Origin of the sequence: Litorimonas sp. WD9-15, assembly GCF_050271975.1 — a bacterium.
Lineage (GTDB): Bacteria > Pseudomonadota > Alphaproteobacteria > Caulobacterales > Maricaulaceae > Litorimonas.
This window is the reverse complement of record NZ_CP189850.1, coordinates 1,601,748-1,714,694: the sequence shown is the minus strand read 5'-3', so window position 1 is coordinate 1,714,694 and position 112,947 is coordinate 1,601,748. Positions and strand designations below refer to the sequence as shown.

Below are 112,947 nucleotides of genomic sequence, written 5' to 3'. Positions count from 1 at the left end.
CCCAGCAACGAACGCAAAGCCGCCCTGCTCTCTCCGCAGTCATCGTCCATGATAAGTTTATTATTTAATTATTGGGAGGCTCTCATGGCATTGCGTCATATTCTTATCACAACCACGACCATTATCGCAGGACAGAGTGTATATTCTGGCCCTGCCTTTGCCGAGACATCGCCACCAGACCTAAGGCTTTCACAGACTGAGGACTTGCGCGAAATGCGGATCAATGAGGCAGAGGCCGGAACGCTTATGTTCCACACGGATATACCCGGCCAATATATCGAAGCTCCCAGAGTTGCGACAGATGTGGCGATGAATATTGCGGGCCCCGTCATTCGGACGACACTCTCGCAGACTTTTGAGAATAAGACGGATCAATGGGTCGAAGGGGTTTACGTCTTCCCCCTGCCCGAAAATGCCGCGGTTGACCGCCTGCGCATAGTGATTGGGGGGCGGATGATTGAAGGGCAAATTAAAGAGAAACGCCAAGCCAAACAAATCTATGAGCAAGCTAAATCTGAAGGCAAGAAAGCCAGCCTTGTCGAGCAACAGCGTCCAAACATTTTCACCGCCTCCGTGGCCAATATCGGCCCACATGAAACCGTCGCCATTCAGATTGAATATCAGGATAAAGCCGTGATCAAAGACGGGGTCTTTAAAACGCGTTTTCCGATGGTTGTTGCTCCGCGTTTTTCGCCGCCTGCCGAGGTCGTGCAGGTCGCAACGACCGAAGGGGTGCAAAATCTCGTCCTCGATCCTGTGCTTGATCGCAAAGCGATTACCCCGCCCCTCATAGATCCAAAGCTCGAGCCTGTTTCATATATACGGGTTCCAGTCAGCCTGAATATCAATCTGGATGCCGGTTTTGACATCGCCGAAGTGACGAGTCCCTATCATAATATTTCCGCAAATCTCCTCGACAATGATAGTGCCAATATTACACTCGCCGAGGGCGACGTACCGGCCAATCGGGACTTCCTATTGGAATGGCGTGCAAAGGAAACACAGGCGCCTTACAGCGCGGTCTTCAAAGAAACGGTTGGCGAAAATACATATCTCCTCTCCATGCTGACACCACCCAAAGCGGATGCGGCGGATATCCCCACACAAGCGCGCGAGAGTATTTTTGTGATTGATACGTCCGGCTCTATGGGCGGTCAGTCCATTGCGCAGGCCCGCGAGTCACTTCTTCTCGCGCTCGACCAATTGCAGCCTGAAGATACGTTCAACATCATTCGTTTCTCCTCCGATCATTCAAAATTTAAGTTCAAGGCCGTTCCCGCCAACCCTGAGAATATCGCCAAGGCGCGCCGCTGGGTCAGAAATTTGCGGGCGAAGGGCGGCACGCAAATGTCACCCGCGCTAAACGCCGCCCTCAAAGTAACCGCCGAGGATGAGACGCGACTGCGTCAAGTCATTTTCATCACGGATGGCGCGATTGGGAACGAGCAACAACTCTTCGCCCAAATTCAGGATGATCTCGGGGACAGCCGCCTGTTCCCCGTAGGAATTGGGTCCGCCCCGAATAGTTATTTCATGTCCCGCGCGGCAAAATTCGGGCGGGGTTCATTCGTACAGATTGGTAATATTTCAGAAGTGACGGACCGGATGGGAACGCTCTTCAAAGCCATAGACAGCCCGGTACTAACAGATTTGAAAAGCTCTATTTCTGGTGCATCCTTCCCCGCACGCTTACCAGATGTTTATCAGGGCGATCCCGTCATCAGTATCGCCAAGATGAAGACAAGGGATTTGCCCGCCTCATTTTCGATATCCGGCAATCTCGCCGGTTCAACATGGCACGAGACGAAAACACTCTCCGAAACTGAGGCCGCGAAAGGCCTCTCGGTGCTCTGGGCACGGGCAAAAATTGCGGATCTGGAAGAAAGCCGCTTTGACCGCTCCAGTGCCGCAAATATAGATGACCAAATTTTACGCACCGCCCTCGACCATCATATCGTTAGCCGACTCACCTCTCTTGTCGCCGTAGACATCACTCCATCGCGACCCATGGGTGATGATCTTAAGACAAGGTCAGTCCCGACAATGCTACCAGAAGGGTGGAAATTTGGTGAGCTTGCCACGAAAAGAAAAACTAACGTCACGCATAAACCCTCGCCTTCAGTTCCGAATACGGGTTCTGGATCACAACAAAGCCTCGCCCTTCCCAATACGGCGAGCCCGCATGAAGTTTTAGGCCTTATTGGGAGTTTAATGCTGCTGCTGGGTCTTTTCTCCGCAAAATTGACACGGCGTGAAACGGGATGATGAGGCCGATGAGATATCTCACACGGTTCCTCTTTCTGCTGGGTGGTTTATGCTTGTTAAAGGCGAGTTACATACCCGCCAAAAAGGGTGTTGGAGATATATTGATCGAACGCGCTTGGCGCCTGTCGCAAGCAAGTGGAAAGCCCGTCCATCCATGGCCATGGATGGACACGGTGCCGTTGGCGAGACTTTCCGTGCCAAAGCTTGGTGACAGTGAAATCATCCTCAATTCAAGCTCCGGACAAGCGTTAGCCTTCGCACCGGGTCATCTTCCGCAAACGGCAAAACCGGGGCAGTCAGGACTATCCGTTATAGCGGCTCACAAAAATACGCATTTTGACTTTCTGGAACATGTGGAAATAGGCGACATTATTGAAGTTGAAAATCTAAATGGCGACGTTACCCGATATAAAACGACAAGCCTTGATATTATTGACAAAAATGACTTTGAAGTCGACTTGAACACTCACGAGAACCAAGCAAAAATTGCGCTCGTGACCTGCTATCCGTTTTCGAGATACAGCTATGGCGGCCCACTGCGTTATATCGTTCACGGTGAAGCGATACCTGAAAGCAGTCTTCCCCAGACGGGGAAATAGCTTGAAAACAAAAGAAAAAGTGGCGGAGACGAAGGGATTCGAACCCTCGATGGGCTTATGACCCATACTCCCTTAGCAGGGGAGCGCCTTCGACCACTCGGCCACGTCTCCGTCGGCGCGTCTAGCGATGTGTACCCCTCCCCGCAAGTGATTTTGTCGCTTTTTTCACACGAAGAGGCGGGCTGCGGGCTTGTCCCCGCTCTTTGTGTGTCTTAGCCCATTCTGATGACAGATCCGGTGCAAAATCCCCCTACGCAGTTCAATTATCGCCCTGATATTGATGGCCTTCGGGCGATTGCGGTTTTGGCAGTTATGGCCTTCCATTTAGGTTTTGCACCCTTGGAAGGCGGCTTTCTCGGCGTCGATATTTTCTTCGTGATTTCGGGCTACCTCATCACGTCCATTATTGCCCCGAAAATGATGAAGGGTACATTTTCGTTTAAGACATTCTATCTGCGCCGTATCCGGCGGCTGATCCCACCCGCGCTCGTGACGATCGCTGTCACATTTATGGCAGCCGCGTTCATTCTGGACCCCTCCGACATGGTTGCCATGGCGAAATCCGCAATTGCCGCGACCTTCTCCGTTTCCAACATCTTGTTCTTCACTGAAACCGGATATTGGGATGCGCGGTCAGAGTTAAAGCCTCTTCTCCACACGTGGTCTCTTGGTGTTGAGGAGCAGTTCTACCTCTTTTGGCCGCTGCTTGTTTTGGCGCTTTGGAAACTGATGCCACGCCGCAATCTGGGATGGGCTTTTGCCGTTGTCACATTAATTGGCGTGTTTGTCAGTGAATGGATGTTGCGCGCCAACCCGTCTGCCGCATTCTATCTCCTGCCCGCACGTGTTTTCGAATTTGCGATTGGGGCCTGTTTTGCCCTTATCGGCACGTCAGTCTTTTGGAAGAAGATCAGCACAAAAACCATAAGATCAATTTTGGGCTGGGCGAGTTTGATTGTCCTCTTAGCGACAATCTGGTTTTATAAAGGCTATACACCTTTCCCCGGTCTCAACGGATTACTGCCCTGTTTGGCGACGGCAGGTCTATTGCTATCAGGTGCAGGAAAATCAGCTCTACCAGGACTCAACTTTCTATTGTCCAACCGTCTGGCGGTCTGGACGGGCCGCCTGTCCTATTCGCTCTATCTCGTTCATTGGCCTGTCGTTTCACTGATGCGCTATGAGGTCGGACTTGAGCTGGGCAAGCGGCACCAACTCTTCGCGGCAGCTCTCATATTTGTTCTAACGCTCATGCTTTATTACGGCGTCGAACGTCGGGTCTCCGCCAGAACGGGTCAGGCATCGAACCAGACAGGGTCTCAAAAAACGCCAAAATATGGACGGTTCGCCATTGGTACGGGAATTTCAGCTGTCGCGCTTTCCGCCGTCTTTGCCCATGCCGCCCTGAATTCAGGATGGACATGGCGTGTGCACGACCTGTCTTTTACGCCGGAACAAGTGCGGCAAGAAAAGGCACGGCGGTTTTCAACTTTCGTCAATACGTGTACGACATTCAACTTTCCGGATGGTCCGAATTGCCGGCGTGACGCGAAGATAAATGTACTCGTCATCGGAAACTCTCACGAACCGGACGGATTCAATTTCTTCGAAGCCGGATATGGTCGTGACCCCGATCTCCAGTTTATTCGGTTCGAACAGACCAATCGTTGTAAAATCGGGAAAGAAAAGGGGCGCATTATTGCACAAGGCACGCGAAAGCTCTGTCAGGAGCGCGTGGATAAATTAGCCGACCAGGCGATCGTGAATCAAATTCAGGTGATCGTCTATTCCGCAAACCGTCCTTTTGAGGCGAATAAATATTTTACTCTGGCCCTTCTGAACCAAATGAAAAAGCTGAATCCGGACCTCAAACTGATTTCCATGGGTGGTTATATTAACAATCAAACACCCTGTTTCCGTATTATAAACGAGACAGGCAATACGGCCAGCTGTATGACATCAGAGACAATATCCTACACGCCATTGGATGATAAAGACGGCACACTGTTCCAAGCTTTTATGGACAGCACGGATTACTATTTGGACAAGGGCGACCTTCTCTGCGGTGAAGACATACCGGCAAGTTGTGAGAGCCAAGCGTCCAATCGCAAGCCCTACACTTATGACGAACATCACCTCTCATTGGAGTTTGCACAATATGCCGGGCGTAAATTCGCAGACGAAAACCCCAATCTATTGCGGGAATTGGCAGGCCTTTCACCCAGATAAACGGGGTTAACCTCCAATTAACCATAAATTTCCGCGCAGTGCCCCGAACCGCAACAGGCCGCAGATCGGGGCGCAACATCTGCATGACCTAAAAAAGGATCGGCGTTTACCGTATATTTTCTTCGACCCTGTATCAGACTTAGAAAAAACAGGTGAGTGGAATGCCAATACAAAAGAAAACGAGCGTCAAAGCGTTCGACACTAGCGCTGTGCCAATGTCGCAAACGTCTCCGCTTGCTCTGCGCAAGGAAGATGAAAAACGGGGTCAACCGACCGATCGGCTTGATGCCTTTGCCCGCAAAGTCAGACCGTCCGAAGGCAAGGCCCCAAAGATCGACCGTCGCCGTAAACGCCTGACAACGGCGGATGTATCTGTCCCGCGTGATCAAACCAATATGAATGCTGTGAGGTTTGGCCTGCGCGGTCTTGATGTTCTCATGGTCTGCGCCGTCATCGCGGTTGGTATTTGGAATGGCTATGTCGGGACAAATGATCGGGGGATTGCTGCCCCGGTCGCAGCTTCTATCCTCGGCTCCGTTATTTTCATCTCGGCTCTGTTTATCTCCAATGCCTACCGTTTCAACGCGGCGCAGCGCTGGTCATCTCATATGCGCAATGTCGGCTTGGCCAGTTTCGCGGCACTCGGCGTTTGGTTGACCATCGCCTTGATTGTACGTCCCGAAACATTTTTGCCTGACGCCCTCGCAAAAGCGGGATTGGGTGCGATTGCGCTCATTCTCGTCCTCCATTCTGCTTATCACGCGCAAATGCGGCGTCTGCATAATAAAGGTGCCCTCGCCCCGACGATTGTCATGTTGGGCGCAACGGAAAGCGCACGTCGGATAATTGAAGAAAATGCGAAGACGAAAGAACTCAACATCCTCGCAATTTTCGATGATCGCCTCGCGCGGACGCCGCATAATATTTACGGTGTTCCGGTTATCGGAAAAGTCGATGACCTCCTCGGGTGGGATGCCCTGCCCTATGTGAACCGGATTGTTGTCACATTGCCGTCTATTGCGAATGAGCGACGTCAGGCCTTTATGGACCGTGTGCGCCTGCTGCCCAATCGCATCGCTTTCGTCGTCGACGAGTTTGAGACGCTGAACCACGTAAAGCAACGCGTCTCAGAGATTGCCGAAGTCTCCATGCGGGATGTGACCGGCAATCCGAAATCCGGGCGCCACACGGCGATTAAACGTCTGACCGACATCGTCATCAGTTCCATCGCGCTCGTGCTCGGTGCGCCTGTTCTCTTGGGCATAGCGGCGCTTATCCGCCTCGATAGCAAAGGCCCGGTTCTGTTCAAACAACAGCGTCACGGCTTTAACAATCGGGTCTTCGATATCTATAAATTCCGCTCCATGCGCAATGAGGATGCCGATCCGAATGCCGCCCAGCAGACAGTTGTTGGAGATGCCCGTGTGACGAAGATTGGTCGCTTTATCCGCAAGACCTCTATTGATGAGCTGCCGCAGCTTCTCAACGTTCTGAAAGGCGAAATGTCACTCGTCGGCCCGCGCCCGCATGCAACAGGTATGCGCACGGAAGGTAAAGACAGTATCGACCTCGTCGCGGAATATGCCCATCGTCACAAAGTCAAACCCGGTATGACGGGCTGGGCGCAGATCAATGGCTCTCGCGGCCCGTTGCGTAACGGGAATGATATTGCGGAACGCGTGCGCCTCGATGTGGAATATATCGAACGCTCGAATTTCCTCTTCGACCTTTATATTATGCTCAAAACCCTGCCGGTCCTGCTCGGCGATAGTACCAATACGCGGTAATGCAACGCACACACCGTCATATGTGGGAGGCTTGAGCCATGATGGGTCGCTCTATGCTCGCCTATCTGCCGGTCAATCTGGCGAATGTTCTGACGTCGTTCGGGACAATCATCATATTGACGCGCCTGCTCGCGCCCGAAGAATTCGGGATCTACGCGATTGCCATGATCACGATGCAATTCGTGCATATGGGCCTATTCACATGGATGGAAGCGGCGATGGCGCGGTTTCAGGCCCGGGCGGAGCGCGAAGATAATGTCGCCTCTCACCTCACCACACTCTACCGTTTAGCGGCCGGAACCGGTTTGATTGGCCTTACCTTGATTATGGGGCTGCTCTGGATATTACCTCTGCCCGACCGTCTCAGCTTTGTTCTGATTTTTGCGCTCGGCTCTACCTGCCTCCAAGTTCTGTTTAATCTCGGCATGGAAGCACATCGTGCCGCGCACCGGATTAAACGCTATTCACTGACCTATTCAACGCAGACACTTGTCAGTTTTACACTGGGTATTCTGTTTATTCTGTTCTCGCCCTTGCGGGAGGCCAGCCCTTTTGTCGGTATCATCATCGGGCTTCTGATTGTCGGTGGGCTGGACCTTTTATTCATGCGGCGTCGCATGAAGGGCGGGACTTATGATAATGCAAAGACGAAGACTTATCTCGCTTACGGCATGCCCCTCTGTATCGGGTTGCTGCTCTCCTATGCGCTTAATTCCGCAGATGTCTATCTCATCGCGGCCCTCATGGGCGAGGCCTCTGCGGGGGAGTATAATGCCGGCTATAACCTCTCCAACCGCAGTCTCGAGATCCTCTTTGTTTGGGTTTCCATGGCGGTCACACCCGTCGCCGTCACGGCGATGGAACAGGAAGGCACGGACCGCAGTCGCGACATCCTAAAAAATTATGGCGCGACCCTTATGTGGATCGCCTTTCCAGCCGCCACGGGGATCGCCCTCGTCTCGCAGGATGCAGGATTTATCCTCGGCGAAGGTGTGCGCGAAGGCGCTGTCACGGTTATGCCGTGGATTGCTTTTGCCGGGCTGATTAACGGGGTGATGACCTACTATGTCCACCGCGCCTTCATGCTGTCCGGGCAGACGCAGAAATATGTCTGGGCGCTGGTGCTACCCGTGATCTTGAATATCGGACTAAACCTCGTACTCATTCCCAAATTTGGGTTAATGGGCGCTGTTTGGGCGACCATCCTGTGTTACGGCATCGCATTAATTATCGCGACAGTCTTAGCACGTCAGGATTATCCTCTACCCTTACCCATGCGAGCCGCGGTAGAACTAGCCCTGTGTTGTGGTCTGATGAGCGGAGCTGTTCTCCTGCTTCCGCTCAAAGGGTTAGAGCCAGGGGTCATAACCTTGTTGATAAAAGCCAGTGTGGGCGCTGTCGTTTACCTTGCCGCTTGCTGGGTCCTGAATGCCGCGGAGTGTCGGCAGGTCGTACATCTATTACGCCGTAGATTTGATCGCTCGAGCTTGGTGGAGGTTGCGGAATGACCGGTCAAACCTTTGAAAGCGCAATATGGAGAAAATCCAGCCCCCGCCTCTCCGTGCTCATCCCGTTCTTCCGCGATGATGCGTCTGATTTGATTTCAGAGCTGGAGCATCAGCTCGATCAGGACTCTGTCGAAATTCTCATCCATGATGACGGGACGCGGGACCAGCCCCTCACAGCAAAAATTGAAAGCCTTATCGCAAAGAGCCCCCTCGCCATCCGGCTTTTCAGTGCGACCGAGAACCAAGGACGGTCCGCTGCCCGAAATGCCTTACAACTGGCCGCCCGCAGCGATTGGGTACTCTTTCTGGACGCGGATATGCGACCTGCACAGACCGACTTTCTGCGCAACTATCTGGATCTCATCTCGCAAGGACAGGCCGATATCATCTTTGGTGGCTTCCATGTTGAAGCGCAAAAAGCCGATAAGGACCGGGATCTCCACCGCGCCCTCTCGGATGTTTCGGACTGTTTGAGTTTAGCAGAAAGACAAGCAGCAGGTGCACAATTTGTGGCCTCCTCCAATCTCTGCGTCTCGAAACAAGTTTTAGAAACGGAGCCCTTTGATGACGGCTTTTCCGGTTGGGGATGGGAAGACAGTGAATGGGCCGCACGCGTGTCGAAACGGTTCACGCTCATCCATATAGACAATCCGGCCATCCATCTGGGACTTGAAACAACGGAGACATTGCTGCGCCGTTTTGCGACATCCGGTCAGAATTATAAGCGATTTGTGACCCTCCATCCGGACCTTGCGCCGCAATTGGCGCTCTACCGGATATCGTCCAAACTTGGTCGTGTGCCGGGACAAAAACTGATGCGCCCCGCTCTCAAAGCGTTGGTCAAAGCTGCCGCGATTCCGATGAAAATCCGCCTCAATGCGCTGAAACTCTGGCGGGCCTCTCACTATGCAGAGGCCCTGCGATGAACACGCTCTCCGATACATTTCTACACAGAGTCCGACGGCAACTGTCACATTTCCAACAGCGGTCCATTCTTCCTGTGCCTACAGAAGGCCCGATTGTCAGCTTTAGCTTTGATGACTGCCCCTGTTCCGCGATTGATACGGCTCTGCCTATGCTTGAGGCGGAGGACTGGAAAGCCACTATCTATGTCGCAGTGGGGCTCTGCGACACGGTCAATCATCTCGGTCCGCATATTAGCCGGGATGACATCGTCGATCTGCATAAACGTGGCCATGAAATCGGCGATCACACCTATTCGCATATCAACGCAAAAGGTCTGGACGCAACCAAATATATGGCTGATGTTGAACGCAATCAGCGAGCCTTAAAAGACCTAGGCCTGCCGCCCAGTGAAAACTTTGCCTTCCCCTTTGGCGATGTCACAAATGTCATAAAAAAAGAATTGCGGCATAAGTTTTCAACTTTGCGAGGTGTGCTTCCGCCTCAAAATTCAAGGATGGATGCCAATTTTCTACCTGCCATACCGATCTATTCCGGACAGACAGAAGATACCGCGCTACGCGAAATTGCGAACCTGCAGCAATCACAAATCTGGTTGAACCTTTTCACACATGACGTTCGCGAAAACCCCAGTCCGTTCGGATGTAAAATAGACACGTTTCAAGACATCGTCGCCGCCGTCAAACAATCCGGCGCGCGTGTCATGACGGTGAGAGACGCGTATCGCACAGTAAAATCGGAGGGCTCAGTCACGTGACCCTATCCAACACAACTCTATCTATTGTTATTCCGACCTATAAACGCCCCGACGCCCTGCGCCGCGCCATCGCCAGTGTCAGAGACGAACGGGTCGACGGCTTAGATATCGAAATCGTCATTGCGGATAATGACCCGGCAGGTAGTGCGAAGGAGACAGCGGCGGAACTGACAGACACTTACGAGGTCCCCGTCATCTATACACACGTCCCCGAACCCGGTGTTTCAAATGCCCGTAATGGTGCACTCGAAATCGCGACAGGGCGCTATATCCTGTTCCTTGATGACGATATGGAAGCGCTCGCCCCATGGGCGCAGTCAATGATTGATGCGGCCAACCGTTTTGATGCGGCCCTCGTCTTTGGTCCCGTAAAAGCCGTCATGCCAGAGGCGGGAAATCCCGTTTATGAATATATGCAACCGCTATTCAGCCGCAAATTCTCTCAGGAAGATGGATTAATTGACCGCGGGATCGGGTCAGGCAATTGCCTAATTGACCGGGAAAACCTCACTCTGCCTTGTCCGCCATTCAATCCCGAACTGAACAAGACAGGCGGAGAGGACGATCATCTATTCCGACAATTGGAACATCAGGGCGTGCGCATCGCGTGGACAAATGCGGCCAAGACCTATGAGCACGTTCCGGCCCATCGCGCCAATCTCAGCTATGTCTGGCGGCGGAATTTTGCATTTGGTCAAGCCCCGACGCAGGAATCTGCTGATTTAGGCTGGCGCGGGATACCGGGCATCCTGAAATGGATGTTTGTTGGTCTTGCGCAAATCGTCATTTACGGCACGCTTCTGGCTTTATCTAAGCTGCGCAGAAAACCGGACGCCGTCCGCTATTGGGGACGTCTGGCCCAAGCGTTCGGCAAGGTCATCTGGACGGAGCGCGTCTCACCCAAATTCTACGGGATTTAAACGGGCAGCTTTTGATAATCTGTCCGGCGCGTCAGGAAATACGGTACGCGCACGCGATCCCGCCAGAACGGTTTTTCAAACGCAAAGAGTTTGGCCGAGGTCGCAACGAACATCACCCAAGAAAGATCATTTTGCTGAAGGATTGTCGATTCCGACATGGAGAAGGCAAAAAACATGACGGTCGAAAGAATGACCCAATAGGTTTCCGTCCCACCCTTACGCAAGCGATCAATCGCAAGAATGATTGTAAATATAAATAAGAGTGCAAAAGCTCCAACGCCCACGACTCCGGTAGACAGCCACGTCTCAATCCATCCGTTATGTGCGGAGGGTACGCCCCATTCGAGGCCTAATCGAACATAGTAAGACGAGCCCAGCGGATCGAGCCAGTAGACTCCATACCCATAACCCAGCAAAGGTTTTTGTTCAATCGAGGCGATCAACCCACCCCAAATATCCGTTCGCCCTGTCAAGGTCGGCTCTTTTCCAATCAGGCCTAATGTGAATTCGGGCGCAATGACCAACATGCTCACAATCCCACCAATCACGACCAAGATTGCTAGAATGAGGGGAAAACGTAGAAATGTGTAGCGACGATAAACGCGCAGCGCGATAAACCCGCCAATTCCAATTAGCGCGACCAGCAGAGAGGTTTTCGACGTCGACATAATGACGAGCAGAAAACACATGGCAGCCCCCGTCAGCCAGAGCGCCGCCCTGTCCGGACGCATCGCAAAGGCACAGAGCATGACAATGACGCCCTTGGCCATGACCCCGCCCATATAATTTTTCTCAATCCATGCCCCACGCCACGCACCGTGGTGAATTTCCTGCATGATCCCATATTCGGGCAGTACCAGCGCAATCAGGATAGAGACAATCGCCATGGCCCAGAAACACGCGGCCAGACGCTGCACGAGGCCGCTCCAATCATATCGCGCAGCGAGGACCAATCCAAAGAGCGTCGTGATAAGAAGCGCAATAGACCGCCGCATGGAGACCGCCGGATTGATTGACCAAAAGTAACTGAGACAGCAAATTACGATACAAATCAGTAGAAGCGGATTAAATGCGGCAAGTCGAATGAGTTGCGGCAAGCACCGTAAGGCCAGACCCAAGACCAAGACGTAGATTGGATACCAAATTGCGCGGGCCAGCGGGCTCTCATATTCAGGATTATTAAAATCCGTCAAAAACAGGGCCACCAGTGCCGTCGAAAACATGAAGATCATCACAAAGAAGATGACATTTTCCAAGCCGCGCAAAGCCCCGAACAGCGCGTAATTACGCTGTCGCAGGGCGGCATGGGAATAGATGGGCGCGGCGGGCATTATCCGTGTCTATTGCGGGGGCGGTGGGACCGGACGACCAGATTCATCGACATATCCGGTGGCGGTTTCAAATGCCCCCGCCTGTGCCTGTCCTGTCGCGTAGGGGTTATGACTAAGGTCAAGCGCGGCACTGCCTTGGAAATCCGTGGGTTGCGGGTCCGCATAGCCTGGCTCGAACGGGGCTCTCTGTGGACGCCCATATTGGTCATAGCCCGCTGTGGGCGCATAAGCGTCTGCCTGCGGAGCGGCGTAAGATTGCGCCCCGTAAGCATAATACTGCCCCTGTTGTGGAGTCATACCCTGATCATATCCGGACGGCGCGTAGCCGGCCTCTGCATAAGCGGTCGCAGCAGGCATTTCATAAGGATTGGGAGATAATGGTTGGCCGGGATCATAGGGTGAGACAGGCTCCGGTATTGGATCATAGGCAGGTGTTTCGACAGGTGAAATATCCGCGACATTTTCCCGGACATCGGGACTGCGCACCTGTTGCGGCGTGCTGTAAAGACGTGGATCAAGGAAGACTCGGATCATCGCGATGAAGAACAGAACCAAACCCCAGGCAAAGGACGCAATGGCGAAAACCAGCAATTGCATATTGCGACCCTTATTCGGATACTTGGCGTAGGAAATGACTTTGACATTCTCCGCATCAACCGCAGATTGCTCCGCATCGACCAGAGCTTCCTGCTCTTTTGCATTATAGGAATTTAGGCGCGTGTTCAGCGTTTCCCGCTCGCGCAGAAGATTTTGATATTCAGGATTGAGAGATGTCAAACGACGAATTTTAGCGTCCGCTGAATTTAACTGACGCTGGAGCGTAAACTCCCGCTCCCGTAGGCTATCTGCTGTTGAGGCCAGAGTATTGCGACGCTCGGTCAGTTCCTGATGGGTCGGGTTGGGTCCGACGCGGCGTCCGCCACTGGCTTTGCCATTATACGTGCTTTGCAAGGCCCGTAGTTCATTCAACTCCGTCTGCTTTTGCCGGACGGGATCAGATGTCGGCAAATATTTTGCGAGCAATTGGCCCAGCTCCAACTCGGCCTGCGCCACACGTTGGGCCGCACGATCATCCCTGTATAAATCAATTGTTTCGGGGGTCTGACGCAGTTGGTCTTCCACTCTTGCGAGCGCCGCTTCGGTTTCGGCGATTGAAGCGCGTGTACCGTTAAGTGAAGCTTTCAAGTCTTCGGTGCGTTCGCGCAGACCGTCCTGCTCTGACGTGAAATCCGAAATATCATTTCTCTTTAAGAAACGTGCGATTGCCCGCTCATTGGAAGATAGTTGATCTTCAGTCGCCTGACGACGCTCAGAAATAACCTCATCCGACCCTTCAACGAAAACCTGACGGCGGAAGGACATGTAAGCATCGATAAAGGCATTAGTTGTCTCAACCGCGACATCAGGATTTTCATGTTCAAATGACACATCAATGATTGAGGATTTCGCGCGTGGCATGACGAGATAGGCATTCCCCACTTCATTGCGCAATTCCATCCAAGCAATTTTGCGCTCTGTTTCGTTCGGTGCACCTGTCACTTTATTATAGGCATCGGGGGCCAGCCGCGCGGCCGTCATTTCACCAATAACCTGATCTATGATTTCGCCGTTCTTCATAATGGCAGCCTCGGTCAGGGTGATCGTATCAATTGTCTGACTCAGCCCCGTATTCTGTCCGGACTGACCGACGGGATTATAGGCGTAATCATCACTGAATTGGACGAGGATGCGTCCGTCGCCGGAATAGCTGCGTTTGAAATCCAGCGAGTAGTACCACGCGCCTAACGCGCCCAGTACGAAGAGCGGGATGACCCACCACATCTGTTTGAAAAAGGATTTGAACATTTCGCCGAGACGGATGTTCGGCATGCCATTGGCGTAGTCCCCAACGGTGAGATCCCCCATTCGAGGTTCCAGCGGGCGCAGCTGCTCCTGCGCGCTAACGGGCTCGAACCCCTTACGATTTTTCCGACCCCATTTGGCCATGCGCGAATCCTTCCGTGAATCACTCGCGTTAACCATGTCCTCCTAAATTTTAAGAATTCCTTATCCATTCTTCTTAACTATTGGAAAAAACGGAATTACCGCACAAAAGGCCATTGAAAATGAGAAAAACACGCAAGATCGCAGGTTTTGCCGCCTCGACAGCGGCCCTCTCGCTCCTCGTCGGCTTGTCATTTGGTGCAAGTGATTCGGCTTTTGCGCAGTCGCGATATGGTCAAACGCAGCAGGTTCACCCGCGATATGCGCCAAATCCGCATGCGCAACCGAAAAAATATAAGAATTTGGCGCACCGGATGCGCGGGCAGAAACACATTTCCTACCAAACACCGCCGCCCCCCGGCATGTTCCAGCAATGGGTGGAATGGGAGTCGGAATATACGCTTGTTCCCGGGGATCAGCTCGACATCGTCGTCAGTTCCGCGCCGGAACTCTCCCGCACGCTGACCGTCGGACCGGATGGCCGTATCGTTATGCCGATGGCCAAGCCGATTATGGTCGCAGGTCGAACTTTTGGATTTGTGCAGCAGGCCCTTATGGCGGAACTTGGCAAACAATTGCGAGACCCCACATTGGCGGTAACGCCACGCGCCTATGCGCCGGAACAGATTTATGTCGGCGGGCAGGTCGGACAACCCGGAACTTATACGATCCCCAGCCGCATCGGTGCGCTGGAAGGCATTCTTATGGCCGGCGGATTACGTCCGACGGCGCGGTCGCGTCAAATCGCGGTTCTACGTCGTGCGCCCAATGGCGGCATGATGATGCGGACCGTCGATATTCGCGGCGGATTGAACAATATCCGCGAATATAACGACAATCTACAACTGCGTCGCGGCGATATCATCTATGTGCCGCAAAACACATTGGGTGAAATCGGGACCTTCATGGACGGCTTCCGCCGTGCCCTGCCCGTGGACTTCAACCTGTCCTATCAATTTGGCGCAAATGGTGGCGGGACGACGGTCGTTTCGCCGTAAGCTGATATAAATTGACTTAAGGTATATAAAACAGCACCTGAATGTCATGATCTGGCAGGACCTATACCGCGAATTTATTACGCTTTTCGTGGTCATCGATCCTATCGGAACGATTCCGGTTTATCTTTATGCCGCCAAAGGCGTTAAGCCCGAATTGCGGGTCAAATTTGCGCTGCGCGCCGTTCTTATCGCAGCCTGTGTCCTGCTCGCATTCCTTGTCATCGGCCAAATTATCTTGGAGACATTGGGGCTACGCCTCGGGTCATTCCAAGTCGCAGGCGGAATTGTTCTGTTTCTCTTCGCTCTCGACATGATTTTCGGCCAATCAAAGCCTGCGACGGAGATAGAGATGGCTGAACGGGATGACCTGTCAGGCGCTGTTTTCCCGCTGGCCATGCCGTCCATCGCATCGCCCGGTGCCATTTTGGCCGTCGTCATCCTGACGGATAATCATCGCACGTCAGTTTCGGAACAGACCGTTACAGCTCTTATCCTCGTCAGCATACTTGCGCTGACATTTTTACTCTTACTGCTCGCGACCCGCATCCAAAAAGTCATTGGCGATACGGGGGCCAGTGTCATCAGTCGTATTATGGGCCTGGTCCTCGCGACTGTCGCCATTGATGCAATCATCAATGGTTTAATCAGTCTGGACTTGGTCGCCTTATTCGCGAATTAAGCTGCGATAAGCTCGCGATTTTCGCTCAACCATCCGCGTGCGGCGCGTTGGGCCATTGTCAGGTCTGTTGCGCTCATCTCGTATTTCAGCTCTTCGCGATACGCTTTGGCCGGAATGCTGCCCATCATGGCGGCAAGACTGAACCATTTATGCGCCTCAATGAAATCTGGACCGCGATCCTCGACATCTGTTGAATAAATCAAACCGAGGCGGAACATATCCTCTGCACCGGCGATTTCTGTAGCTGCAGCTTCCGCTTCGCGAACTTCTAAATTTGTAAAGGCCATGGCCTTCTCCTCCCATTTTTAGTCACCAATCCTTCCGGGCCTATCCCGGGGCGCCTGGTTTGAACGGGTGGGCCCGTCTCTCTTTGGCGTGATTGAAGATTGGACAGGGCAAGATAAATATAAGGTTAAACGAAAACATGGTTAAACTTGCTTTACGCAAGTTAAAAACGGTCAATACTCATTACTTTTCAAGATAAACTTAGATATTATTTTATTAAAATACAGATACTTCAAGTCTAGCGAAATTAAGAAAGCCCCGATTCATATGGAAGTAACATATCGGGGCCCGAAATTATTTTTCAAAAAAATTCGCGAAATCAGTCATAAAACTTGACCAGCTCCTCCATATCCGCACGATCCGCATAGAGATTATTGACGTTGGCCTCGGGGTCACCATAACCCATTGCCATCCCGACCATGACTTCCTGCTCCTCCGGAATGTCGAGATATTTGTGACACACAGACGTCCAATTGCGCCACCAGCCCTGCGGGGCGGTGTGCAGCCCCGCCTCGCGGGCGAGGAGCATCAGCGACTGAATGTAAATCCCGATATCCATGTGCTGCGGCGCCCCAAGGCGTTTATCGCCCGTGACGATGATCCCGACGGGGGCTTCGAAGAACTTCGCATTCTGCGCGAACCAGACGAGACGCCCCATCTTATTCTCGCGCGGAATGCCGAGCAGCGCGTACATATCTTCACCCAGTTTATAGCGCCAAGACCGCATGGGCTCCCAAAGCGGTTGGGGATAGGCGGGGTGTGTCGGTTCTTCGGTCTTGCCCGCCAGCGTGATCTCGACGGCGTCTTTTTTGAAATTGGTCAGCACATCGCCCGTCATCACGTGGACATTCCAAGGCTGCAAATTGCCGCCGGACGGGCTGCGTTGGGCTTTGGTCAAGATGTCTTTCAACAGGTCCCCTGCCACCGGTTTGTCCACGAACTGCCGAACGGTGATCCGCGTTTTTAACGCGTCCGAGACAGTTTCCGATTTTGATGTATTCAAGCCCATGTCGCGTTTCCCAGATCTCTATAAAATTCCATTAGACCCTATCGAGCATATCTGAACGGTCAGGACTAGGTACAGGGTTGAGCGATACGTGGGCGAATATGAATAGCGGCCGGCGCTATTCCGCCTCGCCAAATGTCGCGACGACGATATCCTGAAAATCGATCCCATCACTGCCACGCCAATATCCGGGATGAATATCAATCTGCGTCGCACCGAGATCTTCCAGATGCGCGCGCAGCCAATCCAGATCATGCGCCACGGCCATTTCGGGCTCAGATGGGTCCTCGACCCAATCACCGTCACCCGCGTGTTGGAAAGAATAGGTCGACCCCTCTCCCACACCATCCCGACCAAACACGGTGAAATAGGCCCGCCCGCCCGAGCGTGTCACACGCGCGGTCTCGGCCAGATATTGCGCAACCGCCTTCTTCCGCATGTGGGTATAGACCGAGGTTGAGACGGAGATATCGAAGAGGTCATCCGCGAAGGGAAAGTCAAAGTCTTCGGCGCGGGCTTTTCCTCTCGGATTATAAAAACTGTTCCAAACGTCAGCATGGTGGAAATCATACCGCCCCGGCAGATCGCGAAACCGCTTTTTCGACCAAGAAATCCCGTAAGGCACGATATCAAACCCGTCATAGGACACATCTGACCCAAAGGCCCTTTGCAGCGCCAGCGCGTTCCGCGCAATCGCGCAGCCAATATCCAGCACGCGGTCGCCTTCGCGCAGGCCCGCATGGTCCTGCATCAGCTTTACCGTCAGATCGCCAACCTCGTTAAAACTCTTATGCCCCGCAAAATTGATCGCCTCGGGTGGCCCGTCATCCCCGTCCAGAAACGGCGTGAGCTTGACAACCAAGTCAATGACATCCGCTGCCAACGTATATTTCAAGCGGCGTCTGGTGGCGGAGGAGAACATTTAATGCGGCGGAAAAACGCGGGTGAAGACGAATTTCAAAATGAAGAATTCGATCAATGCCATGACTGCCGCGATTACGAAGGATAGAACAAGGTTAAAGCCCACACCCATATTCATCGCAACCAGCACAATGAAAAACAATGCCAGTGGCGACCCATAAACAATGTAGAGCCGGAGTTGGCGATTCATTTGAAAGGCCCAATTTGTCTTGTAGAATCTAATTCTATTACCTCTGCCACTCTCAATCTTCCATCAAAAGTCTATTTCGAAAATTTGAGTCTTTTTCCATATAATCCAACAATCTCATCATCTCACGCCTCAAATCTTCTCGAAACTTCTTGAGCGATATCTCATCTCTATCGAATGATGCTGTGCGAGGTCCGTTTTGATAGCGAGTAATAGAAATGCCCAAATCCACAGCTGAGTTTTGCAAAGCTAGATCGTCTTTTAGCGCAGCCGTAAAAAGGATTTTGTGATGACGTAAAAGATCGACGGCTGAATTAGTGGCGTTCGTGTAGGGAACCTTCCACATCAATGGACCTTCAGGCACCATTTCCATATGTTGCTGTCTTAGCGTGATATAGGCCTCACGCCCTTCTTTAGTCGTTCGCATTTCTTTTCGAGCTTTTTCTAGCGCCTCCTTGTAAGCCTCATTATTTTCTTCATAATTCCGCATATTCTCGTACATCTGCACGGGGAAAAGGTATGAATTCCCGCAAATATAGTCATTTGATAGGACGAAAGGGATTTTATTTTTAAATGCGGGCTCAAGAGAGTCCACTGTATAATCGCAAACGAGTTCCATTCGCTCAACGTTGACACGCTGACCTTCGTTTTCATCATAAAAGTTATAGTTTCTAGGGTCTATTCCACAAAAATTGCCTGCCAGTTCCGGTGTAGAGATAGCCACCCGGGTTGTCTCGCCAATGTATTTTTTCAAATATTCGAGACTCAATTCAGTTGAATGACGATGACCCCCAAGCATCCAGCCGACAACAATTTTATCTTGGTCTAATTTGCCTCTGACAACATCAATTACATCAAACGTAAATTGAAAATAGTCCCGCCCGTGCGCAGCGTTTTCTGCGGAAACCTGATTTACGTCAGTAAGTTTACCTTCAAATATCACATCTGAGAATGCAATATCTAACTGGGTCAGTTGCTTTGAAACCCTGCAGGCTTCCGCCATTTGCGGCGTGAGAAGCGCAAATGAGACAGCACCGAGTGCAGTAAGGACGAATTTCATGACTTATGAATAGCAGAATAAAATGAAAAAGTTAATCCGAAACCCAATGTAGCTCTAAAGCCCCAGTTTCTTCCGTAGAATTTCATTCACGGCCTGCGGGTTCGCTTTGCCTTGCGAGGCCTTCATCACTTGCCCCACGAAGAAGCCGAGAAGTTTCGGATTCTCTTTGGCTTTCTCGGCTTGGGCCGCATTATCCGCGATAGCCTTGTCCACCATGGCTTCAATCGCGCCCATATCCGTGACTTGTTTCAGGCCGTCCCGTTCGATGATTCCATCTGCCGTGCCCTCGCCTGCGAACATTTTCTCGAACACGCCTTTGGCGATTTTACCGGAGATCGTGTCGTCCAGAATGCGGTCGATCAGGCCACCCAGCGCATCCGCAGAGACAGGGCTGTCCTCCAACTCCACGCCCGCTTTATTCAGAGCGCCGAAGAGTTCAACCATTGTCCAGTTGGACGCGATTTTTGGGTCACGACCTTTGGCAACGGTCTCGTAGAAATCGGCCTTCACCTTATCCGACGTCAAGATCCGCGCATCATATTCCGGCAGACCGTAATCCGCCATGAAGCGAGCCTTACGGACATCCGGCATTTCGGGGAGTTCGGATTTGATGCGGTCAACGAAAGACTGCTCCAACTTGATCGGTAACAGGTCAGGGTCGGGGAAATAGCGGTAATCATGCGCGTCTTCTTTAGAGCGCATGGTCCGCGTTTCACCTTTGACCGAGTCAAACAAACGCGTTTCCTGATCGATTTCACCGCCGGCTTCCAGAATGTCAATATGACGGCGGGCTTCATAATTGATGGCCTGACGGATGAAGCGCATGGAGTTGACGTTCTTGATCTCGCACCGCGTGCCGAGCTCACCACCCGGACGGCGCACCGACACATTCACATCAGCGCGAAGATTGCCCTTCTCCATATCACCGTCACACGTGCCGAGCGCGCGGACAATCCCGCGAAGCTTCTCGACATAGGCGGACGCCTCTTCGGGGGATCGCATATCCGGCTTGGACACGATTTCCATCAACGCCACGCCGCAGCGGTTGAGGTCGACATAAGTCTCATCCGGCGAGAGATCATGGACGGATTTGCCCGCATCCTGTTCCAGATGTAGCCGTTCAATCCCGACATTGACGGGCTCACCGACATTGCCATCCGCGTCGATGGGCAGGATTTCAATCTCGCCTTCACCGACAACGGGGAATTCAAATTGCGAAATCTGATAACCCTGCGGCAGATCAACATAAAAATAATTCTTACGGTCAAAGCGGGAGAACAGGTTAATCTTGGCATTGAGGCCAAAACCCGTTTTCACAGCCTGCTCAATGCAGAACTCATTCACGACAGGGAGCATACCCGGCATACCCGCATCGACGAGGCTGACCTGCGTATTTGGCGCAGACCCATAATCCGTCGCCGAGCCGGAGAAGAGCTTGGACTCACTCGCAACCTGCGCATGGACCTCAAGACCAATGATGATCTCCCAATCACCCGTATCCGTAGTGATCCAATCTTTTTTATCCGCAATGCGGGGGGCTATGAACATTCTTTTACTCCTTCACCTAAGCCGATGAGACATGACCGTCTCATACAGCTCTGGAAACAAATCTTCGTCAGGCAAAGGCCAGACGGGAGATTTGTTTATATCAATCCAGAACGGGTTGAATTTCTCCACCAGTTCCAGTTTCCAATCTCGGTCCCAGGCCTTCATCCGCTTTTCGCGTAATAAAGCCTCTTCTCGCGTTTCAAATTCCTCGAACCAGACGAGAGACTTGAGTTTATATTTCTTCGAGAAGCCTTCAAAAACTTCAGCGATATGTTGCTCCATCCGTTGACCGAGGTCATCCGTGGAACCGATATAAAGCGTCCCGTTGCGTTTATTTGTGACGATATAGACATAGAAAACCTTGTCGAACATCACATCTTCCTGCTCTGGACCCCAGCTTTCGCTGGGGTTTACCGGAAATAAATAGACACTCCGTCCACCCCAGCGGAAGCTGGGGTCCAGAGCGTCAATCTCCTATGTTTCTATTTCCACCACGCCTCAGGTTTCGCCGTGAACCCGGCCGCATCTTCCAGTGCACTCGCCGCTTTAAACACGGTTGCCTCATCCATCGCGCGTCCGATAATCTGCAAACCCAGCGGCAATCCGCTCTTATCCAATCCCGCAGGGACCGAAATCCCCGGCAGTCCGGCCAAGTTCGTCGTCACCGTGAAAATATCGTTCAGATACATTTGCACCGGATCGTCCAGTTTCCGCCCAACTGCGAAAGCGGCACTCGGCGCGGTTGGCGTTAGGATCGCGTCGCAGGTCTCCCAAGCATTTTCAAAATCGTGAACAATCCGTGTGCGGACTTTTTGCGCACGAAGGTAATAGGCGTCGTAATAGCCAGCGGAGAGGACGTAGGTCCCGATCATGATCCGGCGGCGGACTTCGTCTCCGAAGCCTTCCGTCCGCGTGCGCTCATATGTGTCGGCGAGGTCTTTTCCGTCCACGCGAAGGCCGTAACGCATACCGTCATAGCGCGCGAGATTCGACGAGGCTTCCGCCGGCGCGACAACGTAATAGGCGGGTAGAGCGTATTTTGTGTGTGGCAAGCTGATCGGGACGATTTCCGCACCTGCCGCTTTCATCCATTCAATGCCTTGGTCCCAAAGCGCTTGTATGTCAGCGGGCATACCGTCAATCTGATACTCCTTCGGGATGCCGATGCGCAGACCTTTCACGGACTGCCCACACGCTCCGACCCAGTCAGGGACATCCGCATTGATCGAGGTCGAATCTTTCGGATCATAGCCAGCCATGCTCTCCAACAAGATCGCGCTGTCTTTGACCGTCTTGGCGATCGGTCCGGCCTGATCCAGCGAACTCGCGAACGCGACCGTGCCCCAGCGGGAGCAGCGGCCATAGGTCGGCTTAATCCCGACTGTGCCCGTTAGTGACGCGGGCTGACGGATGGACCCGCCCGTATCGGTCGCCGTTGCACCGAGGCAGAGATCCGCGGCGACAGCAGAAGCCGACCCACCAGAGGAGCCCCCCGGCACGAGGTCCACATCATTCCGCCAGGGGTTGATGACAGGGCCAAAGGCGGAGGTCTCATTCGAACTCCCCATCGCAAACTCATCGAGGTTCAGCTTGCCGAGCATCACCATGCCATCGGCCTTCATATTCGCCGTGACAGTGGATTCATAAGTCGGGGTAAAATCGCCGAGGATTTTTGACCCGGCCGTCGTCTTCACACCTTCGGTACAGAACAAATCTTTGATCGCGAGCGGCGCCCCCTCCAGCTTTCCAACAGTACCGGACGCCCGACGCGCGTCAGACGCTTTCGCCCCTTCTATCGCCTGCTCAAATGTCGTCGTGATAAAGGCATTCAAATCCGCGCCGTCCATACAGGCGTCGATATGGGCTTTGGTCAGTTCCTCGGAAGAGAAATCGCCCTTGGCCATCCCGTCCAACGCACCGGACAATGTCATTTTTGTTAGGTCAGACATGCTCTACTCCACCGACCGTGGCACGACGAAAAAGCCGTCATCGGCCTTTGGCGCGTTCTTCAGAATTTCGTCACGTTTGCCGCCATCCGTGACTTTATCCGTCCGCATAGGTGCGGCCATATCGACGGCGGACGTCATGGGCTCTACGCCCTCAACATCCACTTCGCCGAGTTGTTCGATCCACGCCAGAATGCCGTTCAGGTCTTCGGCAATCGGGGCCAAGCGATCCTCTTCAACATGGAGGCGTGACAGCCTCGCGATTTTCTTGACGTCCTCTGCGGAAACGCCGTTTTGGGGTTGAGCCATGACTCTGGTCCTTCAATCTTATTGCGCGCGGTTAGCAGGGGCAAAACGCGCTCGCAAGCGATTGTGAACCTGCTATCACTTGTATCGCAGTCATGCCCACTCTAGGGCGCGGGTCTATGACCATAAATCTGCCTCATTCAGCGCCAAGTTTCGGCAACCCCCTCTCCCGGGCTTTTGGACGCCTTATGCTTCGTACCGTCGGGATGAAAGTCGGCGGGACTATACCTGATGTCCCGAAAGCCATCTTGCTCGGCGTGCCGCATACGTCGAACTGGGATCTCATCCTCGCCATGGGAATGAAATACGCACTGGGTTTGGATTATAAGTGGATGATGAAATCCGAGGCGTTTTTCTTTCCCTTTGGCGGCATGTTCAAGGCCATGGGCGGCATTCCCGTGGACCGCAAAGCCGCCAAGGATGTCGTCGGGCAGATGGGCGATTGGTTCGACGCGAACGAGAAAGCGTGGATTGGTATCACCCCCGAGGGCACACGGTCCAAGGTGGGCGTCTATAAAAAAGGATATTTGCGCATTGCCTATGCGACGGGTGTGCCTGTCTTTGTCGTCGGCGTTGATAGTGTCACCAAAACGCTGGTTTTCGACCGTTTCATGGACCTGACCGGAGATATTGACGTCGATAATGACCAAATTCGCAATTTCGTACGTAACCATTATACGGGTCTAAAACCTGATAAGAGTTAGCGGCGGGATGTCCCCGCGCGAGGGGGACTGTTGAAATACGAGAATGAGTTTGTCGGTCCGAATATTCCCCGCATGGGCAATGCCCTGACGCGGTGGATCGGTGATATCATCATCAAATCCATCGGTTGGAAATTGGAAGGCCGCCTTGCGGATGAGAAACAGATCGTCCTGATCGGCGGGCCGCATACATCGAATTGGGATCTCATCCTCGCAATGGGCACCGCGCTCTCTGTGGGCTTGAAATTTTCGTGGATGATGAAGAAGGAAGCCTTTTTCTGGCCGCTCGGCCCCCTTTGGAAAGCCCTTGGCGGTATTCCGATTGACCGCAAAGCGCAGCTGGACGTGGTGGGTCAGATGAAGGGTTATCTCGCGCAGAATGAGAAAGTCTGGATCGGCATTACACCTGATGGGACCCGCGCCAAGGTTGACCGCTACAAGACCGGCTACCTGCGTATCGCGAGCGGAACAAACACGCCGCTCTTCATTGTCGGCATTGATGCAAAGCGGAAAACGGTCGTGCTGGACGGGTTATATGACCTGACCGGAGACATTGAAGCGGATAATGCCGCAATCAAGACCTATATCGAGACGAAATATAACGGGATTAATCCTGAAAAAACTTAGAAAGCCATTTCTAAACATCCTTGTCATAGACTTATGCACGGACGCCTCTTTTCACGCGTCGAAAAATCAGTATGACGCGCTTATTATGAAATATGACAACCCACATATGTCGCCGCACAGCCCCCGCATGGGCAATGCGTTCACGCGTGGGTTTGGCTCTTTCATGCTGAAACTGACGGGGTGGAAATTGAAGGGCCGCATGCCCGATGTCGATAAATTCGTCATTATCGGCGTGCCGCATACCTCCAACTGGGACGCGATTTCCGCCTCCCTCGCCATGCTCGCCAGCGGGTTCAAATATACATTCCTGATCAAGAAAGAGTGGTTCTTCTGGCCGATGGGGCCCCTCTTCCGCGCGCTGGGCGGGTACCCTGTGGACCGGGGTAAGGGCGGGAAAGCCGTCGTCGAACAACTCACCAAATACATCGAGGAAAGCGACCGCGTCTGTATCGGTTTCCCACCCGAAGGCACACGCTCTCTCGTCCGTAAATATAAGACGGGCTTCCTGCGCGTCGCTTATGCCGCCGATGTGCCAGTCTTCATCTGCGCTTTTGATGGCCCCAATAAACATGTTGTGCTGGATCGGTTGTTTCCGCTGACAGGTGATATTGATGTCGATGCACGCGCGATAAAGGACTATGTGGATGCAAATTGGACGGGGGTTCATCCGGAGCGTCAGAAGGCGGTCACGGGTTAAGGCATTCTCCCATATCATCCCGCACGAAGGCAAAGCCGTAGATGCGGGACCTATCGCAACTTGATTGAGCTAGCGTCCTGTAAACGTCAGGTTCCGCATCAGCGCCTTTCAGGCTTGTGCGGGATGACATCTGTGCTTTCATGCGCCTATAGCTAATCCGTGAACACCCCGACCCACACCCTTCTCGCCCTAGCCGCGCTCTCAAAACGCGGAGATCGCAAGCGCAATCTTGCCGTCCTCATCGGGTCTCTCATTCCTGATGCTGCTCTTTTCCTCTGGGCGCCGTACCAGTATCTCGTCAACGATGTGTCCGGCACAGAAATGTGGGAAACGCTTTATTTCGGCCCCACGATGCAGAACCTCATCGCGTGGTTTAATTCCATCCCGATTTATGCGCTGCTCGCCATTATCGGCTTTGCAGCACGCGAAAAAACATGGGGCAAGCTCTTGCTCTTCTTCGCCCTTGCCGCGCTCATCCATATGGCGACCGACCTGCCCGTTCATGCGGAAGATGCTTACCGCCATTTCTGGCCATTGACGGATTGGCGGTTCTATAGCCCGCTCTCCTATTGGGATGCGGACCATCATTCGCGTTGGGTCAGTCTGTTCGAAATTGCTTTGGCGTTTGGATGTATCGTCCTGTTATGGCGACGCTTTCCGAAGCTATGGGTTAAAATCACGCTCAGCCTCACCTCGTTTTTCTACATCGCACTCCTAGCGGCTTTCGTTATTTTCCGTTAGGGGCGAGCTATGCCGATCCAAACCCTAGATGATTTTGCCGCGACGACCGGTCCCCTGCTCGGCCTCGACCCGGGGACTAAGACGCTGGGCCTTGCGATTTCAGACCGAACACGCCTCATCGCGACGCCGCTGAAAACTATCCGCCGAACGAAGTTCACACCGGATGCAGCGGAGCTACTCGACATTTATGCCAAGAACGAAGCTGTGGGCCTCGTCATCGGCCTGCCCATGAATATGAACGGCACGGCTGGACCGCGCGTGCAATCGGTCAAGGATTTCGCGAGTAACCTGCTCAAAATCCGCGACTTGCCCATTCTGTTTTGGGACGAACGCCTTTCTACTATGGCCGTGACACGCGGCATGATCGAAGCCGATATGAGCCGCAAGAAACGCGCGGAAAATGTCGACAAACTTGCCGCCGGATATATTTTACAAGGCGTCTTGGACCGCCTCAGAAACTAAGGACTCACTATGCGTAAACTTACCGCCCTCCTCGCCGCAGCCCTGTCCTGCTACGCCCTGCCCGCCGCCGCTTGGGGTCCGAACGGTCACCGGGTCACGGGCAAACTCGCACAGGATTATCTGACGCCCGAGACGCAGGCCGACATCTCCGCCTTGCTGGGCGTGGAGTCGCTAGCGGAAGGTTCAACATGGCCGGATTTCATGCGCTCGAACCCGAGCGAATTTTGGCGGCGCACCGCTTCGCCTTGGCATTATGTGACCGTTCCGTCCGGACAGACCTATGCCCAGGCCGGCGCACCGGAAGAAGGTGATGCCCTCACCGCGCTGCGCTATTTCACGCGGCAGCTGAAAGACGAGTCCGTGCCCACGGCCCAACGCCAACTGGCCCTGCGATTTATCGTTCACATCATCGCCGATCTGCACCAACCGCTCCATGTGGGCCGCGGCGATGATCGGGGCGGCAATCAGTTTGATATCCGGTTCAAGGATGAAATGACAAATCTCCACCGGCTGTGGGATGAAGACCTGATTGAGGATGAGAGACTGTCCTACACGGAAAAATCCCGCTGGCTGGCGCGCAAAATCACGCCGGAGATGCGAGTCCAATGGACAACAACAGATCCGCAAGTCTGGATCGCGGAAAGCATTACCCTTCGCGACCAACTCTATTCGGAACTCGGTCCCCGCCGGCGCGACGTCCTACCGAATTTGAGCTTTAATTACGTCTACACCCACCGCGCGAATGTGGACCGACGGTTACAGCAAAGTGGTGTGAGGATTGCGGCCTATTTGAACGAGGTGTTTGGCGAGTAGAGTCTAAAAGCCCATATTTGTCCAAACCGCATTTACAGGAAACTTAATCCCCGCCTTCGGGGTTATAAGTCTCTCTTAAATTACAAACCAATGTCACCCCGCACCAGCCTAAAGGGCGCAGATGCGGGGCCTAACGATTACAGGGCCTTAGGTTAGGTTTGCAGACGATAGGTCCCGCATCTCCACTGCGTTGCGAGCGGGATGACATTGAGTTTGTAGCGCTAAGTAATGGTGGCCAATCCGCATTTATAAAGAGAATGATCCTCACTTATCGAACCCGGGCTATATTCAAGATGTTCTTTCGGACACGGGACAGGTAGGACGTCACCTTCTGGTTCGGAAGACGGTGGGGCTGAGCGCTTTGAGGTGACATTCAAAGAGGGGCCGGGCCTATCACTGTTCGAGAGCCGACCGGCAGGTCGGGCTGGATATTTCGTATTTACAACACGATCTGTTCAGTCAGGCACTGACTCCGGGGGCGTAATACGGGCCGTCGTGATATAAACCACCGCCGCGTGGCTGATGCCTTTGCGAAACAAACTTATATTTTCGGTACTCCGGTAAGGGTATCGGCCACGCGGGCTGTCCCGCTAAGTATCTGAGTGCCCCGCCGACCCCAAGATGGGCGGTCGCAACAATTCCCTGCCCGCTAATATTTCGACCGCTTTCCATTCGGGCGTCGGGCATCTTCCAATATCCGACGCTTAATCTGGGCCAAAGTTCCGCCAATACTCTTCTTACGGAAGACGACTGGATGGACTGCGGCGAGTTCGTAGCGATAGGCGTCCTCATGCTTCGTCAGCAACTCCTTATGCAGGGACCGGATCATCAGGATATGCCCGCCCCGCACGAGGACAAAATAGAAGGCAAAGAAGCCGACAATCGTAGCATTATGGTCACGAAACCGTTGGGCTTCGGAAATTGTAGAAAATACAAATAACAACACGAGCAAAATCAGCATTGCGGGCAGCACTATCCTCAACCCCCAATGGCGCAGGGAAAGGTGGTTCGCGATGAGGGTTTCAGGTGTCATCTTCTCCCGAATACGCTCATCACGACAAAAAGTGTATGGGGCAAATTGGCCAATCCCGGCTTGCCCCGATTTACGAAATCGTTAGGACGGGGTCATGTTATCACTATTTGAAATCGCCGCCTCGCTGCTCGTCCTCTCCGCTATCCTGTCCTGGATCAACCGCGCCTACCTGAAATTACCGCACACAATTGGCCTGCTCGTGATGGCGCTGTTCGCGAGTTTCATCCTCATGGCGCTGGAAATCTTCGTGCCGAGCGTCGGCCTGACCGATACGATACAGGCCGGGTTGGGGCAGATTGATTTTAACGAGACCCTGATGAAGGGCATGCTGGGCTTCCTGCTCTTTGCGGGGGCATTGCATGTTGACCTCGGCAAATTGCGCGATGCGAAATGGGCGATTGGATCCATGGCGACATTCGGCGTTGTGCTGTCGACTTTTATTGTCGGCACAGGATTCTGGGGCCTCGCGCAGCTGCTGAATATCGATATTCCGTTTATCTGGGCGCTCGTCTTCGGCTCGCTGATTTCGCCGACAGACCCGGTGGCCGTGTTGTCCATTCTGAAAACGGTGAAAATGCCGAAATCACTGGAGACAAAAATTGCGGGCGAGAGCCTGTTCAATGACGGCGTCGGCGTTGTCGTCTTCACCCTTATCCTCGCCATTGCTGTCGGCAGCGACAGTTCTCAAGCGATGATGGAACAGTTTAAACTCGCAGGCCCCATCATGGCCGCGACGGGCGGCGGCGCGATTGGCGTATTGGATGTTATCGAACTCTTCGTTGTCGACGCGATTGGCGGCGCTATCCTTGGCGGATTGGCGGGTTGGATTACTGTCAAAGCAATGAAACGGATCGATGAACACGCGATTGAAATCCTGATCTCCCTCGCGCTTGTGGCGGGCACTTATGCGCTCGCTCAACGGATCGAGATACTCGGTCATCATCTCTCCGGCCCGATCGCCGTTGTCATTGCGGGTCTGATGATCGGCAATAAGGGCGCAACGGACGCGATGAGCGATCACACGCGGCAATATCTCTTCGGCTTTTGGGAGATGATTGACGAAATCCTAAACTCGGTGCTGTTCCTCCTCATCGGTCTGGAGATTCTCGTGTTGGGCCTCGTGCCGGAATATGCGCTGATTGGTGCGATTGCGATTCCGCTGGTGCTGTTGGCGCGTCTTTGCGCGGTTTTCGTGCCGATGAAAGTGATCGGGACGTTCAAAAATTTCACCAAAGGCGCTGTGCCCGTGCTGACATGGGGCGGCGTGCGGGGCGGGATTTCCGTCGCGCTGGCGCTGTCCCTGCCGGATAATGAATACAAACCGCTTATCCTGACGGCGACCTACGGCGTCGTCGTCTTCTCCATTATTGTGCAGGGCATGACGGTGAAAAAGCTGGTCGAGAAAGTCGTCGATCCGGACTTGATGTAGGCTGTTGACGGTTTCTCATTCGAGGTTATAGAGTAACGCGATGACGCGACACCCGCTCATAAAGACCGCCTGGGTCCTTTTTGCCGCCTTGTTCCTGACGGTCCAAGGTCTGTCGCAAGCCCATGCCATCACAAATGGTGGCGTGGATCATAGCCATGACGGTGTCGCCTGTGATGTGGCACTTGTCGCAGCGGAACAGGCTGTTATCACACCACCCGCCGATAACCCGCCAATGGTCATTCTGCCAAGCCGGGAAATAGGCTTTATCGCGCCAACCTCTGTTGAGTATTGCCAGTTTGAGGGCCGCGCGCCCCCGCCCCGAGGGCCGCCTCTCCAGTTCTGAATTCCGATATCCACCGCAGGTCTTTCGCCTGACGGCTCTCCATACCTTTCAGAACATAAGAGTTTCCCATGTCACGTTTGACTACAGGCCTGCTGGCCAGCGCATTCCTCATTCCCTCATTTGCCGTCGCCCAAGACGTTACAGATGAGGACATTATCATCGTCACGGCCTCCCCGTTAGAGCGCTCAATTGACGAAGCCATTACTGGCCAATCGATCCTCTCGGGAGACGATCTCCAAGACCGTCTCGCCGGTACAATCGGCGAAACGCTCAAGTTGGAGCCCGGCGTTTCCTCGACCAGTTTCGGCGCAGGGGCCTCCCGCCCGATCATTCGGGGGCAAGGCGGTGACCGGGTTCGGGTCCTAACAAATGGCGTGGGCTCTATCGACGCCTCCTCCGCCTCCCCCGATCATGCCGTCGCCGTTGAACCCGCACAGGCCGAGCGGATCGAAGTCGTGCGCGGCGCGGCCCTGCTGCGTTACGGCAGTTCCGGCTCCGGCGGGATCGTGAATGTCATTGACGGCCGCATTCCACGCGACGTGCCGGACGGGCAGACTGATGTTTCCGTTCGCATTGGCGCGGCCACGGTTGATGAGAGCGCAGAAGGCGCCTTCTCTATTGATCAACGCGCCGGAAATCTCGTCTTCCATCTCGATGGGACATTCCGTGAAGCCCAAGATTACCGCATTCCCGTTGAAGGCGAGAGCCGCGCCCAACTCGCCGAGGAAGGCGAAGAAGCCCCAGACGATTTCAACGAAGGCCGCCGCCTCGACAATAGCTTTGTCGACTCGCGCAGCCTGACGGGCGGCGTCTCCTATATTGGCGAGCGCGGCTTTATTGGTGTCGCGGTCAGCGACTTTAACACGACCTACGGCATTCCCGGTGGCCACGGCCATGAGGAAGAAGAAGGCGAAGAGCATGATGAGGAAGAGCACGAAGAAGGTGAGGAGGAAGAAGAAGAAGAAGCCGTCTTCATCGAACTCGACCAAACCCGTGTCGATCTCAATGCGGGATTGGACTTTGACGGCCCGATTGAACGCGTTCAGGTTTTCGCCGGCTATGCCGACTATAAGCACACCGAATTTGAAGGCCCCGGCGAAGTCGGGACCGTCTTCACAAATGAAGGCTTTGAAATTCGCGCAGAAGCCATTCAGGCCGAACGCGGCAATTGGAAAGCCGCTTACGGCGTCCAATATCGCGAAAGGGATTTCGCCGCAATCGGTGAAGAAGCCTTCGTCCCGCCCAGCATGACCGAACAGTTGGGCGTCTATACGTTCCATGAAGTTGAAGTCGGAGCAGGCCATATTGAAGGAGCACTTCGCTATGAGAGCACCAATCAGGAAGACGTCACGGGCGGACAGGATCGAAGCTTTGATCTGTTCAGCGTCAGTGGCGGCGGGGATGTCCACCTCTCGGATGCCGTGCGTATCGGCGGGACAGTCTTCCGCACGGAACGCGCGCCGACAACGGAAGAGCTCTTCTCCAACGGCCCCCACCTCGCGACAAATCAGTTCGAGCTGGGCGACCCGACACTCGGCAAAGAAGTCGCGACCGGTATTGAGGCCGCTATTCGTCACCGCGAAGATGGTCACAGTGCGACGCTGAACCTGTTCTACACGAGCTATGACGATTACATATTTGAAGCTCAAACAGACGGCGAAGAAGACGGGTTACCGATCTTCCAATTCACGGCTGAGGATACGGAGTTTTACGGTTTCGAAGCTGTCGGTCAGACTGAGCTAACAACCGTTGGCAAATTTGATCTTTCGGCAGATGCCCTCGTCGAATATGTGCGGGCCAAAACGGATTCCGGCAACCTGCCGCGCATTCCGCCACTCTCCGTCCTGTCAGGTATTGAAGCGGAGTCAGATCGCGTGAAACTTCGCGCGGAATGGGAATATGTGGCGGAAGCCAATGACCTCGCGGCGTTTGAGCTGCCAACGGATGACTATAACCTCGTCAATGCGTTTGTGACGTGGAAGGCTCCGATGGATGCCGAAAATGTGGCGCTACGGTTCTCGGTTCTGAACATCTTTGACGCGGAAGCCCGTCAACATACGAGCTTCCTGAAAGACCTCGTCCCGCAACCGGGCCGGAATTTCCGGTTCTCAATTACAGCGAAATTGTAAGCGCAAACCACTAAACACTTTCATCCTCCGGCTTGACCGGGGGATGACATCTCTACCAGATTGGCGGTCTAATCCACCTTCGAAATATTGAGCGTATTGGTCGTCCCCGGACGGCCAAAGGGGACACCGGCAGATATCATAACCGTATCGCCAGACTCCAGCCCAAGCTTCTCTTTCGCGAGACCAGACACACGTCCCATCATATCGTCAAAATCGGCCGGATCTTCTGTCACAACCGGCAGCACACCCCAGCTGAGCGCGAGGCGCGAGGCCGTCCGCATATTCGGGGTCAAGCCAACAATGCGGCAGGGCGGACGTTCACGACTAATCCGCTGCACCGTAGAGCCAGTCAACGTGTAACCCAGCACAGCTTTCGCGTTCAGCTTCGTCGCAATGCCCTGTACAGCGCCGGAAATCGCATCCTCTGCCGTCGCATCATAGGGCAATTGAACGGATTGGAAATATTCCCAGAAAATCGGGTCCTTCTCCGCCGCGCTGATAATCCGGTCCATGATCGCAACCGCCGTCGCAGGATGCCGACCAACGGCGGTTTCAGCTGAGAGCATCACGGCATCCGCGCCCTGATAAATTGCCGTTGCGACATCTGACGCTTCGGCACGTGTTGGGGTCGGTGCATCAATCATGGATTCCAGCATATGCGTCGCGACAATCACAGGCTTACCGAGTGCGCGGCATTTGCGGATAATCTTACGCTGCACGACCGGCACTTCTTCGAGCGGAAGTTCCACGCCCAAATCGCCCCGCGCCACCATGGCTGCGTCGGCGGAAATCAGGATTGAGTCGAGATCTTCCACAGCAGACGGCTTTTCGATTTTGACGATAATGCCGGCCTTGTCCCCGATAATTTCCCGGGCTTCGCGCACATCTTCAGATGTCTGCACAAAGGAAAGCGCAATGTAATCCACGTCCTGCGTCAGGGCGAAAGCCATATCCACGCGGTCTTTATCCGTCATGGCCGACATGGGCAGGACCGCATTGATAACATTAATGCCCTTACGTTCAGACAGTTGCCCCGGTACATCGACACGCGCCTTAGCGGTTTTCCCGTCATTGGACAGCACCGTGACTTGCAGCTTCCCATCATCGAATTTCAGAATGGTGCCCTCGACCATCGCGTTCATGAGCTCCGGATGCGGCATAACGACGAGACCATCTTTTCCGTTCTCGCGGCCCTCACGAATTTCAATTGTCTGGCCATAGCGCAGCTCAATCGACCCGTCTTCAAATGTACCGCAACGCAGTTTGGGGCCCTGCATATCCGCAACAATGCAAATCGGATTTCCCGTCTCCGCCTGAATCGCGCGAATGGCTTTCACCGACGCCGCATGATCTTCGTGAGAGCCGTGAGAGAAATTCAACCGGAACGCATCGACCCCGACATCATGCAGCAGTCGCATGGTATCCGGCGCGCGGGAGGCCGGACCGAGTGTGGCGAGAATTTTGGCAAAGCGATTACGCATATCAAACCTTTACGGGGTCGAGATAGAATGACAGCGTCGGCATAATTCATCGCGATAAAATTAACAGGGCTAATTGACAGGCTTGGCCCTAAATCGCGGCAATATTTATGTAAAGTTTGAGGCTAACAGCGACTTTCGGGCAATTTAATCGTCTGGCCAATCTGAATGCCGTAATCCGCACCGATTGTGTTCATGCCGCGTATGACGTCGACGCCGACACAGTTTTTGCGGGACAGACCGTAAATCGTATCGCCTTGCTGGACGGTGTAATCCTGCCCCGCAGAGGGAAGAATACGGATTTCAGGCGCGAGGTCCGGCGTCGCGATAGCCGCGTCCGCTCGCACAAGGTTCTGAGAATAATCATAATTCACTGCTTGCGGTCCGAGAGTCTCAGCTGATTGGGCGGATTGGATCGTAACGGTGATTGGTTGATCCAGTGTCGCCATATATCCGGGCGTTCCCGTGATGACTCCATCCGCATATTCAGCCCCCGTTGGAGAAGGCTGCATGATAACATCAACCGTCTGAATAGATTCAGTTTGAGGGGCTGGAACCGTTTGGGTTTCATACACGACCTGCGTTGGCGCAGGTGCCGTGTAATGCGCCGTCTGGGCCACTTGCGTCTGACCCTGCGTGTTATAGCGCGAGGAATATTCGTAATTCGGGTTTTCCTGAGTCGTCAGACAACCTGTCAGGATAATGGCGGCGGAAACGAGTAAAGCTGGGGTGCGCATAACGGACCTTTTTATATCAATGAGTTCAGAGATTGAGAGATTATGGCTAATTTTCCGTAAAGAATTCTGTGAACCGCGCCATAACTCGCTGAATCTTCCATCTTGAAAATTGACCTGAAAAACAGCACACCCTGTCAAAATTAAACGTCCGCTTTGGAGCCACCTACAAATGAACCTCAAGACCCGCCCCGTTGAATATAAAGACGGTAAAACGACCTGTATTGGATATCTGGCTTGGGATGAGAGCCGGGCTGATCCCCTGCCCTGCGTTCTTGTGAACCACGCTTGGGGCGGTCTCGATGGATTTGCGCAGGATCAAGCCGTTCGTATGGCGGCCCTCGGCTATGTCGGCTTTGCACTGGATAATTACGGTGACGGCGCGCTGCCCGAAACGATGGATGAAAAAGCGGCGATGATGACACCGCTGAAGGAAGACCGCAAAGCCCTGCTCAAACGCCTCACCGCAGGATACAAAGCCGCCGCAGCCTTGGACGAAGTTGACGAAACGCATATGGCCGCGATGGGCTTTTGCTTTGGCGGACTCTGCACATTGGATATGGCACGGGCGGGTCTCCACCTACACGCGGCGATTTCCTTTCACGGCCTCCTCGACGCGCCGGAAGGTCTGCCTAAAAAGAAATGCAAGGCGAGTGTCCTCGTCGCACATGGCTGGGACGACCCTATGGCGGACCCCGATATGGTCAAAGCCTTTGGCAATGAGATGGCGGAGCGGAAATGCGACTGGCAACTTCACGCTTATGGCAATGTCGTCCACGGATTTATGAACCCCGAAGCCGATAACAAAAAAATGGGAATCGTTTATAACGAACTCGCCGCGCAACGGGCGACAAATGCATCACTTGACCTTTTGGCCGAAAAATTCTCCATGCACGGGATTGATCAAGCCTAGTGAACATTATTCGAGATACGGACGGGCTCAAAGCCTATTGCGACGCCGCGCGCGAACATGACTTTGTCTGTATCGACACGGAGTTCATGCGCGAGACGACGTTTTTCTCCATCCTCTGCCTCGTGCAGGTCGCGACGGTGGAGGAAGAGGCGATCATTGATCCGCTGGCCGAGGGCATCGACCTGACTCCGTTAAAAGAGCTGCTGATGGATGCTAGCATTACGAAAGTCATGCACGCGGCGCGTCAGGATATGGAAATTTTCTACAAGATCTGTGACGCTGTCCCCGGCCCAATTTTCGACACACAGATTGCAGGTATGGCCATCGGTCTTGGCGATAGTGCGGGTTACGGCGCACTTGTCAAAGCGCGCCTCGGGATCAATCTCGACAAGGGCGCGCGCTTCACCGATTGGTCGCGTCGGCCCTTATCAGAAAAGCAACTGACCTACGCCCTCGCCGATGTGACGCATTTGCGCGATCTCTATCCCGCCGTGCTGGAAGAGCTGGAGGAAAAGGGTCGTCTGAAATGGGTCATGGAGGAAATGGCCCAGCATTCGGACGAGTCGCTCTACACGTTTGAGCCGGAAGACGCCTATCAGCGTCTGAAAATCCGGGGCACGAAGAAACATTATCTCGCCGCGCTGAAAGCCGCCGCCGCTTGGCGGGAACGTCAGGCGATCAAAAAAGATGTCCCGCGTCGTCGCGTGTTGAAAGACGACGCCATGTATGACCTCGCGCAGCAACGCCCGCGCACGATTGAAGCGCTGGCCAAACTCCGTGGCATTCCGCGTGGGTTCGAGAAATCCTCCTCCGCGCAAAGCCTAGTCGACAGTATCGGTGCCGCGATAGACAATGCCGATGATTACGCGCCGCCCGCGCCGAAAGTCCGGCACATGCCGCCCTCGCTCGGCCCGCGTATTGAGATGTTGAAGACATTGCTACGGCTGCGCACTGAGGTCGAAGGCATTGCGACGCGGCTTGTCGCGAATGCGAAAGATATCGAACAGCTTGCCGCTTTCGGGGACGCCGCGGAAATCGTTGCGTTGAAAGGCTGGCGACGTGAGATTTTCGGGCAGGATGCGGTGGATATGCTGCGCGGGAAAATCGCGCTGAGGCTGGAGGGCGAACATGTCGTCGCCGAACGCCTCGATTAATCTGGACCTGCCCGAGCGGCGGAGTTTCGATTACGCGCCTCCCGCAACGCCTCTGGACATTTTACACAAAGATGACGACCTGCTCATCGTCAATAAACCCTCGGGCTTGCTCTCAGTCCCCGGTCGGGATTTCCCGGATTGCCTAGAGGCGCGTCTACGCGCGGAATATCCGGAAACCCTGCTCGTCCATCGACTCGATATGGCGACATCGGGCGTGATGGTCTTCGCGCGGAACAAGCCTGCGCAACGTCATCTCGGCCTGCAATTTGAACGCCGTCACACGACCAAATCCTACATCGCGCGCGTCGCGGGAGAGGTGACAGGCGAAAGCGGGCGCATCACCCTACCCCTCATCGCAGATTGGCCGAACCGCCCCCGTCAGATGGTGAGTTTCGAGCACGGCAAACCGAGCGTCACGGATTGGGAGGTACTGACGCGGGAAGACGATGCCACACGCCTTGCGCTTCACCCGATTACTGGCCGCTCTCATCAGTTACGCGTCCATTGCTGGGCGATGGGTCATCCGATTTTGGGAGATCGCATTTATGCTATGGGTGAGGTGTTTGAGGCCGCGTCGAGATTACAGCTTCATGCCCACACATTAGGCCTTCGTCACCCCACGGGTGGCGAACGAATCTCTTTTACGGCAAACTGTCCGTTCTAAAGATAGCTCTTCGTCTGGCTCTCATCCAAACCCTCCAGGAAGCCCTTCGCCTGTTTCAGCAACTCTTCACGGGTCTCACTGTCCATCTTATCCAGATTGCGATAGACCATATTCATGCGAGGGTTGCCGCGTAGCGTGTCTTCATTCCGCGCCATGAAATCCCAGTAGAGTGAATTAAACGGGCAGGCATCCTCGCCGATACGCGCCTTTACCTTATATCGGCAATCCTTGCAGTAATCGCTCATGCGGTTGATGTAACTCCCGGAGGACGCATAGGGCTTCGACCCCATCATGCCACCATCACCGAACTGGCTCATGCCCAGCGTATTCGGCAACTCCACCCATTCAAACGCGTCGAGATAGACCGAGAGATACCACTCATGCACGGCATGCGGGTCCGCGCCGATCAGTAGCGCGAAATTCCCGGTAATCATCAGGCGCTGAATATGATGCGCGTAAGCGTGTTCCAGCGTTTGGCCAATCGCGTTGGACAGACAGTTCATCTCCGTCTCGCCCGTCCAATAGAAGTCCGGCAAGGCACGTTTGGCGTTGAGATGGTTCATCTCAATATAGTCCGGCATCTCCAGCCAATAGAGCCCGCGCACGAATTCGCGCCAGCCGATAATCTGGCGAATATAGCCTTCCACCGCATTGATTGGCGCGTCGCCCGCGAGATAACGTGTCTCAACAGCACGGCAGATTTCCATCGGCCCGAGCAGACCCGTATTGAGATAGGGCGAGAGGAGCGAGTGAAACAGAAACGCTTCACCGCCGACCATTGCGTCCTGATAATCGCCAAAATCGACCAATGCCTTCTCAAGGAAATAGTCCAGCGCCTCCAGCGCGCCGTCCCGCGTCACCGCCCAAAAAAATCCGTCTGCCGAGCCGAGCCGCGTATCAAATTCGGACTTCACCATTACGATGACATCCTGCGTAATCGCGTCGGGTTGGAACCTTAATTCACCGGGGAAATCCATGTCGCCCTTGGGCGGCTTGCGGTTCTGCTTATCGTAATTCCACTCGCCGCCTTCAGGTTTGTCCCCGTCCATGAGGAGGCCCGTCTTGCGGCGCATGTCGCGATACCAATATTCCATCCGCGTCTGTTTGCGGCCCGCCGCCCATTCCGCGAATTCTTCCTTGGTCGCGATGAAACGGTCATCCTGTGTGATAGACACGGGAATGCCGAGATCGTCTTCCCAGCCCTTCACATATTCCAGCACGCGGTAGACGGAAGGTTCGCAAACGCGAATTTGGTTGATGTCATGGCGGTCAAGCGCGCGTTTGACCTCGGAGGTGAACTCGCCCGTATTGTCGTCGTCCGTCAGTTCGACATAATCCACAGTCCAACCCACCTCCCGCAATTCCTTAGCGAAGTGACGCATGGCGGAGAAAAGGAAGATGAGCTTTGTCCGGTGATGGGGAACATGGGTCGCTTCATGCGCGACCTCCATCATCAGGACGACGCAGTCCTCGGGCTCTGACGCGGCGAGGCTGGAAAGGTTTTGCGAGAGTTGATCAGCAAAGATGGGGATGAGCGTTTTTGACATGTGGTTAATACGGGTGGGGCGTGGAGAAGGTCTAAATTTAAATAAGCCGTCACACCGTCACGGCCCGCAGGGACGTCCGGTGCCCATGCCGAGATTTTTGCGTAACGCTCGAATTTTGATGACGATGCCATCATCACGGCATGGGCACCCGACGACTGCGCCGCGACGGTGTGACATAACTTATAAACCCCGCTTCCCCTCGAGGGGAAGGAATTACAAACGCTTTCTCCCCTCACCCGTAACCACTGCATGGCCCACAAGAAACTCAACCTCCCCACCAAAATGTGCCCCTTCTGCGAGCGACCTTTTGCGTGGCGGAAGAAATGGGAGCGGGATTGGGACAATGTTATTTATTGCAGCAAACGCTGCCAGCGCGAGAGCAAGGCGAAATCATGAAGTTTGAAAGTTTTGGACAGAACTTACGCGTCGCCATCGTCGGCGCATCCGGCGGAATTGGCGCGGCGATGGTGAACGAACTTGTGAACAGTCCACAGGTCGTAAGAATCCACGCGCTTTCGCGATCAGGCCGCAGCCACCCGTCGCCCAAAGTCGCGAACCTGACATTCGACTTCACGGATGAGGACAGCCTCATCGCGGCGGCTCAAGCCTTGGAAGAAGTCAAACCGCTCGACATGGTTATCGTCGCCACGGGTCTTTTGCAGGGCGAAGGGATCTCTCCTGAGAAGAACCTCCGCTCTCTCTCTTTTGACGGCTTCGCCAAGAGTTTCGAAATCAACACAATTGGGCCCGCTATGACGGCGAAATATCTCGTGCCCCTCCTCCGCCGCGATGCGAAGGCCGTCTTCGCCGCGCTCTCCGCACGCGTGGGCAGTGTGACGGATAATCGTCTTGGCGGCTGGTATGCGTATCGATCATCGAAAGCCGCGCTGAACATGGTTTTGCGAACGTTGGCTATTGAGACAAACCGTCGTTTTTCTGACCAACTGATTATCGGGTTACATCCCGGCACAGTCGACACGGACTTGTCCAAACCCTTTCAGGGCAATGTGCCGGAAGGCAAACTCTTCACCCCTGAATTTTCAGCGGAGAAATTGCTGTCTGTAATCGATGGCGTGGGGCCAAAAGACAGCGGCAATCTATTCGACTGGGCCGGCAAGCAAATCGTCTTCTGATCGCTGTTTCAGATATTTCGAGACATAGGATTTGGTCAAATCCGCCTTTGTCGATCCGGCGGCAATATCCAAATCGTGAACAAGTGCCCGCAGAGCATCTACGGAGCGTTCCGTATTTTTAAGAATAAAGACGACGACATCCGCCCCGACGCTACGACCGGCCTGTGCGAACAATTCGCGTAAAATCGGCTCCAGCGTCGCTTCATCATGTTCCGATAAGGTAATGGTCGGCGTCGCATTCAAACGGGACCGCAAATCCGGCAGACTGACGGCCCAGTCCATCGGCGAAAGATGGCTGGCTAGCACCAATCCCGCGCTCTCCCCTGACAATGCGCGATTAAAGGCATCAAACAAAGACGTCTCGTCGATCCAATGCGCATCATCCAAAAATTCGCCGTGATATTTCGCACGCCAGGCTTCACCCAAATGCGTTTTGCCGGAACCGCTGGGCCCAAGGAGAAGCAGAACCGGACTGCTCCACCGCTCCCGCGCGCGCAACATATTCACCGCCGCGACATTGCCCGGTGAGACGTGAAAATTATTGAAGCTGGGCTGCGCCACAGGGCGCAAATTAAGCGGAATTTGCGTCATCGCATTAGGACCGTTTGAAAACGAGCCCAAGCTGCGGATCGCGTTGAACTGTAACGCCTTTGAACCGAAGTTCATTCGCAAGACGATCAAGATCGCCGCCATAGGAAATCGTCATTAATGCGCCATCGCTGGACAGGGCATCCAAGCGTGCGCCGCTAATCTGTGCGGATGTATTGATGGCTTCCTGTAGGGCGAGCCAACTGGCGTGGTTGTTGTAGAGGACGGACACGGTCGTCGTGACCATTTCATCGGCGACGATGGCAGACGCCTGTTTCCAATCCGCTTCCAAACGTTCAACCAAACGGTCAGCAAAGCCAGTCGGATCACTCGGATTGGAGATATAGTAAGTCTGACGGTCACCCGTATCCGTCGCCACATCTAAAACTGTGCCGGTGGGCTCAACGATCAGGACCTGCGTTAGACCGTATTTCGCGGCCAAGCCCGCCAGTTCCGTATCAGACGTCCCGACAAAGCTGTCTTCCGCATTGGCAGCACGGAGCGGAGTTAAGGCGTGGGAAAGACGCGGATCGGCAAAAGCATTCTGTAGAGTCGAAGCGCCGGAAGAGCCGCGCAAACCGCCATCCTTCACGACGACCAAACGCTCCCGCGCCTGCGAACTGACGAGGGTCAGATTATTCTCGCGCAGAAATTGCTGCACCTGTGACGGGTTAAAGGCGACGGCGATTTCGCCGAGATAGCGATTGGCCGAGCGTTTCTCCTTGCCCGGTTCCAAGGCCCGAATCATTCGCGCGACGAGTTCTGGGGTGAGTTCCGGCAGCGGATTGCTCTGGCGCTCGCTTTCCAGTGTTAGGCGGTCAAAGAGTTGCTCCGCCGCGACCAACTGTCCATCGCGCATGGCGATGGTCTGGGCCTCAATGGCGGTGCGCGCCGTGGCATCGACTTGAACACCTGCAACGGTGAACGGGTCAGCGGCCAAAGCTGTGGCTGAGGAAAGCGCCATTGCGGCGAAAACTATGCTCAAAAAACGTTTCATAGCGGAGTCGATAGCGCAGACCTTGTAAAACGCCAATAGCTCTTCACCAGATATGATGTCTTCTCACACCTTTCTCACAGCGCCATCTTGCGCCAATGCGGACAAAATGGTCCAAGCGCGACACTTACAACCAAAATCCTGCACAGGACTGTTCACATGTCGGACGAAAAAGGCCTTTCTTACGAAGACGCGGGCGTCTCTATTGACGCTGGCGATGCACTCGTGGACCGCATTAAGCCGATGGTAAAGTCCACGCGGCGGTCCGGCGCGGACGGTACGATTGGCGGATTTGGCGGCGCATTTGATTTGAAGGCGGCGGGGTTCAGCGACCCGATTCTGATTTCCGGTACAGATGGTGTCGGGACGAAGTTGCGCATTGCGATTGATACGGGACGTCTGACGACAGTCGGGATCGACCTCGTCGCGATGTGCGCGAATGATGTACTGGCCAATGGCGCGGAACCGCTCTTCTTTCTCGATTACTATGCCACCGGAAAATTGACGCCGAATAACGCAGCGGATGTAGTTTCCGGCATTGCGGAGGGGTGTCGTCAGGCGGGCTGCGCACTGGTCGGCGGCGAAACGGCGGAAATGCCGGGCATGTATGAAGGCGATGATTTTGACCTCGCCGGTTTTGTCGTAGGTGCCGTTGAACGCGACGGGATGCTGCCGCGTCATGACCAAATGGATGGGGGCGATATGTTGATCGGCTTGGAAAGCTCCGGCCCGCATTCCAATGGTTATTCCCTCATCCGCAAAATCGTCGAGCGCTCCGGTCTGTCCTGGGATGATAAAGCGCCCTTTGCGGACCAACCGCTGGCCGAAGCGCTGCTGACCCCTACAAAACTATACATCAAACCCTTGCTTCCCCTCATCCGCGACAATCTGCTCTCAGGTCTCGCGCATATTACGGGCGGTGGATTGACCGATAACACGCCGCGCATGCTGCCGGACGGGTTGGAACCCGAATTCGACTTTAACGCATGGAACCGTCCCGCTGTGTTCAAATGGCTACAAGAAACGGGCGGCGTCGCGGAAGACGAAATGCGGAGGGCATTTAACTGCGGTATCGGCATGGTTCTCTGCGTGCGCCCCGAGAACATGCCCGAAGTCCTGACGCGACTGGAGGCTGCCGGCGAACCCGCTCACGTCATAGGACAGCTCAAACGTGTCCCGACCTGTGCTTAAAAAACGGGTTGCTATCCTGATTTCAGGGCGGGGCTCGAACATGTTGGCCTTGATTGAGGCGGCAAAAGCCCCGAATTATCCGGCGGAGATTCAGTTGGTGATTTCCAATCGGCCAAAGGCCGGCGGATTGAAGCTGGCGAAAGATCATGGCGTCAAGGCCCTCTCTATCGACCATAACGCGTTCGCCACCCGGGCCGCTTTCGAGGTAGAACTTGACAGAACTCTACAAGAAAACGAGATCGAATTCATTGTCTGCGCAGGTTTTATGCGCGTGCTGGGTGCCGCGTTTGTTTGCAAATGGACGGGACGATTGATCAATATCCACCCGTCCCTCCTGCCGAAATATAAAGGCCTGAACACGCATCAACGCGCGCTCGACGCTGGGGATACACATCATGGCTGCACCGTGCATTGGGTCAGTGAAGGTGTCGATGAAGGCGATATTATTGCCCAAAGTGACCTAATTATTAAGTCAAATGAAACGCCTGATGATTTATCCAAACGCGTCCAACAGTTGGAACATAGCCTCTATCCAAGAGCGCTGCGTCAAGCCTTAGGTTTTGATTAACCCTGTTGCGATGTTAGCCCCGCGTTAACCCCATCTCGAAAGCTCTTCCTCACTTCCACTCTGTAAAACCCAGTCAATGGGGCGGATTGAATCCGCTCTGTGTGGGAACAAACTGGAATTTGGGATTATGTTAAACACGATAAGACGAATATCGCTTTCAAAGCGTTATCGCGACGACGAAAAGGGCAATGTGTCCTTGATGTTCGCCGTCAGCGCAGTTGCGGTTATCGGTTGCATGGGTGCGGCAATGGATTTCTCGACGCTCAGCAACGCCAAACACCAAAGTCAATCCATTGCGGATCAACTGGCGCTCGCAGCCGCAATCTACGTCAAAGATAATGATACGCCGCCAACGGATAAAAATGAGGGCTACACGCAAGGAGATCATACAGCGGCAGACCTAGGCTTTGCGTATAAAGGTTGGGTCGAGGGCGGTGCTTCCAATGTGAATGTCAACGTCAATTATGATGACAGGGTCAAAGAAGCGACTGTCACAGTGACGGGGAAAACAGTCCCGACTTTCATGCAGGTCTTGGGTAAACATGATATGTCGTTTAAGGCGACATCGACAGTGTCTTATCTTCAGGTCGACGAGATGCAGCCAGCTTCCGTTGTAATGGTGTTGGACAATTCAGGATCGATGCGATGGGATAGTCGAAAACTTCTGGCAGGAAATGTGCGCGTACCCAATCCAACTGCGAGAATTGACCAGCTCAAAACATCAGTCACAAAATTTCGCACAGATTTGAAAGCGCGTATTGGAGACCAGAAAAAAAATGATGGTCACCGTGTTCTGCGTACGGGTATTCTGCCATATAATTCCGAAATTATTGCGAGAGATAATGATAAAGACCGCAGAATGGCTTGGGGTTTTGGTGGTGTCAGTAATTCTTTCATAAATGAAATGTCCGCAGAGGGCGGAACCAACTCAAACCCTCCTATGAAGGAAGCTACAGTCTGGTTGGAGGGCGAAGACGCAAAACACCGCAAGGAAGCGGATGATCACGATGAGGCCTATCGCGAGCCTATTAAATTCGTCGTTTTTATGACAGATGGACAAAATTCTACGGGCGATTACGATTTTATTGCGGACAACTCCACAGGTATTTATTGGAAATTGGTTGATGGAGAGTGGGTCGGTACACGAAATTGGTGGGCTGTCTATTACGGATATGATGAGGGCTATTTAAAACTCGCTTCTGATCGTCAAACTCTTGAATCTTGCAATGAAATGAAGACCAAGGATGTAAAAATTTTCACAGTTGGATTTGGCCTCGAAGTTGGAAAATACTACGACCCGGAATTTCCGAACGATCCTGCAGAAGTAACGCAAGCTACGCGATCGTCAGCTCTAAGCCTTCTTTCACAATGTGCATCCAAGCCTGAAAACGTCATTATCGTGGGTGAAGGTGACTCACTCCAAGGCGCATTTGACCAAATTCAGAATGCGGTTGTTAAAGAACTCATCCGAATCAAATCTTAGGCACAGTCCTATTTTCAAACAAAGAAAAAGGCCGGGTCTCGCGACCCGGCCTTTTTTGATTCCTAAATCAGCTGAAAAACTAACCAACAATTTCATCGTCTGTGAAGAAGAATTTGATTTCTTCTGCGGCTGTTTCAGGTGCGTCGGACCCGTGAACCGTATTGGCGTCAATAGACTCAGCGAACTCAGCGCGGATTGTTCCCGCATCAGCATCCGCCGGGTTTGTAGCACCCATCACGTCGCGGTAAGCTTTGATGGCGTTTTCGCCTTCGAGGACCTGCACGACAACCGGACCGGACATCATGAATTCGACGAGGTCGTTATAGAAGGGACGCTCTTTATGCACGGCGTAGAAACCGCCCGCTTGCTCTTTTGAAAGACGCAGACGCTTTTGCGCGATGATGCGCAGGCCCGCCTCCTCGATCTTGGCGTTGACCTTGCCCGTGATATTACGCTTCGTCGCGTCAGGCTTGATGATGGAGAATGTACGTTGAACAGCCATGTTGAGGCTCCTTTAATGGGGATAATCAATTTGCCGCGCCCTTAATGCGGGCTTGCATCGGTGTAAAGGCGCGATAGGAGTGCGGGCGTGTTACACATCAATGATTTGACATATCGCATTGAAGGCCGCCCGCTTTTCACACAGGCCACGCTCGCCATTTATGAAGGCTCGAAAGTGGGCCTCGTCGGGCGAAACGGGACGGGGAAATCGACGCTCTTCCGCCTCATCAAAGAAGAGATCAGCCCGGATGACGGTGAGATTAACCTGCGCAAGAATATGAAGCTCGGTGTGGTTGACCAAGAAGTGCCCAGCGGCCCGCAGAGCCTCATCACGACGGTCCTGGACGCGGATAAAGAACGCAAATCCCTCCTCGCGGAGGCCGACACTGCAACCGACCCGATGCGCATTGCCGCCATCCACACCCGCCTCGCCGATATTGAAGCCTATTCCGCCGAAGCCCGGGGGGCGTCCATCCTGTCCGGCTTGGGATTTACGGCAGAAGATCAACTTAAACCCTGCGCCGATTTTTCCGGGGGCTGGCGGATGCGGGTGGCGTTGGCAGCTATGCTCTTTGCGCAACCGGACCTCCTCCTCCTCGATGAGCCGACAAACTATCTGGATGTGGAAGGTGCCGTTTGGCTGGAATCACATATCCGCAAATATCCGGGCACGGCCTTTATCATCTCGCATGACCGCGATTTCCTGAATACGGCCGTCACCCATATCGCGCATTTGCGCGGCGGGAAGCTGTTCAGCTATAATGGAAATTACGATAATTTCGAACGACAGCTCGCGGAACGGAATCGTCTTGATATGGCGCTGATGGCGAAACAGGAAGATGAGCGCCGCCATCTCGAAGCTTTCGTCAATCGCTTCAAGGCCAAAGCGTCCAAGGCGAAACAAGCGCAGAGCCGCGTCAAGAAACTCGCCAAGATGCAACCCGTCGCGACCATCATCACCGACCCGATTGCGCCCATCGCCCTGCCCGGGCCTGAACGGCAGCTCTCCCCGCCCATCGTCAGATTTGATCAAGTTGCGCTGGGCTATGATGATTTGATCGTCCTGAAAAACGTAAATGTACGCATCGATCCGGATGATCGGATTGGGATTTTGGGAAAGAATGGTCAGGGCAAGTCGACCTTTGCCAAAGCCATTATGAATGAGTTGGAACCCCTCCTCCTCGACCCCGCCAATCCCGGATTTATTCGGCGGCACAAGAAACTCCGCATCGGATATTTCGCGCAGCATCAGATTGACTCTCTCAATCCGAAAGCCTCTGCCTATGACCATGTCGTAAAATTGATGCCAGACGCGACCGAGGTGCAGCGTCGCGCGCGACTGGCCGGATTTGGGTTGGGGCAGAAAAATGCGGAGACACCTGCGGGTGATTTATCAGGCGGAGAAAAGGCCCGCCTGCTCTTTTCCCTCATCGGATTTGATAAGCCACATCTGCTCGTTCTCGACGAACCGGCCAATCATTTGGACATCGATTCCCGCGCTGAACTCATCCGAAGTCTGAATGAATATGAAGGCGCGGTCATCGTGATCTCCCACGACAGGAACTTGCTGGAAGCCGTCGTGGACCGCCTCTGGCTCGTCGATTCCGGTAAGGTCGAGACCTATGAGGGATCGCTGGAAGATTACCGCCAATTGCAATTGGAGAAAAATAAAGACGAGACAAAACAAAAGCCTGCGTCTGAAAACTCGCGTAAGCGATCGCGTCAGGAGCGTGCAAAATCCCTAAAAGAAATCGCGCCCCTGAAAAAGAAAGCCGACACACTCGAAAAGAAAATTGAAGCCGCCCAAGCTAAGTTGAAACAGATCGACCACCGCCTTGTCAGTGAGAATTTATTTACCACAAATCCTAAAGAGGCTGTTCGAATCAATCAGGCCCGTGCCAAGACCGAAGCGTTGATAGAGTCCCTCGAAATGGACTGGCTCACGGCGCTCGATGAATATGAGCAAGCCCGGGAGCGCGAGGGATTGGATTGACACGGGGGATTTAGACGTCGCGCGCAAAATGGCTGGGCCGCGGCACATAGATGGGTCAAAGCCATGTTGAATACGAATCTTCTAAATAATCGTCTAGTCCGCGAAAAAGACGCACTCTTACAATTTGAGACGATGGCTTGGTTGATAAGGCGCTACGGTTCGCCCAGTCGTCCAACCGTTCCCTCACCCCTCCACAGGTCCGCAACGCTTGAAGATGTTTATTGGGACGAAACAGATTCGCGCTCCGTCTTTGACTGGGCGGACGATCATTTCGGCGCGATCAAATCCGACTGCCAGATGGATGATTGGACCGTGACAGTTATTCCCGCTGGCGACGGTATCGACCCGATGTCGGTGGCTCCCACACGGCAGCTCGCATCAGCCTCCAACCAAGCGCCCTATATTGTTGACCTGCACGGACGCCCCGTCTTCTTCTACGACCCGCGCGATTGTGTGGAGCCGGGATATTACACCGCCCGCGCTGTCCTGCGACTCGCTGAACTTCGCCTGACTGGATTTGAGAGTGCGGATGGCCTTTCCGGCCTTACGGGACGGATGGCTGTCCTGACGGCCGCCTGTTATGCACGGCAGGGCTTTACACTCGCCAACCTTCCCCGTGATGTCTCGACCTATATGACATCTGACCACGATCTGCGCGCTGTACCGCACCGTGTCGTGATGAACACGCTCTGCTTCTCCACCTGCCTCGCCCTGCGGATTAAGCACCAGAGCGAAGAGATGATCCTCGCGACATATGGCACACGTATGCCGAAGACCTTCCGCCGCAAGGTACGTCAAGCCTGCCGCCAGATTGACAGCTATGGACAGGAACTCAAACTCCTGCAGGTCATGAGCGAACCCGCCCCGCACCATGCGACGAACCCTGCGCGGTTCACGCAATACGCTTAGCGGCAATCCCCCTAACGGCAGTCCAGCGTCTGCACATAGCCTTCCGCGTCCAACTCAATCGTCAGCCTATCCCCGATTTCGGGGCCGAGATTGATGCGTTCTGTCACCGTATTGATGGACGGCGCGTAGAGGCTCTGCTGCGGGAGGTAGTCCCGCACTTCGACAAAAGGCGGCTGGTCGTAGAAGCTGTCCTCGGGACTGTAATCAAAGCCTTCCAATGTCGCGGGTTTGATGACGCGTTTCCGCCCCGGTAAGCCCGCAATATAAATCGCGCCCTCATGCTGCCCCAACAGTCCCTGATAAAGCTGTGAACGGCAGGCATCCACGGCGGGTATAATCGGCGTGGGCTGAGCGTTCAGATAAGCCGGCCGCACATATTGTCCCTGCCCCGGACGCGGTTGAAAGCCGGGATAGGTGCTGGACGGCGCACCGGACGCACAGGCCGACATTATAAAGCCAGCTATAACTATTAGGGAAAGACGAATCATAAGCTCAGAATGGGCCGCCAAGCGTTTACACCGCGTTAACCATGATGACTTGGCATTCGGCCTCCACCTGCTATGGGAGCGGCGAAATGTCCGACACACCGAACATCCCCTGGCGCGCGACCGCTCTCACCCTCTTTCCCGACGCCTTCCCCGGCGTGCTGGGTACCTCCATCATCGGAACAGCTGAAAAAAACGGTCTCTGGCAGTTAGAGTCGGTGGACATTCGCGATTTTTCGACTAATAGGCACCGCAGCGTCGACAGTCCGCCTTCGGGTGGCGGTCCCGGCATGGTGTTAAAACCGGATGTGGCCGCAGCAGCTATTGACAGTGTGTCTGATGACAGACCGCTCATATATATGACCCCCCGGGGCAAACCCCTCACCCAATCGCGCGTGAGAGAGTTAGCATTGGGCACGGGTCTTATTGTGTTTTGCGGACGGTTTGAAGGTCTTGACCAACGGGTGATCGAAGCCCGCCGGATGGAGGAAATCTCCATCGGTGACTTCGTTCTCGCCGGCGGAGAGGTCGCGGCGCAAATGATGATCGAGGCGTGCGTACGCCTGCTGCCCGGGGTTCTGGGTGATGCGGACAGCGCCTCGGACGAGAGTTTTGAGAACGGCTTGTTGGAGTACCCGCTCTATACCAAGCCCAGAGAGTTTGAAGGCCGGAACATTCCGGAGGTGTTGTTAAGCGGTGATCACGCAAAGATCGCGGCCTGGCGGCGCCAGAAAAGTGAAGAGACAACCAAGTCGCGGCGTCCAGACTTATGGAGCCGAGCGCAAACAGGAGACGGACAATGAACGTCATCGAAAAGATTGAAAAAGCCGAAGCCGCGCGTCTGCTAGAAGGCGGAAAAACCATCCCTGACTTCTCAGCGGGTGACACACTCGTCGTTCAAGTCCGGATTACAGAAGGCACGCGCACACGTCTGCAGGCGTTTGAAGGCGTTTGTATCGCCCGCTCCGGTGCCGGCCTGAAAGAGAGCTTCACCGTTCGCAAGATCAGCTACGGCGAAGGCGTCGAGCGCGTCTTCCCCCTCTACTCCCCCATGGTCGAGGAAATCGAAGTCAAACGCCGCGGTAAAGTCCGCCGCGCCAAGCTCTACTACCTCCGTGATCGCCGCGGAAAGTCTGCGCGGATTGCAGAGCGCACAACAGGCCGTGGCATGTCAGGTGGACGCGCGAAAAAGTAAGCGCTCTTACGAGAGATTTGAATAAAGAACCGTCATCCGAAAGGGTGGCGGTTTTTTTCTTGGGCGGGAATTAGCACTAACTACATTTTTGCGTTTGTTAGGCTAGAAAAATATTAATGCTGAATAATATTATCTTCTAGCGTTTTAAAATGTAACGGTGCGACTTCTTCGATCATTCGTAAGACTATTCCTACATTTGTTTGAGTTTCGCCTACTAATGCAGGATCAAGCCCCGAAAAAGTCGGATGGGATAAGTCATTAGCATATTTATAAAGAGCTGTCTTTTTTTGCTCGTCATAGTCAAGTTTTACGAGCTTCTTGTACAGATTAGATCCAGTTGAGTGATGATCTAAAAAGGTTTCTAAGACTTTTCTGACAATATTTGGAATATGATACGAATTGGCAATTGTGCCGTCAGATTGAAAATCTTTGAGTGTTTTAAAGAGATATTGATACTCGTTTGACGCTTCTCTCAAAGTTTTATCTAGTTCACAAATTTTTGTCTCGCGAGAAGTGGGAGACTGTGTACACGCGAGCATATAATATGATGAACGTTTACCGTGACCCCGTTGAAGCCAATTTAGCAAAAGTTTGAGGAAGTTGAAATTATGGGTGAGAAGAAATACCTGCTTGGCTTCTTGAACTGCAATTTTTAAAAAACCAAATGCCTGATAAATTGATGCAGCGTCAAGACTGGAAATAGGGTCGTCTATGACTACGATGCCTTCAGATAACGTGAATTCACTATCTTTCAGGCCTACAACGAAATAGAGAAACGTTATCGCCGTTTTTTCACCTTCACTCAATTTCTGTGCAGGGCGGCCAAACCTTTCTATACGATAACCCTCATCTTCTGGAACAAATTTAAGGTCGGGCCTTCCTAAAAATGTTTCCAGCTTTTTTGATAGATCCTCCGCTCCTCTGTGGGAGTCAGAAAGCGTCGTTCGTGCAGAATCTATTCTAGCCTTTAAAGCTATAATTCCCATATTTTCCTCATCGCCTTCAACGCCGTTTTGATATGAACTTAATAATTCTGTTGCGCTGGCGATTTTCGTGTCCAACTCGGCGACTCTATCTTTTATCGAACTCAAATGGTGATGTTCGATTAAGTCTTGCTTTTCTTTTATTCGACGCGTGAACGCCTCAGTTTCGGAATTAGTATAATCTATCAACTTGATGATTTTCGCCATATTATCGCGGCATGGTTTTGTATCTTGGGGTAGAATTCCAACAGCGTAACTCTCTGTACGGCGTGTTAACTTATCCTCCAGAATACCTATAATAGCATATAGAAATACGCATAGCTCATCTTGGTGTGAATTAAGGACATCCAGCGCTTTTGCATACTCTTCACGACTTTCTTCATAAAGTTTATCACGGTGAGAAATTTCGAGACTTTCAATAGCTTTGATGCATATCTCAGCGTCTGCAATGAAGTCAGTCACTTTAGTTTTCAATGCCGAATCAGAGTCGTTGAAGTGTTGTTGCAGCGCTTCTTCCCGTGAAAGAGGGATTGGTTGCAGGCAATATTGACAGACATCCGTAGACGTATGAATATCTCGCCCTTGCTCTACCCAATTCGATAGCTGAGGATTAGATTTAAGGCCCTCAATTGCGATGGATGTAGCACTCTCTTTAACTACAGATTTTGTTGCATCTAATATATTTGAAATGGCATCAAGCACACTTATTGGTTTTGGGTGCGCTGATACTGACACGTTAGGAAACTTTGGTTTTTCGACTTTGTCGAGGACATTTTGTTTAAGAGCCGCCTTCGATTGGACAAGTTCCTCTGAACTTAACAACTTCGACTCTTCCATATTTGTAAAGGATTTTTCAGCGTTAGTCTTATTGTATTTACGAGTGGACGTACCCACCCAATCTTCTCCTATCGTGCGAGCGATATTTGTGAACTCTTGTCCGCGCTCCTTGAGGAGTTGCGTTTTTGCTAATGTTTGCGCCGATATTTTTGCCTCTAGTTCCTGATAATTCGCCTCATCCTCCGCAAGCTGAGCGGCTAGTAATGTGTTGTCCTCGCCTATGATAAAAATAGGGTGTAATTGGCCTTCAATTTCGCCAATATTTTTATCTACATACTCGGAGTTAAAAACCCTGATCTGCCGTGAATACGGCTGCCCTTCCGAAAAGCTACCTTCATCGGACTCAATCCTATATTTGAGCTCCGGAAACCCTGCGGCCTCTCCTGAGTTCAAATCATTGAAGAATCTTGAGATTGTTGTTTTCCCCGAGCCATTGGTTCCGTAAATAAGATTAAACCGCTTAAATTGCGGTAACTCTGGGGGATGGCTATAATTATTGAAAACACCCAAATTTTTAATGGTTTTGAAATTCGTTATCATGCAACACCTAATTACCCGATATAAATCTATCGTTTAACCAACTCTAAAGTACAATTTCTTGTTGAAAGCAAATACGCTTAGCTTATTTGGCGCGAGAGACAATCAATCAATCGCGCCTACACTTCGGCTATCCCAGAAAAAAACATAATCCCCAACTTGCCCGACCTGTCCTATATTCAAACTCGTTCTGATGACGTGGACAGGCAATCGATCGTGGTTTGTTGGTTATTGGACGTGACGACAGAATTTGACTGCTAGTCAAATTCCGAGGAACCGAACCGCATAGCGGTTCGGCGCGACACTGCAATCGACTCACGGGGTCGATTGCGGACGTTTTACGTGTGCCGGGTCTTTTATGGCGAGCGTTGACCGCCGGGCCTCGAACGGAAGTGTCTCTTACGGGAGACGACTAGACGGAGGCGCGACTGCGGGACCCAGTGCATTTTGCTTTCAGCAAATTGCACGGACCATCATATCAAAAACCGCTGCCGCGTGGTCGTGCAATTGGCGTCAGCCAAATGCACCGATGCCTTTGCGAAACAAAATTAAAACTACGGTATCCGGTAAGGGTATCGGCCACGCGGACTGTCCACCTTTTACGGACATGCGCTATCCGGCAGACCCACAGAAAATATCCGGGGGCTGCGAACGTTGACGCTTGGCCAAGTATTTATATTTCAACTATAAGGTCTGAGGTCTTATGCTACGTCTTTATATCGGTTTCGCCATAGCGGTTTATGTCCTGCTCATAAATTTTGTCGGCTACACCGCTTTCTTCGTGGATAAGCGCGCGGCTCAAAGTCGGGATCGACGGATTTCGGAGAGCACGCTTCTATTCATTGCACTGCTGGGCGGAACACTAGGATGCATCTGGGCGCAACAAAAATTTCGTCACAAAACGCGTAAACAACCTTTCAAACTTCAACTGCAAATAATTGTTGTGTTGCAAGTTATTACGATTTTCGCACTCGCCTTCCCCGATATACGAACTCTACTTTGGCAAACTCTTTTCTCCAACTGACCGTCACCGCACACACTGCTATACAAAGCCGCACAAACACCATAGAGGGCGCGGACGGCCTTTTAATCCTGAGTGGGCCACGCGGATCGACGTGATCGATCACCCGCTGACCGGGCATCGACCCATCGGCAGAAAGACCGTACCATGTCCAACATGACCCATGCGCATCCCGCGCTCGCTGACGCTTTGGCGAAAAAAGGATATGAAAAACTGACCCCTGTCCAAGACTCCGTTCTGGACCCTGACCTTCTGGGTCAAGACCTGCTCGTCTCCGCGCAAACGGGGTCCGGTAAAACGGTCGCCTTCGGCCTCGCGATGGCGTCAACGCTCTTAGGCAACGCGGGCGCGTTTCTTCGCGCCGACGCCCCCCTCGCCCTCTGTATCGCGCCGACCCGTGAACTCGCGATGCAGGTTAAGCGCGAGATTGACTGGCTCTACCGCGAAGCCGGCGCGAAGACGATGAGTTGTGTCGGCGGCATGGATGCCCGCCAGGAACGCAACGCCCTGCAACGCGGCGCCCATATCGTCGTCGGAACGCCGGGTCGTCTCTGCGATCACATTAATCGCGGCGCACTCGATATGTCCGAGATCAAATGCCTCGTCCTGGATGAGGCCGATGAAATGCTGAAAATGGGATTCCGTGAGGAATTGGAACTTATCCTAAATGCCTCACCATCCGAGCGCCGGACGCTCATGTTCTCCGCCACGGTTCCGAAAACTATTCTGGGCATGACCAAGAAATATCAACGCAACGCCGTGCGCGTCAACACCGCCGCAGAAGCCAAACAGCATCTCGACATCGACTATCAAGTCATGACGGTTTCCAACGCTGACCGTGAAAATGCGATCATCAATGTGCTGCGCTTTTACAATGCGAAAAATGCGATCGTCTTTGGCGATACGCGCGTCGCCGTGAACCGCATGACTCAGCGTTTTAATAATCGCGGATTTTCAGTCGTCTCGCTCTCCGGTGAGCTGTCACAGGCCGAGCGTAGCAATGCGCTGCAAGCGCTGCGCGATGGTCGGGCGCAAGTCTGCGTCGCGACGGATGTGGCTGCGCGGGGCTTGGACCTGCCGGACCTCGAACTCGTCGTACATGCCGATGTGCCGCGCAACCGCGAAGCCCTGCTCCATCGGTCGGGCCGGACGGGTCGTGCGGGGCGCAAAGGTGTTTCCGCCCTCATCGTCGCGCCCAGCCGCCGCCGGAATGCGGAACGCCTTCTGCGCGATGCGGGCATCACCGCCGAATGGGGCGAAGCCCCGAGTGCGGATGCGATTATTGCCAAGGATAATGAACGTCTCTTGGACAATATGACACTAGAGGCCGAAGTGACAGAGGAAGAGCGGACCATGGTCGCGCGCCTGCTGAAAGCGTACTCACCCGATCATATCGCAACGGCCTTCATCCGCCAATATCGCGAAGGTCAATCCGCGCCGGAGGACTTGCTGCCTGCCAATTACAAGCCATCAAAAGAAGAGCGCGGGCCGAAAACTCCACGTGCGGATTTTGACGATGGTGTCTGGTTCTCCCTCAATGTCGGACGCAAGCAAAAGGCGGAACCGAAATGGATCCTGCCCATGTTGATGAAATCCGGTGGTCTGAAGAAAGGCGAGATCGGCGCGATCAAAATCATCGACCGCGAAACATTTGTCGAAGTCGCGCCAAAAGGTGTCGAGGGCTTTCTGAAAACCATCGGGCCGGATATGAAAATCGAGGCGGCCATCACAGTCTCACGCGTCGCGGGCAAACCGAATCTCAGCCAGCCAACGGACGGCCACCGCTCTCGAGACCGGGATAACCGTTCCGGTAAATCGCGTAAAAAACCTTATGGCGATAAGGGCAATTCTTATGGCGGGAAGAAAAAGTCCTATAACGATAAACCTCGCGGCAAGGCGAAATCATATGACGACAAGCCTAAGACCTATAATGATGGAGATACGCCGAAGCGAAAAGGCAACTTCGAAGAAGGCACGTTCAAACGCAAATCCCGCAAAAAAACGGGCGGTGACATGCCGTCACCTCATGCAGTTGAGGGCGGAAAGCCGAAAAAGCCGCACAAGAAAAAACTCGCCCGCGTGGCGGCACTAAAGGAAAAAGGCGGCGTTAAAAAGGGTGAGCGGAAAAACACGCGGAAGCGGAAATAATACCACGCTCTCGAATTTCAAATAACTTTAATTAAAAAAAATGACCGGCCAAAGCCGGTCATATCTTGATAAAATATCTAATCTGAAACTAGAAGACGGTGTTCACAACATCGGAACAGGTCGACGTTCCGGCCTCGCAAACCTGATGACTATGCGCACCGCCGCCCTTGCTGTTCGACGTCAGCGTAAAGAACCCGTCATTAGCGGTCGTGGAAACAACCGACCCATCAAGATAGATATCGACAGAAGAACTCGTTGCGCCGTTCCAATTGTAGTCCCAACGCTTCTTGCCCTTGACCTTATAAGCACTGACGGAAGACAGGTTCACATCAACGCCGCCCGTGCCGCCTTCACTGACCGTGACGCTGGAGCTTGTGCTGGCGCTCGCCCCGTCATCATCGGTTACAGTCAGGGTAACGGTATAGGTTCCGGCCGCTGCATAGCTATGCGACGGGTTCTGTGCGCTCGAAGACGCGCCGTCGCCGAAGCTCCAACTGCGCGATACAACACTGCCGTCACTGTCGGAGGAACCATCCGTGAAGCTACAGGTCAGGTCCGTACAGCTCTCAGAGAAGCTGGCTGTTGGTGGTGTATTGACCGGAGGCGTCGTGCCACATGTCGACGGGTCAACGACCAGACCTTGCTGGCCATCCGCATTTCCGCTCAGGCCCAGATCAGCGGTTTTCGCTGCATCAAACAAACACTGTGCGGTTGTGCCATTCAGGAACGGACCCGCCATCCCGTCAGAGGTCGTGAAACCCCAGCTATTGACGGACATAAGAGAGCCTGTTCCGGTGGCCTCATCCATCGGTTGAATCCAGGGTCCACCGGATGAACCGCCGGAAAGCTGGCTGGACGGCAACCACCAATTATCCGATCCTTCTGTCGTCATATCCTCGGCGGAATACATGAAGAACGGATCATCAGAATAGGAATAGCCCAGCGCATGGGTCCAATCCTGCGTAAACTCACCGGGCTGTCCGTCATTCACATTCGGGGCTGCGAAACTGACATCGAAGCTGCCGACCGCAGCGTCAAGCGCACCGCCCGTACCATTGCCGGAATGATTGCCATTATCACCGACAACGTAATAGGCGTAATCCCAAGGGATGTTATTCGGGAAGACACTCGTCGTCCAGTTCTGCTCGACAACGCCGAAGTCTGTGACCCAGCAGCCTTCCGGATCGTTGAAACAATCGCGGTCCGTGCTACCGCCCGTCGTGCCGTCCTGATTCGGGATGAAAATCACATTCCGCGCAAAAGACGCATCCGCATCATCATAGACACAATGCGCCGCCGTGATGATGATGGACCTTCCGGTTGTACCGTCTGTCGCAACCGTACCGGAACAGACATAACCGGACCAGCCGCCACCATTTGGCATCTCATAGAGAAGACGTCCGGCCGCCGTTTGAATGGCGCCCCCATTGGCCCAACGTGAGTTTGCAACGACACCGCCGCCGCCTCCACCGCCGCCATTACCACCTTCAACGGTGAAACCGTAGGAACCGGTCGCGCCGCTATTGCCGCCTTTACGTTTGACATTATCACGTGACAGCACGCGCCAGCTCCCCGAGCCGGAGGTGAAGCCAGAAACTGTGACCTCATATGTATCATTGCCAACATTTGTCCCCGCAAATGTAGACGTTTGACCGTTAAAAGTGACTTCGAAATTGACCTCGCGGACGCCGTCAACATCTGTGACAACGGCTGAGAATGTCTGGCTGGTTCCGATGATGGCACCATTGGCCGGTGTTCTGGACGAAACGGTTGGGGCCTGATTATCTTGCGTAACCTGTGCGTCCCAGTTTTTCGTATTCACGCGCCGCGTATTTGATGTCAGCTCTGACTTCATGGCGTGACCATGCGGCGTCAGCTTTCCTTTTTTACCGCGAATATAGCCCATTCCCCGATGATCGATCAGCATGTCGCGGGGCTCCGCCGCCGCGATACGTTCCGCCGTCCAGTGCTTGAGCACTTTATCCGTTCTGTCATTCGGCGCCGCAACTGCAGCACCCGCCATTGAAAGCGTAAGGCCAAGCCCCGTTCCGGCCATTAGAAATTTATTTAATTTTGTCATTTTTATAGGTCCTCCTGAATCGGCGCTAAGCTCACGTTTCCGTGAAGTCAAACGGGGAACTGACAAAAGTTAAAGAGGATTAATATTCCCTTTCCTCCAAACGGGCGTGGTTTGGGTATGTAAATATATAAAATCTAAGATTGTTTTTTCATTTGAACCAAAAAAAAGACCCGCCGAAGCGGGCCTGAATGTTCAATGTTTTACGACTGCCCTATTTGCGTGAACCACTAATTTTCCCCAAACCTCGTACATAATCCAATCAGCATATCACTCAATTCGGCATGAACATCTTCTTGGAGGAAATGTCCGCCGCCCTTCAGGATTTTATGTGGTTGCCCCGTAGCGCCCGGAATGAGTTTCTGGAACACCGCTTCGCCGCCTTTCGTGACGGGATCTTCGTCGGAGAAGGCTGTGAGGAAGGGTTTGTTCCACTGTTTGAACACCTCCCATGCTGCGATATTGTCCGCGACACCCGCCATATCCGGATGGGTCGGCACGAGCGCGGGGAAGATGCGGGCTCCAGCCTTATAGCTCTCATCAGGATAAGGCGCGTCATAGGCAGCGACCTCTTCCGTTGTCAGATCGCGGGACGTTGCGCCCTGCAGAATCATGCCCGTTGGAAATTCCGGCACGGATTGCGAGAATTTTTGCCATTTCAGGAAGGCGTCTGACGGCGTGCCCTTCCCGACGGGCAGCCCCGTATTCCCCGCCATAACAGCGGCGAAGCGATCCGGATTTTCCGCGACAAGGCGCAAGCCGATCAACCCGCCCCAATCCTGACAGAACAGCACGACGTCAGACACATCCATCTGGTCCAGCCAGTCCTGCATCCACGCGACATGTCCATTATAGGAATAATCCGACATTTCCGTCGGCTTATCCGACCGGCCAAATCCGATCAGATCCGGCGCGAGAACGCGGTAGCCTGCCTCGGCCAGATTCCGGATCATGAAGCGATAGAGAAAGGACCAACTCGGCTCGCCATGCATCATAATAACTGTTCGCCCCGCCTTCGGACCCGTATCGACATAGTGAAGACGAAGCCCCTCTCCGACCTCGCAATAATGCGGCTCGAAATCGTAATCAGGCAGGTTGTCGAAACGATCATCCGGCGTGCGAAGGGCTTGCATATTTAAATCCTATTTTCTTTGGGCCGCAACAATGTGACCGTCGATAATTTTCTCTCCGAGAAGCTTCATCGCTTCCATTCGGTGCAGACCCTCTTGCAACACATAGCGGTCCTTGCCGAGGCGAACATAAATCGGTTTTTGTAAGCCGTTCTCCAGAATATCTTCCGCCAATTCGACGACTTTATCTTGGTCCAGCGTCTTTTGACGCGCTCCCGGCACGTAAATCTTATCTATGACCACATCGACAACGCGCATCGCAAAACTCCGTCAAATTCGATTTTCACGATAGACAGACCTACCGCCTCAATGCAATCAAGATGATATGACCGAATATGTATTTCCACCGCACGATCCTGTTAGCTTGCCCATCCACGGATCCGACGCACGGTTTCCGGTGCGGCGCGTCTATTGTATCGGGAAGAATTATGCAGACCATGTGAAGGAAATGGGGGGCGATATAGGGCGATCTGAACCGATATTTTTTACAAAAGCGGCTGAAACCATTGTCCAAAGTGGGCAGGACATTCCCTTCCCGCCCAACACGACTGATCTGCATTATGAAGTCGAACTCGTCGTTGCGATTGGGCCTGATCTGGATGTTTTCGGCTATGGCGTCGGCATCGACCTGACCCGCCGGGATTTGCAATCCGCCGCCAAGAAAAAGGGCGGGCCCTGGGCGCGGGCGAAGAATTTCAACCACTCCGCCCCCTGCTCTATGCTCACCCCCGCAGCTAATGTCGATCTCGCAAAGGCCCGTATTGTCCTGCGCAAAAACGGCGATATCGTCCAGCACGGCGCTTTGTCCGACATGATTTGGGGCATTGATGAAATCATTGAGCGATTGCGGACCGACATGGATTTACAGCCCGGAGACCTGATTTACACCGGTACACCAGCCGGCGTGGGTCCGGTGCGTGTGGGAGACGAACTTTCCGGCGGTGTGGAAGGCTTACAACGTATTACGGTGCGCTTCGTATAAGCTTGAAAGAAGCCACGTTTTCGTCCAATAATATGTCATGGCTTTTACCTATGACGACATTCTTCTTCCGCTGGCCATCACGGTCATAATCGACAAGAAAGTGCGTACCCCTGAACTCCGCAGTTTTACCCGACAAGCGACGGGCCTGATTGAAATGTTTGAATTAGAGCCGATGACAGGTGAGGAAATCAGAGCTTGGTTCCGTGCCCATTTCCAAGAATTAGAAGCCAAGTTAACGAGCGCGCGGAAAAATACACTCGTCCTGCGCGCCTTATCAAAGTTCAAAGATGACCGCGATGTCGAAGCTGTCTATGACGCGATGGTCTCCATTTCTGTCAGCGACAAAGAATATGTAAAGGCCGAATCAGAGCTGATTAAATCCGCTGCCGCGATCTGGGGCTTTGCCCGTCCGCCACTCAAAGTCGATAAAGTCTCTCAAAAATGATCGATCTGGACGAAACACTTCGCGCTGTTTCGACTGTCCTAGCGGTCAGTGCTTTGATTGATGAGCGGCTTCGCGATATTGAAATGATTGAGTTTTCGCACTCGGTTATGACGATCAATCAACGCATACGCCCGGGCGTAATCCTACCGCGCAAAACTGTTGTAAAGTGGTTTAAAGACAATGAAGACGAGATTACCGTCAAGATTTCCGAAGACGAGAACTCAGTCTGGAGAAAAGAAATCCTCAGCCTCATAACAGACCCTGAACTTCGGCGACTGGTTTTGTCCGCTATGTTCTCTATATCGGTCTGCGATTACGAACTGGATGATGAGGAATGTGAATTCCTCAAATTAGCTGTCTCCCTCTGGGAAACAGGTTTGCCCAGCGTCGCAGATGTTGAGTTGATGGTCGTTTAAAACCGTCAGTCTTTAGCCCTCTTTTTCGAGAGCCTCCATTCGGCGACTTTCTTTTTTCCGCTCAGTTTCTAACAGATAGCGCTTACGAATACGGATGGATTCCGGCGTCACTTCGACCAACTCATCATCATTGATATATTCCAGCGCGAGTTCCAACGTCATCGTTATCGGCGTCGTCAGCGTTACGGCTTCATCGGTCCCGGAGGCGCGAACGTTGGTTAGCTGTTTCCCCTTGAGCGGATTGACGGTCAGATCATTATTGCGGGAATTCTGACCGATAATCATGCCTTCGTAGACTTCTGTCGCATGTCCGATGAACATTTCGCCGCGCGCCTGTAAGTTCCAGAGCGCAAAAGCCAAGGCCTTACCCGTGGAGTTCGAGATCAAGACGCCCTTCTGACGACGGCCAATGCCCGCTTTTGTGCGTGGCTTGTAAACGTCAAAGTTATGATAGAGCAGGCCCGACCCGGAGGTTAGCGTCATGAACTCGGACCGGAAACCGATGAGACCTCGTGTCGGGATTTCATAATCCATCCGCACACGGCCATTTCCGTCCGGCACCATGTCCTGCAAATTACCCTTCCGCTCACCCAGTTTCTCCATGATGGAGCCCTGATGGTCGGCTTCGACATCAACCGTCAGCTTCTCGTAAGGTTCGCAGAGGACACCGTCGATTTCCTTATTCACAACTTGCGGGCGGGAAATCGCGAGTTCGAATCCTTCGCGGCGCATATTCTCGATCAGGATGGAGAGGTGAAGCTCACCCCGACCCGACACACGGAATTTATCGGCATCGTCGAGTTGTTCGACGCGCAGGGCGACGTTGGAAATAAGCTCCTTGTCCAAACGGTCCTTGAGGTTCCGCGACGTGACAAATTTGCCCTCTCGGCCGGCAAAAGGTGAGTCGTTGACTTGGAACGTCATCGAGATTGTAGGCTCATCCACAGAAAGCGGCGGCAGCAGCTCCACATGTTCCGGATCACAGATCATGTCGGAAATACCGAGATTATCGATACCTGTGAAGCAGCAGATGTCGCCAGCAGACACCGAGTCCATTTTCACACGGTCCAGTCCCATAAAGCCGTAGAGATCGACAATACGCCCCTTACGCTCTTTCCCGTCAGGCGAGGCCACGACGACATTTTGCTTGGCGTTCAACGTCCCGCGCACAACGCGGCCAATCCCGATGACGCCTGTATAAGTGCTGTAATCCAGCGCAGAGACTTGCAGCTGCAAGGGCGCATCAGGGTCGACATCCGGAACGGGCGCGTTTTTGACGATGGCTTGGAAGAGCGGTGTCATATCCGTGCCTTCCTGATCCGCTTCATCCGACGCCCAACCATTCAAGGCGGAGGCGAAGACGACGGGGAAGTCTAGCTGCTCATCCGTCGCGCCGAGGCGGTCAAAGAGGTCAAACGTCTGATCGACCACCCAATCCGGGCGCGCGCCGACGCGGTCAATCTTGTTCACAACAACGATGGGGCGAAGGCCTTGCGCAAGGGCTTTCTTCGTCACGAAACTCGTTTGCGGCATGGGGCCTTCGACGGCATCGACGAGCAGCACGACGGAATCGACCATGGAGAGCACGCGCTCCACCTCACCGCCAAAATCCGCATGTCCCGGTGTGTCAACGATGTTAATGCGCCATTCTTGCTTGTCAGGGTCGGTCCAGCCAATCGCTGTGTTCTTGGCAAGAATCGTAATCCCGCGTTCTTTCTCAATATCGCCAGAATCCATAACGCGTTCTTCACGATCCCCGCGCTCATCCAGCGTACCGGATTGACGCAAGAGTTTATCCACGAGCGTGGTTTTCCCGTGGTCAACGTGGGCCACGATTGCGACATTGCGCAGGAATTCGACAGAGTTGGACATGATGGTAATTTCGCGAGTTTTGAACGTTCGCGCGGCCCATAGCGCAATGCCCCTGAATGTCCAGTGTCTATGGCATTTCGACACGGTCAAACTGTGCTTCAATCGTTGCACTTTGCATGAGCCTTAGCCAAATAGAGCTTCAGATATAGGATAATAAAGATATGCGCACTGACACGGCCCCGACTCCGACTCTCCTCTCCGATTATGAACCACCCAGCCATGAACTGACCTCCGTCTATCTGGATTTTGATTTGCAACCCGAGGCCACAACGGTGCGGTCCAAAATTGAGGTCAAACGATTGCGGGATGAGCCCTTCATTCTGAACGGCGAAGAGATTGAGCTGAAATCCGTGAAGATCGACGGGAAGGTGTTGAAGCGATCCGCCTATAAGCTGGATCAGGAAAAGCTGGTGCTCGCCAAGACACCGGAAAGCTTCACACTCGAAATCGAAACGGTTTGCAATCCGAAAGCAAACTCAAAGCTTATGGGACTTTACGTGTCCGGTGGGCGGTTCTGTACGCAATGCGAAGCAGAAGGCTTTCGCCGCATCACCTTCTTCCCCGACCGTCCCGACGTCATGAGTGTCTTCACCGTGCGTATGGAAGCCGATATGGAAACCTACCCCTTCCTCCTCGCCAATGGGAACAAGACCGAGAGCGGCGCCGTTGGAAAAGGCCGCCATTTTGCCGTCTGGCATGACCCCTTTCGCAAGCCCGCCTATCTCTTCGCGCTCGTCGCAGGCCAATTCGATCTGCTGGAAGACAGTTTCACAACCATGTCCGGCCGTCACATTCCGCTGGAAATCTATGTCGACCCCGGCAATGCCCCGCAGGCCGAATATGCTATGGACGCGCTGAAACGCTCCATGAAATGGGACGAGGACGCCTTTGGCCGCGAATATGATCTAGACCTGTTCATGATCGTCGCCGTGCGTGATTTCAATTTCGGGGCGATGGAGAACAAGGGGTTGAACATCTTCAATTCCGCCCTCCTCCTCGCGGATGCAGAATCCGCGACGGATATGAATTTCGAACGGATCGAATCCGTTGTGGCCCACGAATATTTCCACAATTGGACGGGCAACCGCATCACCTGCCGCGATTGGTTCCAACTCTGCCTGAAAGAAGGTTTCACCGTTTTCCGCGATCAAGAATTTTCCGCCGACCAACGCGGCGCGGCAGTCCAGCGCATCAAGGATGTCCGCGCGCTTCGCGCGCGTCAATTCGCAGAAGATGCAGGCCCCCTCGCCCATCCCGTACGTCCTGAATCTTACATGAAGATTGACAATTTCTACACAGCAACAGTCTATGAGAAAGGCGCGGAACTCATCCGCATGCTTAAGACGATACTAGGTGCAGAGAAATTTCGCGCCGGTTGTGATCATTATTTCGAAAAACTTGACGGTACCGCCGCAACGATTGAGCAATTCCTAAAATGTTTCGAAGAGGCAACAGGCGAGGACCTCTCGCAATTCATGCTCTGGTACCAACAAGCGGGTACGCCAATCCTGACCGTGAAACGCGAGACAGTGGTTAATCAACAGCGCATACACTTTAAACAGGCGACAAAACCAACACCAGGGCAACCGAGAAAAAGCCCAGTCGTCCTGCCGATTAAATGGCAGCTGGTGGGCGATAATGGGCCGCTATCAGAACCTCAACTCAAGCTTCTCAAACATGACGCAACCAGCGTGTCATATCCTGCGATTACTGAGCCTCATTCGGTTTCAGTTCTGCAAGATTTCTCCGCTCCCGTCACAGTGAGGAGTGACGCCACGACGGAAGATCTCCTGCGCCTCATGGCCGCTGATCCAAATGCCTTTAACCGCTGGGAGGCCGGACAGACACTCGCACGTCAGCTCATCGCCAGTTTGGCAAAAGCCATTGAAAGCGGGAAAACGCCACCCGTCGATAAAGCTCTGAAAGGCTATTGCGAGGCTCTGGCGCGTACGCTTGATGACCCAAAATTCAATAATGCCTTCAAAGCCTTGGCGTTAACGCCCCCTGCACCGATGGAAGTTTTACAGAGTCTCGATCAATCCGATCCGCTCGCCGTGCATGAAGCTGGAAAATGGCTTTCACGGGCCGTCGCAGATTACCTCCGCGACACCCTGCTCGACCGCTATCACGCACTCACCGATACAGGCGCGTTCAGCCCGGATGCGTCTTCGGCGGGCCGTCGCGCACTGCGTAATCGCTGCCTCGCATTGCTGGCCGCGCGGCATGACCCTCTGGCCGCCACACTCGCGCAAACGCAATTCGCCGAAGCGACGAATATGACGGATGAACTCTCCGCGCTAATGACCCTCACACGCCTTGGCGGACAACGTGTTGAGACGACGATGGAAGATTTCTATTCCAAGTGGGAGAAAAACCCGCTCGTGCTGGACAAGTGGTTCTCGGTCCAAGCCATGCGGCCCCATGCCGGCGGCGTAAGTTCAATCCTCCGCCTCGCAGACTCAACACGCTATGAACGTACGAATCCAAATCGCGTCCGCGCGCTCGTCGGTGGATTTGCGATGGGGAATGCGGAACTATTCCACAAAGCCGATGGCAGTGGTTACAGCTTCTTCACCGACCAAATCATCGACATGGATAGTCGTAATCCGCAAATCGCCGCTCGTCTCCTCGGCGCGTTTGAAATCTGGCGAAAGCTAGATGACAAACGACAAGTAATGATCCGGTCCGAACTCCAACGCGTCATAAATTCCAAGCCGAGCAAGAACGTCTTGGAAATCGCGAAGAAGACTCTGGGAGAATAACTGTCGTAACCCTCCCTTATCTCTTCTGAGGTAAGAGGGCGACATGACGTCTTTACGCACAGCCGAAGGTTTCCGTGACCATGTGTCGGAACAGCGCTTTTCCGTGCTGCGTCAACCCATTGTGTCATTGAAAACCGGACACATTCACCATCACGAATGGCTGGTGCGTTTCGATCATGATGACCATTTGGAGGGTGTTTTACGCCCGGCGGAAGTGTCCGGCGTCATTCGCGATCTCGACTTATCTATGTTGGCGCAATCCATTCTCGTCCTGAATGCTAATCCGAATGATACAGGAATTGCGATCAACCTCTCCGGGGCTTCCGTCGATAAACCAAACTTCATGCCTTCGGTTCTAGCGTGTTTGACCGCCCTAAAAGCGTCTCCAACGAAACTTGTCATCGAGTTGACGGAGAGTTGGCACATGCAGGAATTAGGACCCGCAGAAGCTCTTATCGTTGAATTGAAAACACGCGGACATCCGGTGTGTTTGGATGATGTCGGGGCGGGGGCGGCGTCGATCCGTTACTTACGCGCCCTGCCCGCCAATTGGTTAAAAATCGACGGTGGGTTCGTGGCTGCGGCCTTTAACACGGCACGCGACCGCGCGATTTTGAAAGCTCTGCTATCCTTGCGGGACGCGCTGGATGTGCGTTTCATCGCAGAGGGTGTTGAAACGGAAGAACTCCGTCAATTTGTGATCGATTTGGGGTTTGATGCTGCGCAAGGTTACGCCATTGGACATCCTGAACCCGAACCCCGCATCGGACGCATTGTTTCGTAACGGTTTAGCAACGAAATCCGACGCAAAAACGCAGTTTCCCTATAATATCAATCTTATATTAACCACGTTTTGTTCGACTGGAAGGATATCGACAGCTAACCCTGTAGGTACTGATTCGGCGATGGGGATCGCTATCATTTATTCAGGCCATCATTATCATAATGGCCACGACCTGCCGATTGGTAAAGGGGATTTCAAAGGTGCAAAACGGGCAGGGTCAGAACGGACACAATCAGGGGGGCGTTCACGGAACATCCGCGCAGCCCTATGTGCCACGCCCCGCTCAGGCTCGATCCATCCCCATGGGGACGGCCCCCACTCCGCATTATTCACAACAGATGCCGGGCCGACCTGCACAGGGTCAGAGGCCGCAAGGCTTTCAACCGCCTCCAAACGCTATTTCTACACCTGTGGGAACATCAAAGCCCTTACAGTCCTTTTCGACCTCCAGTTCCAACGATCTCGTCACACGGCTTTCAGACCGGGTCGGAGGTCGCGATATTTTCAAACGTTTGCTCATCACAACATTGCTGTTCTTCACCCTGTTTCTCATCATCGCGACAATCAAATTCGTAAATGATCGGCAGGCCAACCTTTCAGAAGAGATCACAACATTTGAAACCCGCTTAATAACGGACTCCGAAACCGTCGGGAAAACTCTGGACTCAGAATTTACGTGGATGGAGACCGCCCTCACCATGCGGGGCGGTGCGCAGGACATTGTGAACTTTACAACGCAGTCGCAAAATATCATTGGCGCGGCTTTGCTGAACGGCGATGGCCGGGTGATTGCGGAGACAACGAATGCAGGCGCGGCTTTAGCACAAATTGATCGTCGTAATTTTCCGACCGCTGGACGAAAAATAGACTCACTCATAGATGATGGAAGCGTGGTTCGGCCTGTCCTGATCCGCCGCGTCGGGGATAATTATCTATCAGTTATACTGAAACCCGGGAGCCTGATTGGAGACCTTAAAGGCAGCAAATCCCTGGCTTTAGAATCGGGTCGTTTGATTGATGCGCCTATTTCCATCGCCACTCAAGGACCACAGACTTATTACCGCGTCTCGGCCAATCAGCTTTCAAATATGCTCCAGGGATCAACCTCCGCAAAAGTCAGTTCGCTCGTGCGAAACGACAACAAACTTTGGTTTGGGTCCGCCTCTATACGCAATTCATCGCTTTCGATTTTGGACACGACGCCCCGCGGAAAGAATGCAGGTATTTTGCAAAACCTCATGCTTTTTGGCCTACTTTTTCTGGGTTCCGCTTGGTTGATATGGATGTTGATGAATCAACTTCTTCGTCAAATTGACGCTATGCGGGATCAGAATATGCAAGAGGAGGTCTCCCGCCAGCGTTACCGTGCGGCCGTGGATGGATCTAACGGTGGCATTTGGGAAGTCGACCTGACGCGTAACCTGACATATCTTTCCCCCTCGCTCGCAAAGACCATGGGATTGAAAGAACAGGAAACGCATCTACCCCTGCCGCAATTTCTGGCCCTGTTCAGCACGGCGCAGCGGGACCAATTTTACAATCACCTCAAACGCGCCCACCTAAACGGATCATTTCAAATCGAATTAGGCGCGGCTGCACTGCCCATCTATGTGTCCTGCCGGGGACGCCCGACCGTTCGCGAAGATCAATCCAAAATCGTGATCGGAATGGCATTGGACATTACCGAGACACGCGGCGCGCAGGCGCGGTTACAAGCCGCTGAGGCTCGGTTATTTGATGCATTGCGGTCTATGAATGATAGTTTCGTGATTTGGGATCAACTCGATCGTCTTGTGCTTTGGAACAGTAAATTCGAAGATTTTTTCGGCTTTGAACCCGGTATTTTGCGCCCCGGGCTTCCATATTCTCAAGTCGAATTTGCCGCTGAAGCGGCTATCGCACAAACGGTCCGCCTATCCGACGACACTGGCAATGAGCTTGAGTTGAAGGATGGACGTTGGGTCCGGTATTTGGAGACCTACACGGCGGATGGAGCCCGCGTTTCAATCGGTACAGAAGTTACAACAATCCGAACGCGAGAGCAGCAATTACAGGACAATCAAAATGCCCTGGAGAAAACAATTAATGTCTTGCGGAAGTCGCAAGTGCGTATTGTCGAGCTTGCGGAAAAGTACGAGCAGGAAAAAATCCGCGCTGAGGAAGCCAATCAATCCAAGTCTGAATTCCTCGCCAATATGTCTCATGAACTGCGAACTCCGCTCAATGCGATTAACGGCTTCTCTGACATTATGAAGAAGGAAATGTTCGGTCCGCTCGGGGATGCGCGTTACAAAGAATATGTGAATGACATCCTGTTTTCCGGTCAACACTTACTCTCCCTCATTAATGATATTCTGGACATGTCCAAGATTGAGGCGGGTAAGATGACGTTGAATACGGAACACATGGTCATGTCCGATATGGTCGGTCAGGTCATTCGTATTATTCGCGGCCGCGCGGATGAGAACCGCCTCAAACTTATTTACGATGGTCGAGAAACGCCGGAAATTGAAGCTGACCCTCGCGCCGTGAAGCAAATCCTACTGAATCTGATGACAAATGCGATTAAGTTCACACCGGAAGGTGGCGTCGTGACTGTGAATGTGGAGTCGAAGTCTGCGGGTCTGATTGTGAGTGTGTCAGACACAGGCATTGGCATTAGTGAAGAAAACATCAAACGCCTCGCTCAACCCTTTGAGCAAATTGACAGTCAAAATAGTCGCCAGCATGAAGGTACGGGACTGGGACTCGCGCTGTCCAAATCTCTCGTCGAATTGCATGGCGGGAATTTCAATATAAGTTCTGTTATCGGGGAAGGCACAACCGTGACCTTCACACTTCCCGTCTCGGTCATGAAGAAACAGGCCAAACCGATTGGGAGTGAAGTCGGGAGTGAGATTTCACGCCTCGCACAAGATATCGCAGAGGTGCTTGAAACCAGTCACGAGCAGATCGGTGCGGCCACCCCCGGTTCAAAACCGGCCCCCGTTCAAAGCCCGACAACGCCTCTACCCCTTCCGATGGCACCGCCGCATCAAAGCAGCGCCGCTTAAGGCTTTACCAGAACTTCGGTTTCGGGCTTTGTATCGACAAGCTTCGACTTCACCCGGGGAAAGAGAAGCGCCGCGCGCAGGCCCGGTCGATCGGGGTCTCCACCCTTATCGACCGCTGGTAGATCGTCATTATCTGTCATAACAAATTCTGCTTGGTGAAGATCGGCGACGGCCTCGACAAGGGAAAGGCCCAGGCCGCTTCCCGGTAGAGATCTCGATTTATCGAGTCGAACAAACCGTTCTTTCACCCGCTCCCGATCCCAACTCGGGATGCCGGGGCCGTTATCTCTGATGGAAACCTCGACACCACCGCCCCGTCTTTTACGACAGACAAGTGCTACGGCGCCGCCTTCCGGCGTATATTTAATCGCGTTTTCCAAGAGGTTGGAGACGGCCTGTGACAGTAATCCTCTATCGGCGGAGATCAGGGTCTTCGCCGCAATATCCGCCGTAAAACTCAGCCCCGCATCTTCACAGGCCGGTTCGTACAATTCGGCCAAATCATCCAAAATGGGTTTGGGATCGAGGGGTTTGAGAAGCCCGCGCTGTTCGCCGGCCTCTAGGCGAGCAATGCGCAGGACCGAATCAAAAGTGGAGAGTAATTGATCTGCATCCCCTGCGGCTTCATACAGGGTTATCGCTTCATCCGTGTCACCGAGCTCGACGGCTGCCGTTTCCAGACGGGTCCGAAGACGTGTCAGCGGCGTCCGAAGGTCATGCGCCACACTGTCACCCGCATAGCGCATAGCAGACATGAGGCGGGAGATATGGTCCAACATGGCGTTCAGATGTTCTGCCAGCAGGTCCATCTCGTCTTCGGAATAATTGCGCGGGGCGCGACGGTCCAAATTTCCCGCCCGTACATCGGTCGCAAGGCGGTTGAACCCCTCGACACGCAGGGCAAAGCGGCGCGAGACGAAGAAGGAGGAGAGCAGGCCCAGAAAGAGCGCGATACCGGAAGAGGTCAGGATCGCGGTCCGAACACGTTCGCCCGTGCGCATGACGGCCTCGACATCCCGCCCGACGATCAGGCGCAGGACAGGTTTGTTCTCGAGATAGATATAATCGGTCGTAATGCGCCCGCGATTGGATTCGATATTGTCTTCGCCGTCCACCGGCTTTTCAAACACGATTTCGGTCTTGTCTTTTTGCAGCGTTTCCGCGTCCAGAAAACCTTCGCCGAGATCTTCGGGCTGCAGCCCCAAATTCCCGATTACGCCTTCTTCCGTTTGCAGAATGTAAAGCCGTTCATAGGAGAGACCACGAAGGATGATGGCGCGACCGACGGGCTCAAGACCGGCTTCGGTATAGATGCGGCGGTAAAGCGGAGAGTCGGGTGTCGCGAATTGGCTGAGAACGCCAGACTGTTTTGCGAGCAAAATGGCGCGTTCGCCACTCTCCCGATATTCCGTTCTGAGTTCGGCAATTTCCGCATCAATCGAACGGTCTACGCGGCGCAATTCGCTCTGCACCACGGCGTAATAAACATAGCCCAGCGCCACAAAGAGCGAGAGCACAAAGAGCAATGCGCCCAGCAGAGATAATCTGAAGAGCGTGTTGCGATAGAGTTTACGAATTGAGCCAACCATCGGGCTCGCCTACAGACTTAGACCTGCAAACGATAGCCCGCACCGCGCACGGTATGCAAAAGGGGTTCGTCAAATTCTTTGTCGATCTTCCCGCGCAGACGCGAAATATGGACGTCGATGACATTTGTCTGGGGGTCAAAGTGGTAGTCCCAGACCTTTTCGAGCAACATCGTGCGGGTCACAACACGTCCGGCATTGCGCATCAGACATTCCAGCAAACGAAACTCGCGCGGCTGCAGCAGAATTTTCTGTCCGTCGCGGCGCACAGTCCGCGCGAGGAGGTCCATCTCCAACCCGCCGACCTTCAGCTTTGTGACAGCGGCGGTCGGGTCGGACCGTCGGCCAATCGCTTCGACACGTGCGAGAAGTTCCGTGAAACTATAGGGCTTGGCGAGATAATCATCGCCGCCCGCCCGCAGGCCTTCGACCTTCTGGTCAACTTCGCCCAATGCGGACAGGATCAGCACGGGAACGGCATCGCCGTCCTCCCGCAAATCGGCGAGCACTTCGAGGCCGTCACGCTTGGGCAGCATTCGGTCCAAAATCAGCGCATCATAATCTGCGGCACGGGCCATTTCGAGACCGAGATCTCCGTCGGGTGCGAGGTCTACGACATGGCCAGCCTCCATTAAGCCCTTGCGGACATATTCGGCGGCGACCGAGTCATCTTCGACGACTAATATTCTCATTTCTTTTTTCTCCATAGGTCCCCACCCACTTTCTTAAATTGATACCGCCTTGCTATAAGGGCAGCACCATAAATGTTTCCTGTCCGTCTTTTCTACGTACGTTCAGGAGGATATCTGTCTGCCCATTCGTCCTTGCATTCAGGACAATGGACTTCCATTTTCTAACTTCGGCAATCGGCTGTGAATCTGCTTCGAGTAAAACCATGCCGAGTTTAAAGCCTGCGCTCTCAGCCAAACTGCCCGGCTCAACACTCTCAACATACACGCCGACCTGATCGGAGCGCATATTAATGGCGGAGCGGAATTCCGCTGAAATATCCAACAGGTGCAAACCCGTATCGATATTGACCTTCGGCAGAGACGGATCACGCGGCGGAGGCGGCACGGGCAGGCCCTGCGCTTCCGCACTCTTGCGCTGGAGGTCATATTTCTCCGGCCGCTCACCGATTTGAACGTCGAGGGAATATGTCTGCTCGTTCCGCTCATAAATGAATTTGGCAACTTTGCCGGGCATAATATCGGCGATAGCACGTGTCGCCTCGACGGAATTCCGCACGGTCTGGCCGTTAATGTTCAGGATGATGTCATCGACTTGCAGACCGTAAATATCCGCAGGACTTCCCGCCAGAATATCGTTAACGGTCGCGCCGGATTTATAAATTCCGGGCTCGCCTTCTAGCTCGAAGGTCGCGGTCCGCAGGCCTGCGCCAAGATAGCCGCGACGGACGAAACCGTCCTTGCGGATAGAGTCAATAATCTCCTCCGCCGTGTGATGCGGGATGACAAATGCAATCCCGACACTCGCCCCAGTGGGAGAATAAATCGCAGAGTTCACGCCGACAACATCGCCTTCGAGGTTAAAGAGCGGTCCACCGGAATTGCCGCGGTTAATCGTGGCATCCGTCTGGATATAATCGACATAGGAGCCGCTATCGACCTTCTCGCGCCCAATCGCAGAGATGACGCCGAGCGAGGTCGACTGACCAATCCCGAACGGATTACCAATCGCGACAACCCATTCGCCTATGCGGAGCTCGTCTTTCTGATGAAAGTTCACGTAAGGAATGCGCTCATCCGTATCGATACGAAGCAAAGCGAGGTCTGTTTCTTCATCTGTGCCGATAATGCTGGCCGGATATTTGCGGCCATCATTGAACTCGATATTGATGTACGTCCCGCCCTCAATGACGTGATAATTCGTGACGACTTCCAATTCGTCGGAAATGATAAAGCCGGAGCCCTGCCCCTCGGATGTTGTCTCACCACTTTCCGTTGTCACAACGATATTAACCACGGACGGACTGACGCGGTCCACAAGATTGGCAATAGACGGAAGCGCACTGATCGGCATATCCATCAAGTTTGTGCCAATTGGAGGCTGTGGATTAGCTTGCGGCAGGGGCAGTCCCGCTTGCAGTTCAGGCGCAGGATTTGGAACGACGGTCAGATTTGGCTTTTCAGCCTCGCCCATATCGCGCAGCGATTTAAACTGCGTCTCGGACATGGGCGCGTCCAATACGACTTCATACTTATCCGAGTCGGCATAAATTACGGTTGCATCTTGGGCGATGACTTGCGGTGCAAGTCCAAACGCCATCACGCTTCCCAATAATGTCAGTTTCATTTTGGACACGGGAGTCCCCTTCTTCGCTTACCAGACTGCAAGGGTTCAGATGACCCAATGCTGTCCAAAACATGACGAAACATCCATATAGGGATGATTTCACATCAGCGCCGAAAAAATCCGTAAAAATAATTGTTTGCAGGCATCGGGCGCAGCTCGGATTGATTAAAGCCGTTGAGTGCGAAGATATGTTTAACAAAGTCTGACTCGCGTACGCCCCAGGCGCAATTTCGTGATTTTAGCGAGGCATCAAAGTCGAGATTGGACGGAGCAGAATCCTCGCCGAAGAGATAGGGTCCGTAAAGCCAGACAGCCCCCCCATCTTTGACCAGCTTGGCTGCGCCCCGCGCCAAACCTTCCAGCGCCTCAACTGGCGCAATGTGAATCATATTTGCGCAGAAAATGGCATCATATTCGGACAGCGCTTTTGTCCAGTCGTCTGTCGTATCAATCTCTAGCGGCGCGGGCAGGTCCAGACCGGAATGGGCAATCCACGCCGATTGGCTTTCCCGCGACTCCGCATTGGGATCAGAAAATTGCCAGTCCAGATCTGGACGCGCCACGAGGGTCGTGATGCCGTGCTGTCCGGTCCCGCTCGCAATCTCGAGGACCTTTGCATTTTGCGGTAGGACACGCGCCAGATGCTCCGCTATGACTTCACGGTTTCGTCCCGCAGACGGCGAAAACAAACGTCCATCCTCCTCTATCCGAGCTTCCAATGCGATAGGTTTATCCGTCATGTATCTCTCGCGATGGGAAGGCGTAAGACAGCTTTCAAACCACCAATACTGGCGCGGTCTAATCTTAGTGATCCCTTATAAGCCTGTGCCAAATCATCAACGATAGACAGCCCCAAGCCGCTGCCTGGCGTCGCCTCGTCCAATCTCGCACCGCGTTGAAGGGCCGTCGCATATTCTTCCGGCGTAAGACCGGGGCCATTATCCTTGACCGTAACCAAACAAAAGCCTTCATCCTCAAGCTTGACCTCAAGCTCGACACGGTCGGTCGTCCATTTGGCGGCATTGTCCATCAGGTTTCCGACCATATCTTCCAGATCGCGCGGCGCACCGCGGAACATCAAACCTGTCTCCCCTGTGCGGACAATCTGCAAATCCTTATCCCGATAGATGCGCGGTAGCGTTCGGACGAGACCGTCTATGATCGGGTCCATCTCCGCCCGCACACCGATGGCCTGCCCGCGTGCCGCCGCCCGTGCACGGCGCAGATGATGGTCAACCTGTTGCGCCATAGATTCGGTCTGTCGCGACACAACTAAGGAGTTCGTGACGTCGCCCATGGCAGCTTCGTTCCGTAAAACTGCAATCGGTGTTTTCAACGCATGGGCCAGGTTTCCAACATGCGTTTGCGCACGATCAACGACAGATTTATTATGCAAGATCAGAGAGTTAAGCTCGCCTGCCAGCGGTGCAATCTCAGGCGGGTAGACGCCTTCGACCTCTGCCGCACGTCCCTCCCGTACATCCGCAATCCGCTCACCGAGGGCAAAGAGCGGTCTGAGGCCAAGGCGGACCTGTGCGTAAACGGCAAAAATCAGCCCAAGCGTCAGAATGACAATCATCGTCACCGCCGTTAGTGTGAAGGTCCGAATGGCACTGATAACAGGCGTACGGTCTGCCGCTGCGAGAACGATAACAGGCGTGTCCATATTCGGAAGAATCACTTGCCGCGCAACGACGCGCAGCGCTTCATTTGCATCAATATCCGGCCCGTCCGTGACAAATCGCACGGGCTCCTGTTCCTGCAGCGCCAGAGAAGACCGAACAGTTGCACTTATGGGTAAAGAGGAGCCGTAGAGTGACCGCGAAGAGAGCCGCGGTATGATATCATTCCGGTCATTGGCTTCGCCAATCATCCAGTATTTTCCTGACAGTGCCCGCTGATAACGCGGGTCGGGCAATTCCCGTGACAGGCGGAGAGCGCCGTCATCCGCGACCTCGACGCTCGCGATCAATCCAATGACGGCTGATTCCAGCGGCTCGTCAAAGGCCCGATAGGTCGAATTTCGCGACAACCATGTCAGGGCAAGTGCCGTGATAATCAGACCCGGAACAGCCCAGAGGGCCGCTGCGCGAACAAGAGAGGAAACCAGCGATGGCGGCTGGCGTCGGGTCATTTAAGTGTCAGCGTTTTCAGCATCCGGATCGAGCAGACGATAGCCCAGACCGCGCACGGTCTCGATCCGGTCGGTCCCGATCTTTTTCCGCAGACGCCCTACAAAAACTTCAATCGTGTTCGAATCACGGTCAAAATCCTGATCGTAAATATGTTCGACCAGTTCTGTCCGTGAAATCACGCGACCCTTATGCGACGCCATATAGGACAGCAGGCGGAATTCATGGCTCGTCAATTTGATCGCCATACCGTCAACAAAAGCACGCGCAGCCCGGTTATCAACCATGAGATCGCCAATCTCTATCGTGTCCGTCGTGTGACCCGCCGCGCGACGCAGCAGCGCCCGCAGCCGCGCCATGAGTTCTTCGGTATGGAAAGGCTTGGTCAGGTAGTCATCTGCCCCGGCATCGAACCCAGCGACTTTTTCGGACCACTGATCTCGAGCCGTTAAGATCAAGACAGGGAACGTCTTCCCATCCGCCCGCCATTTCTGCAAAACACTCACGCCGTCAATTAGGGGCAGGCCCAGATCCAAAACCACAGCGTCATAAGGTTCCGTATCGCCAAGGAAGTGACCTTCCTCACCATCCGGCGCAACGTCCACGGCATAGCCCGCATCCTTAAACGCAGATTTAAGCTGGCGTGCCAAATCGGCATCATCTTCGACAATCAGAATACGCATGGGGGACCTTTCGCGCAAAATAGTAAAGGAGTCGGCGGTTGGGTTACTTTTTGACGCGTCCGGTATTGGCGTCAATATAAACATCGACAACTTTGCCATTCTTGGCAATCACGCGGACGCGGTAAGTATCGCCGCGGCGGGAAATATCCACGACTTCGCCGCCTTTGACACGGGACCGAGCGATGGATTTCGCTTCAGCCGGTGAGACGGAGCGCTGGGCTTCCAACACAATATCCATGCTATAGGATTGAGCAAAGCCCGGCGCGGCAGCACCGAGGCTCAAAACAGCCGCTAAAGCTGCGGAAAGGATATGACGTTTCGTCAACATTTCTGTGGTTTAGCCGTTCGCCCCTGAACACTTCCTGAATAGCTCTCTTAAGCCCTATTCAAGTTAAGACAATCTAAATCAAGCCCGCCCGCAGATCATGTTTCTCGCCATCAGGTAATTGTGCAGCCAACACGCTCGCGCCCGCCATTTCACCGCGCGTCAGTTTGATCTGCGGCGTGATATAGAGGTCGCCCGTCCCGTCCTTGGCGCGCACACCTTTCCCGCTCAGGCGGAAGCGCTTGCCACTATTCGTACCCGCCGGAATATTCAACGAGACCTTCCCCGTAGGCAGATCAATCTCGACTTTCGTACCCTTTAGGGCCTCAGAGAGGGAAATAGGCACGTCGAGTTTTAAATCATTGCCGTCGCGCACCAAATTGCGATGCGGCAGGACCGTGATTTTCACGCGGGCATCGCCCGCCGGACCGCCATTGACGCCGGCTTTGCCCTTACCGCGCAAACGTACAGTTTGACCGTCCTTGATTCCCTTAGGAAAACGCACACTTAGTCCACGGCCCAAATCCTTTACCCCACCTGTTAAGGCATCAATTAGGGTCATTTTTAGCGTATAGCGAACATCTTCACCGCGTTGTGGCGGGGCTTGGCGCTGTTGAAAACCACCCCCGCCGCCCATGCCGCCTGCACGGCGACCGCCGCCCATATTCATGCCAAAGAGCGAGGAGAACAGGTCGGACATGTCGTCCTGACCGCCCATTCCGCCAAACCCGCCAAAGCCCGTATCCATGCCGCCCTGCGCATTGGCATGGCGAAACCCGCCAGCAAACGGGTTTTGCTGCTGGCCGGAGGCATCGACCTGCCCCGTATCATATTGGCGGCGCAAATCCTCATTCGAGAGTAGGTTATAGGCCGCCGTGACCTCCTTGAACTTCGCCTCAGCCGCTGGATTATCAGGATTCACATCCGGATGGAGGGTCTTGGCCAGCTTGCGATAAGCCGACTTGATCTCTTTATCCGTCGCGGTTTTGGGCACGCCCAGTAATGTATAAGGATTCTTCGCCATAGTGCGGTAGAGATAGGTCAGTTTGACGCGGTTTCAACGGGTTAAACGATGATTTCCGCGCGCGGCCCTTCACCTGTGAGCGTATCGAGTTGCGCGACGGAGACTTTGACACCCGAACCCGTCAAGATGGGTAGTGTGGCAGAGATTCCCGCCACATCAATCTCCTCCGTCTCCCACTTCACACGGAACACGGCATTCGGGTCAATTTCGTTCGACTCGTCGCGATTACGGGGTATCCAATCCAGACGAGTCATCTCTCCCTCGGCTGTCACGGAGAGATGGACGGGTGAGAGCGGTCTGCGATGCGCGGCCCTATATGTAAAAGTGGCGGGGACGCCGGACCGTCCGCCTGCCTTGATCGTGACCTCAACCTCCTGCCCGAGAAAATCATCCTCTACGGGCAGCGTCGCCAGTCCACCGTCCAGCGCAATAATCCTAGCCCCTGCAGGGACGCGGAAAACTTGCCCGTCATCGGAATTGGACAAACCGCGCAAAAGCGTTTTCAGGCGGTAGCTCTCCGGCCCCGTTAGCACGATATCCGCCGCGCCGATGATTTCCCAGCCCTTCGCGGTTTCAATCGCAAAACGGTTTCGACCCGCCATCACATCTGCCTCCGACCGTGCGACGAGTTGCGCGCCGGGCATCCAGATGTTGAGTTCGCCTGTCCGGTCCCAGACACCTATTGGTCCTACTCGTAAGTCTGACGTCGTGCCCCCAATTCTGACAGGCGCTTCAACTGTGACGGAGATGGAGTCTAAGGATAAAATCGCAGGTCTGAACGGGTCCATCAGGGCGCCAAGTTGCGGCCCCTCCGTACCCGGAAATTCGAAGGTCGCGGCGACGGGTTCAGAAACCCAGACCGGATTTTCACTCCGCCCCGTATCAGACCCCGTCACGACCGCATCAGCTTTCCGATCCGACATCAGAACCGCTCCGACATCGAGCTGATCGCCGCGTTGAAGCGTGACGATTTGCCAGACGCCCGCCGTCTCCGGCAAGCGAATCCGCCCACCCACGGAGACGTCATCCGCTGCCATGGGCGAGAGCGAGAAGCGCGCCATCTGCCGCGCAGGTTCGCTCTGCGCCAAGAGGTGGTCGACAATGCGCCGCGCTTGACCGGGGTCGAAAACGATGGGGGCTTGCAGATCGGCAATCCGGACCGTTTCAGCCAATTCATTTCGCGCGGACACTGTCGCCGTCTGGTAATCGCGACTGGCGTCGATAAAGGTCAACCGCGCATCCTTGAGCGAGGCGGTATTATCCTCAGTGCTGAACGTTACAAGTCCGCCTTCTCTGTCGATGAAATTATTTAATTCCAGTGAGATTATAGGCGTTTCCGAAGGGGTGAAGAAGTGGACGATACCGCCCTCTTCCGCGAGAGAAATGTCATAGGCCTGCATCAAGGCGGAGAGCGCATCCCGCGCGCGCATCGGACGATCAATCGTAAAACCCGAGACAAGACCGGAGACGCGGCTGACATCAATGTCGAACAGCCCCGCTTCCGCGCAAATATCGGTGATCACATCGGCCAGAAGAACCAGTCCCGTCCGCCCATTAATCCAATGCCCCGTTTGCCAGTTCTGGCCGTCCGACCAAGTATCCGTGCGGGCCGGAAAATCTGGATAAGGCCGGGCATCCCAGGCCCAGACTGCCATGGCGGAACTATCGATCATCCGCTCGCCCGACACACCGGAAACGGGATTATTCGCGGCGTTCTCCCAATATCCCATCATCGCCTCCAGATAACGTCTTTGTATGAGATCATCGCGGGAACCGTCTGAATAATATGGGATATCTGATTCAATGGATTGCCCGTCAGAGAAGATGTTGGGTTGGTTCGCGCCGAACCTCACGGCGGGGCAGCCGATCTCCGTCAACCAGAAAGGTTTGCTTTCCGGCACCCAATCTGTCGGGGATTGCTCAACGCCGCCAATGCGGTTGCGATGCTCATTTTTCCACCAATTTCGGAGGTCTTTATAGCGGTAGATCCAGTCGGAAATCGGCGTTCGGATCTGCGCATCCCGGTCCGCATCCGATGCATAATACCACTCATAGCCTTCCCCACCCTCGATATTGGCAGAGAGATATTCGGGCGCGTAAGGATGGTCAAAATTCGCGCCGTCCACATGGTCACCCTCCCGCCAATCGGAGAGTGGAAAATAGGCGTCAATCCCGACCGCCGTGATTGCGGGATGAGACCATAATTCATCAAGATGAAAGTTTACGTCACCGCTTCCGTCTTGGGGATGGAATCCAAAATATTCCGACCAATCGGCGGCATAAGTTATACCCGTATTCGGCCCCAACATCGCACGAACATCACCCGCCAATTCCGCCAGTTTTTCCACCGCCGGAAAACGGTTCGAGGCATCGCGCAATGTCGTCAACGCGACCATTTCAGACCCAATGACAAAGCGGTCCACGCCGCCCGCCCGTCGCGCCAGATTGGCCTGGGTCAGGATATAATTGCGAAAGCGATTATCGGGACCCCGGTGATGGTCTTCGCCCGCGCCGAGAGTGAAATCGGACCCCTGCGCCGTCCCGAAAAAATCATTGATATCGCCCCGCACACCATTCGTCCCGTCACGGTGGGACGTCACCCGCCCTCGCCACGGGAAGCCCTCTACATCCATCATCAGAAACGGATAGAGCGTCACCGTCATCCCGCGTCCGCGGATCGCGCGAATGGCCTGAATGATGCTCTCATCAGAAGGTGTGCCGCCAAAGTTTGGACGGCCCCCATTGGCGACCGACTCGCCATCCGTACTGACCAACCAGGCCGAGCCGCGATTGTCGCGCCCGACCTGCCACTCGCTGTTCCGAACATTTCGAAAATCCTGCTCGACACCGGGCCTAATTTCACAGTCCGCCGCCCGCATCGACGTCCCGAACCAGCTATTGATAATCGACACATTTCGACAATTGGGAAGCTGCGCCTGTAGCTGGTCCAGCGCCAATTCGATATCCGCCTGCCCCGACAGATTATTCATATTCATTGGACGCGTCTGACCGGGGCGTTGGCTTTCCTCGATAATCGTCGTGGCATAGGCAAACTCCCCCGATCCGGGCAGCAGGTTCACCGATTGGACAAGGCTTTCCAACCGTCCCGATTGCCGCCCCGCCCGCACGACCTCCACATTGATCTGCGGCAGGCGGGAACCGTATTCATCCAGCGGAAAGTCCTCGAACACGAGATAGGCCGTCCCGCGAAAGGCCGGGACGGCTCTGGGTTCTGTCGCTGCGATAATTGGGTCGGGCGCTTGGGTCTCGGTCCCCCGATAAACCCGCATATCCAGCCCCACTGTTGCGAGCGGCACCCCATTCGCCCAAATCCGGTCCACGCCAAGAATTTCACCCTCACAGAGGCCAATCGCAAAACTAATAGTATAGCTAAAATTCGTCTGTGTCGGTCCGCCGCCCTTCCCGCCCACGGATTCTTCCGTCGAGGTCTCACGCACATGGCTTGCCCAAATCACCTGCCCCGCCAGTCGCACACGACCGAAAACCCGCGCCATGGGCGCACCGTCCCGACTGGTTTGCAGATGAAATCCGTCCAGCCTCGGCCCTTGGAAATTGCGATTATCGAATGCACGGCTGATATAGCTCGTCGCCGTCGCAATCGCGATCTGGCTGGCCGTATTGACGAGGGCCTGTCCGGCAAATTGTGCAGCCGTCGTGGCGAGATTGGCCATGATTTACTCCTGTGAGAGCGGTGGAAAGGCAAAGCTAGCGACGTGACGCCGCTGCCAGAAAGGAACCAGATGTGATTCCACGACCGCCTTGCCCCAATAGGCGTGGAGCAGCGTGTCGGGCGCGGAGAGAATACCGATATGTTTGCACGGCGCAGTGGGCGTCATGCGGAAAAGGAGCGCATCCCCCGGACGTGGCGTGGCAATCGGCGTGAGCCACCGCGCCGCCGCATCGCGCAAGGTTTCTTCACCCGATTGCTCCGCCCAGTCCGGCGTGTAGGCGGGCGGGGTTTCCGGCTCTGCCCCATAAAGCTCCCGCCAGATACCACGAATGAGGCCGAGACAGTCTGTCCCCGCGCCCTTCACGCTCGCCTGATGCCGATAGGGCGTGTCGAGCCAGTCTCGCGCGAGGCGCAGGATTTCGGCCCTCAACTGTGGATCGCTCATAATCGGTAACGCGAACTTCCATCGCGGCGATCTGCGGATCGTATATCGGATTGCAGCGCGTCATCGCCGAGGAGGTAGGGGAAGCCACGGAAATTGAGCGTGTTCGCGAACTGATCCCGACAGGCGAGAAAGGTGCGCGGGCAATCCGTGTCTTCGGGAAAATCTGTGATGTTTAATCCGCATCGTGTATCCCCAAAACTCGCATCGCATTGGCGGGAAAAGACGCGGCCTGTGGACCGGTCGAGCAAGCTGGCGAGGCCGAGCCATTCGGCTTCGAACCGATCTCCATTTTGAGAGATGTCACCGATGCGTCCCTCACTCAGAAGGACTGTCTCACCACGCCGCCAATCATGCCGGAATTGCGCGATACGGGCCGTGTCCAATGCGCCGTCGCGAATGGCTTGCGGCGAGAGATTTGGGAGGTCGAGAACGGTTTGAAGCGTGGCGCTATCCGCCGCTAATCCGGCCTGTGTTTCAATGAGGGAACTCTCCGCCCCGCTACGTGGAGAATAGGTCACGCCGTCTATATTTAAGTCCACATCATGATCGGTCAATCCGATGGTGGACCCGTCCTTCAAGGTCAGCCGCCAGAGGAAGCAGAGTGTCGTAACCTCAGACATAATCCTGCACCTCGATCAGGGGGATGTCCTGAATTTGCGTCGCGCCGAAATCATCGAGAACAATGTCGAGCACGTCGGAGCCGAAACGGACGGGAACATCGAATTCGAAGCCGGCTGTGACGATGGCCCCAGTATTTGGCGGCATCGCAAAGATGATAATTCCGGAGAGGAGATCGACGTCAAATTCTGTTGTAACAATGCCATCAATCGCGGCGACAACCGTGCCCGCAACAGGTTTTGTGATGGGCCGCCAATAAGTATATGGCGCGTTACCATAGGCTTTGCGAAGTTGAAAACGGGTCGTCTCTCCATCGCCATATCCGAGCCGTTGATCTGTCGGCGCAATTAAATTCGAACTCGCATGATCCAATGGGTCGCGAAAGCGGAAAGCGTATAAAGGCCCATATCTCGCCTCAAAGAATGACATAATTTCAGTGGCTTGTTCCGAGGACTTCAATCCTGCGACGGCGTTGTAACGTCGTTTGGAATGACGATGTGGAGCATTTCTAACTTCGCCGCCACTTGCCAGCGGAAGGATTGTGGTGCGCCGCACGGGGCCACCACTCGCGCCGAAAGCGAGGTGGAGCGGGAAGCGGATATCGTGAAAATCTGTCATGTTTTATCCTGTTCGATTTTGGGCTTTGCCGACGGCCTGCGCGACCCGTGCGGCGATCTGCGCTCCGGAGACTTGCGGGCCGGACGCGCCTGAATTCTGCGGCATGGAAAGGTTGACGGTGACGGATGAGCCGCCGCCTGAAATCGCACCGGAGAGCGAATTAGTCAGCGAACCCACAAGGCTTTCGAGTGGCGCGGTAATGAGTTGATCGACGGCCAATCGCGCGAAGTCAGAAGCGATACTTTCTGCGAGGGAGTTAAATGAGAGTTCCCCCGATCGCGCGGCCCGTTCGAGACTGTCCGCAATGCGATCCCCCGCCTGTTCAAACACATTGGCGAGCCCATTGGCGGCCTCCGCGCCCGCTCCATTGGCAAAATTATCGAGCGCATTTGCGGCGCTATCTTTCGGGTTCATTTGACCCTCCTTCATCAGGAAATAATGTGAGCAATGCGTCCAGAGCCTCGCGGTCAAATCCACTTGGTTTCGCGCCGTCCAGAAGCGTCAGCCAATCCCGCACGGGCATGGCCCAAAACTCTGACGGTATGAGTCCAAACCGGCGAATGGCGATCTGTTGCCAGCTTTCAAACGGCCAGCTCATGCGCCCAATCCTTCGGCAATGACGGCGGCAATATCCGGCAGAAATTTTGCGAGTTCATCTTCCGGAATTTCCGCCGCAGGCCGTGGTGTTGCGAGCGCACTGACAAGGCCCTGCCACACCCCCATATCCCCGCCGCGCCCGGCTTGACGAAGCCGATTGGCAAGCGCTGCGGGACTATCAGACCCCGTCACATTCGCGATCTCCGCCAACGCCGAGACGGTGAGCCGCAGGCGTGTTTCCACGCCGTCAATCATCACGATCCGGTCCCCCGGACGGAAACCGCTCATAGTGGTGCAAATTCAGGCACGCCCGCACTGGACAAGCTCAATTCAAATTGCGCTTCGCCATTGTAACTGCCCGCATAGGACAGGCCCGTGACGAGAAATGCCCCTGTAACTGTCCCGAAATCGGGAATGACGAATTGGCAGTCCTGCACTGCTTGCTCGAAAAAGGCCGCGCGGATGAGCACGTCCGAGCCCGCATCGCGGAACACGCCTGTGCCGGAGATTTCCGCTGTGCGGATGCCCGCGCCGGGGAGCAATTCCTTCCACCCTTGCGACGCCGTATCCGTCACATCCACGGGCCGCGCGTTCAGGCGCAGGGTCTTCGTCCGTAATCCGGCGACGGTCGCATATCCCGCACCGTCTTGAATTTTTAGCAGCATTTGGCTGCCCCGTTGCGCGCTCATATGGCATCTCCTTGAACTGTGAATGACAGGCGCAAAACGCCGTGACGGGTGAAGCCGTCCGGCGCGCGCAGAATGTCGGAATAAATCGGATTGGCGCTGCGCACGGCGATATCGCCTGCAGCCGTGAGTGTCTCCGCCGTCAGTGCCGCATTCACGCGGCGGATGAGGGTCAGGACCTCCGCCCGTCCCGCATAGCGTGACCAGATATGCAGCGTCATTTGATGGGCCGAGAGCGGCGTCTCATCCGCGCCAATATCTTCGGACCGCATCGCGCCATAGGTGAGATAGGGGAAGACGGGATCTTCAGGCGCGGCGTCATAGAGACGCGGCGGTTCCCCAAAACTGTCCTGCACGTGGAAATCATCGCGCAGCACGGCATGCACCGCTTTCGCCAGCGCTTCGGCATGGTCAGTCATCATTGTTTTTCCTCCTCACAGATCAGGTGCAACCGCTCGCCCCGCGTATCGGGATCGCTCGCCGCGACAACGCGGAGGATACGGTCACCCCAGACAAGCCGCGCCCGTTCCGGAAAATGTGTTTGGTAGCGGATAGTCACGAGATAGCTCTGCGTGACGGAAAGTCGCCCATTCTCGCGCGTCTCTGAAATCGCGCGGGGCTGGATGGCCGCCCAGAGCCCGCGTTGAAACGCCCAGGTCGTAATCGTCCCGCCGAGATCATCCGCCACAGTTTCCGGCGCGTAGAGCCCGATACGCTTTCGCAATTGCCCGATCATAGCCGCACTCCCCGGTAAGGTTGGAGCAAGGCCCCCACCATCAGTGGCAGCGGCGGGATATCGCCCTCGCGATGCTCATAAAGATGCGCGACGAGCAGCAGCAGCGCCTGTCTGAGGGGTGTCGGGATGTCTGACGGGTCCGTGCCGTACCCTGCCGTAAATCCGATTTCGCAGACCGTGCCATCCGGCACATCGATGCGGAAACTGGCGGGGCGGGCTTTCAGATTGGCCGTATAGTCCACATCCTCGCCCTCCACTCGCACGGCCTCGACAGAGGTCACCGGATAGCGGTTGAGATAGACACACCCGCCACGCACGCGCTTGGTCAGAAGCTGTTGACGGGTGATAAGACTGGCGCAAATGAGCGGCTCGATCTGCCGCGCCGCCGAGTCGATGAGGTCCGTGATGAGCGCGTCCTCATGGTCATGGTCAACGCGCAGAAAAGTTTTCGCCGCCGAAAGGGTCACGGGACCGGTGGGCGGCGGGGAGAGATCGGTAAGGGTCATAGGGTCTCGCAAGGTGAAAATGAAAAAGGCCCGCCGAGTGGCGAGCCTGTGTTGGTTGGAGTTTCCTCTCCCCGAGGAGAGGTATTTAGCTTTAGGCCGCTTTCAAAACCTTGATCGCGTCAAAGTCCTGCACGCCACCGCCGACACGTTTCGTCGTGTAAAACAAGACGTAAGGCTTGGCGGAATACGGGTCGCGCAGGACGCGCACGCCCTGACGGTCGGCGATCAGGTAACCGCGACGAAAATCCCCGAACGCGGCGCAGGCCTGTCCCGTTGAGACATCCGGCATGTCCTCCATCTCGACGAGATTATAGCCGAGTAAGCTGGACGGCGTGCCGGCCGCTTCCGACGGTCGCCAGATGTAATTCCCTTCCGTGTCCTTGAACTTCCGGACTTCATTAATCGTCCGGCGGTTCATGACGAAACTGCCATTCGTGCGGTAGCGGGAATTGGGCGCGTAGAGCAGGTTGAGCAGGTCATCCGTCTCAAACACACCCGCTTCACCCGACAAGACCTCACCAATTTCACCGAAACTCTGCAAGCCGTCGGGACGGGAGGTATAGGACAGGAACCCGCGCGGTTTATTCACACCATCGCCATTCACGAACGCCGCCGTTTCCTGCGCGGCAAAGACGTCGCGGACCTCATCGGCCAGCCAGGCATCGACATCGGCGACGCTGTCATCCAGCAGGGCCTGCGTCGCGGCGGGCATGGCGTAGAGTTCGCCCGCCGGGAAATCTAGCAATTCGAGTTGCGGCGCATCGGTTTCGACCCGTGCCTCGGTCTCGCCCGCCCAACCGGATTGTGCACCGGAGGCCGCCACAGGTTTGCGGAACGCGGTCGCCCCAATCGTCCGCACCGTGGCAAGGCCACGCATGGGAGAGGTTTCGAGCAGCGCCGAATCGATACGGGATTCTGTTTCAACAGGCGCAATCAAGCCGCCCTCCCCGTCCACGCTGGACAGGGATTTGCCCTCAAGCGCGGAGGCATCCCCCGTGCGGATAAAACTGGCCCAGGCCGACTTGGCTTCCGTGCCAGAGGCCGGTGCGAAGCCGGGCCGTGCGCCGGAGAGAGTCAGGTTTTCGATACGCTTGGTCTGCGCATCCAGTGCCGTATTCAGGCGGTCGACCTTTTCGGAGAGCAGCGGATCCGGCGAGGATTTCGCTTCGATTTCCGCGAGGCGCGCATCATTGGCGTCGCGGAAGGCGGCGAAGGTGGTGGCGAAATCCGCTTGAGCTGTTTTTAGCTCAGGCGTCATTTTTGTTTGTAGTTCAGGGGTCACGCAATTCTCCTATTGTGGTCTGCGTTGTCATTGAGAGTGTCGCCGATTTGAGTGATCCGCGCAGAGCGCAGCATCGGGAAGGCGACGACGGACACCTCCCAAAGGTCAAGGTCGAGCAGATTTCGCCCGACTGTTGTTTTACTGGACCGATTGGTCCTGTATCCGATGGATAATCCGGTCACGGCATATTCCTGCACGAGGCGGATGGTCTGATCGGCCAGTTTCGCGCCGGACAGGATACGCCCCGAGACGAAGAGACCGTGACGGTCTTCGATCACACGGTCCCAGACGCCAATCGGTGTATCGGTCTTATGCCCGAACAGCATGGGCAGTTTTTCCATCCGCGCCAGCAGCGAGGCCGCAAATGCGCCCCGCGCCACACGGTCACCGGACAGGTCCACCTGCCCGAAAACACTGGCATAGCCGGAGATTTTAAGGTCATTTATCACGGAGCAGCTCTCTTTCTATGCGGGACAGGCTCTTGGCCATTTCGCTCGTACGGCCTTCCAACCGGGCGAGACGTTCGGAAATATCCGCCGTTCCGGCATGTTGTTGTTCCAACGCCGCCAAACGCGCCGCAGCAGAGCCGGCCCAGATCAGGCCAGCCCCCGTCTGCGCAAGAACTGTGAAAATCAATCCAATTGTGACCGTTCGGTCCAGTTGAAAAGCGCGGTAGACGGGCACGGGGTCGGGGATGGGATGAATATTCATCGCACGCCCTCCCCGCTTCCGGTCTCCAGCCCCGCGATCTCTCGCGCCTCTGCCTCGGTTACGAATGTCGCTTCCGACAGACGTTTCCACAGCACAGCGCGTTCTTCGGCCAGTGCAGGCACCCGGTCGAGGTCCGGCGCGATTGTCAGGTCATCACCAAAAAAGGCCGAGAGCCAGCCCTGCAACCCCGTCGCGGTCTTACTGACCAGTGGGATGATCGTCTGCCGCCAGAAGGCCTGGTTCGCCTCGCGGTAATTCGCGTATGTATTATCGCCCGGAATGCCGAGCAACATGGGCGGCACGCCAAAGGCCAGCGCGATATCGCGGGCGGCTTCGCGACGAAGTTCCGTGAAATCCATGTCGGACGGCGACAGGGCCAGCGTCTTCCAGTCCAAGCCACCCTCCAGCACCATCGGGCGACCCGCTGCAGCAGGGCCGGAGAAATTGCTCTCCAACTCCTGTTTCAACCGCTCGAACTGATCATCCGTCAGGCGCTCACCGGATTTCGGCGCATGGATCAATGCCCCGCTCGGCCGCGCGGAATTATCCAGCAACGCCTTGGCCCACACCCCACCGCGATTATGGAGTTCCACGGCAGAGGCCGCCGCCGCGAGGGGCGACAGTCCGTGACACTCATCCGCCGGATTGAACAGGCGCATATGGTGGAGAACGCAGCGCCCCGTAGCCGCATCGCGCGGGAAGCGACGTGTAATGCCGTCCCGCACCTGTTCCCACCCCGTCGCGCGACCCTGTGCGTCCGTTCCCATTTTCAGCGTGTCAGGCCGATGCGCGATCAGCGCGATAGGGTCGTCTGCACCAAGAACCGCCTCAAAGAACGCATTCCCGCCGACCTGTAAATATCCGTAAAACGCCTCAAACGTCTCAACCGCGCTCACCCCCGGCAGGCCGCGGTTCAACACCCGCGCCATATTCGCGTCAGATGTACGCAGCGGGACGGACGCCGCAGATTCCGCGATCAGGCGGACGCAACGATGGGCCACCGGATTGCGCGCAAAACCTTCGCGGCAGAGCGCACCGTAATCGCGGTCGGTGCCTGCACCGGCGGCGCGGAGTTGATGAACGATCAGGGGGCGTGCAGCCTTACTTTCTGGCACGACAATGGGGTCGCCGGAGCGACGGAAAGATTTGAACATGTGGGGAGACCTTTAAAACAGTCGAAGACGGGAATTGCGTCGATGGGTGTTTTATAGGGCCGGTTGGGTTAGGTGCGGATCATTCTCTTGAAAATAGCATCAAGTGATTGAAATCATTGACGTCTCATAGCACCTTAAACGTGGACGTAGTTTTTAAGAGCAAGCTAAGGGCTACGCCACCTTAAACAAAGACGGCGTTTTTGGACGTTTGCCCAGCAGCGAATCCGCGATCTTCATCTTATCCCGTAATTCGCGGCGTAGTGGCTCATCACCCTGCATAGAGGCCAGCGTAATCGCTGTGCGGTACGCCGTCTGTGCACGCTCAAAGGCGGGCTTGTCATTCTTTGCTTTGCCCAAGCGCATGAACATATCGCCGAGGGCGACTTGCACGAGGCAGATCTCGGCGGGCGTATCCTCATACTCGTAATAGCGGCGCGTGGCGGAGAGCGCCTCTTCCGCCTGTGAGAGCGGGCCGAGATCATTGGTCTGCCCGGCGAGTTTCACCATCTGCGCGGCGAGTTGCGCATTCAGCAGGGCGAGCTTGGCATCCGTGTTGGCCAGTTCCGCTTCCAACGATTTTTTCTTCTTAGATTTGAATAATCCGAACACGACTCAATTCCCCTAAACGCCTTGGCCTTACACAAGACCAACGTGGTTAAGAACGGTTTAATTCAGTCGCGATTGTGGCGGCAATAAGGTGAAAATCCTCGCCGACCCGCACGCGGCGCAGCGGGATGTCCGTCACTGCGAAAAGCGCGGTCTTCACGCGGTCCGCCTCTGACGGATTATTCGGATCATGCGCCGCTCCGTCCAGTTCAATCGCAAGGACCGAACGTCCCGTGCTATCCGTAATCAGATAGTCCACATGACGCGATTTCACACGCCCGCGCAATGTCCACCGCGCCTTTTCCGGCACGTTCCGTTTTACGCGAATAATATCCTCCAACCGGACTTTGCCATGCAGGTGATAGCCACGCGGCAAGCTCTGCAATAGTACCAGAAAGAACCCCCGCTCCGCCCCGTTCACCCAAAGCGACGGCGCGGCCTCGAACGCGTCCAGCGTACGGTCCGTGATCGGAGAAACGGCAGGCGGGGCGAAAGGTTTTCGACGTGTGCCGAGATAGAGGAGCAGCGCGATAGTGGAGAGGATTAGGAGCGCGAGGAGTTCCATAATTAACTTGAGTGGGAGTCGATAAACGCCTTCAGTAATTCTTTTATTCCGTTTGGAAGATCGCTTTCTTTGTTCCTGTCTGTTGCAAGACGGTACGACCCGCGAATAACAGCGACCAAAAGCACAACAATGGAAGAAAAAGCACCAACAACAATTGCTGTGGATGTAGTTGGGTCAAGTTGACGAAGTGTAGGCCATTTCAAGAAAATCATACCCCACAAACTCAGTGCGACACAAACCACGAACAAACCAACTCCAATGTTCACCCCAAGTCTAATAAGTTTAAGTTGCTTCAGCTCAGCGGTTTGAGCAGATAGATAACCGTGTAGTTTTCTATCCAACTCAGCTCTCGAAGCCGTTCCTTCCAGCAAACCCTCAAATTCATCCCACCGCTCGGCAAGTGTAGCAAGTAATTGTAACTGATCCGGGGTAAGGCCCTCGGCGGCTCCAGAAACGTTGTCAGATGACGGTTGATTTAGTGGATTATCTGTCATCAATCTTGGTAAATAGTTTTATCAATCTTTCGCTCATCAACCAATTGATTGAAATGAGACATCATTTCGTCCTCTGGAATATCCTGATACAAACCGAGGTTCTTTTGCGTGTAGTCCCAAGGCGTATCAGTTTTGTGTGTGATTGATGAAAGAGAAAAGGCAGATTTATTCCCGTATGATTTCAATACATGATCAACAACCAGCTCTTCTTTTGGACTAATACCGTGAGGATAGAAGACGTCACCATCAGCATCCACTAGCAAGTCAGTAACAGCGTTCCGCCCCTTACCCTTTACTTGTTTATAAATACGTGGATATACTGGTCCGAATTGCCAAGCCTCCGGCCTATTCCGTACGAGAGACTTTCCCCTCAGAGCGAGGCTCCAGCCATGTACAAGGTAAACAAGTTTGATTAACTGCATCGCAGTCAGCTTGTCTCCCCCGTTTATAGCGCGCGCCTTGAGTAAGACAGCGTTGGCGATTTCACGAGCGTCAAAACCTTCTTTTTCAAGAGTTTCGGTATGTGGTTCTCTGTGTTGCATAAGATTAACGTATTTGTCCTTAAAGCGACAGTATGAAATAAGAAAGCCTTAAGTGCCGTTCAAGAGGGTCTTAAGCGGCTGTTAAGTTCTTTTAGATTGTTTTCCCCCTCAAACCCACCGCATTCGCGCCACGGCCTGTTCCACCTTCTCCACCATCAACTCTCCCACCGCCCAGACCAGCGCGTCGGCGCGGTCGGGCGAATGGCGCAGGCTGTCCGTTCCCATGAGGCACATTTCCGCCTCCAAGGCATCAAAGCGCCCCGCGTGGCGGACTTTGCCGCGGCGATAGGCTTGGGCGACGGGTTCTGCGCGGCTGCGCTTGTTCCGGTTTGTATGGCGGGTCAGGACGGGGACATTGGGGTCGACCTGCGCGAGGCAGGCCTCGACCATTTCGCCGCCCTGATTGACCTCTGCGATGATCGCATCGGCGCGGTAATGGTGATAGAGCGCAACCGCGCGGTCGGCCCAATCGGCGGGCGAGGCGCGGTGGAAACTCGCATCCTCCAGCACGTAAATCAGGTCGTCTGCGCGTCCCGCGACAACAATCCCGCAAGCATCCGCGCGCGGGCCGGAGGTCGTCGGCGGGTCAATCGCGATGACGATCCGGTCAAGTTCCGGCGCGGCCTCGACCCGACGGTCGGAAATTCCCTGCAAGGTCCAGAGTGCACCCGGCAGTTCTGATAAGATCTCGCCATCCAATTCCTGTTTGCCGAGCGGGCTGCCGCCGTAATTTTCCTCCATCAGGGCCGCAAAACCGGGAGAGAGATATTTCGCATTATCCGCCGTTTTCGATTGGGATATGTGCACGCCTTTCATCGTGACGAGCTTGAGCAGAGACGGCGTGCGTTTTGGCGTCGTCGTGATGACGAGGCGCGGGTCCTCGCCGAGTCGCAATCCCAATCGGAGATTAGACAGGGTATCTTCGGGATAGGTCCAGGCACAGAACTCATCCGCCCAGGCCGCATCAAATTGCGCCCCGCGCAGCCCGTCCGGATCTTCGGCGGAATAGACGTGACCCACCGCCCCGTTCGGCCATTCGAGCCGGTGACGCGAGGCAATGTAGCGCGGGCGTTCGCGCGGATAGCCGAGGTTCAGCAATCCGCTCTCGCCCTCCAACATGACTTCTCGCGCTTCATTAAAACTCGGCGCGACGAGCGCGATATGTTTCGCCCCGCCCCGCACCTGCGCCCGCACCCATTCCGCACCGGAGCGTGTTTTGCCGGAACCTCGCCCGCCAAGAATGAGCCAGATATTCCACGGGGTTTCAGGGGCTTTCTGGTCGGGGCGCCCCAAAATTTTCCAGAAAATGAGGAGCCACCCTTTCAGGTGACCCTTAAGCATTTCAAAGAGCTGATCTTGTTTTTCATCCGTCAGCGACGATACGGAATAGGCGTTTAAATTCTTCATAAAATCTCTCCTCATCTTCCGGACTGGGCGGGGGAAGGTCTTCCCACCGCGTGCATTGTCTGGCTGTTTCTTTGGCTTCCGCCTTCTCAATCTGCACCCTCACATCATCCAGCGCTTTCAGCGTGATTGAGATATTTCGTGGGTTCCGATCCGGCGGATCAGTTTGACCTTCGACAGGGGACGGCTGATTCATGGCCTCAAGGTCGGCAATCAATCCGGCCTCTGTTTGTCTTAGCGTGGCGAGAAGATTTTGGGTTTTATCTGTCATGCCTGAAATGTAACGCCACCCGTCATAACCGGGGATACGATTGTGTTTTAACGGGGATTGGATGCGCCGCGCCCTGCCCCGACTTCCGTCCCGTAGAGCTTCACCAACCGCGCGAGGCCAAGCTTAATGATCTGCTTTCCGGACCCGCTCGCCCATTTTTCCGTGCGTTCGACCTTGTCCATATGTTCCGAGCGACAGCAGAGCGCGATGACACCCGGGGCGAGGTCGGCACCGAGAATTTCGCGCGCCGTCCGCAACCGTGTCGAGGCCGTAATCCGCGAGAGCATCGCGCGCTCCGCCGCGCCGTTCCGGTCACCGCCCTGCACGCCGGGATTGGTGAAATCCTGATGGCCCATACGTCCTTGGCCCGAGCGATGATAATCCCGCGCCAGCGCCCGGCCTGCCTCCAACTCAGCCGCGCTCAACCATTTCCCGCGCTCATGCCCTTTACGTCTGGCGAGGAGTTCTAGCGCGGAGCTTCGCACATTCACATTGGCGGGGCGAACCACGCCGTCCGGCGTATAGATATCCTTGGACACGCGGTCTTCGTGTTGGCCGACCAACCCATCATCGGATGTCTCCAAGCGCTGTACGACCGAGTCGGCCAGCACATAACCGCGCGGTTCCGACGCAATCATATCCCGCCCCTGCAACCACGCAAAGCGCGCATTTTCAAGCCAGATGACGGGGCGTTTTCTTTTATCCCGATGGGGATAGATGGGCCGGTCCATTCCCTGTGCACCTTCCGCAATCAGGCCGTCCACAGCGTAAATCTCCCGCACGAGGCGGTTCATGGCGAGGTTGTCAGAGGTATAGCTCATGCTGTGCCCCCGAAGAGGCTGGAACTCGTGAGGAGGAAATCCTCCACCTTGATGAGTTTGCGGTTAAAGACTTCGTCCTCCCGCGAATCCTCGATAACTTTCAGGGCGTGAGTGACGGTTGAGCGGTCGCGGGAGAAGAGTTCCGCCGTCCGGCTAATCGTCATATCGAACACGGTTTGCAGGAGGTACATCGCGACCTGCCGAGAAAAGGCAATTTGCTTTGTTCCCTTCCGCCGGAGGTCGAGGGAGAGTTCGGGTGTGCCGAATTCCAGCGAGACAGCCGCCACGGTCAGGCGGGCAAAGGCGGGATCTTCGGGTTTGAATTTTTTGGTGCGCATAGGTTTGTCCTCTTGTCTGAACGCCGAGTATAAGCGGGTTCAGCCATGTGAGGATTATATTCCTATGAAAATTGCAGGAAGTCGAGTCTTAATGTTCTTCTTCTGTTCACTTCTTGGGATAAGCCTTTGACTAAGCGTAAATTTTTTCCGACTGCGGTTTTACGAGCGGGACGTCGGACATTTTTGCCAAATGATCATAACCGAGGATCATGTTTATATCGGTCCCGTTTTCCGACAGCGGAAGGCGCACCCAGAACTGCGCCAGATGCGAGCCATTGGGCGTATTCGGACGGGTCACACCGACGAGCGGTTTACGGGTTTCTATGACTTGGTCGAGGACCTTGTGCCAATAGTCGACCCGACATCCGATGGGCAATTCGTCGACATGGCGGCCCTGAATTTCCTGGTCATAGAGGTTCCAAAATCCGGTCCCGGCGAGGCGGTGTTTGTAACGGGCCTGCCCGCCTTCGGTTGCGGCGGGAACACGCTCCATAATCGTCGTCATGGGCAGTTGTTGGTGAATTTCTTCGGGCAAAATATCTTCGCGGGAGGGGAACTTTCCCGCGCGGCATTTGCTGCGCCAATAGTCGTAGAATTTCTGTTGCTGCGGCAGGATAATCTGATGCCGTAATGCATTCCCCGATAACATCTCGTCCCTCTCCAACGGAATATCAGGCCCCGAACAGCCCGACAGTCTGAAACTTTTTCTGGAGTGATGCGCCCGACGCATCACGTCCCCCTTGGACGAATCTATGGCAGGGGCGGAGTCATGGCATCAAGGTTTTGTTAACCATATTTCAACCGCAAAACAGCAGAGAGGCGGCTTTTCCGAATCGGTTCCGAATCAGTTGAACAATAATTGGAGTTTTAGCGTCGCCCGACCCGCAAACCCGCGAATCACCTCAGGATTTGCCGAGCCCCGACCGCTTGGCCAAGGCCGAGCGCCGCCGCGCATAATCCGGCGCGACCATGGGATAATCGCGCGGCAAACCCCATTTTTCGCGGTAAGCCTCTGGCGTTAGATTATATTTCACACGCAGGTGACGTTTCAGACTCTGGAACTCCAACCCGTCCTCGAGACAGACCAACGCATCATCGCGTAGGGAGTCCTCAATTGGCACGGCGGGGTCTGGCCGTGCCATGGCCATATCCGGTCCGGCCTGCGCTTTCAGGAGCGCGGCATAAACCGTACCGATAAGCGTGGATATATCTTCTGGCTTTGTGGGATTGGCCCCGACATGCGCCCCGCCCAAATATGATGAGACGATTTGCGCCGTCAGGGCCAGGATATACGAGTCCTTATCGGGCAATATAGGCGACCATTAACACGATGAATAAGAGCCCGGCTGTCAGGACCGCCGCCAAACCGGACGGGGTCGCCTCTGACGCTGCACCGGCGGGAGAGAAGGTCTGATAGAACTTTCGGCCAGCCGTGCCGAGGAAGCGGTTGCGCTGCTGCCTTGTCACAGCCGAGAGGCGCGTCCACATCGCAGACGCCCATAGCGAGACGTTCAGTCCCATCCGGCGATAGAGCCAGTCTACGTCCAAGACTTCCGCCCGTTGCGGCGCACGGTAGCGTTTCCACCGCAGGAAGAGGTTAAACGCAAACAGAACCCCAAAGAGCAGCTGTAGCTGAAACGCCACATGGTCGACCGTATAGGGCTTATAGGCATATTTCATCTCAAACGGCATGAGCGCGTAAAGCTGTGCATAGCCGCCAAAGGGCCAGGCGAGATAGACGCAGATAAAGGCGGCAATCCCCATAGCCAGATGCATATTCCACGGGGCCTCTTTGACCCGCCGCCCGCTATCGCGTCCGAAAAAGGCCGAATAGGGCACTTTGATCTCGGCAAAACCGACCATCCCCGCTGCGCCGAGCAGCAGGAGAACAAAGGGCACATAGTGATGCTCTTCAATCACCGCCGTTAGAATGAAAGCTTTGGTGATGAATCCGGCAAAGAGCGGAGTCGCCGCCAATGTCATGGCTCCAACCAGTGCAAATCCAGTAGAAAAAGGCATGGACCGGAACAAGCCGCCCAGCTCTGACGCTTTCGCCGTCCCGACGCGGTGCATCACGGCCCCGACCGACATAAAGAGTAGGCCCTTGGCGAGTACATTGACGAAAACATGTCCGGCCACCCCGTTCAACGCCATGGCCGAACCGACACCGATACCCGCCACCATAAAGCCGAGCTGGCTGTTAATACTGTAACTCAGGATGCGGCGGAGATCGTTTTCAACGATGGCAAAGGCAATCGGGAAGATCGCCATAATCGCGCCAACCCAGATGAGGATCCCCTCACCCGCGAAGCCACGCGCCAAGGCGTAGATCGCAAACTTCGTCGTGAAGCTCGCGAGGATAACCGTGCCGGTGATAGAGGCTTTCGGATAGGCATCCTGCATCCACATATGCAACATCGGGAAGCCGCATTTAATCCCCATCGCCAATAGCATGAGCCACCCGCCCGGACTGTCCAGACCAATGGCGCCAAAGGTGAAATCACCACCATTGGCCTGCGCGTGAAGGATCGCCCCCGTCAGCAGCATAACACCCGACAGGACTTGAATGGCGAGATAACGAATCCCTGCCGCGTAGGCCTGCTCTCCGCCCTTCCAAATCAGGAAGACGGAACTGATTGCGGTCAATTCCCACATGATAAACAGGGTAATCATATCACCCGCCAAGACGCCGGAAATCGCTGCACCTGTATAGATCAGGGCGGAACTATCCGTGATCCGGCATTTTTCGTGCAACCCGTAAATCCCGTTAATAATTCCGGCCAAACAGAACAGATAGGCCCAGATCAGCGACAGACTGTCCAAGCGAAATGTCGTTAACTCAACAGGACCGAACTGTAACACACCACCTAGACGCGCTGCCTGTGTCGGGTCATGGAGCTGGAAAATCAGCACGCCCGCGATGAGAGGCACAGCAATGACGAAGGCTTTGCGCAGCGATCCAATTGGCAGGAGCGCGCAGATAAGTCCGGCGAGAATGACCCAGAAGCCCGGATTAATTTCAGCCAAAAGCGGGATTGCGTCGATCATGTCGCGTCTCCTTTGGCCTCGGACGCCTCGAGACTATCCTCCGGATCGGGCAGACCGCCTTCCCCGTAATAGCTTTCCGGGCGGGCAAGAAAATGCGCGAATGTCGTGGCGCAGAGCCCGACACCGCAAAAGACGAGAAAGCCAAAAATCGCCCAACTGCCGGGGATATATTGTTCATAGGGGAGCGGGTGTTTCTGTGGATGGAATACGCCCAGGACTGAGCAGATGATTAATCCCACCAATGGCAACCAGAGAAAATTCCGTCTCACCTTGTCCCGTGTTAAAAAGAGAAATGGCTGCGCGGCCGGGTGAATATCTGCACCTGAATTTGGCGTGGCCGCAGTCTCCATGGGGGTTTCGGTCTCAACACTCATGATAGGCCGCCTCCCGGAAGGATCGGTTGTAAGAAGTCTACAATCTGTCCCGCGAAGAAGAACAGAACCAGTGAGCCGATTGCCGTGACGACGGGCGGGATAATGACCCATTTATGTTTCTTCCGCTCAAAAGCGAGCAACGCATCGGCGGTTGGATCCGCCGGCGGTTTCAGAAATCCGCGAATGGCGACGGGCACAAGATAAATAATATTGAGAATAGAGGACGCAATCAGGGCCGCAATGAGGATGGATTTCCCGCTATCCACAGCGCCCGCCATGAGGAAGAATTTCGGCCAAGACCCGCCCATCGGGGGAATGCCGATAATGGACACGGCCCCGACGAGAAATGCGCCAAAGACCCAAGGCATGGTGCGGCCCAGCCCGTCCAGTTGCGAAATATGCGTCCGATGCGCAATCGTATAAATCGCTCCTGCACACATGAAGAGCGTGATTTTCCCCCAAGCATGCATCACAATCTGCAACCCACCGCCCAAAATTCCCATGGACGTCGCCAGCATCGCGCCCAGTGTCACATAAGACAATTGCGAGACTGTGGAATAGGCCAGACGGGCTTTCAGATTATCCTGACGCAGGGCGATGACGGATGCAAGAACGATAGAAATCGCCGCAATCCAGGCGAGCCATGTCGAGGCCGGTGTCGCGGCGGCGAGGCTCGGCCCGAAGGTCATGGTCACAACTTTTAACATCGTGAACACACCCGCCTTCACGACGGCCACGGCATGGAGCAGCGCGGAGACCGGCGTCGGCGCGACCATGGCATTGGGCAACCACGGATGGGTCGGCATGAGCGCCGCCTTGCCGATCCCAAAGGCGAAGAGGAAGAGCAGTGTCGAGGTCGCGAGGAGTGACGTCCCGGGTGGGAAAATGCCGCCCACTTGGAACTCTGTCGTCCCCGCAATCACATAGGTCCCGATAATAGCGGGCAGGAGCAATGCAAGCGATGTCCCCATCAGGATCAGCGCATAAATCGTACCGCCCTTTTTGGCTTTCGCGTCACCCTTATGCGTGACGAGCGGGAAGGTTGAGAGCGTGAGCGCCTCATAAAAGATAAATAATGTGATGAGGTTCGCCGAGGCCGCAATCCCCATAGCCGCAGCGATGGCCACAGCTACAAAAGCGAAGAACCGCGTCTGATGTTTCTCACGATTGCCCCGCATATAGCCGAGCGTAAACACGGAATTCACGATCCAGAGTGAAGACGCAATCGCGGCGAATGTCGCGCCAAGCGGTTCTAGTCTTAGCGTAAAATCAAATTTTCCGGCAAAGCTGCCAAAGTGCAATTCAGGACGCCCACCGCCCGCAACATCAACGCAAAGATAAATAACTGTCGCCAGCAATGCGACGCCGCCTATAAAAGTCACGCCTTCGCGCAGGTTTGGATTTTTCCCAAAAACGGGAATGAGCAGCGCGGTCAGCAGCGGGATAGCGAGCAGAAGGCCCAGCGCGATTTGAGGAGTCATAAAATCCATCATCCCGCTCCGAGGAGAAGTTCAGCCGCCCGCACAGACGCTTCGACTATCAGGTCCGACTCTATTCCGATCACAATGGAGAGAATGGCAAGTGTCCAAATAGGGATCAGCATCGCGAGGGGGGCTTCATTGCGTTTGACGACAGCCCCGTCCACTTCCGGCGGAGATTGGAAATAGGCAATCAGCAAGAGCCGTCCAATATAGACGAGCGCGAGGATGGAGGTCAGCATGATGACGCCCACGGCCCACCACCAGCCCGCATCTGCCGCCGCGCCTGCGAGATTAATTTTGGACACAAATCCGGCTGTGAACGGTACGCCAATTAGAGACAGGCCGGAGATCGTAAAGGCGCCCATGGTCAGTGGCATGGTCTTTCCAAGGCCACGGAAGTCTTCCATTCGGGTGATGCCGAACCGGTACCACATCGCGCCAAGGGCGAGGAATAATCCACCCTTAATAATCGCATGATTGAGAATATGGAGATAACCCGCCGCAACGGAGGCCGTTGTCGCAATACCAATACCGAGCAGCATATAGCCAACTTGTGCCACAGAACTAAAGGCCAGCATCCGCCGCACATCCGTCTGGAAAATTGCCGTCAGTGACGCAAACAACATTCCGATCACACCCAGCCCGACCAGGACAAACATGAGGACATCTGCAACATAGGCAAAGCTCGGATCAAAGACGAAGAAGGTAAAACGCAGCAACAGGTAGAGCGCTGCTTTCGTCGCGGTCGAGGCGAGGAACGCCGTCACCGGCGTCGGGGAATGCGCATAGGCCCCCGGCAGCCATGTATGAAGCGGGAACATGGCGAGTTTCAGTCCCAGACCGATAATGATAAAGCCAAAGGCCACTTTCGCGACACGCGACCCACCGTCTAAATCCGCCAAAATCCGCGCCATATCCGCCATATTGAGCGTGCCCGTCTCCATATAAAGAAAGCCAATCCCGATGACGAAGAACGTCGCGCCGATAGACCCTAGAATTAGATAATTATAAGCGGCAGATAAGGCCCGACGGTCCCGCGCCGCGCCCATGGCGACCAGCGTGTAGGTCGAAATAGAGGACACTTCGAGGAAGACAAAAACGTTAAACGCATCGCCCGTCACGACCATCCCAAGCAAGCCGGCGATACAGAGCAGAAAAGCCGCATAAAAAGGCGCGCGCTTATTCGGTTTGATCTCCGCAATCGTCGCGGGCAGCGCATAAATCACCGTGATAAACGCCATGAGCGCGACCAAGAGGACGAGCGGCGCATTCAACGCGTCAATGTAAAGAGAAATTCCATGCGGCGGAGCCCAGCCGCCCATTTTATAAATAAAGGTGCCGACCTCTATATTATAAAGCGCGATACCAAAGGCCGTCACGGTCAGGATTGCCGTGACGATAAAGGTCGAAATCCACCCAATCCGCTTATTTGGCAGCAGCGCCGTCACCGCCGCCATGAGCAGGGGTAGAGCCATGAGAAAGCCGGGACCGTGCACGAGGAGCCAGTCCGGAAAATAATTAAGAAGGGCCATCAGTCCGCCGTACCTTCCAAATTATAAATGAAATCTGCCGCCTCGATCTCGTCTTCCTCAATGGTGTGATACACTTCGCGGATACGCACGACGAGCGCGAGACCAATGGCCAGTGTCGCCACACCCACCACAATCGCGGTCAGGATCAGGACATGCGGTAGCGGGTTTGAATAAATAACATCACTGCCCGGCCCCGGAAGAATATAGGACGCATCCCCCGCAGCCACGGAAATCGGGCCGTCGAGCAGTGCATAACCGTCCTCATCGTAACCATATTTTTTATCTTCCAGCAGGATGGGGGGTTGCCCGCCCTTAATCTTGCTGATCGTGATATAAAGCAGGAAGACAGAGGTCTGAAACACGGAGAGACCGGCAAGTTTTTTAATGAGGTTCCGCGAGGCGAAAATCGTATAGAGTCCCGTCATCATCAAAATTATGACAATCACATAATTATATTGTGCAAATAATTCAGCCATGACTACCAATCCTCGTCCGAGGTTTCGGGCTGACGAGAGCCGAAGGCATAAAATATTGCAATCATAACGGATGTCACAGCGCAGAGCACACCGAGTTCAATCGCGATAATCCCGTAATGCTGTCCCGAAATTGCATTTTCATTCAATACGGAATAATTTAGAAACTCGCCGCCCTTGAGGAAAGAGACCACACCGGTCCCGCCATAGAGCAAGACACCCAGCGACATGCCCACACGAATGAGCCAGGGCGGAAAGGCCCGCTTGGCTTCGTCCAATCCGAAAATCAACGCATAGAGAATGACGGAGGCCGCGAGGATAACGCCGGCTTGGAATCCACCGCCCGCACTATATTCGCCGTGAAAATGGACGTAAAATCCAAAAATCGCGATTAGCGGAATGAGGAATTTAGAAATCACCCGCAGCAGAACATGCGGATCCCGCGCCGCATAGGCATGGGGCAGTTCAGACTCTGTCATTTTGGGATCAGGCGCGCTCATGTCTCGGCCTCCCCGCTCTTTTTCTTATCTTCAGAGCGGTTATCTTTGGCATAGGCAGCAGAAGGGGCGGAGCGGTCATTGACGACCTGTCCGTTGGGGCGCGCAACCCAACGGCCCGCATTTCCGTTCAAACCGAGCAAGAGCAACACGCCCAATCCGGCGGCAAAAATCACGACAACTTCGCCAAATGTGTCATAGCCGCGATAGCTGCCGAGGACAGCCGTCACGACATTCGGGATTTGCACTTCCTCCGCCGTTTTCGCGAGATAATCCGTCCCGACATATGAATTTGCAGGCGAATTGGCGTCCCCAAAGGCCGGCATATCGCCCACCGCCCAGAGCATTGCTGCCCCCGCGAGACAGACAACAATGAATGCCCCGAGTTGACGGTTCATGGGAACCGGCGTTGACTTCCGATCCGCGAGCAACATGGCCGAGAGCATAAGAACGGTGGACACGCCTGCGCCCACAGCAGCTTCTGTAAAGGCCACGTCCACCGCATCTAGCGAGACAAACCATGCGGCACAAACAAGCGAATAGACACCTTGCAACATCACAACAGCAAAGAGCGACCGCATCCGCACAATCGCAAAGGCGACGACCACAAGCAGCGCCATCAAAGAAATATCTAGTAGGAGGACCGGTACGGCGAAAACCGGCTCAGCGGCGGCAAAGAGGGTCATGTTCCGTCCTCCTCTACATCCGGTAGGGAATATTTGCCGAGCACAGGTTTAACTCCCGCCTTATAGGCCGCATGGGCAATCGCATGTGTCGCTGTCGGGCTCGTGATCAGCAGGAAAAATGCGACGAGCAGGAGTTTCAGAACCATTTGCAGACTGTCACTCTGGAAGATCAAAGCGATGAGAATCAGCTCCGCCCCCAGCGTATCAGTCATCCCCGCCGCGTGAAGCCGCGTGAAAAAATCGGGCAAGCGCAAGACGCCAATCGTGCCCGCCATGACGAAAAATAAGCCCGTCACCATGGAGATTATCGTCCCCACATTCCGCAGCAATCCAACCCAATCGATAGAGTGTGTCACAGCCGCCGTGTCGGCAGCCACAGCGCCGAACAGAATAAATGCACTCATCATGCTCAACGCTCCGACTCGTCATTGACCATGAGGGTCACATTCAGGGCGCGGTAATTAAAAAATTTCAGCACGGCAATTGTCGCGATAAAATTCATCAACGCATAGAGCATTGCAATATCGACCCCATCAGGACGACCAATGATGAAACAAAAAACGCAGAGAAAGAGAACCGTCTTCGTCCCGAACGAGTTCACGGCGAGCAGGCGATCATAAAGCGTTGGCCCACCGATCAGACGTGTCAACATCATGGCCATAGACACGATGATGAGGAACGCGCTCCCCAGCATAAAATATCCAATAAAGGGCGTCATTCCACATGCTCCCCAATGGCCCAAGCGGAGCGTTTGCCCATATCCGTAAAATCTTCCGGCGCGGACATCTCGGCGAGCAGAGCGTGGACTAGGATATGATCGTCCTCCATCGACACGCTGACTGTTCCGGGGGTGAGCGTGATGGAATTGGCAAACATGACTTTGCCAATATCGCTTTTCTGCGGGGTCGGGATTTTCGTCATGGTCGGCGAAATGTTGAGGTTTGGCGAGAGAACAGCCCGCACAACTGCAATGTTAGCTTTGATAATCTCAATGAATAACCAGACGAAATAGGACAAAGTCTGCGGAATGGTCGTATAAGGCGCCGTTTCGTGATCCAGAATGCGCATGCGAACAGCCATCCACATCGTCAGGCCAATGGAAAACGCGCCCAGTGTCAGTAGGAGCGGCTTAAAATATCCCGACAGGGTCATCCACGTTGTGATGAGGGCCAGAAGCAATATGAAACTATAGCGTAACAGAACTCACTCCCTTGATTTGCACCGTCTTTAGCGGGCGAATCGAAAGGGTTAAAGGCTAAAGGCCCCTGTTTTTGCTATCCCTTGTGGGAAAAAACCAAGGCTGCCGTAATGGCCGCCGCGCCAAACTCTTCTTCGCGCGGAATCACACCATTTTTGATGTAGCGCAAGACATCCGCATTCAGGGACGCGGTCAGGGACCAGTTCCAATAGCGCAGGACCGTCTGGGCCTTATCCGTCGAAATCGTGTCATAGGTTTCCATGACGCGTTTCAGGTCCGGATGCATGGACCCATCCAGATCGTGCAGCGGGCGTTTCAGCGCGCGCCAAAATTTATTGATATAATCCCGCTTTAATCCAGGAGCCTTGCAGAGAATGGCAATCGCCTCCCCGCCCTTATCCGTCAGGATTTGCGCGCCCGTCGCGGGCTTCACGCCGGACATATATGAAATTTCTTCCGTCAGCTTCCGTGTCAGGCCCTGCACTTCCGCCGTTTCAATCGCATGTTCCAATCCGTCAAAATCAGACCGCGTTATGGCCGCGCGGTTCCGCTGTCGCCGTTCGATAAATTGTAGCGCTTTTCGCACACCTGCATCCGTCCAGCCATCGGCGGCAGCTTTTGGGAAGAGGTCCTGACAGGTTTCTTGCAGGACGTGTCGCGTGACACCGAACCGATGCAAAATCTTCTTCCGATTGGCCGCATCCGCCCACCAGAACATCGTCAATCCGTGAGAGGGGCGAAGCTCATCGCGTTTGATGAGAAGTTCAACATAGGTCTGATGAGAGCGCGAAACAGTTAAGATACGTTGCAGCGCGGTCTCACTGAAATTTGCGCCTTTATTTTTCAGAAGCGTTTCGACGACGTCCTCTTCGAGGAACTCAACCATGGCATCGACAACCGAGTCGGTGATTTTACGACGCTTAGCAATCACTGCTCGATGCGCAGAGGAGACTTTATGCGCGATTTGGATGAGGTCAGAGTCGGTCAGGGATCGGCTCTCTTCCAAAATATGTTTTGCGACGCGGATTTCATCTTTGGCGAGAATGACGAGAATGGTCCGCGGAGCCTCGTTCAACATGACGAGGCGTTTGGCGACAGATTCGCGAATATCGACATCCGCACTGCGTAGGAGTTCGACGAGAACATCCCCCGCCATATGGCGTTCCTGCGGCGTTAATTGGCTGGCCGGAATGCAGATAACATCGGCAAGACGTTTGGCGAGTTGACGCCGTACGGCAGCATCATCTTCGACCTCCGTTGCAACATCTTTTAACGCCATGGCCACCGTGCTGGAACCATCTTCGTTCATCTGAGATATGGCTAATCCGGCCATGCGCATCCGTTTCGTGAAAGTCAGTTAGGGCTAGGTCTAAACGGATAGGGTTAATGGAGGGTGACTTCCAGGACCTGACAAAGATGTTTTCACAACGCCCCTGTTATTCCCCCGCACACGCGACTATCTCCACCCTATAAGAGGAGGCTCGCATGAAAACCAATCCCGTACAGCCCGCACCAAGCGCTGAGAAACGCCCACATCATCAGACCCGGTTTGAGACGGAATGGACGGATGATTATGCGTGGATGAAGGACGCGAATTGGCAGACGGTCATGCGTGACCCTTCGCAGCTTGCACGAGATATTCGTGCGCATTTAGAAACTGAAAACGCCTATACAGACGCCGCCCTCACCCCCCTATCAGACCTAAAAGATGCGATTTTTGGCGAGATGAAGGGACGGTTGGAACCGACAGCGCGGGGTGTGCCCATGCCGGACGGCGCCTATGCCTATTTCCATTTCTACCGTGAAGGCGATCAGCACGGCGTCTATGCGCGACAAGACGTGGCGGCGGCTGAACCGGAAGACGAAATCATTCTGGATTGCGACGCACTGGCCAAAGGCACATCTTTTTTTGATATCGGGGATGTCTCGCACAGCCCCGATCATAAATGGCTCGCCTATTCCGTGGATGAAAAAGGCAGCGAAAACTATGCAGTCTTCCTACGCGATCTCGCCTCGGGCCAGGTTCATGGGACGGGGATTGACCGCTCGGCTGGCGCCCTCGTCTGGGCCGCAAATGGCCGGACGCTCTTCTGGGTGGAACGCGATGAAAACCAACGTCCCTATGCCGTGCGGTTCAAGGATGTGTTTGATGCGCGGGGCAAAATCCACACCGCCTATGAGGAACAAGATCCCGGCTTTTTCGTCAGTGTCGGCAGTTCAGATGATGAACGCTTCATCGAAATCAGCGCCCACAATCACACGACGAGCGAGATTCACCGCATCCCCTCCATTGATCCCAGCACGCCGCCCACATGTTTTTCGAAGCGCCAAGCGGGATTGGAATATTCCCTCCATGATCAGGGCGGCACGACCTATATTCTGACCAATCAGGGCGGCGCCGTCGATTTCGCCGTCATGACAGGCAAAGCCGGAGACGCGCCGACGGACTGGCAGCCTTTCATTCCGCATAAACCTGGAACGCTCATCCTCGGCATGGAAACCTTCTCGCGCTGGCTCGTCCGGTTGGAACGCGAAAACGCCCTGCCCCAAATCATTATTCGCGATATGGAGAACGGCGCAGAACACGCTATTGCGATGCCGGAAGCCGCCTATGGGCTTGGCATTAAATCGGGTTATGAATACGAAACGGACACGCTCTATTTCAGCTATTCCTCCCCGTCCCGCCCCGGCACGGTTTACCGATACGATATGAACACGCGCGAACGTGAGACTGTCCGCGTACAAGTCGTGCCCTCCGGACATAATCCTGAAGACTATCGCGTTGAACGGATTTCAATCACGGCAAGAGATGGTGAGTCTATTCCCGTCACGATTTTGGCGCGGAAAGATGTCGAAACTGACGGGAGCAATCCGCTTCTGCTCTATGGCTATGGGTCTTATGGGATCACCATTCCCGCAGGGTTTAGAACGCATATACTGTCGCTCGTGGATCGCGGTACGGTCTATGCGATTGCGCATATTCGAGGCGGACAAGCCAAAGGGTATCAGTGGTATCTGGACGGCAAACTTGAGAAGAAGATAAATACGTTCAACGATTTCGTCGATGCCGGGCGCGCGCTGGCAGAACTCGGTTGGACATCTGAAGGCCGGATCGTTGCCCATGGTGGCTCAGCGGGAGGCTTGCTCGTCGGGGCGGCGGTTAATCAGGCGCCGGAGATTTTCGCGGGCGTCATCGCAGCCGTTCCCTTTGTTGATGTCCTCAACACGATGAGCGACACGGAACTCCCCCTCACCCCGCCGGAATGGCCGGAATGGGGCAACCCGATCACGGACGCCGCCGCCTTCCATCGTCTACGCAATTACAGCCCCTATGATAATGTTGAAGCGAAAGCCTATCCGCCCATGCTAATCACAGGCGGGTTGACCGACCCCCGGGTAACCTATTGGGAGCCCGCAAAATGGGCCGCGAAACTCCGCGATCGCCAAACGAGCGACGCCCCGATTTTACTCAAGATAAATATGGAAGCCGGACATCAGGGCGAAAGCGGGCGTTATGACAGTTTGAAAGAAACCGCGCTGGAATATGCCTTCGCAGTGGATTGTATGGGGTTGAGTTAGAACCCCGGCGGGAGGGGTAAGAGATCTCCAGTCTCGTCGTGAAGATCAAATCGAATGAAAGTTTCCTTGGCCGTTCTCACCACAGGTTCATATCGCCACGTGCGTAAAGACTTTATCGAAACGTCTTTTAAGCTTTCATCCGTGCAGAGAATGACCTTCACATTCGTGGGTTTACCTTGCGCAGAAATATCAAATTTTAACCTACAATACCCGGAATGATTACCCCTTAGAAAACGTGGAGGAAATGTCGGAGGACTGCGCGGCACATGATAGTCATGTGCTGCCTCTTTCGAGCGGAAATCTATATCCAATTTGGCCGTATCAAATTTGGGTGTCCTGAGTTTAATATCAGGAAATCCCGGCCCTTCTTGAATTTTTGGATAGACACAATAATCCTGCGAAACAGGGCGCTCTGGGATTAGATATATATTAAAGACATCCGAAGCCCTCAAATTTCGATCCGTGTCAGCCCCATCTGATCGCCCCGCAAATGCAAAAGAGGAAACCTCGCGGGGCGCAATACTCATGCTTTCCATATCTGAACGCAAATATACTGCGCCGCAGATGGCAGCGACACTCACAGCCATCGCCGCGATGACGACACAAACCCCCAACTTTAACACGGAGCAGACCTAATACCCGCTCGGCAGCGGCAAGCGATTGCCCCGCTCATCCGCGAGGTCAAAGCGAATCTTTGTCTCCACCCCGCTGCGCGACACGGCACGGCCATTGACGATCTTGGGATTATATTTCCATCTCAGCACCGCTTTCGTGGACGCGCGTTCCAATATTCGGTTGGTGCATTGAGTCGCGGTCACATCAAAGGGCTGCCCTTCGGGGGAGACGCTGAACCGCATTGTGCAATATCCCGACGCATCGCCCTGTTGGAACCGTGCGGGCATAACGGGCGGAATCCGGACGATGGGTTGTTCATCCGTGTCGGGCTTAACGTAACCGGTTCCGCCAAAATCGATTTCCGGCAGTTCAAAATCGGGATCTGCAGAGACGGTTTTGATGACGGGTTCCGTCACAGGTTCCACGACATCTACACCAGTCGTGGGTGGCGGCGGCGGTGTTTCCACCCGCTCAAGTGGATCCGGCTCATCAATTCGCTCTTTGATCTCAACAATCTTCTCAACCGGATTGATCTCAAATTTGATAGATTTGGATTTATCCTGCGGCTGGAACTCCGTCGCAATGAGCTGGGCCATTGAGAACGTAAGTCCGACCGTCAACACGGCCGCAACTGGCATAACAAGCGGGGCGCGACACCAAACAGTTTGTTTCGCTCGAACGTGTGATGGAGAGAAAGAGTCAGGCTGAACAGTCCCCTCGCCTTTTCCTGTCACCGCTTCAGATGATTCAAAATACATGTTTGCCTCCCTACAATGTTATGTAACAACATAACATTGTAGGGAGGCCTGTCAATTTCTATTTAATTTTAGACATAAAAAAACCCGGCTGAGCCGGGTTTCTTACGAGATATAGTGAAAGACTACTCTTCAACAGTTACAACACGGAATTCCGCATCATAGTCTTCCTTATATGGCATACAGGTCTCAGCATCATCGAGCTTGAATTCTCCGATAAGGAATTCAGCTTTATAGGCTTGCTCAATCTTGCCGTAGCAAAGCTGGCGTTCGAGTCCTATTTCGAATTCGCAACGACGATCCACGGCGCTTTTTTCAGCCGCGATAAACTTCATCCATTTTTGAGCATTCAAACGCTCACGGGATGTCGCAGGTACACGTTCAAAAGCTTGTACAGCACTAAGACGCGCCTTTGTAATCGGAGCCTCAGCCATTTGAGCCGGAGTCATGTCGCAATTTAATCGCTCCATTGTCGACGTCGTGTCATAACGACAGTTCGCGATCAGCATCCAAGATTTGCCGGCATCATATCCACGATTAATGGCCTCCGTGAACGCTTTCTCAGAGGCTGCACATTGACCCTCATTATAGAGGGCTTCGCCCCAATCCGCATAAAGTTTGGCTTCGCCCGACTGGCTGGCGGCTGCCTCAAGGATTGGAATCGCGCGCTTATATTCGCGGGCTTGACGGAACAGGCCGGATAGTTGCTTCAGCTTATCTGGCGTTTTCGCGATCCGATTAGCGTTCATCTCACGCTCGAGAATCTCAGCCGCCTGATAGGGCATGTCATAGAAGGAATAATATTGAACGACTTTAAGAAGGTCCTGCTCTGTCGACAGCGCACCGCCGAGATAAAGCATTTTCGTGACTTCAAAAGCTTCCTGTTCACGTCCGCCATTGGCCAACATGGACGCCCAAGCATCCCACAGGTTCTTATCTTCCGGCCAACGACCGATCATCTGTTTAACAATATCCGCCTGACGTCCCTGCATACCCAGATTATTGTAGAGGAAGTTCATAAGGTCGAAATGCTTGCGCTCTTTCGGGCTGGCAGCGTTAAACCAACGCTCGGCCCAAGGCAGGGCGCGTTGGTAATTTTCGGCTTGAACCCAGGCATTGACCAAGAGATCGATATATTGCGGCTTTTGTTGTCCACCGGAATTCAGATAATTCTCAAGACGTTGTGCACCTTCAACATATTGACCATTCCCGATCATGAGCTGAGCAATAACGACTTTGATATTGTCGACTTCGTTCGGCAATAATCCGCCGGCATTGATGGCGTTCTCAAAAGCGCGTTGCGCATCACCCGGACGGTCGAGCTCATAGCTATACTGACCGAGCATTTGATACATGGTCGACTTTTCGTAAGGATTGAGATCAGGCAGGGTCAGCGCTTGGTTGAGCGCATTAACCGCGCCGAGATTGTCACCATTACTCGCCAGTGTTTGAGCATTATTGACGGCTTCGCCGGACTTCGCATCAAATTGACGGCCTTCTTCCGGCGGCGCATCCTGCGCAAATGCGGCCGTGGAAGGGAGTGTCGCACTAAACCCAATGACGGCAAGCGCTAGAAAGCTCGATCCCAATAGGGAGGCAGCTTTCACGCGAAACTTTGTTTTCTGTGTAGCAATGGTGTCGATCATGTCGTCATCCTTTGGTCTCTAAAGTCGCCCTGCCCTTTAGACTTAGTCAAAAGCAGAGGGGCTTCAATGTGGCGGAATGGAACATCAACATCACATTCCGGTTATTTAATTACTCAAATCACGTCAGTGATATGACGGAACACTTAATCGAGCTGTTCCAAGAGCAACTCGACCGTAAGTCTTAGAAGCCCGATGGCATTGGCAATGTGCGACCACGCTCATCCGAGAGATCGAAACGGATTGTTGATTCAACGCCAGAACGCGAAACTGATCGCCCATCAACGATCTTCGGGTTATACTTCCATTTTTGGACGGATTTAATGGTCGCCGATTTCAATTGATTAGACGTGCAAAGCGTCGTCTCAACATTAAAAGGTTGACCTTCTGGGCTTACGTCAAAACGGACTTTACAAAAACCGGAATTGTCACCCTGCAGAAAGCGTGGTGGAAAAATCGGTGGAATCCGGACAAGAGGCTGAGCATCGCGGTCAGAGACGGCAATCTTGAAGTTTTGCGCATCAATTTTGGGCGCTTCAAATTCAGGAATCGCGCCTTCTAGAGAGGCAATCTTTTCTGTTGGTTTATCGGCCTGCGCCCGCTCAATTTGCGGCGGTGGTGGCGGCGTGTCGACTTTCTTAATTTTGTCAACTTTGATTTCGCGCTCAATGACTTTGACGTCCTCGACCTTCGGGTTAATCTCGAAACTTGCCGTCTCAGATTTATCTTGCGGCTGGAATTCTTTCGCAATCAACGCGCGCATCGCGAGAAACAAGCCAACGGTCACAATGGCCGCAACGGGGATGGTGACGAACCAACGAATAGCGTTATTCATGAGAGGCTCCTATTTATTCCGTGCCGACCCGGGCGTTAATGCCAAGATCCTGCATGAGTTCCTGTACTGACATCACGATACCCACTTCGGCATCGCGGTCAGCCTTGATTATGGCATCGGCTTTCGGACTTTCGTCACGAATAGACATAATGATCGGACGGATTTCGCCGATCTCATAAGGACGTTTATCAATCCAAATCTCATTTTGAGCATTCACCGCCACGAGAATTGTCGGCTTCCACTCCGCGTCTGTCACAGCTTCGGGTTCAGACGGGTCTATGCCAGGCGTTTTCACGAAAACAGATGTGACGATGAAGAAGATGAGAAGAATAAAGACGACATCCAACATGGGTGTCATGTTCAGTTCTGTATCCTCATCAGGGATGGATGTACGTCCGCGTCTTGCCATGATGTTACCTTATTACAAAAGAGGCGCCTTAGCAAGCGCCGAATTCAGTTTGCCCTCGAAACCAGTGAAAGACACAATGACGGGACAAGAAAACGGACGCGGGATGCGTCCGCCAGTGGAGCCGGAGCCCCAAAACTTAGCTATTGCGAACAATCTCAATCTTAGAGCTCAACCCAGCCGAATCGAGGCCGTCTTTTAACTCAATCAAGATTTTATGTTTCGCAGCTTCATCCATACGAAGGATAACAGCAGCATTCGGCTTATCTGCGAGAAGTTTCTCAACCCGAAGCAAAACCCGGTCACAGCCCGTCCGTTCTCCATCGACGGAGCAACTGTCGCGATTATCGACGTAAACCGTAATCGCAGGATTGTCCGGCGGAGGTGTATCCAGATCATCCGGCGGAGGCGGAGGCTGAGTCAGATCAACACCTGTCTCATCCAAGAATGTCGCCGTCACGATGAAGAAGATCAGCATGATAAACACGATGTCGAGCATCGGCGTCATATCGACGTCTGCGTCATCTCCACCTGAATTTTTGCGTGAGCGTCTCATATCAGTTTCCTTTCACGCGCCTAGTAGACAACAGTTTCGGGTGACACATCGAGATCATCCGCAAAACGGGCGGTCTCGCGTGCACTCCACCGCGGCAGGACAGTTGAAAAGTAAAGCCCTGACAGAGCTGCCATCATACCGGCCATAGTCGGGATCGTAGCCTTAAAGACACCCCCCGCCATTAGACGTGCATTTGAAGATCCGGACAGTGCCATCACGTCGAACACCTCGATCATACCTGTCACCGTGCCGAGCAATCCCATCAGGGGAGCCAGTGCTACGAGTGTCTTGATGATACCGACATTCGTGTCCGTGCGTTCTTTAACCTGGCTGATCAACTCATCCTTGATGGCGTGTGCCCGCCAGGATGTCTTATCCGTCCGCGCGTCCCACTCCGCCTTAAGGCGGGCTTTGAGCGGTTTATGCGCGAAGAGATAGTAAGCAAATCTTTCAAGGATGAACGTCCACATAAAGAACGTCAAAATCATGATGTAAAAGAGGATGTTTCCTCCGGTCCCCAAGAACTCCTGGAGACCGTTAAAGACATTTTGCATGGCGTAGGCCTTTCTTTGTCTTTCCTAGAGGTCCTTACGCGACGCCGCGTGTCTCAACGTGGCGGGCCACGATACCGGCAGACTGCTCTTCCAACGTGCCCTGGATAGAGCGGGCGATGGAGGCACAGAAGCTGTGAAGCACGAGGAGCGGGATAGCCGCATAGAGACCCAACATGGTCGTCACGAGAGCGACGGAGATACCACCGGCCATCAATTGTGGGTCACCTGTTCCGTAGATCATCATAGCTTGGAAGGTCTGGATCATACCTGTGACGGTACCGAGGAGACCGAGAAGCGGTGCAACACCAGCCAGAAGCTTCAGAAGGTTGAGACCAAACTCAAATTTAGGAGATTCCCGCAGGATCGCTTCGTCAAGTTTCAATTCAACAACTTCGGCATTGTCAGATTGTGCACCATCATAAGCCATCATGACGCGGCCCAATGGATTCGACTTGGACGCCTGCGCTTTACGCTTCTGACCATTCACAGCCATCTTCACGAGGAAGAGACGCAGGAAGTTCAGGACACCAAAGATCACACCGAGGAAAGCCATAATAATGATGAATTTACCAATGTTACCGCCTTGGACCCAGTGACGCTCATAGAAGGACGGCACGCGCTCAAATGACTTCAGCAACTCACCCCGTGTTGGGTCGAGTGGCGCATAGACAACTTGTCCAGCTTCAGCATTGGCAACCTTTTGAGCCGCTGACGAAATCTGTCCGCCTGGCTGGCTGGGCAATCTGGCGAGGAGCGGAGCATCCTCACCACTTTCAACACCGGCAGCGCTATAGCTCAGGAATTGTGCATTATCAGACGTAAAGACCGCAAACGGACCCACGCGAGTCACGCCCTGAACGGCGCCATCATCAATATTGGCAACAGCGGCCTGATAAGTTGAAACCTGACGCTGAGCTTTGATTTCACCCAACATAGTTTCCCAAATCGCGTTCAAATCTTCTGCGGAAGGCAGCGCTTTTGACTCAGCGATACGACCCAAAACGCGTGTCCGCGTTGGATATTCGGATGTAATTAAGGAGCTATCGAGAAGAGCCTTAAATTCTGCAGCCTTCGAACGGGCAAGGCCAAAAACCTCACCAAAATCACCCTGCGCAGCGCGAAGCTGTTCTTCGAGCGCCTCAATGCGAACGCGGTTGCCATCGAAGGACCGCTGAACCTGCGCCGCACGATTTTCCAACTGACGCAGCTGGTTTCGGGCTTGATCTAATTTCGCCTGCTGCTGATTAGCATTGGCTTGGAACTCTTGGACACGCTGACGATTTTCAGCCTCTACCTTGGCGGCATTTTGGCGAATATCGTTGAGGAGACCGTCAACGGAGTTGATTTGCGCGCTCGCCGGGACAGCCGTGAGCAAGAGAGCGGAGCCGAATACGGCCGCCGTCGCTTTTGAGATAAATTTCATTTTAACACTCATGTTGATTATCCTTATCCTTAGCCGCGAATTTCGACGGGGGCGTAAATGAGACCCGGAGCAGCTTCGCCCTTGGCAATACGAATGGCCTGACGCATTTGAATCGCGTCCGCGCCCTCCAATATATCCCAGCTTTTTGAATCATTATTGTAGCGTGCAATTTCAGCTTCGTCTTTTGTGACATAGACGAGAGATGTTCGGCCAAAGCGGATGAAGTTCACGACATTACCAGCGCGCGTGGGATGCGCCCCCTCGTAACTATCAACACCCATGCCATATGTGACTTCGATTTTATAAGCGTTCAATACGCGACGATATTGCTCCGCCGGAGAGACATCGGG

118 protein-coding genes and 1 tRNA gene (1 of these 119 cut by a window edge) are annotated in these 112,947 nt (G+C 54.3%); 41 read left to right on the top strand and 78 right to left on the bottom strand.

Annotation, left to right across the window (positions count from 1 at the left end; genetic code table 11):
* The first annotated feature begins 84 nt into the window (after positions 1-84).
* Both ACP9M6_RS07980 and ACP9M6_RS07975 read left to right on the top strand, forming a co-directional pair.
* Positions 85-2,265 (top strand): marine proteobacterial sortase target protein, encoded by a 2,181-nt coding sequence (locus tag ACP9M6_RS07980; protein ID WP_427450046.1) that lies wholly within the window; start codon positions 85-87, stop codon positions 2,263-2,265.
* Positions 2,262-2,864 carry a class GN sortase gene (locus tag ACP9M6_RS07975; protein ID WP_427450044.1) on the top strand — a complete coding sequence of 201 codons (603 nt, stop codon included), beginning with the start codon at positions 2,262-2,264 and terminating at the stop codon, positions 2,862-2,864. Before ACP9M6_RS07980 ends, ACP9M6_RS07975 begins: the two co-directional genes overlap by 4 nt.
* A 20-nt stretch (positions 2,865-2,884) precedes the next feature.
* Here ACP9M6_RS07975 and ACP9M6_RS07970 read toward each other — a convergent pair.
* Positions 2,885-2,975 (bottom strand) — tRNA-Ser (locus ACP9M6_RS07970).
* 114 nt (positions 2,976-3,089) lie between these two features.
* On the opposite strand from ACP9M6_RS07970, the gene ACP9M6_RS07965 reads away from it, so the two are divergent.
* The 6 genes from ACP9M6_RS07965 to ACP9M6_RS07940 all read left to right on the top strand — a co-directional run bounded on the left by ACP9M6_RS07965 (position 3,090) and on the right by ACP9M6_RS07940 (position 10,989).
* The gene (locus tag ACP9M6_RS07965; RefSeq protein WP_427450042.1) at positions 3,090-5,093 is read left to right on the top strand and encodes an acyltransferase family protein; all 2,004 of its coding nucleotides are present in this window, start codon (positions 3,090-3,092) and stop codon (positions 5,091-5,093) included.
* 215 nt (positions 5,094-5,308) lie between these two features.
* Positions 5,309-6,880, top strand: a complete 1,572-nt coding sequence (locus tag ACP9M6_RS07960; RefSeq protein WP_427450040.1) for an exopolysaccharide biosynthesis polyprenyl glycosylphosphotransferase — start codon at positions 5,309-5,311, stop codon at positions 6,878-6,880.
* A 38-nt stretch (positions 6,881-6,918) separates the two neighbouring features.
* Complete coding sequence (locus ACP9M6_RS07955; protein WP_427450038.1) at positions 6,919-8,388, top strand: lipopolysaccharide biosynthesis protein; 1,470 nt, start codon at positions 6,919-6,921, stop codon at positions 8,386-8,388.
* Positions 8,385-9,314: a glycosyltransferase family 2 protein gene (locus tag ACP9M6_RS07950; protein WP_427450037.1), complete on the top strand. Its 930-nt coding sequence runs from the start codon at positions 8,385-8,387 to the stop codon at positions 9,312-9,314. The genes ACP9M6_RS07955 and ACP9M6_RS07950 overlap by 4 nt, the downstream gene beginning before the upstream one ends.
* Positions 9,311-10,069, top strand: coding sequence for a polysaccharide deacetylase family protein (locus tag ACP9M6_RS07945; protein WP_427450035.1), 759 nt, complete (start codon positions 9,311-9,313; stop codon positions 10,067-10,069). Before ACP9M6_RS07950 ends, ACP9M6_RS07945 begins: the two co-directional genes overlap by 4 nt.
* Positions 10,066-10,989 (top strand): glycosyltransferase family 2 protein, encoded by a 924-nt coding sequence (locus tag ACP9M6_RS07940; RefSeq protein ID WP_427450033.1) that lies wholly within the window; start codon positions 10,066-10,068, stop codon positions 10,987-10,989. The genes ACP9M6_RS07945 and ACP9M6_RS07940 overlap by 4 nt, the downstream gene beginning before the upstream one ends.
* Here the strand turns inward: ACP9M6_RS07940 and ACP9M6_RS07935 are convergent.
* Both ACP9M6_RS07935 and ACP9M6_RS07930 read right to left on the bottom strand, forming a co-directional pair.
* Entirely contained in the window at positions 10,986-12,320 is a 1,335-nt protein-coding gene (locus tag ACP9M6_RS07935; RefSeq protein WP_427450031.1) for an O-antigen ligase family protein, read from the bottom strand. The genes ACP9M6_RS07940 and ACP9M6_RS07935 overlap by 4 nt on opposite strands.
* 9 nt (positions 12,321-12,329) lie before the next feature.
* Complete coding sequence (locus ACP9M6_RS07930; RefSeq protein WP_427450029.1) at positions 12,330-14,306, bottom strand: Wzz/FepE/Etk N-terminal domain-containing protein; 1,977 nt, start codon at positions 14,304-14,306, stop codon at positions 12,330-12,332.
* 119 nt (positions 14,307-14,425) lie between these two features.
* On the opposite strand from ACP9M6_RS07930, the gene ACP9M6_RS07925 reads away from it, so the two are divergent.
* Both ACP9M6_RS07925 and ACP9M6_RS07920 read left to right on the top strand, forming a co-directional pair.
* The gene (locus tag ACP9M6_RS07925) at positions 14,426-15,301 is read left to right on the top strand and encodes a polysaccharide biosynthesis/export family protein (protein WP_427450028.1); all 876 of its coding nucleotides are present in this window, start codon (positions 14,426-14,428) and stop codon (positions 15,299-15,301) included.
* Between the two features lie 46 nt (positions 15,302-15,347).
* Positions 15,348-15,980, top strand: coding sequence for a MarC family protein (locus ACP9M6_RS07920; RefSeq protein ID WP_427450027.1), 633 nt, complete (start codon positions 15,348-15,350; stop codon positions 15,978-15,980).
* Here the strand turns inward: ACP9M6_RS07920 and ACP9M6_RS07915 are convergent.
* The 9 genes from ACP9M6_RS07915 to gatC all read right to left on the bottom strand — a co-directional run bounded on the left by ACP9M6_RS07915 (position 15,977) and on the right by gatC (position 23,242).
* On the bottom strand, positions 15,977-16,267 hold the full coding sequence (locus ACP9M6_RS07915; RefSeq protein WP_427450025.1) for a hypothetical protein: 291 nt from the start codon (positions 16,265-16,267) through the stop codon (positions 15,977-15,979). The two genes, ACP9M6_RS07920 and ACP9M6_RS07915, sit on opposite strands and share 4 nt — an antisense overlap.
* A gap of 317 nt (positions 16,268-16,584) precedes the next feature.
* A complete protein-coding gene (locus ACP9M6_RS07910; RefSeq protein WP_427450023.1) occupies positions 16,585-17,274 on the bottom strand; it encodes a nitroreductase in 690 nt (229 codons plus the stop codon).
* A gap of 115 nt (positions 17,275-17,389) precedes the next feature.
* Positions 17,390-18,166 (bottom strand): class I SAM-dependent methyltransferase, encoded by a 777-nt coding sequence (locus ACP9M6_RS07905; protein ID WP_427450021.1) that lies wholly within the window; start codon positions 18,164-18,166, stop codon positions 17,390-17,392.
* A 27-nt stretch (positions 18,167-18,193) separates the two neighbouring features.
* Complete coding sequence (locus ACP9M6_RS07900) at positions 18,194-18,382, bottom strand: hypothetical protein (protein ID WP_427450019.1); 189 nt, start codon at positions 18,380-18,382, stop codon at positions 18,194-18,196.
* A 52-nt stretch (positions 18,383-18,434) separates the two neighbouring features.
* A complete protein-coding gene (locus ACP9M6_RS07895) occupies positions 18,435-19,439 on the bottom strand; it encodes a hypothetical protein (protein ID WP_427450018.1) in 1,005 nt (334 codons plus the stop codon).
* 54 nt (positions 19,440-19,493) lie between these two features.
* Positions 19,494-20,987, bottom strand: a complete 1,494-nt coding sequence (gene gatB / locus ACP9M6_RS07890) for an Asp-tRNA(Asn)/Glu-tRNA(Gln) amidotransferase subunit GatB (protein ID WP_427450017.1) — start codon at positions 20,985-20,987, stop codon at positions 19,494-19,496.
* A 12-nt stretch (positions 20,988-20,999) separates the two neighbouring features.
* Positions 21,000-21,359: a GIY-YIG nuclease family protein gene (locus ACP9M6_RS07885; RefSeq protein ID WP_427450016.1), complete on the bottom strand. Its 360-nt coding sequence runs from the start codon at positions 21,357-21,359 to the stop codon at positions 21,000-21,002.
* A 110-nt stretch (positions 21,360-21,469) separates the two neighbouring features.
* Complete coding sequence (gene gatA / locus ACP9M6_RS07880) at positions 21,470-22,936, bottom strand: Asp-tRNA(Asn)/Glu-tRNA(Gln) amidotransferase subunit GatA (protein ID WP_427450014.1); 1,467 nt, start codon at positions 22,934-22,936, stop codon at positions 21,470-21,472.
* 3 nt (positions 22,937-22,939) lie between these two features.
* Entirely contained in the window at positions 22,940-23,242 is a 303-nt protein-coding gene (gene gatC, locus ACP9M6_RS07875) for an Asp-tRNA(Asn)/Glu-tRNA(Gln) amidotransferase subunit GatC (protein WP_427450012.1), read from the bottom strand.
* A 185-nt stretch (positions 23,243-23,427) separates the two neighbouring features.
* On the opposite strand from gatC, the gene ACP9M6_RS07870 reads away from it, so the two are divergent.
* The 6 genes from ACP9M6_RS07870 to ACP9M6_RS07845 all read left to right on the top strand — a co-directional run bounded on the left by ACP9M6_RS07870 (position 23,428) and on the right by ACP9M6_RS07845 (position 27,280).
* A complete protein-coding gene (locus tag ACP9M6_RS07870; RefSeq protein ID WP_427450010.1) occupies positions 23,428-23,943 on the top strand; it encodes a 1-acyl-sn-glycerol-3-phosphate acyltransferase in 516 nt (171 codons plus the stop codon).
* Between the two features lie 30 nt (positions 23,944-23,973).
* Entirely contained in the window at positions 23,974-24,567 is a 594-nt protein-coding gene (locus ACP9M6_RS07865) for a 1-acyl-sn-glycerol-3-phosphate acyltransferase (RefSeq protein WP_427450009.1), read from the top strand.
* 85 nt (positions 24,568-24,652) lie between these two features.
* The gene (locus ACP9M6_RS07860; protein WP_427450007.1) at positions 24,653-25,264 is read left to right on the top strand and encodes a 1-acyl-sn-glycerol-3-phosphate acyltransferase; all 612 of its coding nucleotides are present in this window, start codon (positions 24,653-24,655) and stop codon (positions 25,262-25,264) included.
* 159 nt (positions 25,265-25,423) lie between these two features.
* Complete coding sequence (locus tag ACP9M6_RS07855) at positions 25,424-26,005, top strand: hypothetical protein (protein WP_427450005.1); 582 nt, start codon at positions 25,424-25,426, stop codon at positions 26,003-26,005.
* A 9-nt stretch (positions 26,006-26,014) separates the two neighbouring features.
* Entirely contained in the window at positions 26,015-26,467 is a 453-nt protein-coding gene (ruvX, locus tag ACP9M6_RS07850) for a Holliday junction resolvase RuvX (RefSeq protein ID WP_427450003.1), read from the top strand.
* A 9-nt stretch (positions 26,468-26,476) separates the two neighbouring features.
* The gene (locus ACP9M6_RS07845) at positions 26,477-27,280 is read left to right on the top strand and encodes a S1/P1 nuclease (RefSeq protein ID WP_427450001.1); all 804 of its coding nucleotides are present in this window, start codon (positions 26,477-26,479) and stop codon (positions 27,278-27,280) included.
* Between the two features lie 649 nt (positions 27,281-27,929).
* Here the strand turns inward: ACP9M6_RS07845 and ACP9M6_RS07840 are convergent.
* Entirely contained in the window at positions 27,930-28,313 is a 384-nt protein-coding gene (locus tag ACP9M6_RS07840) for a hypothetical protein (protein ID WP_427449999.1), read from the bottom strand.
* A 94-nt stretch (positions 28,314-28,407) separates the two neighbouring features.
* On the opposite strand from ACP9M6_RS07840, the gene ACP9M6_RS07835 reads away from it, so the two are divergent.
* The 3 genes from ACP9M6_RS07835 to ACP9M6_RS07825 all read left to right on the top strand — a co-directional run bounded on the left by ACP9M6_RS07835 (position 28,408) and on the right by ACP9M6_RS07825 (position 32,214).
* Positions 28,408-29,742 carry a cation:proton antiporter gene (locus ACP9M6_RS07835; protein WP_427449997.1) on the top strand — a complete coding sequence of 445 codons (1,335 nt, stop codon included), beginning with the start codon at positions 28,408-28,410 and terminating at the stop codon, positions 29,740-29,742.
* Between the two features lie 40 nt (positions 29,743-29,782).
* Positions 29,783-30,085 carry a hypothetical protein gene (locus tag ACP9M6_RS07830; RefSeq protein WP_427449995.1) on the top strand — a complete coding sequence of 101 codons (303 nt, stop codon included), beginning with the start codon at positions 29,783-29,785 and terminating at the stop codon, positions 30,083-30,085.
* A gap of 68 nt (positions 30,086-30,153) precedes the next feature.
* A complete protein-coding gene (locus ACP9M6_RS07825) occupies positions 30,154-32,214 on the top strand; it encodes a TonB-dependent receptor (protein WP_427449993.1) in 2,061 nt (686 codons plus the stop codon).
* 68 nt (positions 32,215-32,282) lie between these two features.
* On the opposite strand, the gene pyk is transcribed toward ACP9M6_RS07825, so the two are convergent.
* Together pyk and ACP9M6_RS07815 are read right to left on the bottom strand one after the other, a co-directional pair.
* Positions 32,283-33,695: a pyruvate kinase gene (gene pyk, locus ACP9M6_RS07820; RefSeq protein ID WP_427449991.1), complete on the bottom strand. Its 1,413-nt coding sequence runs from the start codon at positions 33,693-33,695 to the stop codon at positions 32,283-32,285.
* 122 nt (positions 33,696-33,817) lie between these two features.
* Complete coding sequence (locus tag ACP9M6_RS07815) at positions 33,818-34,429, bottom strand: LysM peptidoglycan-binding domain-containing protein (protein ID WP_427449990.1); 612 nt, start codon at positions 34,427-34,429, stop codon at positions 33,818-33,820.
* A 169-nt stretch (positions 34,430-34,598) separates the two neighbouring features.
* Here ACP9M6_RS07815 and ACP9M6_RS07810 point away from each other — a divergent pair, with 169 nt between their 5' ends.
* From ACP9M6_RS07810 to ACP9M6_RS07800, 3 genes are read left to right on the top strand one after another with little or no spacing between them, the layout of a single operon-like run.
* Positions 34,599-35,339: a dienelactone hydrolase family protein gene (locus ACP9M6_RS07810; RefSeq protein ID WP_427449988.1), complete on the top strand. Its 741-nt coding sequence runs from the start codon at positions 34,599-34,601 to the stop codon at positions 35,337-35,339.
* Complete coding sequence (rnd, locus tag ACP9M6_RS07805) at positions 35,339-36,493, top strand: ribonuclease D (protein WP_427449987.1); 1,155 nt, start codon at positions 35,339-35,341, stop codon at positions 36,491-36,493. Before ACP9M6_RS07810 ends, rnd begins: the two co-directional genes overlap by 1 nt.
* Entirely contained in the window at positions 36,468-37,157 is a 690-nt protein-coding gene (locus tag ACP9M6_RS07800; protein ID WP_427449986.1) for an RluA family pseudouridine synthase, read from the top strand. Before rnd ends, ACP9M6_RS07800 begins: the two co-directional genes overlap by 26 nt.
* Here the strand turns inward: ACP9M6_RS07800 and ACP9M6_RS07795 are convergent.
* Complete coding sequence (locus ACP9M6_RS07795; protein WP_427449984.1) at positions 37,154-38,704, bottom strand: cryptochrome/photolyase family protein; 1,551 nt, start codon at positions 38,702-38,704, stop codon at positions 37,154-37,156. The two genes, ACP9M6_RS07800 and ACP9M6_RS07795, sit on opposite strands and share 4 nt — an antisense overlap.
* A 249-nt stretch (positions 38,705-38,953) precedes the next feature.
* Here ACP9M6_RS07795 and ACP9M6_RS07790 point away from each other — a divergent pair, with 249 nt between their 5' ends.
* Together ACP9M6_RS07790 and ACP9M6_RS07785 are read left to right on the top strand one after the other, a co-directional pair.
* Positions 38,954-39,100 (top strand): DUF2256 domain-containing protein, encoded by a 147-nt coding sequence (locus ACP9M6_RS07790; RefSeq protein ID WP_427449982.1) that lies wholly within the window; start codon positions 38,954-38,956, stop codon positions 39,098-39,100.
* Complete coding sequence (locus tag ACP9M6_RS07785) at positions 39,097-39,837, top strand: SDR family NAD(P)-dependent oxidoreductase (protein ID WP_427449980.1); 741 nt, start codon at positions 39,097-39,099, stop codon at positions 39,835-39,837. The genes ACP9M6_RS07790 and ACP9M6_RS07785 overlap by 4 nt, the downstream gene beginning before the upstream one ends.
* On the opposite strand, the gene ACP9M6_RS07780 is transcribed toward ACP9M6_RS07785, so the two are convergent.
* The gene (locus tag ACP9M6_RS07780) at positions 39,802-40,428 is read right to left on the bottom strand and encodes a hypothetical protein (protein ID WP_427449978.1); all 627 of its coding nucleotides are present in this window, start codon (positions 40,426-40,428) and stop codon (positions 39,802-39,804) included. The two genes, ACP9M6_RS07785 and ACP9M6_RS07780, sit on opposite strands and share 36 nt — an antisense overlap.
* Before the next feature lie 4 nt (positions 40,429-40,432).
* Complete coding sequence (locus ACP9M6_RS07775; RefSeq protein WP_427449976.1) at positions 40,433-41,422, bottom strand: hypothetical protein; 990 nt, start codon at positions 41,420-41,422, stop codon at positions 40,433-40,435.
* 156 nt (positions 41,423-41,578) lie between these two features.
* On the opposite strand from ACP9M6_RS07775, the gene purM reads away from it, so the two are divergent.
* The 3 genes from purM (at position 41,579) to ACP9M6_RS07760 (ending at position 44,661) form a co-directional block, all read left to right on the top strand.
* Positions 41,579-42,610 (top strand): phosphoribosylformylglycinamidine cyclo-ligase, encoded by a 1,032-nt coding sequence (gene purM, locus ACP9M6_RS07770; RefSeq protein WP_427449975.1) that lies wholly within the window; start codon positions 41,579-41,581, stop codon positions 42,608-42,610.
* Between the two features lie 40 nt (positions 42,611-42,650).
* Complete coding sequence (gene purN, locus ACP9M6_RS07765; protein WP_427449973.1) at positions 42,651-43,178, top strand: phosphoribosylglycinamide formyltransferase; 528 nt, start codon at positions 42,651-42,653, stop codon at positions 43,176-43,178.
* A 199-nt stretch (positions 43,179-43,377) separates the two neighbouring features.
* Positions 43,378-44,661, top strand: a complete 1,284-nt coding sequence (locus ACP9M6_RS07760) for a pilus assembly protein TadG-related protein (protein ID WP_427454767.1) — start codon at positions 43,378-43,380, stop codon at positions 44,659-44,661.
* A 79-nt stretch (positions 44,662-44,740) separates the two neighbouring features.
* On the opposite strand, the gene ndk is transcribed toward ACP9M6_RS07760, so the two are convergent.
* Positions 44,741-45,163 (bottom strand): nucleoside-diphosphate kinase, encoded by a 423-nt coding sequence (gene ndk, locus ACP9M6_RS07755; protein ID WP_427449971.1) that lies wholly within the window; start codon positions 45,161-45,163, stop codon positions 44,741-44,743.
* Positions 45,164-45,250: 87 nt separating this feature from the next.
* Here ndk and ACP9M6_RS07750 point away from each other — a divergent pair, with 87 nt between their 5' ends.
* The gene (locus ACP9M6_RS07750; RefSeq protein WP_427449969.1) at positions 45,251-47,155 is read left to right on the top strand and encodes an ABC-F family ATP-binding cassette domain-containing protein; all 1,905 of its coding nucleotides are present in this window, start codon (positions 45,251-45,253) and stop codon (positions 47,153-47,155) included.
* Between the two features lie 63 nt (positions 47,156-47,218).
* The gene (locus ACP9M6_RS07745) at positions 47,219-48,064 is read left to right on the top strand and encodes a hypothetical protein (RefSeq protein WP_427449968.1); all 846 of its coding nucleotides are present in this window, start codon (positions 47,219-47,221) and stop codon (positions 48,062-48,064) included.
* A gap of 11 nt (positions 48,065-48,075) precedes the next feature.
* Here ACP9M6_RS07745 and ACP9M6_RS07740 read toward each other — a convergent pair whose 3' ends face one another.
* The gene (locus ACP9M6_RS07740; RefSeq protein WP_427449967.1) at positions 48,076-48,513 is read right to left on the bottom strand and encodes a hypothetical protein; all 438 of its coding nucleotides are present in this window, start codon (positions 48,511-48,513) and stop codon (positions 48,076-48,078) included.
* A 125-nt stretch (positions 48,514-48,638) separates the two neighbouring features.
* On the opposite strand from ACP9M6_RS07740, the gene trmD reads away from it, so the two are divergent.
* Positions 48,639-49,352 (top strand): tRNA (guanosine(37)-N1)-methyltransferase TrmD, encoded by a 714-nt coding sequence (gene trmD / locus ACP9M6_RS07735; RefSeq protein WP_427449965.1) that lies wholly within the window; start codon positions 48,639-48,641, stop codon positions 49,350-49,352.
* A complete protein-coding gene (gene rplS, locus ACP9M6_RS07730) occupies positions 49,349-49,744 on the top strand; it encodes a 50S ribosomal protein L19 (RefSeq protein ID WP_427449963.1) in 396 nt (131 codons plus the stop codon). Before trmD ends, rplS begins: the two co-directional genes overlap by 4 nt.
* Before the next feature lie 113 nt (positions 49,745-49,857).
* Here rplS and ACP9M6_RS07725 read toward each other — a convergent pair whose 3' ends face one another.
* On the bottom strand, positions 49,858-52,104 hold the full coding sequence (locus ACP9M6_RS07725; protein ID WP_427449961.1) for an AAA family ATPase: 2,247 nt from the start codon (positions 52,102-52,104) through the stop codon (positions 49,858-49,860).
* Positions 52,105-52,804: 700 nt separating this feature from the next.
* Between ACP9M6_RS07725 and ACP9M6_RS07720 the strand changes: the two genes are divergently transcribed.
* Together ACP9M6_RS07720 and ACP9M6_RS07715 are read left to right on the top strand one after the other, a co-directional pair.
* A complete protein-coding gene (locus tag ACP9M6_RS07720) occupies positions 52,805-53,125 on the top strand; it encodes a DUF1294 domain-containing protein (RefSeq protein ID WP_427449960.1) in 321 nt (106 codons plus the stop codon).
* Between the two features lie 144 nt (positions 53,126-53,269).
* Positions 53,270-55,270 (top strand): DEAD/DEAH box helicase, encoded by a 2,001-nt coding sequence (locus ACP9M6_RS07715; protein WP_427449958.1) that lies wholly within the window; start codon positions 53,270-53,272, stop codon positions 55,268-55,270.
* A gap of 88 nt (positions 55,271-55,358) precedes the next feature.
* Here ACP9M6_RS07715 and ACP9M6_RS07710 read toward each other — a convergent pair whose 3' ends face one another.
* From ACP9M6_RS07710 to ACP9M6_RS07700, 3 genes are all read right to left on the bottom strand, one after another.
* Positions 55,359-57,350: a PKD domain-containing protein gene (locus ACP9M6_RS07710; protein WP_427449957.1), complete on the bottom strand. Its 1,992-nt coding sequence runs from the start codon at positions 57,348-57,350 to the stop codon at positions 55,359-55,361.
* Positions 57,351-57,577: 227 nt separating this feature from the next.
* On the bottom strand, positions 57,578-58,480 hold the full coding sequence (locus tag ACP9M6_RS07705; RefSeq protein WP_427449955.1) for a haloalkane dehalogenase: 903 nt from the start codon (positions 58,478-58,480) through the stop codon (positions 57,578-57,580).
* Positions 58,481-58,489: 9 nt separating this feature from the next.
* Positions 58,490-58,735, bottom strand: a complete 246-nt coding sequence (locus ACP9M6_RS07700) for a ParB N-terminal domain-containing protein (protein WP_427449954.1) — start codon at positions 58,733-58,735, stop codon at positions 58,490-58,492.
* 67 nt (positions 58,736-58,802) lie between these two features.
* Here ACP9M6_RS07700 and ACP9M6_RS07695 point away from each other — a divergent pair, with 67 nt between their 5' ends.
* Genes ACP9M6_RS07695 through ACP9M6_RS07685 form a run of 3 tightly spaced genes read left to right on the top strand, consistent with a single transcriptional unit; the run spans position 58,803 to position 60,320 of the window.
* Positions 58,803-59,459, top strand: a complete 657-nt coding sequence (locus tag ACP9M6_RS07695) for a fumarylacetoacetate hydrolase family protein (RefSeq protein ID WP_427449952.1) — start codon at positions 58,803-58,805, stop codon at positions 59,457-59,459.
* Between the two features lie 37 nt (positions 59,460-59,496).
* Positions 59,497-59,904 carry a hypothetical protein gene (locus tag ACP9M6_RS07690; RefSeq protein WP_427449951.1) on the top strand — a complete coding sequence of 136 codons (408 nt, stop codon included), beginning with the start codon at positions 59,497-59,499 and terminating at the stop codon, positions 59,902-59,904.
* On the top strand, positions 59,901-60,320 hold the full coding sequence (locus ACP9M6_RS07685; RefSeq protein WP_427449950.1) for a hypothetical protein: 420 nt from the start codon (positions 59,901-59,903) through the stop codon (positions 60,318-60,320). Before ACP9M6_RS07690 ends, ACP9M6_RS07685 begins: the two co-directional genes overlap by 4 nt.
* A 12-nt stretch (positions 60,321-60,332) precedes the next feature.
* Here ACP9M6_RS07685 and typA read toward each other — a convergent pair whose 3' ends face one another.
* Positions 60,333-62,192, bottom strand: a complete 1,860-nt coding sequence (gene typA / locus ACP9M6_RS07680) for a translational GTPase TypA (protein ID WP_427449949.1) — start codon at positions 62,190-62,192, stop codon at positions 60,333-60,335.
* A 161-nt stretch (positions 62,193-62,353) separates the two neighbouring features.
* Between typA and pepN the strand changes: the two genes are divergently transcribed.
* From pepN to ACP9M6_RS07665, 3 genes are all read left to right on the top strand, one after another.
* A complete protein-coding gene (gene pepN / locus ACP9M6_RS07675; RefSeq protein WP_427449947.1) occupies positions 62,354-64,954 on the top strand; it encodes an aminopeptidase N in 2,601 nt (866 codons plus the stop codon).
* A 43-nt stretch (positions 64,955-64,997) separates the two neighbouring features.
* Entirely contained in the window at positions 64,998-65,738 is a 741-nt protein-coding gene (locus ACP9M6_RS07670; RefSeq protein ID WP_427449945.1) for an EAL domain-containing protein, read from the top strand.
* A 161-nt stretch (positions 65,739-65,899) separates the two neighbouring features.
* The gene (locus tag ACP9M6_RS07665) at positions 65,900-68,791 is read left to right on the top strand and encodes a PAS domain-containing sensor histidine kinase (protein ID WP_427449943.1); all 2,892 of its coding nucleotides are present in this window, start codon (positions 65,900-65,902) and stop codon (positions 68,789-68,791) included.
* Here the strand turns inward: ACP9M6_RS07665 and ACP9M6_RS07660 are convergent.
* The 44 genes from ACP9M6_RS07660 to ACP9M6_RS07445 form a co-directional block, all read right to left on the bottom strand.
* Positions 68,788-70,380, bottom strand: a complete 1,593-nt coding sequence (locus ACP9M6_RS07660) for an ATP-binding protein (protein ID WP_427449941.1) — start codon at positions 70,378-70,380, stop codon at positions 68,788-68,790. The two genes, ACP9M6_RS07665 and ACP9M6_RS07660, sit on opposite strands and share 4 nt — an antisense overlap.
* A gap of 17 nt (positions 70,381-70,397) precedes the next feature.
* Positions 70,398-71,069 carry a response regulator transcription factor gene (locus ACP9M6_RS07655; RefSeq protein ID WP_427449940.1) on the bottom strand — a complete coding sequence of 224 codons (672 nt, stop codon included), beginning with the start codon at positions 71,067-71,069 and terminating at the stop codon, positions 70,398-70,400.
* Positions 71,070-71,121: 52 nt separating this feature from the next.
* The gene (locus tag ACP9M6_RS07650) at positions 71,122-72,693 is read right to left on the bottom strand and encodes a trypsin-like peptidase domain-containing protein (protein ID WP_427454766.1); all 1,572 of its coding nucleotides are present in this window, start codon (positions 72,691-72,693) and stop codon (positions 71,122-71,124) included.
* A gap of 104 nt (positions 72,694-72,797) precedes the next feature.
* Complete coding sequence (locus ACP9M6_RS07645) at positions 72,798-73,433, bottom strand: DUF938 domain-containing protein (protein ID WP_427449938.1); 636 nt, start codon at positions 73,431-73,433, stop codon at positions 72,798-72,800.
* Entirely contained in the window at positions 73,430-74,827 is a 1,398-nt protein-coding gene (locus tag ACP9M6_RS07640) for a sensor histidine kinase (protein WP_427449936.1), read from the bottom strand. The genes ACP9M6_RS07645 and ACP9M6_RS07640 overlap by 4 nt, the downstream gene beginning before the upstream one ends.
* Positions 74,828-75,508 carry a response regulator transcription factor gene (locus ACP9M6_RS07635; protein ID WP_427449934.1) on the bottom strand — a complete coding sequence of 227 codons (681 nt, stop codon included), beginning with the start codon at positions 75,506-75,508 and terminating at the stop codon, positions 74,828-74,830.
* 43 nt (positions 75,509-75,551) lie between these two features.
* Positions 75,552-75,836: a PepSY domain-containing protein gene (locus ACP9M6_RS07630; RefSeq protein ID WP_427449932.1), complete on the bottom strand. Its 285-nt coding sequence runs from the start codon at positions 75,834-75,836 to the stop codon at positions 75,552-75,554.
* A 73-nt stretch (positions 75,837-75,909) separates the two neighbouring features.
* Positions 75,910-76,857, bottom strand: coding sequence for a DnaJ C-terminal domain-containing protein (locus ACP9M6_RS07625; protein ID WP_427449930.1), 948 nt, complete (start codon positions 76,855-76,857; stop codon positions 75,910-75,912).
* 41 nt (positions 76,858-76,898) lie between these two features.
* On the bottom strand, positions 76,899-80,549 hold the full coding sequence (locus tag ACP9M6_RS07620; protein ID WP_427449929.1) for a baseplate multidomain protein megatron: 3,651 nt from the start codon (positions 80,547-80,549) through the stop codon (positions 76,899-76,901).
* Between the two features lie 3 nt (positions 80,550-80,552).
* On the bottom strand, positions 80,553-80,993 hold the full coding sequence (locus ACP9M6_RS07615; protein WP_427449927.1) for an NlpC/P60 family protein: 441 nt from the start codon (positions 80,991-80,993) through the stop codon (positions 80,553-80,555).
* Entirely contained in the window at positions 80,990-81,613 is a 624-nt protein-coding gene (locus tag ACP9M6_RS07610) for a DUF2163 domain-containing protein (RefSeq protein ID WP_427449925.1), read from the bottom strand. The genes ACP9M6_RS07615 and ACP9M6_RS07610 overlap by 4 nt, the downstream gene beginning before the upstream one ends.
* The gene (locus tag ACP9M6_RS07605) at positions 81,606-82,229 is read right to left on the bottom strand and encodes a phage distal tail protein, Rcc01695 family (RefSeq protein ID WP_427449924.1); all 624 of its coding nucleotides are present in this window, start codon (positions 82,227-82,229) and stop codon (positions 81,606-81,608) included. The genes ACP9M6_RS07610 and ACP9M6_RS07605 overlap by 8 nt, the downstream gene beginning before the upstream one ends.
* A 3-nt stretch (positions 82,230-82,232) precedes the next feature.
* On the bottom strand, positions 82,233-82,643 hold the full coding sequence (locus tag ACP9M6_RS07600; protein ID WP_427449922.1) for a phage tail tape measure C-terminal domain-containing protein: 411 nt from the start codon (positions 82,641-82,643) through the stop codon (positions 82,233-82,235).
* Positions 82,627-82,827: a phage tail assembly chaperone gene (locus tag ACP9M6_RS07595; protein WP_427449920.1), complete on the bottom strand. Its 201-nt coding sequence runs from the start codon at positions 82,825-82,827 to the stop codon at positions 82,627-82,629. Before ACP9M6_RS07595 ends, ACP9M6_RS07600 begins: the two co-directional genes overlap by 17 nt.
* The gene (locus tag ACP9M6_RS07590; protein ID WP_427449918.1) at positions 82,824-83,114 is read right to left on the bottom strand and encodes a hypothetical protein; all 291 of its coding nucleotides are present in this window, start codon (positions 83,112-83,114) and stop codon (positions 82,824-82,826) included. The genes ACP9M6_RS07595 and ACP9M6_RS07590 overlap by 4 nt, the downstream gene beginning before the upstream one ends.
* Positions 83,111-83,515, bottom strand: a complete 405-nt coding sequence (locus ACP9M6_RS07585; protein WP_427449917.1) for a phage major tail protein, TP901-1 family — start codon at positions 83,513-83,515, stop codon at positions 83,111-83,113. The genes ACP9M6_RS07590 and ACP9M6_RS07585 overlap by 4 nt, the downstream gene beginning before the upstream one ends.
* Positions 83,512-83,934, bottom strand: a complete 423-nt coding sequence (locus ACP9M6_RS07580) for a DUF3168 domain-containing protein (RefSeq protein WP_427449915.1) — start codon at positions 83,932-83,934, stop codon at positions 83,512-83,514. Before ACP9M6_RS07580 ends, ACP9M6_RS07585 begins: the two co-directional genes overlap by 4 nt.
* Entirely contained in the window at positions 83,931-84,248 is a 318-nt protein-coding gene (locus ACP9M6_RS07575; RefSeq protein ID WP_427449913.1) for a phage head closure protein, read from the bottom strand. The genes ACP9M6_RS07580 and ACP9M6_RS07575 overlap by 4 nt, the downstream gene beginning before the upstream one ends.
* Entirely contained in the window at positions 84,245-84,754 is a 510-nt protein-coding gene (locus tag ACP9M6_RS07570; protein ID WP_427449910.1) for a head-tail connector protein, read from the bottom strand. The genes ACP9M6_RS07575 and ACP9M6_RS07570 overlap by 4 nt, the downstream gene beginning before the upstream one ends.
* A gap of 91 nt (positions 84,755-84,845) precedes the next feature.
* Positions 84,846-86,036, bottom strand: a complete 1,191-nt coding sequence (locus ACP9M6_RS07565; RefSeq protein ID WP_427449908.1) for a phage major capsid protein — start codon at positions 86,034-86,036, stop codon at positions 84,846-84,848.
* Positions 86,033-86,485 (bottom strand): HK97 family phage prohead protease, encoded by a 453-nt coding sequence (locus ACP9M6_RS07560; RefSeq protein WP_427449907.1) that lies wholly within the window; start codon positions 86,483-86,485, stop codon positions 86,033-86,035. Before ACP9M6_RS07560 ends, ACP9M6_RS07565 begins: the two co-directional genes overlap by 4 nt.
* Positions 86,475-86,747 (bottom strand): hypothetical protein, encoded by a 273-nt coding sequence (locus tag ACP9M6_RS07555; protein ID WP_427449905.1) that lies wholly within the window; start codon positions 86,745-86,747, stop codon positions 86,475-86,477. The genes ACP9M6_RS07560 and ACP9M6_RS07555 overlap by 11 nt, the downstream gene beginning before the upstream one ends.
* On the bottom strand, positions 86,744-87,901 hold the full coding sequence (locus ACP9M6_RS07550; protein ID WP_427449904.1) for a phage portal protein: 1,158 nt from the start codon (positions 87,899-87,901) through the stop codon (positions 86,744-86,746). Before ACP9M6_RS07550 ends, ACP9M6_RS07555 begins: the two co-directional genes overlap by 4 nt.
* Before the next feature lie 171 nt (positions 87,902-88,072).
* On the bottom strand, positions 88,073-88,510 hold the full coding sequence (locus tag ACP9M6_RS07545) for a hypothetical protein (protein WP_427449903.1): 438 nt from the start codon (positions 88,508-88,510) through the stop codon (positions 88,073-88,075).
* A 46-nt stretch (positions 88,511-88,556) separates the two neighbouring features.
* The gene (locus tag ACP9M6_RS07540) at positions 88,557-89,072 is read right to left on the bottom strand and encodes a DUF2726 domain-containing protein (protein WP_427449901.1); all 516 of its coding nucleotides are present in this window, start codon (positions 89,070-89,072) and stop codon (positions 88,557-88,559) included.
* Positions 89,073-89,074: 2 nt separating this feature from the next.
* Positions 89,075-89,569, bottom strand: coding sequence for a hypothetical protein (locus tag ACP9M6_RS07535; RefSeq protein WP_427449900.1), 495 nt, complete (start codon positions 89,567-89,569; stop codon positions 89,075-89,077).
* Entirely contained in the window at positions 89,566-90,108 is a 543-nt protein-coding gene (locus ACP9M6_RS07530; protein ID WP_427449899.1) for a Panacea domain-containing protein, read from the bottom strand. Before ACP9M6_RS07530 ends, ACP9M6_RS07535 begins: the two co-directional genes overlap by 4 nt.
* Positions 90,109-90,216: 108 nt before the next feature.
* Positions 90,217-91,449: a DNA-packaging protein gene (locus ACP9M6_RS07525; protein ID WP_427454765.1), complete on the bottom strand. Its 1,233-nt coding sequence runs from the start codon at positions 91,447-91,449 to the stop codon at positions 90,217-90,219.
* Positions 91,450-91,471: 22 nt separating this feature from the next.
* A complete protein-coding gene (locus tag ACP9M6_RS07520; protein ID WP_427449897.1) occupies positions 91,472-91,783 on the bottom strand; it encodes a hypothetical protein in 312 nt (103 codons plus the stop codon).
* Between the two features lie 47 nt (positions 91,784-91,830).
* A complete protein-coding gene (locus ACP9M6_RS07515; protein WP_427449895.1) occupies positions 91,831-92,604 on the bottom strand; it encodes a DUF6456 domain-containing protein in 774 nt (257 codons plus the stop codon).
* Positions 92,601-92,942 (bottom strand): helix-turn-helix domain-containing protein, encoded by a 342-nt coding sequence (locus ACP9M6_RS07510; RefSeq protein ID WP_427449893.1) that lies wholly within the window; start codon positions 92,940-92,942, stop codon positions 92,601-92,603. Before ACP9M6_RS07510 ends, ACP9M6_RS07515 begins: the two co-directional genes overlap by 4 nt.
* Before the next feature lie 130 nt (positions 92,943-93,072).
* Positions 93,073-93,591, bottom strand: coding sequence for a PAS domain-containing protein (locus ACP9M6_RS07505; protein ID WP_427449891.1), 519 nt, complete (start codon positions 93,589-93,591; stop codon positions 93,073-93,075).
* 253 nt (positions 93,592-93,844) lie between these two features.
* Positions 93,845-94,252 (bottom strand): MucR family transcriptional regulator, encoded by a 408-nt coding sequence (locus ACP9M6_RS07500; protein ID WP_427449889.1) that lies wholly within the window; start codon positions 94,250-94,252, stop codon positions 93,845-93,847.
* On the bottom strand, positions 94,242-95,990 hold the full coding sequence (locus ACP9M6_RS07495) for a Na(+)/H(+) antiporter subunit D (protein WP_427449888.1): 1,749 nt from the start codon (positions 95,988-95,990) through the stop codon (positions 94,242-94,244). The genes ACP9M6_RS07500 and ACP9M6_RS07495 overlap by 11 nt, the downstream gene beginning before the upstream one ends.
* On the bottom strand, positions 95,987-96,364 hold the full coding sequence (locus ACP9M6_RS07490; RefSeq protein ID WP_427449886.1) for a hypothetical protein: 378 nt from the start codon (positions 96,362-96,364) through the stop codon (positions 95,987-95,989). Before ACP9M6_RS07490 ends, ACP9M6_RS07495 begins: the two co-directional genes overlap by 4 nt.
* Positions 96,361-97,845, bottom strand: a complete 1,485-nt coding sequence (locus tag ACP9M6_RS07485) for a proton-conducting transporter membrane subunit (RefSeq protein WP_427449884.1) — start codon at positions 97,843-97,845, stop codon at positions 96,361-96,363. The genes ACP9M6_RS07490 and ACP9M6_RS07485 overlap by 4 nt, the downstream gene beginning before the upstream one ends.
* Before the next feature lie 8 nt (positions 97,846-97,853).
* Positions 97,854-99,377 (bottom strand): monovalent cation/H+ antiporter subunit D family protein, encoded by a 1,524-nt coding sequence (locus ACP9M6_RS07480; protein WP_427449883.1) that lies wholly within the window; start codon positions 99,375-99,377, stop codon positions 97,854-97,856.
* A complete protein-coding gene (locus tag ACP9M6_RS07475) occupies positions 99,377-99,853 on the bottom strand; it encodes a sodium:proton antiporter (protein WP_427449881.1) in 477 nt (158 codons plus the stop codon). Before ACP9M6_RS07475 ends, ACP9M6_RS07480 begins: the two co-directional genes overlap by 1 nt.
* 2 nt (positions 99,854-99,855) lie before the next feature.
* Positions 99,856-100,350, bottom strand: coding sequence for a Na(+)/H(+) antiporter subunit B (locus tag ACP9M6_RS07470; RefSeq protein ID WP_427449879.1), 495 nt, complete (start codon positions 100,348-100,350; stop codon positions 99,856-99,858).
* Positions 100,347-101,033: a DUF4040 domain-containing protein gene (locus tag ACP9M6_RS07465; RefSeq protein WP_427449878.1), complete on the bottom strand. Its 687-nt coding sequence runs from the start codon at positions 101,031-101,033 to the stop codon at positions 100,347-100,349. Before ACP9M6_RS07465 ends, ACP9M6_RS07470 begins: the two co-directional genes overlap by 4 nt.
* Positions 101,030-101,440, bottom strand: a complete 411-nt coding sequence (gene mnhG, locus ACP9M6_RS07460; RefSeq protein WP_427449877.1) for a monovalent cation/H(+) antiporter subunit G — start codon at positions 101,438-101,440, stop codon at positions 101,030-101,032. Before mnhG ends, ACP9M6_RS07465 begins: the two co-directional genes overlap by 4 nt.
* Positions 101,441-101,442: 2 nt before the next feature.
* Positions 101,443-101,751 (bottom strand): monovalent cation/H+ antiporter complex subunit F, encoded by a 309-nt coding sequence (locus ACP9M6_RS07455; protein WP_427449875.1) that lies wholly within the window; start codon positions 101,749-101,751, stop codon positions 101,443-101,445.
* Positions 101,748-102,212: a Na+/H+ antiporter subunit E gene (locus ACP9M6_RS07450; protein WP_427449873.1), complete on the bottom strand. Its 465-nt coding sequence runs from the start codon at positions 102,210-102,212 to the stop codon at positions 101,748-101,750. Before ACP9M6_RS07450 ends, ACP9M6_RS07455 begins: the two co-directional genes overlap by 4 nt.
* A gap of 95 nt (positions 102,213-102,307) precedes the next feature.
* Complete coding sequence (locus ACP9M6_RS07445) at positions 102,308-103,564, bottom strand: DUF2336 domain-containing protein (RefSeq protein WP_427449871.1); 1,257 nt, start codon at positions 103,562-103,564, stop codon at positions 102,308-102,310.
* A gap of 152 nt (positions 103,565-103,716) precedes the next feature.
* Here ACP9M6_RS07445 and ACP9M6_RS07440 point away from each other — a divergent pair, with 152 nt between their 5' ends.
* A complete protein-coding gene (locus tag ACP9M6_RS07440; protein WP_427449869.1) occupies positions 103,717-105,810 on the top strand; it encodes a S9 family peptidase in 2,094 nt (697 codons plus the stop codon).
* Here the strand turns inward: ACP9M6_RS07440 and ACP9M6_RS07435 are convergent.
* Positions 105,807-106,337: an energy transducer TonB gene (locus ACP9M6_RS07435; RefSeq protein WP_427449868.1), complete on the bottom strand. Its 531-nt coding sequence runs from the start codon at positions 106,335-106,337 to the stop codon at positions 105,807-105,809. The genes ACP9M6_RS07440 and ACP9M6_RS07435 overlap by 4 nt on opposite strands.
* On the opposite strand from ACP9M6_RS07435, the gene ACP9M6_RS07430 reads away from it, so the two are divergent.
* Positions 106,273-106,446: a hypothetical protein gene (locus tag ACP9M6_RS07430; RefSeq protein WP_427454801.1), complete on the top strand. Its 174-nt coding sequence runs from the start codon at positions 106,273-106,275 to the stop codon at positions 106,444-106,446. The genes ACP9M6_RS07435 and ACP9M6_RS07430 overlap by 65 nt on opposite strands.
* On the opposite strand, the gene ACP9M6_RS07425 is transcribed toward ACP9M6_RS07430, so the two are convergent.
* The 8 genes from ACP9M6_RS07425 to ACP9M6_RS07390 all read right to left on the bottom strand — a co-directional run.
* Complete coding sequence (locus ACP9M6_RS07425; RefSeq protein WP_427449866.1) at positions 106,443-107,021, bottom strand: energy transducer TonB; 579 nt, start codon at positions 107,019-107,021, stop codon at positions 106,443-106,445. The two genes, ACP9M6_RS07430 and ACP9M6_RS07425, sit on opposite strands and share 4 nt — an antisense overlap.
* Positions 107,022-107,305: 284 nt before the next feature.
* Complete coding sequence (locus ACP9M6_RS07420) at positions 107,306-108,826, bottom strand: hypothetical protein (RefSeq protein ID WP_427449864.1); 1,521 nt, start codon at positions 108,824-108,826, stop codon at positions 107,306-107,308.
* A 181-nt stretch (positions 108,827-109,007) separates the two neighbouring features.
* Entirely contained in the window at positions 109,008-109,658 is a 651-nt protein-coding gene (locus tag ACP9M6_RS07415) for an energy transducer TonB (protein WP_427449862.1), read from the bottom strand.
* 13 nt (positions 109,659-109,671) lie between these two features.
* Positions 109,672-110,067, bottom strand: coding sequence for an ExbD/TolR family protein (locus tag ACP9M6_RS07410; protein ID WP_427449860.1), 396 nt, complete (start codon positions 110,065-110,067; stop codon positions 109,672-109,674).
* Between the two features lie 136 nt (positions 110,068-110,203).
* Entirely contained in the window at positions 110,204-110,620 is a 417-nt protein-coding gene (locus ACP9M6_RS07405) for an ExbD/TolR family protein (RefSeq protein WP_427449858.1), read from the bottom strand.
* Between the two features lie 20 nt (positions 110,621-110,640).
* On the bottom strand, positions 110,641-111,174 hold the full coding sequence (locus tag ACP9M6_RS07400) for a MotA/TolQ/ExbB proton channel family protein (RefSeq protein ID WP_427449856.1): 534 nt from the start codon (positions 111,172-111,174) through the stop codon (positions 110,641-110,643).
* A 34-nt stretch (positions 111,175-111,208) separates the two neighbouring features.
* On the bottom strand, positions 111,209-112,609 hold the full coding sequence (locus ACP9M6_RS07395; RefSeq protein WP_427449854.1) for a MotA/TolQ/ExbB proton channel family protein: 1,401 nt from the start codon (positions 112,607-112,609) through the stop codon (positions 111,209-111,211).
* Positions 112,610-112,626: 17 nt separating this feature from the next.
* A protein-coding gene (locus ACP9M6_RS07390) for a DUF3450 domain-containing protein (RefSeq protein ID WP_427449852.1) crosses the window boundary here: on the bottom strand, positions 112,627-112,947 show its 3' portion. Its footprint extends 441 nt past the window's final position; the window shows 321 of its 762 coding nt (coding positions 442-762); its start codon lies off the right edge, out of view; it ends in the stop codon at positions 112,627-112,629.

Excerpts from the sequence above, each read along its gene's own strand:
- ACP9M6_RS07980 (WP_427450046.1), top strand. The coding sequence starts at position 85 with ATGGCATTGCGTCATATTCTTATCACAACCACGACCATTATCGCAGGA.
- ACP9M6_RS07975 (WP_427450044.1), top strand. The coding sequence starts at position 2,262 with ATGATGAGGCCGATGAGATATCTCACACGGTTCCTCTTTCTGCTGGGT.
- ACP9M6_RS07965 (WP_427450042.1), top strand. The coding sequence starts at position 3,090 with ATGACAGATCCGGTGCAAAATCCCCCTACGCAGTTCAATTATCGCCCT.
- ACP9M6_RS07960 (WP_427450040.1), top strand. The coding sequence starts at position 5,309 with ATGTCGCAAACGTCTCCGCTTGCTCTGCGCAAGGAAGATGAAAAACGG.
- ACP9M6_RS07955 (WP_427450038.1), top strand. The coding sequence starts at position 6,919 with ATGATGGGTCGCTCTATGCTCGCCTATCTGCCGGTCAATCTGGCGAAT.
- ACP9M6_RS07950 (WP_427450037.1), top strand. The coding sequence starts at position 8,385 with ATGACCGGTCAAACCTTTGAAAGCGCAATATGGAGAAAATCCAGCCCC.
- ACP9M6_RS07945 (WP_427450035.1), top strand. The coding sequence starts at position 9,311 with ATGAACACGCTCTCCGATACATTTCTACACAGAGTCCGACGGCAACTG.
- ACP9M6_RS07935 (WP_427450031.1), bottom strand. The coding sequence starts at position 12,320 with ATGCCCGCCGCGCCCATCTATTCCCATGCCGCCCTGCGACAGCGTAAT.
- ACP9M6_RS07930 (WP_427450029.1), bottom strand. The coding sequence starts at position 14,306 with ATGGCCAAATGGGGTCGGAAAAATCGTAAGGGGTTCGAGCCCGTTAGC.
- ACP9M6_RS07925 (WP_427450028.1), top strand. The coding sequence starts at position 14,426 with ATGAGAAAAACACGCAAGATCGCAGGTTTTGCCGCCTCGACAGCGGCC.
- ACP9M6_RS07920 (WP_427450027.1), top strand. The coding sequence starts at position 15,348 with ATGATCTGGCAGGACCTATACCGCGAATTTATTACGCTTTTCGTGGTC.
- ACP9M6_RS07915 (WP_427450025.1), bottom strand. The coding sequence starts at position 16,267 with ATGGCCTTTACAAATTTAGAAGTTCGCGAAGCGGAAGCTGCAGCTACA.
- ACP9M6_RS07910 (WP_427450023.1), bottom strand. The coding sequence starts at position 17,274 with ATGGGCTTGAATACATCAAAATCGGAAACTGTCTCGGACGCGTTAAAA.
- ACP9M6_RS07900 (WP_427450019.1), bottom strand. The coding sequence starts at position 18,382 with ATGAATCGCCAACTCCGGCTCTACATTGTTTATGGGTCGCCACTGGCA.
- ACP9M6_RS07895 (WP_427450018.1), bottom strand. The coding sequence starts at position 19,439 with ATGAAATTCGTCCTTACTGCACTCGGTGCTGTCTCATTTGCGCTTCTC.
- gatB (WP_427450017.1), bottom strand. The coding sequence starts at position 20,987 with ATGTTCATAGCCCCCCGCATTGCGGATAAAAAAGATTGGATCACTACG.
- ACP9M6_RS07885 (WP_427450016.1), bottom strand. The coding sequence starts at position 21,359 with ATGTTCGACAAGGTTTTCTATGTCTATATCGTCACAAATAAACGCAAC.
- gatA (WP_427450014.1), bottom strand. The coding sequence starts at position 22,936 with ATGTCTGACCTAACAAAAATGACATTGTCCGGTGCGTTGGACGGGATG.
- gatC (WP_427450012.1), bottom strand. The coding sequence starts at position 23,242 with ATGGCTCAACCCCAAAACGGCGTTTCCGCAGAGGACGTCAAGAAAATC.
- ACP9M6_RS07870 (WP_427450010.1), top strand. The coding sequence starts at position 23,428 with ATGCTTCGTACCGTCGGGATGAAAGTCGGCGGGACTATACCTGATGTC.
- ACP9M6_RS07860 (WP_427450007.1), top strand. The coding sequence starts at position 24,653 with ATGAAATATGACAACCCACATATGTCGCCGCACAGCCCCCGCATGGGC.
- ruvX (WP_427450003.1), top strand. The coding sequence starts at position 26,015 with ATGCCGATCCAAACCCTAGATGATTTTGCCGCGACGACCGGTCCCCTG.
- ACP9M6_RS07845 (WP_427450001.1), top strand. The coding sequence starts at position 26,477 with ATGCGTAAACTTACCGCCCTCCTCGCCGCAGCCCTGTCCTGCTACGCC.
- ACP9M6_RS07840 (WP_427449999.1), bottom strand. The coding sequence starts at position 28,313 with ATGACACCTGAAACCCTCATCGCGAACCACCTTTCCCTGCGCCATTGG.
- ACP9M6_RS07835 (WP_427449997.1), top strand. The coding sequence starts at position 28,408 with ATGTTATCACTATTTGAAATCGCCGCCTCGCTGCTCGTCCTCTCCGCT.
- ACP9M6_RS07830 (WP_427449995.1), top strand. The coding sequence starts at position 29,783 with ATGACGCGACACCCGCTCATAAAGACCGCCTGGGTCCTTTTTGCCGCC.
- ACP9M6_RS07825 (WP_427449993.1), top strand. The coding sequence starts at position 30,154 with ATGTCACGTTTGACTACAGGCCTGCTGGCCAGCGCATTCCTCATTCCC.
- pyk (WP_427449991.1), bottom strand. The coding sequence starts at position 33,695 with ATGCGTAATCGCTTTGCCAAAATTCTCGCCACACTCGGTCCGGCCTCC.
- ACP9M6_RS07815 (WP_427449990.1), bottom strand. The coding sequence starts at position 34,429 with ATGCGCACCCCAGCTTTACTCGTTTCCGCCGCCATTATCCTGACAGGT.
- ACP9M6_RS07810 (WP_427449988.1), top strand. The coding sequence starts at position 34,599 with ATGAACCTCAAGACCCGCCCCGTTGAATATAAAGACGGTAAAACGACC.
- ACP9M6_RS07800 (WP_427449986.1), top strand. The coding sequence starts at position 36,468 with ATGTCGTCGCCGAACGCCTCGATTAATCTGGACCTGCCCGAGCGGCGG.
- ACP9M6_RS07795 (WP_427449984.1), bottom strand. The coding sequence starts at position 38,704 with ATGTCAAAAACGCTCATCCCCATCTTTGCTGATCAACTCTCGCAAAAC.
- ACP9M6_RS07790 (WP_427449982.1), top strand. The coding sequence starts at position 38,954 with ATGGCCCACAAGAAACTCAACCTCCCCACCAAAATGTGCCCCTTCTGC.
- ACP9M6_RS07785 (WP_427449980.1), top strand. The coding sequence starts at position 39,097 with ATGAAGTTTGAAAGTTTTGGACAGAACTTACGCGTCGCCATCGTCGGC.
- ACP9M6_RS07780 (WP_427449978.1), bottom strand. The coding sequence starts at position 40,428 with ATGACGCAAATTCCGCTTAATTTGCGCCCTGTGGCGCAGCCCAGCTTC.
- ACP9M6_RS07775 (WP_427449976.1), bottom strand. The coding sequence starts at position 41,422 with ATGAAACGTTTTTTGAGCATAGTTTTCGCCGCAATGGCGCTTTCCTCA.
- purM (WP_427449975.1), top strand. The coding sequence starts at position 41,579 with ATGTCGGACGAAAAAGGCCTTTCTTACGAAGACGCGGGCGTCTCTATT.
- purN (WP_427449973.1), top strand. The coding sequence starts at position 42,651 with ATGTTGGCCTTGATTGAGGCGGCAAAAGCCCCGAATTATCCGGCGGAG.
- ACP9M6_RS07760 (WP_427454767.1), top strand. The coding sequence starts at position 43,378 with ATGTTCGCCGTCAGCGCAGTTGCGGTTATCGGTTGCATGGGTGCGGCA.
- ndk (WP_427449971.1), bottom strand. The coding sequence starts at position 45,163 with ATGGCTGTTCAACGTACATTCTCCATCATCAAGCCTGACGCGACGAAG.
- ACP9M6_RS07745 (WP_427449968.1), top strand. The coding sequence starts at position 47,219 with ATGTTGAATACGAATCTTCTAAATAATCGTCTAGTCCGCGAAAAAGAC.
- ACP9M6_RS07740 (WP_427449967.1), bottom strand. The coding sequence starts at position 48,513 with ATGTCGGCCTGTGCGTCCGGTGCGCCGTCCAGCACCTATCCCGGCTTT.
- trmD (WP_427449965.1), top strand. The coding sequence starts at position 48,639 with ATGTCCGACACACCGAACATCCCCTGGCGCGCGACCGCTCTCACCCTC.
- rplS (WP_427449963.1), top strand. The coding sequence starts at position 49,349 with ATGAACGTCATCGAAAAGATTGAAAAAGCCGAAGCCGCGCGTCTGCTA.
- ACP9M6_RS07725 (WP_427449961.1), bottom strand. The coding sequence starts at position 52,104 with ATGATAACGAATTTCAAAACCATTAAAAATTTGGGTGTTTTCAATAAT.
- ACP9M6_RS07720 (WP_427449960.1), top strand. The coding sequence starts at position 52,805 with ATGCTACGTCTTTATATCGGTTTCGCCATAGCGGTTTATGTCCTGCTC.
- ACP9M6_RS07715 (WP_427449958.1), top strand. The coding sequence starts at position 53,270 with ATGTCCAACATGACCCATGCGCATCCCGCGCTCGCTGACGCTTTGGCG.
- ACP9M6_RS07710 (WP_427449957.1), bottom strand. The coding sequence starts at position 57,350 with ATGACAAAATTAAATAAATTTCTAATGGCCGGAACGGGGCTTGGCCTT.
- ACP9M6_RS07705 (WP_427449955.1), bottom strand. The coding sequence starts at position 58,480 with ATGCAAGCCCTTCGCACGCCGGATGATCGTTTCGACAACCTGCCTGAT.
- ACP9M6_RS07700 (WP_427449954.1), bottom strand. The coding sequence starts at position 58,735 with ATGCGCGTTGTCGATGTGGTCATAGATAAGATTTACGTGCCGGGAGCG.
- ACP9M6_RS07695 (WP_427449952.1), top strand. The coding sequence starts at position 58,803 with ATGACCGAATATGTATTTCCACCGCACGATCCTGTTAGCTTGCCCATC.
- ACP9M6_RS07690 (WP_427449951.1), top strand. The coding sequence starts at position 59,497 with ATGGCTTTTACCTATGACGACATTCTTCTTCCGCTGGCCATCACGGTC.
- ACP9M6_RS07685 (WP_427449950.1), top strand. The coding sequence starts at position 59,901 with ATGATCGATCTGGACGAAACACTTCGCGCTGTTTCGACTGTCCTAGCG.
- typA (WP_427449949.1), bottom strand. The coding sequence starts at position 62,192 with ATGTCCAACTCTGTCGAATTCCTGCGCAATGTCGCAATCGTGGCCCAC.
- pepN (WP_427449947.1), top strand. The coding sequence starts at position 62,354 with ATGCGCACTGACACGGCCCCGACTCCGACTCTCCTCTCCGATTATGAA.
- ACP9M6_RS07670 (WP_427449945.1), top strand. The coding sequence starts at position 64,998 with ATGACGTCTTTACGCACAGCCGAAGGTTTCCGTGACCATGTGTCGGAA.
- ACP9M6_RS07665 (WP_427449943.1), top strand. The coding sequence starts at position 65,900 with ATGGCCACGACCTGCCGATTGGTAAAGGGGATTTCAAAGGTGCAAAAC.
- ACP9M6_RS07660 (WP_427449941.1), bottom strand. The coding sequence starts at position 70,380 with ATGGTTGGCTCAATTCGTAAACTCTATCGCAACACGCTCTTCAGATTA.
- ACP9M6_RS07655 (WP_427449940.1), bottom strand. The coding sequence starts at position 71,069 with ATGAGAATATTAGTCGTCGAAGATGACTCGGTCGCCGCCGAATATGTC.
- ACP9M6_RS07650 (WP_427454766.1), bottom strand. The coding sequence starts at position 72,693 with ATGAAACTGACATTATTGGGAAGCGTGATGGCGTTTGGACTTGCACCG.
- ACP9M6_RS07645 (WP_427449938.1), bottom strand. The coding sequence starts at position 73,433 with ATGACGGATAAACCTATCGCATTGGAAGCTCGGATAGAGGAGGATGGA.
- ACP9M6_RS07640 (WP_427449936.1), bottom strand. The coding sequence starts at position 74,827 with ATGACCCGACGCCAGCCGCCATCGCTGGTTTCCTCTCTTGTTCGCGCA.
- ACP9M6_RS07635 (WP_427449934.1), bottom strand. The coding sequence starts at position 75,508 with ATGCGTATTCTGATTGTCGAAGATGATGCCGATTTGGCACGCCAGCTT.
- ACP9M6_RS07630 (WP_427449932.1), bottom strand. The coding sequence starts at position 75,836 with ATGTTGACGAAACGTCATATCCTTTCCGCAGCTTTAGCGGCTGTTTTG.
- ACP9M6_RS07625 (WP_427449930.1), bottom strand. The coding sequence starts at position 76,857 with ATGGCGAAGAATCCTTATACATTACTGGGCGTGCCCAAAACCGCGACG.
- ACP9M6_RS07620 (WP_427449929.1), bottom strand. The coding sequence starts at position 80,549 with ATGGCCAATCTCGCCACGACGGCTGCACAATTTGCCGGACAGGCCCTC.
- ACP9M6_RS07615 (WP_427449927.1), bottom strand. The coding sequence starts at position 80,993 with ATGAGCGATCCACAGTTGAGGGCCGAAATCCTGCGCCTCGCGCGAGAC.
- ACP9M6_RS07610 (WP_427449925.1), bottom strand. The coding sequence starts at position 81,613 with ATGTCTGAGGTTACGACACTCTGCTTCCTCTGGCGGCTGACCTTGAAG.
- ACP9M6_RS07605 (WP_427449924.1), bottom strand. The coding sequence starts at position 82,229 with ATGACAGATTTTCACGATATCCGCTTCCCGCTCCACCTCGCTTTCGGC.
- ACP9M6_RS07600 (WP_427449922.1), bottom strand. The coding sequence starts at position 82,643 with ATGAACCCGAAAGATAGCGCCGCAAATGCGCTCGATAATTTTGCCAAT.
- ACP9M6_RS07595 (WP_427449920.1), bottom strand. The coding sequence starts at position 82,827 with ATGAGCTGGCCGTTTGAAAGCTGGCAACAGATCGCCATTCGCCGGTTT.
- ACP9M6_RS07590 (WP_427449918.1), bottom strand. The coding sequence starts at position 83,114 with ATGAGCGGTTTCCGTCCGGGGGACCGGATCGTGATGATTGACGGCGTG.
- ACP9M6_RS07585 (WP_427449917.1), bottom strand. The coding sequence starts at position 83,515 with ATGAGCGCGCAACGGGGCAGCCAAATGCTGCTAAAAATTCAAGACGGT.
- ACP9M6_RS07580 (WP_427449915.1), bottom strand. The coding sequence starts at position 83,934 with ATGATGACTGACCATGCCGAAGCGCTGGCGAAAGCGGTGCATGCCGTG.
- ACP9M6_RS07575 (WP_427449913.1), bottom strand. The coding sequence starts at position 84,248 with ATGATCGGGCAATTGCGAAAGCGTATCGGGCTCTACGCGCCGGAAACT.
- ACP9M6_RS07570 (WP_427449910.1), bottom strand. The coding sequence starts at position 84,754 with ATGACCCTTACCGATCTCTCCCCGCCGCCCACCGGTCCCGTGACCCTT.
- ACP9M6_RS07555 (WP_427449905.1), bottom strand. The coding sequence starts at position 86,747 with ATGAATATTCATCCCATCCCCGACCCCGTGCCCGTCTACCGCGCTTTT.
- ACP9M6_RS07550 (WP_427449904.1), bottom strand. The coding sequence starts at position 87,901 with ATGTTCAAATCTTTCCGTCGCTCCGGCGACCCCATTGTCGTGCCAGAA.
- ACP9M6_RS07540 (WP_427449901.1), bottom strand. The coding sequence starts at position 89,072 with ATGGAACTCCTCGCGCTCCTAATCCTCTCCACTATCGCGCTGCTCCTC.
- ACP9M6_RS07530 (WP_427449899.1), bottom strand. The coding sequence starts at position 90,108 with ATGCAACACAGAGAACCACATACCGAAACTCTTGAAAAAGAAGGTTTT.
- ACP9M6_RS07525 (WP_427454765.1), bottom strand. The coding sequence starts at position 91,449 with ATGCTTAAGGGTCACCTGAAAGGGTGGCTCCTCATTTTCTGGAAAATT.
- ACP9M6_RS07520 (WP_427449897.1), bottom strand. The coding sequence starts at position 91,783 with ATGACAGATAAAACCCAAAATCTTCTCGCCACGCTAAGACAAACAGAG.
- ACP9M6_RS07515 (WP_427449895.1), bottom strand. The coding sequence starts at position 92,604 with ATGAGCTATACCTCTGACAACCTCGCCATGAACCGCCTCGTGCGGGAG.
- ACP9M6_RS07510 (WP_427449893.1), bottom strand. The coding sequence starts at position 92,942 with ATGCGCACCAAAAAATTCAAACCCGAAGATCCCGCCTTTGCCCGCCTG.
- ACP9M6_RS07505 (WP_427449891.1), bottom strand. The coding sequence starts at position 93,591 with ATGTTATCGGGGAATGCATTACGGCATCAGATTATCCTGCCGCAGCAA.
- ACP9M6_RS07495 (WP_427449888.1), bottom strand. The coding sequence starts at position 95,990 with ATGATCGACGCAATCCCGCTTTTGGCTGAAATTAATCCGGGCTTCTGG.
- ACP9M6_RS07490 (WP_427449886.1), bottom strand. The coding sequence starts at position 96,364 with ATGAGTGTTGAGACCGAAACCCCCATGGAGACTGCGGCCACGCCAAAT.
- ACP9M6_RS07485 (WP_427449884.1), bottom strand. The coding sequence starts at position 97,845 with ATGACTCCTCAAATCGCGCTGGGCCTTCTGCTCGCTATCCCGCTGCTG.
- ACP9M6_RS07480 (WP_427449883.1), bottom strand. The coding sequence starts at position 99,377 with ATGGCCCTTCTTAATTATTTTCCGGACTGGCTCCTCGTGCACGGTCCC.
- ACP9M6_RS07475 (WP_427449881.1), bottom strand. The coding sequence starts at position 99,853 with ATGGCTGAATTATTTGCACAATATAATTATGTGATTGTCATAATTTTG.
- ACP9M6_RS07470 (WP_427449879.1), bottom strand. The coding sequence starts at position 100,350 with ATGAGCGCGCCTGATCCCAAAATGACAGAGTCTGAACTGCCCCATGCC.
- ACP9M6_RS07465 (WP_427449878.1), bottom strand. The coding sequence starts at position 101,033 with ATGACCCTCTTTGCCGCCGCTGAGCCGGTTTTCGCCGTACCGGTCCTC.
- mnhG (WP_427449877.1), bottom strand. The coding sequence starts at position 101,440 with ATGATGAGTGCATTTATTCTGTTCGGCGCTGTGGCTGCCGACACGGCG.
- ACP9M6_RS07455 (WP_427449875.1), bottom strand. The coding sequence starts at position 101,751 with ATGACGCCCTTTATTGGATATTTTATGCTGGGGAGCGCGTTCCTCATC.
- ACP9M6_RS07445 (WP_427449871.1), bottom strand. The coding sequence starts at position 103,564 with ATGGCCGGATTAGCCATATCTCAGATGAACGAAGATGGTTCCAGCACG.
- ACP9M6_RS07440 (WP_427449869.1), top strand. The coding sequence starts at position 103,717 with ATGAAAACCAATCCCGTACAGCCCGCACCAAGCGCTGAGAAACGCCCA.
- ACP9M6_RS07435 (WP_427449868.1), bottom strand. The coding sequence starts at position 106,337 with ATGAGTATTGCGCCCCGCGAGGTTTCCTCTTTTGCATTTGCGGGGCGA.
- ACP9M6_RS07425 (WP_427449866.1), bottom strand. The coding sequence starts at position 107,021 with ATGGCCCAGCTCATTGCGACGGAGTTCCAGCCGCAGGATAAATCCAAA.
- ACP9M6_RS07420 (WP_427449864.1), bottom strand. The coding sequence starts at position 108,826 with ATGATCGACACCATTGCTACACAGAAAACAAAGTTTCGCGTGAAAGCT.
- ACP9M6_RS07415 (WP_427449862.1), bottom strand. The coding sequence starts at position 109,658 with ATGAATAACGCTATTCGTTGGTTCGTCACCATCCCCGTTGCGGCCATT.
- ACP9M6_RS07410 (WP_427449860.1), bottom strand. The coding sequence starts at position 110,067 with ATGGCAAGACGCGGACGTACATCCATCCCTGATGAGGATACAGAACTG.
- ACP9M6_RS07405 (WP_427449858.1), bottom strand. The coding sequence starts at position 110,620 with ATGAGACGCTCACGCAAAAATTCAGGTGGAGATGACGCAGACGTCGAT.
- ACP9M6_RS07400 (WP_427449856.1), bottom strand. The coding sequence starts at position 111,174 with ATGCAAAATGTCTTTAACGGTCTCCAGGAGTTCTTGGGGACCGGAGGA.
- ACP9M6_RS07395 (WP_427449854.1), bottom strand. The coding sequence starts at position 112,609 with ATGAGTGTTAAAATGAAATTTATCTCAAAAGCGACGGCGGCCGTATTC.